The 115,343-nt window shown below is 42.4% G+C and carries 116 protein-coding genes and 1 pseudogene (1 of these 117 running past the window's edge); 99 read left to right on the top strand and 18 right to left on the bottom strand.

The window, feature by feature from the left end; all coding sequences use genetic code 11:
* The 3 genes in view from BXY41_RS22755 to mtnA are tightly spaced (at most 36 nt apart) and all read left to right on the top strand, a layout consistent with a single transcriptional unit that may run on beyond the window.
* Positions 1-848, top strand: partial view of an ABC transporter permease gene (locus BXY41_RS22755; protein ID WP_104439182.1) — the 3' portion only. The gene continues 172 nt to the left of window position 1, outside the view; only the last 848 of its 1,020 coding nucleotides appear in the window; the start codon falls outside the window, past its left edge; it ends in the stop codon at positions 846-848.
* Between the two features lie 36 nt (positions 849-884).
* Positions 885-2,114, top strand: coding sequence for an S-methyl-5-thioribose kinase (gene mtnK, locus BXY41_RS22750; RefSeq protein WP_104439181.1), 1,230 nt, complete (start codon positions 885-887; stop codon positions 2,112-2,114).
* Positions 2,115-2,134: 20 nt separating this feature from the next.
* On the top strand, positions 2,135-3,235 hold the full coding sequence (gene mtnA / locus BXY41_RS22745; protein WP_104439180.1) for an S-methyl-5-thioribose-1-phosphate isomerase: 1,101 nt from the start codon (positions 2,135-2,137) through the stop codon (positions 3,233-3,235).
* A gap of 48 nt (positions 3,236-3,283) precedes the next feature.
* Here the strand turns inward: mtnA and BXY41_RS22740 are convergent, their stop codons facing one another.
* Entirely contained in the window at positions 3,284-4,051 is a 768-nt protein-coding gene (locus BXY41_RS22740; RefSeq protein ID WP_104439179.1) for a DeoR/GlpR family DNA-binding transcription regulator, read from the bottom strand.
* Between the two features lie 241 nt (positions 4,052-4,292).
* On the opposite strand from BXY41_RS22740, the gene BXY41_RS22735 reads away from it, so the two are divergent.
* The 42 genes from BXY41_RS22735 (at position 4,293) to BXY41_RS22530 (ending at position 36,167) form a co-directional block, all read left to right on the top strand.
* On the top strand, positions 4,293-5,273 hold the full coding sequence (locus BXY41_RS22735; protein WP_104439178.1) for a class II aldolase/adducin family protein: 981 nt from the start codon (positions 4,293-4,295) through the stop codon (positions 5,271-5,273).
* Positions 5,274-5,282: 9 nt separating this feature from the next.
* Entirely contained in the window at positions 5,283-6,704 is a 1,422-nt protein-coding gene (locus tag BXY41_RS22730) for an aldehyde dehydrogenase family protein (protein ID WP_104439177.1), read from the top strand.
* Positions 6,705-6,715: 11 nt separating this feature from the next.
* Positions 6,716-7,045 carry a BMC domain-containing protein gene (locus BXY41_RS22725; RefSeq protein ID WP_104439176.1) on the top strand — a complete coding sequence of 110 codons (330 nt, stop codon included), beginning with the start codon at positions 6,716-6,718 and terminating at the stop codon, positions 7,043-7,045.
* Between the two features lie 15 nt (positions 7,046-7,060).
* Positions 7,061-7,339 carry a BMC domain-containing protein gene (locus tag BXY41_RS22720; RefSeq protein ID WP_104439175.1) on the top strand — a complete coding sequence of 93 codons (279 nt, stop codon included), beginning with the start codon at positions 7,061-7,063 and terminating at the stop codon, positions 7,337-7,339.
* Between the two features lie 33 nt (positions 7,340-7,372).
* The gene (locus BXY41_RS22715) at positions 7,373-7,756 is read left to right on the top strand and encodes a BMC domain-containing protein (protein WP_104439174.1); all 384 of its coding nucleotides are present in this window, start codon (positions 7,373-7,375) and stop codon (positions 7,754-7,756) included.
* Positions 7,737-8,036, top strand: a complete 300-nt coding sequence (locus BXY41_RS22710; RefSeq protein ID WP_104439173.1) for a BMC domain-containing protein — start codon at positions 7,737-7,739, stop codon at positions 8,034-8,036. Before BXY41_RS22715 ends, BXY41_RS22710 begins: the two co-directional genes overlap by 20 nt.
* A gap of 14 nt (positions 8,037-8,050) precedes the next feature.
* Positions 8,051-8,707: a phosphate propanoyltransferase gene (locus tag BXY41_RS22705; RefSeq protein WP_104439172.1), complete on the top strand. Its 657-nt coding sequence runs from the start codon at positions 8,051-8,053 to the stop codon at positions 8,705-8,707.
* Positions 8,704-8,964, top strand: coding sequence for a EutN/CcmL family microcompartment protein (locus tag BXY41_RS22700; protein ID WP_104439171.1), 261 nt, complete (start codon positions 8,704-8,706; stop codon positions 8,962-8,964). Before BXY41_RS22705 ends, BXY41_RS22700 begins: the two co-directional genes overlap by 4 nt.
* Before the next feature lie 19 nt (positions 8,965-8,983).
* On the top strand, positions 8,984-10,096 hold the full coding sequence (locus tag BXY41_RS22695) for an extracellular solute-binding protein (protein WP_170072547.1): 1,113 nt from the start codon (positions 8,984-8,986) through the stop codon (positions 10,094-10,096).
* A 13-nt stretch (positions 10,097-10,109) separates the two neighbouring features.
* Positions 10,110-11,444, top strand: coding sequence for a CoA-disulfide reductase (locus BXY41_RS22690; protein ID WP_104439169.1), 1,335 nt, complete (start codon positions 10,110-10,112; stop codon positions 11,442-11,444).
* 26 nt (positions 11,445-11,470) lie between these two features.
* Entirely contained in the window at positions 11,471-12,310 is an 840-nt protein-coding gene (locus BXY41_RS22685) for a CoA transferase subunit A (protein WP_104439168.1), read from the top strand.
* Positions 12,294-13,019 carry a CoA-transferase subunit beta gene (locus tag BXY41_RS22680; protein WP_104439167.1) on the top strand — a complete coding sequence of 242 codons (726 nt, stop codon included), beginning with the start codon at positions 12,294-12,296 and terminating at the stop codon, positions 13,017-13,019. The genes BXY41_RS22685 and BXY41_RS22680 overlap by 17 nt, the downstream gene beginning before the upstream one ends.
* A gap of 12 nt (positions 13,020-13,031) precedes the next feature.
* Complete coding sequence (locus tag BXY41_RS22675; RefSeq protein WP_104439166.1) at positions 13,032-14,210, top strand: iron-containing alcohol dehydrogenase; 1,179 nt, start codon at positions 13,032-13,034, stop codon at positions 14,208-14,210.
* A gap of 14 nt (positions 14,211-14,224) precedes the next feature.
* Positions 14,225-15,244 (top strand): dihydroxyacetone kinase subunit DhaK, encoded by a 1,020-nt coding sequence (locus BXY41_RS22670; RefSeq protein ID WP_104439165.1) that lies wholly within the window; start codon positions 14,225-14,227, stop codon positions 15,242-15,244.
* Position 15,245: 1 nt separating this feature from the next.
* A complete protein-coding gene (locus tag BXY41_RS22665) occupies positions 15,246-15,863 on the top strand; it encodes a dihydroxyacetone kinase family protein (protein WP_104439164.1) in 618 nt (205 codons plus the stop codon).
* 100 nt (positions 15,864-15,963) lie between these two features.
* On the top strand, positions 15,964-16,938 hold the full coding sequence (locus tag BXY41_RS22660) for an ABC transporter substrate-binding protein (RefSeq protein ID WP_104439163.1): 975 nt from the start codon (positions 15,964-15,966) through the stop codon (positions 16,936-16,938).
* Between the two features lie 426 nt (positions 16,939-17,364).
* Entirely contained in the window at positions 17,365-17,805 is a 441-nt protein-coding gene (locus BXY41_RS22655) for a single-stranded DNA-binding protein (protein ID WP_104439162.1), read from the top strand.
* Entirely contained in the window at positions 17,771-18,766 is a 996-nt protein-coding gene (locus BXY41_RS22650) for a hypothetical protein (RefSeq protein WP_146088591.1), read from the top strand. Before BXY41_RS22655 ends, BXY41_RS22650 begins: the two co-directional genes overlap by 35 nt.
* A 266-nt stretch (positions 18,767-19,032) precedes the next feature.
* Positions 19,033-20,511, top strand: a complete 1,479-nt coding sequence (locus tag BXY41_RS22640; protein WP_104439159.1) for a recombinase family protein — start codon at positions 19,033-19,035, stop codon at positions 20,509-20,511.
* Positions 20,512-20,660: 149 nt separating this feature from the next.
* Positions 20,661-21,500, top strand: coding sequence for a GNAT family N-acetyltransferase (locus BXY41_RS22635; protein ID WP_104439158.1), 840 nt, complete (start codon positions 20,661-20,663; stop codon positions 21,498-21,500).
* Positions 21,500-21,880 carry a hypothetical protein gene (locus BXY41_RS22630; protein ID WP_104439157.1) on the top strand — a complete coding sequence of 127 codons (381 nt, stop codon included), beginning with the start codon at positions 21,500-21,502 and terminating at the stop codon, positions 21,878-21,880. Before BXY41_RS22635 ends, BXY41_RS22630 begins: the two co-directional genes overlap by 1 nt.
* A gap of 10 nt (positions 21,881-21,890) precedes the next feature.
* Positions 21,891-22,658 (top strand): GNAT family N-acetyltransferase, encoded by a 768-nt coding sequence (locus BXY41_RS22625; RefSeq protein ID WP_104439156.1) that lies wholly within the window; start codon positions 21,891-21,893, stop codon positions 22,656-22,658.
* Between the two features lie 13 nt (positions 22,659-22,671).
* Positions 22,672-23,121: a GNAT family N-acetyltransferase gene (locus BXY41_RS22620; RefSeq protein WP_104439155.1), complete on the top strand. Its 450-nt coding sequence runs from the start codon at positions 22,672-22,674 to the stop codon at positions 23,119-23,121.
* A 20-nt stretch (positions 23,122-23,141) separates the two neighbouring features.
* The gene (locus BXY41_RS22615) at positions 23,142-23,639 is read left to right on the top strand and encodes a DsbA family oxidoreductase (protein ID WP_104439154.1); all 498 of its coding nucleotides are present in this window, start codon (positions 23,142-23,144) and stop codon (positions 23,637-23,639) included.
* 19 nt (positions 23,640-23,658) lie between these two features.
* Complete coding sequence (locus tag BXY41_RS22610; RefSeq protein ID WP_170072545.1) at positions 23,659-24,183, top strand: GNAT family N-acetyltransferase; 525 nt, start codon at positions 23,659-23,661, stop codon at positions 24,181-24,183.
* A gap of 17 nt (positions 24,184-24,200) precedes the next feature.
* Positions 24,201-24,953 (top strand): class I SAM-dependent methyltransferase, encoded by a 753-nt coding sequence (locus tag BXY41_RS22605; RefSeq protein ID WP_104439152.1) that lies wholly within the window; start codon positions 24,201-24,203, stop codon positions 24,951-24,953.
* Between the two features lie 20 nt (positions 24,954-24,973).
* Complete coding sequence (locus BXY41_RS22600) at positions 24,974-25,213, top strand: DUF3781 domain-containing protein (RefSeq protein ID WP_104439151.1); 240 nt, start codon at positions 24,974-24,976, stop codon at positions 25,211-25,213.
* 35 nt (positions 25,214-25,248) lie between these two features.
* Positions 25,249-25,836, top strand: a complete 588-nt coding sequence (locus tag BXY41_RS22595; protein ID WP_104439150.1) for an NAD(P)H-dependent oxidoreductase — start codon at positions 25,249-25,251, stop codon at positions 25,834-25,836.
* A gap of 41 nt (positions 25,837-25,877) precedes the next feature.
* Positions 25,878-26,423, top strand: coding sequence for a dTDP-4-dehydrorhamnose 3,5-epimerase family protein (locus BXY41_RS22590; RefSeq protein ID WP_104439149.1), 546 nt, complete (start codon positions 25,878-25,880; stop codon positions 26,421-26,423).
* Between the two features lie 14 nt (positions 26,424-26,437).
* Positions 26,438-27,115, top strand: coding sequence for an HD domain-containing protein (locus BXY41_RS22585; protein ID WP_104439148.1), 678 nt, complete (start codon positions 26,438-26,440; stop codon positions 27,113-27,115).
* A gap of 38 nt (positions 27,116-27,153) precedes the next feature.
* Positions 27,154-27,654 (top strand): GNAT family N-acetyltransferase, encoded by a 501-nt coding sequence (locus BXY41_RS22580; RefSeq protein ID WP_104439147.1) that lies wholly within the window; start codon positions 27,154-27,156, stop codon positions 27,652-27,654.
* Positions 27,655-27,663: 9 nt separating this feature from the next.
* Positions 27,664-28,089: a GNAT family N-acetyltransferase gene (locus tag BXY41_RS22575; protein ID WP_104439146.1), complete on the top strand. Its 426-nt coding sequence runs from the start codon at positions 27,664-27,666 to the stop codon at positions 28,087-28,089.
* Positions 28,090-28,153: 64 nt separating this feature from the next.
* A complete protein-coding gene (locus BXY41_RS22570; protein ID WP_104439145.1) occupies positions 28,154-28,621 on the top strand; it encodes a hypothetical protein in 468 nt (155 codons plus the stop codon).
* An 81-nt stretch (positions 28,622-28,702) separates the two neighbouring features.
* Positions 28,703-29,560, top strand: a complete 858-nt coding sequence (locus BXY41_RS22565; protein WP_104439144.1) for a S66 peptidase family protein — start codon at positions 28,703-28,705, stop codon at positions 29,558-29,560.
* A 42-nt stretch (positions 29,561-29,602) separates the two neighbouring features.
* On the top strand, positions 29,603-30,058 hold the full coding sequence (locus BXY41_RS26980) for a VOC family protein (RefSeq protein ID WP_185140389.1): 456 nt from the start codon (positions 29,603-29,605) through the stop codon (positions 30,056-30,058).
* Complete coding sequence (locus BXY41_RS26975; RefSeq protein ID WP_185140388.1) at positions 30,040-30,432, top strand: SufBD protein; 393 nt, start codon at positions 30,040-30,042, stop codon at positions 30,430-30,432. The genes BXY41_RS26980 and BXY41_RS26975 overlap by 19 nt, the downstream gene beginning before the upstream one ends.
* Before the next feature lie 3 nt (positions 30,433-30,435).
* A complete protein-coding gene (locus BXY41_RS22555; protein WP_104439143.1) occupies positions 30,436-31,284 on the top strand; it encodes a GNAT family N-acetyltransferase in 849 nt (282 codons plus the stop codon).
* A gap of 26 nt (positions 31,285-31,310) precedes the next feature.
* The gene (locus BXY41_RS22550) at positions 31,311-32,069 is read left to right on the top strand and encodes an aminoglycoside phosphotransferase family protein (protein WP_104439142.1); all 759 of its coding nucleotides are present in this window, start codon (positions 31,311-31,313) and stop codon (positions 32,067-32,069) included.
* 1 nt (position 32,070) lies between these two features.
* Positions 32,071-32,562: a YcxB family protein gene (locus BXY41_RS22545; protein ID WP_104439141.1), complete on the top strand. Its 492-nt coding sequence runs from the start codon at positions 32,071-32,073 to the stop codon at positions 32,560-32,562.
* Between the two features lie 187 nt (positions 32,563-32,749).
* Positions 32,750-34,471 carry a methyl-accepting chemotaxis protein gene (locus BXY41_RS22540; RefSeq protein WP_104439140.1) on the top strand — a complete coding sequence of 574 codons (1,722 nt, stop codon included), beginning with the start codon at positions 32,750-32,752 and terminating at the stop codon, positions 34,469-34,471.
* A gap of 186 nt (positions 34,472-34,657) precedes the next feature.
* On the top strand, positions 34,658-35,629 hold the full coding sequence (pta, locus tag BXY41_RS22535; protein ID WP_104439139.1) for a phosphate acetyltransferase: 972 nt from the start codon (positions 34,658-34,660) through the stop codon (positions 35,627-35,629).
* A 43-nt stretch (positions 35,630-35,672) separates the two neighbouring features.
* Positions 35,673-36,167, top strand: a complete 495-nt coding sequence (locus BXY41_RS22530; protein WP_104439138.1) for a pyridoxamine 5'-phosphate oxidase family protein — start codon at positions 35,673-35,675, stop codon at positions 36,165-36,167.
* Positions 36,168-36,219: 52 nt separating this feature from the next.
* On the opposite strand, the gene BXY41_RS22525 is transcribed toward BXY41_RS22530, so the two are convergent.
* From BXY41_RS22525 to BXY41_RS22515, 3 genes are all read right to left on the bottom strand, one after another.
* A complete protein-coding gene (locus tag BXY41_RS22525) occupies positions 36,220-37,131 on the bottom strand; it encodes a hypothetical protein (protein WP_104439137.1) in 912 nt (303 codons plus the stop codon).
* A 127-nt stretch (positions 37,132-37,258) separates the two neighbouring features.
* On the bottom strand, positions 37,259-38,791 hold the full coding sequence (locus BXY41_RS22520) for a permease prefix domain 1-containing protein (RefSeq protein ID WP_242980324.1): 1,533 nt from the start codon (positions 38,789-38,791) through the stop codon (positions 37,259-37,261).
* Positions 38,775-39,107, bottom strand: a complete 333-nt coding sequence (locus BXY41_RS22515) for a PadR family transcriptional regulator (protein ID WP_104439135.1) — start codon at positions 39,105-39,107, stop codon at positions 38,775-38,777. Before BXY41_RS22515 ends, BXY41_RS22520 begins: the two co-directional genes overlap by 17 nt.
* Positions 39,108-39,320: 213 nt before the next feature.
* On the opposite strand from BXY41_RS22515, the gene BXY41_RS22510 reads away from it, so the two are divergent.
* From BXY41_RS22510 to BXY41_RS22495, 3 genes and pseudogenes are all read left to right on the top strand, one after another.
* Complete coding sequence (locus BXY41_RS22510; protein ID WP_104439134.1) at positions 39,321-40,082, top strand: MBL fold metallo-hydrolase; 762 nt, start codon at positions 39,321-39,323, stop codon at positions 40,080-40,082.
* 415 nt (positions 40,083-40,497) lie between these two features.
* A pseudogene (locus BXY41_RS27520) lies at positions 40,498-40,689 on the top strand (polysaccharide deacetylase family protein); the annotation flags it as partial.
* Positions 40,690-40,808: 119 nt separating this feature from the next.
* Positions 40,809-41,168 carry a heavy-metal-associated domain-containing protein gene (locus BXY41_RS22495; protein ID WP_104439132.1) on the top strand — a complete coding sequence of 120 codons (360 nt, stop codon included), beginning with the start codon at positions 40,809-40,811 and terminating at the stop codon, positions 41,166-41,168.
* An 87-nt stretch (positions 41,169-41,255) separates the two neighbouring features.
* Here the strand turns inward: BXY41_RS22495 and BXY41_RS22490 are convergent, their stop codons facing one another.
* A complete protein-coding gene (locus BXY41_RS22490) occupies positions 41,256-42,374 on the bottom strand; it encodes a glycoside hydrolase family 5 protein (protein ID WP_170072543.1) in 1,119 nt (372 codons plus the stop codon).
* Positions 42,375-42,580: 206 nt separating this feature from the next.
* Between BXY41_RS22490 and BXY41_RS22485 the strand changes: the two genes are divergently transcribed.
* The 6 genes from BXY41_RS22485 (at position 42,581) to prfA (ending at position 49,133) form a co-directional block, all read left to right on the top strand.
* Entirely contained in the window at positions 42,581-43,900 is a 1,320-nt protein-coding gene (locus BXY41_RS22485; protein WP_104439130.1) for a replication-associated recombination protein A, read from the top strand.
* 164 nt (positions 43,901-44,064) lie between these two features.
* Positions 44,065-45,762 carry a transcription termination factor Rho gene (gene rho / locus BXY41_RS22480; protein ID WP_104439129.1) on the top strand — a complete coding sequence of 566 codons (1,698 nt, stop codon included), beginning with the start codon at positions 44,065-44,067 and terminating at the stop codon, positions 45,760-45,762.
* Between the two features lie 134 nt (positions 45,763-45,896).
* Positions 45,897-46,103: a 50S ribosomal protein L31 gene (gene rpmE / locus BXY41_RS22475; RefSeq protein ID WP_104439128.1), complete on the top strand. Its 207-nt coding sequence runs from the start codon at positions 45,897-45,899 to the stop codon at positions 46,101-46,103.
* A gap of 106 nt (positions 46,104-46,209) precedes the next feature.
* The gene (locus BXY41_RS22470; protein WP_104439127.1) at positions 46,210-47,154 is read left to right on the top strand and encodes a DUF1385 domain-containing protein; all 945 of its coding nucleotides are present in this window, start codon (positions 46,210-46,212) and stop codon (positions 47,152-47,154) included.
* Positions 47,151-48,020, top strand: coding sequence for a peptide chain release factor N(5)-glutamine methyltransferase (prmC, locus tag BXY41_RS22465; protein WP_104439126.1), 870 nt, complete (start codon positions 47,151-47,153; stop codon positions 48,018-48,020). The genes BXY41_RS22470 and prmC overlap by 4 nt, the downstream gene beginning before the upstream one ends.
* A gap of 39 nt (positions 48,021-48,059) precedes the next feature.
* Positions 48,060-49,133 (top strand): peptide chain release factor 1, encoded by a 1,074-nt coding sequence (prfA, locus tag BXY41_RS22460; protein WP_104439125.1) that lies wholly within the window; start codon positions 48,060-48,062, stop codon positions 49,131-49,133.
* 432 nt (positions 49,134-49,565) lie between these two features.
* On the opposite strand, the gene BXY41_RS22455 is transcribed toward prfA, so the two are convergent.
* Entirely contained in the window at positions 49,566-50,243 is a 678-nt protein-coding gene (locus BXY41_RS22455) for a GntR family transcriptional regulator (RefSeq protein ID WP_104439124.1), read from the bottom strand.
* 405 nt (positions 50,244-50,648) lie between these two features.
* On the opposite strand from BXY41_RS22455, the gene uxuA reads away from it, so the two are divergent.
* Together uxuA and BXY41_RS22445 are read left to right on the top strand one after the other, a co-directional pair.
* The gene (gene uxuA / locus BXY41_RS22450; RefSeq protein WP_104439123.1) at positions 50,649-51,722 is read left to right on the top strand and encodes a mannonate dehydratase; all 1,074 of its coding nucleotides are present in this window, start codon (positions 50,649-50,651) and stop codon (positions 51,720-51,722) included.
* A 15-nt stretch (positions 51,723-51,737) separates the two neighbouring features.
* Positions 51,738-53,348: a mannitol dehydrogenase family protein gene (locus BXY41_RS22445; RefSeq protein ID WP_104439122.1), complete on the top strand. Its 1,611-nt coding sequence runs from the start codon at positions 51,738-51,740 to the stop codon at positions 53,346-53,348.
* A 59-nt stretch (positions 53,349-53,407) separates the two neighbouring features.
* On the opposite strand, the gene BXY41_RS22440 is transcribed toward BXY41_RS22445, so the two are convergent.
* Both BXY41_RS22440 and BXY41_RS22435 read right to left on the bottom strand, forming a co-directional pair.
* The gene (locus BXY41_RS22440) at positions 53,408-54,604 is read right to left on the bottom strand and encodes a dicarboxylate/amino acid:cation symporter (protein WP_104439121.1); all 1,197 of its coding nucleotides are present in this window, start codon (positions 54,602-54,604) and stop codon (positions 53,408-53,410) included.
* A 2-nt stretch (positions 54,605-54,606) separates the two neighbouring features.
* A complete protein-coding gene (locus BXY41_RS22435) occupies positions 54,607-55,881 on the bottom strand; it encodes an L-cysteine desulfidase family protein (RefSeq protein ID WP_104439120.1) in 1,275 nt (424 codons plus the stop codon).
* Positions 55,882-56,032: 151 nt separating this feature from the next.
* Here BXY41_RS22435 and BXY41_RS22430 point away from each other — a divergent pair, with 151 nt between their 5' ends.
* From BXY41_RS22430 to BXY41_RS22420, 3 genes are all read left to right on the top strand, one after another.
* A complete protein-coding gene (locus BXY41_RS22430; RefSeq protein ID WP_104439119.1) occupies positions 56,033-56,920 on the top strand; it encodes a LysR family transcriptional regulator in 888 nt (295 codons plus the stop codon).
* Between the two features lie 65 nt (positions 56,921-56,985).
* The gene (locus BXY41_RS22425; RefSeq protein ID WP_185140386.1) at positions 56,986-57,978 is read left to right on the top strand and encodes a Gfo/Idh/MocA family protein; all 993 of its coding nucleotides are present in this window, start codon (positions 56,986-56,988) and stop codon (positions 57,976-57,978) included.
* Positions 57,979-57,981: 3 nt separating this feature from the next.
* Positions 57,982-59,304: an MATE family efflux transporter gene (locus BXY41_RS22420; RefSeq protein ID WP_104439118.1), complete on the top strand. Its 1,323-nt coding sequence runs from the start codon at positions 57,982-57,984 to the stop codon at positions 59,302-59,304.
* Positions 59,305-59,318: 14 nt separating this feature from the next.
* Here BXY41_RS22420 and BXY41_RS22415 read toward each other — a convergent pair whose 3' ends face one another.
* Entirely contained in the window at positions 59,319-59,864 is a 546-nt protein-coding gene (locus BXY41_RS22415) for a glucan-binding protein (RefSeq protein ID WP_104439117.1), read from the bottom strand.
* A gap of 212 nt (positions 59,865-60,076) precedes the next feature.
* Here BXY41_RS22415 and clpB point away from each other — a divergent pair, with 212 nt between their 5' ends.
* A complete protein-coding gene (gene clpB / locus BXY41_RS22410) occupies positions 60,077-62,665 on the top strand; it encodes an ATP-dependent chaperone ClpB (RefSeq protein WP_104439116.1) in 2,589 nt (862 codons plus the stop codon).
* A gap of 46 nt (positions 62,666-62,711) precedes the next feature.
* Here clpB and BXY41_RS22405 read toward each other — a convergent pair whose 3' ends face one another.
* Positions 62,712-63,734, bottom strand: coding sequence for an asparaginase (locus tag BXY41_RS22405; RefSeq protein WP_104439115.1), 1,023 nt, complete (start codon positions 63,732-63,734; stop codon positions 62,712-62,714).
* A gap of 128 nt (positions 63,735-63,862) precedes the next feature.
* Here BXY41_RS22405 and BXY41_RS22400 point away from each other — a divergent pair, with 128 nt between their 5' ends.
* The 17 genes from BXY41_RS22400 to BXY41_RS22320 all read left to right on the top strand — a co-directional run bounded on the left by BXY41_RS22400 (position 63,863) and on the right by BXY41_RS22320 (position 83,718).
* Complete coding sequence (locus BXY41_RS22400; protein WP_104439114.1) at positions 63,863-64,042, top strand: DUF4250 domain-containing protein; 180 nt, start codon at positions 63,863-63,865, stop codon at positions 64,040-64,042.
* Between the two features lie 192 nt (positions 64,043-64,234).
* Entirely contained in the window at positions 64,235-65,746 is a 1,512-nt protein-coding gene (gene cls, locus BXY41_RS22395) for a cardiolipin synthase (RefSeq protein WP_104439113.1), read from the top strand.
* A 44-nt stretch (positions 65,747-65,790) separates the two neighbouring features.
* Positions 65,791-66,261, top strand: coding sequence for a putative ABC transporter permease (locus tag BXY41_RS22390; protein WP_104439112.1), 471 nt, complete (start codon positions 65,791-65,793; stop codon positions 66,259-66,261).
* 54 nt (positions 66,262-66,315) lie between these two features.
* Positions 66,316-67,074 carry a lysophospholipid acyltransferase family protein gene (locus BXY41_RS22385; protein WP_104439111.1) on the top strand — a complete coding sequence of 253 codons (759 nt, stop codon included), beginning with the start codon at positions 66,316-66,318 and terminating at the stop codon, positions 67,072-67,074.
* 34 nt (positions 67,075-67,108) lie between these two features.
* A complete protein-coding gene (locus tag BXY41_RS22380; protein WP_104439110.1) occupies positions 67,109-68,245 on the top strand; it encodes a bifunctional chorismate mutase/prephenate dehydratase in 1,137 nt (378 codons plus the stop codon).
* Between the two features lie 120 nt (positions 68,246-68,365).
* Complete coding sequence (locus tag BXY41_RS22375; protein WP_185140390.1) at positions 68,366-69,595, top strand: ATP-binding protein; 1,230 nt, start codon at positions 68,366-68,368, stop codon at positions 69,593-69,595.
* A 97-nt stretch (positions 69,596-69,692) separates the two neighbouring features.
* The gene (locus tag BXY41_RS22370) at positions 69,693-71,261 is read left to right on the top strand and encodes a Ppx/GppA phosphatase family protein (RefSeq protein WP_104439109.1); all 1,569 of its coding nucleotides are present in this window, start codon (positions 69,693-69,695) and stop codon (positions 71,259-71,261) included.
* Positions 71,261-73,402 carry an RNA degradosome polyphosphate kinase gene (locus BXY41_RS22365; protein ID WP_104439108.1) on the top strand — a complete coding sequence of 714 codons (2,142 nt, stop codon included), beginning with the start codon at positions 71,261-71,263 and terminating at the stop codon, positions 73,400-73,402. The genes BXY41_RS22370 and BXY41_RS22365 overlap by 1 nt, the downstream gene beginning before the upstream one ends.
* 146 nt (positions 73,403-73,548) lie before the next feature.
* On the top strand, positions 73,549-74,256 hold the full coding sequence (locus tag BXY41_RS22360) for a response regulator transcription factor (protein ID WP_104439107.1): 708 nt from the start codon (positions 73,549-73,551) through the stop codon (positions 74,254-74,256).
* Positions 74,246-75,382, top strand: a complete 1,137-nt coding sequence (locus BXY41_RS22355) for a sensor histidine kinase (RefSeq protein WP_104439106.1) — start codon at positions 74,246-74,248, stop codon at positions 75,380-75,382. Before BXY41_RS22360 ends, BXY41_RS22355 begins: the two co-directional genes overlap by 11 nt.
* 4 nt (positions 75,383-75,386) lie before the next feature.
* Positions 75,387-77,879, top strand: coding sequence for a DUF8725 domain-containing protein (locus BXY41_RS22350; RefSeq protein ID WP_104439105.1), 2,493 nt, complete (start codon positions 75,387-75,389; stop codon positions 77,877-77,879).
* Complete coding sequence (locus BXY41_RS22345) at positions 77,879-78,841, top strand: ABC transporter ATP-binding protein (RefSeq protein ID WP_104439228.1); 963 nt, start codon at positions 77,879-77,881, stop codon at positions 78,839-78,841. The genes BXY41_RS22350 and BXY41_RS22345 overlap by 1 nt, the downstream gene beginning before the upstream one ends.
* Positions 78,819-79,730: an ABC transporter permease gene (locus BXY41_RS22340; protein ID WP_104439104.1), complete on the top strand. Its 912-nt coding sequence runs from the start codon at positions 78,819-78,821 to the stop codon at positions 79,728-79,730. The genes BXY41_RS22345 and BXY41_RS22340 overlap by 23 nt, the downstream gene beginning before the upstream one ends.
* A 13-nt stretch (positions 79,731-79,743) precedes the next feature.
* A complete protein-coding gene (locus tag BXY41_RS22335) occupies positions 79,744-80,571 on the top strand; it encodes a deoxyribonuclease IV (RefSeq protein WP_104439103.1) in 828 nt (275 codons plus the stop codon).
* Positions 80,572-80,627: 56 nt separating this feature from the next.
* Complete coding sequence (locus BXY41_RS22330) at positions 80,628-81,797, top strand: SPFH domain-containing protein (protein ID WP_104439102.1); 1,170 nt, start codon at positions 80,628-80,630, stop codon at positions 81,795-81,797.
* Positions 81,794-82,834, top strand: coding sequence for a TFIIB-type zinc ribbon-containing protein (locus BXY41_RS22325; protein ID WP_104439101.1), 1,041 nt, complete (start codon positions 81,794-81,796; stop codon positions 82,832-82,834). Before BXY41_RS22330 ends, BXY41_RS22325 begins: the two co-directional genes overlap by 4 nt.
* A complete protein-coding gene (locus tag BXY41_RS22320) occupies positions 82,831-83,718 on the top strand; it encodes a TPM domain-containing protein (protein ID WP_104439100.1) in 888 nt (295 codons plus the stop codon). The genes BXY41_RS22325 and BXY41_RS22320 overlap by 4 nt, the downstream gene beginning before the upstream one ends.
* A gap of 67 nt (positions 83,719-83,785) precedes the next feature.
* Here the strand turns inward: BXY41_RS22320 and BXY41_RS22315 are convergent, their stop codons facing one another.
* The gene (locus BXY41_RS22315) at positions 83,786-84,730 is read right to left on the bottom strand and encodes a DMT family transporter (RefSeq protein WP_242980323.1); all 945 of its coding nucleotides are present in this window, start codon (positions 84,728-84,730) and stop codon (positions 83,786-83,788) included.
* A gap of 70 nt (positions 84,731-84,800) precedes the next feature.
* Between BXY41_RS22315 and BXY41_RS22310 the strand changes: the two genes are divergently transcribed.
* On the top strand, positions 84,801-85,460 hold the full coding sequence (locus BXY41_RS22310; RefSeq protein WP_242980322.1) for a cyclic nucleotide-binding domain-containing protein: 660 nt from the start codon (positions 84,801-84,803) through the stop codon (positions 85,458-85,460).
* Positions 85,461-85,475: 15 nt separating this feature from the next.
* On the opposite strand, the gene sfsA is transcribed toward BXY41_RS22310, so the two are convergent.
* Positions 85,476-86,213: a DNA/RNA nuclease SfsA gene (gene sfsA, locus BXY41_RS22305; RefSeq protein WP_104439097.1), complete on the bottom strand. Its 738-nt coding sequence runs from the start codon at positions 86,211-86,213 to the stop codon at positions 85,476-85,478.
* 217 nt (positions 86,214-86,430) lie between these two features.
* Between sfsA and thrC the strand changes: the two genes are divergently transcribed.
* The 4 genes from thrC to BXY41_RS22285 all read left to right on the top strand — a co-directional run bounded on the left by thrC (position 86,431) and on the right by BXY41_RS22285 (position 92,388).
* On the top strand, positions 86,431-87,915 hold the full coding sequence (gene thrC / locus BXY41_RS22300; RefSeq protein ID WP_104439096.1) for a threonine synthase: 1,485 nt from the start codon (positions 86,431-86,433) through the stop codon (positions 87,913-87,915).
* A gap of 129 nt (positions 87,916-88,044) precedes the next feature.
* The gene (fba, locus tag BXY41_RS22295) at positions 88,045-88,908 is read left to right on the top strand and encodes a class II fructose-1,6-bisphosphate aldolase (RefSeq protein ID WP_104439095.1); all 864 of its coding nucleotides are present in this window, start codon (positions 88,045-88,047) and stop codon (positions 88,906-88,908) included.
* 203 nt (positions 88,909-89,111) lie between these two features.
* The gene (locus tag BXY41_RS22290; RefSeq protein ID WP_104439094.1) at positions 89,112-91,229 is read left to right on the top strand and encodes a glutamine synthetase III family protein; all 2,118 of its coding nucleotides are present in this window, start codon (positions 89,112-89,114) and stop codon (positions 91,227-91,229) included.
* Between the two features lie 130 nt (positions 91,230-91,359).
* The gene (locus BXY41_RS22285) at positions 91,360-92,388 is read left to right on the top strand and encodes a M42 family metallopeptidase (protein ID WP_104439093.1); all 1,029 of its coding nucleotides are present in this window, start codon (positions 91,360-91,362) and stop codon (positions 92,386-92,388) included.
* 35 nt (positions 92,389-92,423) lie between these two features.
* On the opposite strand, the gene BXY41_RS22280 is transcribed toward BXY41_RS22285, so the two are convergent.
* Positions 92,424-92,846 (bottom strand): Hsp20/alpha crystallin family protein, encoded by a 423-nt coding sequence (locus BXY41_RS22280; protein WP_104439092.1) that lies wholly within the window; start codon positions 92,844-92,846, stop codon positions 92,424-92,426.
* A 222-nt stretch (positions 92,847-93,068) separates the two neighbouring features.
* Here BXY41_RS22280 and BXY41_RS22275 point away from each other — a divergent pair, with 222 nt between their 5' ends.
* From BXY41_RS22275 to BXY41_RS22255, 5 genes are read left to right on the top strand one after another with little or no spacing between them, the layout of a single operon-like run.
* Entirely contained in the window at positions 93,069-93,851 is a 783-nt protein-coding gene (locus BXY41_RS22275) for a glycosyltransferase family A protein (RefSeq protein ID WP_104439091.1), read from the top strand.
* A gap of 22 nt (positions 93,852-93,873) precedes the next feature.
* Positions 93,874-94,650 carry a glucose-1-phosphate cytidylyltransferase gene (rfbF, locus tag BXY41_RS22270; protein ID WP_104439090.1) on the top strand — a complete coding sequence of 259 codons (777 nt, stop codon included), beginning with the start codon at positions 93,874-93,876 and terminating at the stop codon, positions 94,648-94,650.
* 1 nt (position 94,651) lies between these two features.
* Entirely contained in the window at positions 94,652-95,728 is a 1,077-nt protein-coding gene (gene rfbG, locus BXY41_RS22265) for a CDP-glucose 4,6-dehydratase (protein ID WP_104439089.1), read from the top strand.
* Positions 95,729-95,752: 24 nt separating this feature from the next.
* On the top strand, positions 95,753-97,099 hold the full coding sequence (gene rfbH, locus BXY41_RS22260) for a lipopolysaccharide biosynthesis protein RfbH (protein ID WP_104439088.1): 1,347 nt from the start codon (positions 95,753-95,755) through the stop codon (positions 97,097-97,099).
* A 36-nt stretch (positions 97,100-97,135) separates the two neighbouring features.
* A complete protein-coding gene (locus BXY41_RS22255; protein ID WP_104439087.1) occupies positions 97,136-97,975 on the top strand; it encodes a LicD family protein in 840 nt (279 codons plus the stop codon).
* 35 nt (positions 97,976-98,010) lie between these two features.
* Here BXY41_RS22255 and BXY41_RS22250 read toward each other — a convergent pair whose 3' ends face one another.
* Positions 98,011-99,534 (bottom strand): BCCT family transporter, encoded by a 1,524-nt coding sequence (locus BXY41_RS22250; RefSeq protein ID WP_104439086.1) that lies wholly within the window; start codon positions 99,532-99,534, stop codon positions 98,011-98,013.
* A gap of 627 nt (positions 99,535-100,161) precedes the next feature.
* On the opposite strand from BXY41_RS22250, the gene BXY41_RS22245 reads away from it, so the two are divergent.
* Complete coding sequence (locus BXY41_RS22245; protein ID WP_104439085.1) at positions 100,162-100,770, top strand: hypothetical protein; 609 nt, start codon at positions 100,162-100,164, stop codon at positions 100,768-100,770.
* A gap of 75 nt (positions 100,771-100,845) precedes the next feature.
* Here the strand turns inward: BXY41_RS22245 and BXY41_RS22240 are convergent, their stop codons facing one another.
* Entirely contained in the window at positions 100,846-101,829 is a 984-nt protein-coding gene (locus tag BXY41_RS22240) for a zinc dependent phospholipase C family protein (RefSeq protein ID WP_104439084.1), read from the bottom strand.
* Between the two features lie 148 nt (positions 101,830-101,977).
* Between BXY41_RS22240 and BXY41_RS22235 the strand changes: the two genes are divergently transcribed.
* The 6 genes from BXY41_RS22235 to BXY41_RS22210 all read left to right on the top strand — a co-directional run bounded on the left by BXY41_RS22235 (position 101,978) and on the right by BXY41_RS22210 (position 109,011).
* Positions 101,978-103,330, top strand: coding sequence for an alanine/glycine:cation symporter family protein (locus BXY41_RS22235; RefSeq protein ID WP_104439083.1), 1,353 nt, complete (start codon positions 101,978-101,980; stop codon positions 103,328-103,330).
* A gap of 182 nt (positions 103,331-103,512) precedes the next feature.
* Positions 103,513-104,334 carry a C45 family peptidase gene (locus BXY41_RS22230; RefSeq protein ID WP_104439082.1) on the top strand — a complete coding sequence of 274 codons (822 nt, stop codon included), beginning with the start codon at positions 103,513-103,515 and terminating at the stop codon, positions 104,332-104,334.
* Between the two features lie 44 nt (positions 104,335-104,378).
* Entirely contained in the window at positions 104,379-106,424 is a 2,046-nt protein-coding gene (locus BXY41_RS22225) for a thioredoxin domain-containing protein (RefSeq protein WP_104439081.1), read from the top strand.
* A gap of 53 nt (positions 106,425-106,477) precedes the next feature.
* On the top strand, positions 106,478-107,437 hold the full coding sequence (locus tag BXY41_RS22220) for a linear amide C-N hydrolase (protein ID WP_104439080.1): 960 nt from the start codon (positions 106,478-106,480) through the stop codon (positions 107,435-107,437).
* 299 nt (positions 107,438-107,736) lie between these two features.
* Positions 107,737-108,255 (top strand): peptidylprolyl isomerase, encoded by a 519-nt coding sequence (locus BXY41_RS22215; RefSeq protein WP_104439079.1) that lies wholly within the window; start codon positions 107,737-107,739, stop codon positions 108,253-108,255.
* A gap of 3 nt (positions 108,256-108,258) precedes the next feature.
* Positions 108,259-109,011, top strand: a complete 753-nt coding sequence (locus BXY41_RS22210) for a GNAT family N-acetyltransferase (RefSeq protein WP_104439078.1) — start codon at positions 108,259-108,261, stop codon at positions 109,009-109,011.
* On the opposite strand, the gene BXY41_RS22205 is transcribed toward BXY41_RS22210, so the two are convergent.
* The gene (locus BXY41_RS22205; protein WP_104439077.1) at positions 108,947-109,648 is read right to left on the bottom strand and encodes a hypothetical protein; all 702 of its coding nucleotides are present in this window, start codon (positions 109,646-109,648) and stop codon (positions 108,947-108,949) included. The two genes, BXY41_RS22210 and BXY41_RS22205, sit on opposite strands and share 65 nt — an antisense overlap.
* A 175-nt stretch (positions 109,649-109,823) precedes the next feature.
* Here BXY41_RS22205 and BXY41_RS22200 point away from each other — a divergent pair, with 175 nt between their 5' ends.
* Together BXY41_RS22200 and BXY41_RS22195 are read left to right on the top strand one after the other, a co-directional pair.
* Positions 109,824-110,597: a YesL family protein gene (locus tag BXY41_RS22200; RefSeq protein WP_104439076.1), complete on the top strand. Its 774-nt coding sequence runs from the start codon at positions 109,824-109,826 to the stop codon at positions 110,595-110,597.
* Between the two features lie 146 nt (positions 110,598-110,743).
* Complete coding sequence (locus BXY41_RS22195; protein WP_104439075.1) at positions 110,744-111,328, top strand: GTP pyrophosphokinase; 585 nt, start codon at positions 110,744-110,746, stop codon at positions 111,326-111,328.
* Positions 111,329-111,404: 76 nt separating this feature from the next.
* Here BXY41_RS22195 and BXY41_RS22190 read toward each other — a convergent pair whose 3' ends face one another.
* Positions 111,405-112,616 carry an ammonium transporter gene (locus BXY41_RS22190; RefSeq protein WP_104439074.1) on the bottom strand — a complete coding sequence of 404 codons (1,212 nt, stop codon included), beginning with the start codon at positions 112,614-112,616 and terminating at the stop codon, positions 111,405-111,407.
* A 138-nt stretch (positions 112,617-112,754) separates the two neighbouring features.
* Positions 112,755-113,093 carry a P-II family nitrogen regulator gene (locus BXY41_RS22185; RefSeq protein ID WP_104439073.1) on the bottom strand — a complete coding sequence of 113 codons (339 nt, stop codon included), beginning with the start codon at positions 113,091-113,093 and terminating at the stop codon, positions 112,755-112,757.
* 290 nt (positions 113,094-113,383) lie between these two features.
* On the opposite strand from BXY41_RS22185, the gene ispE reads away from it, so the two are divergent.
* From ispE to BXY41_RS22170, 3 genes are read left to right on the top strand one after another with little or no spacing between them, the layout of a single operon-like run.
* Positions 113,384-114,286 carry a 4-(cytidine 5'-diphospho)-2-C-methyl-D-erythritol kinase gene (ispE, locus tag BXY41_RS22180; RefSeq protein WP_104439072.1) on the top strand — a complete coding sequence of 301 codons (903 nt, stop codon included), beginning with the start codon at positions 113,384-113,386 and terminating at the stop codon, positions 114,284-114,286.
* Positions 114,279-114,953 carry a GntR family transcriptional regulator gene (locus tag BXY41_RS22175; protein ID WP_104439071.1) on the top strand — a complete coding sequence of 225 codons (675 nt, stop codon included), beginning with the start codon at positions 114,279-114,281 and terminating at the stop codon, positions 114,951-114,953. The genes ispE and BXY41_RS22175 overlap by 8 nt, the downstream gene beginning before the upstream one ends.
* A gap of 13 nt (positions 114,954-114,966) precedes the next feature.
* Positions 114,967-115,158, top strand: a complete 192-nt coding sequence (locus BXY41_RS22170; protein ID WP_104439070.1) for a hypothetical protein — start codon at positions 114,967-114,969, stop codon at positions 115,156-115,158.
* Positions 115,159-115,343: the final 185 nt, after the last annotated feature.

The raw sequence follows: 115,343 nt of genomic DNA, 5'->3' as shown, positions 1-115,343 counted from the left end.
GTGCCGTATCAATTACCACAATTATTGCAATTGGCCTTACATTTGCACTGGCGGTTAATGGTATGGATCTTTCCATAGGAGCTACGGCGCAGCTGGCTAATGTATTTGTAATGACATGTTTTGTATGGCATAACATCAACATCGGCGTATCGGTAATTCTTACCGTCTTAATTTGTTTAAGCGTTGCGGTAATTAACAGCATTCTGATTGTTAAGTTTAAGATACCAGATATGGTTGCTGCACTTTCCGTTATGTTTATGTATCAGGGTGTTTCCATGACCTATTCAAAGGGCGGCGCCATTACGGAACGCATGACCAGGGCAGATGGAACTCAGGCGCCAGGCCTTGTTCCCGAGGCATTCAGAGCATTGGGAAAAGAACCGTGGCTGATTATTATCATGGTTTGTGTCGTGCTGTTTGCTTATTTCTTTTTGAATTTTACAAAGCATGGCAGATATATGTATGCGGTCGGAGGAAACCCTGAGGCAGCCGAGCTTTCGGGAATTCCTGTGGCAAGGTATAAGATTCTGGCTTATTTTCTGTCAGCAACCTTTGCTTCCATTGGCGGCATCTGTCTGGCTGCACGTGTGGGAACAGCACAGATCTCTGCCGGAGATGCATATTTAATGCCGTCTGTATGCGCGGCGTATATTGGCTTTTCCGTATTAGGGGCTGGTAAGGCCAATGCTTTTGGAACCTTTGCAGGGGCGGTTTTAGTAGGTATGCTGGAAAATGGACTTATTATGATGTCCGTTCCGTATTATGCAATGAACATAATTAAGGGCGCAGTCCTTGCGATCGCACTTGCCATGACCTATGCCAGCGGAAAAACAAAGAATGCAAACTAAACAGGGATTATAAAATGAACGGGGAAGGTGACAAAAATGTCTAAATACGACAGTTATTTTTTAATGAAGGCACCAGAAGTTCCAGATTACGTACAGGAAAAGCTTTCCTATTTTGACAAAGGAGCCGAGCTGGAATGTAAGGAAATTGGTGACGGAAACTTAAACTATGTATTTCGGGTAAAGGATGGAAAAAGCGGAAAATCAATTATTGTAAAACAGGCAGGCGAAGCTCTTCGAATCTCTGCTGATATGCATATTTCCACAGACAGGGGAAGAATTGAGGCTAAGATTCTGGGAATTCAGGAGATGTACGCGCCGGGACTGGTTCCAAAGGTTTATCTTTACGATGGTGTGATGTGCGCCATGATCATGGAAGATATGACCGGACATACCATGATGCGTACCGGCCTGATTAACCATGAAATTTACCCTCTGTTTGCAGATCATGTGACTACATTTATGGTAAATTCACTTTTGCGGACCACGGATGTGGTAATGGGACATAAGGAAAAAAAGGAACTGGTAAAAAGCTTTATCAATCCGGACTTATGTGAGATCAGCGAAGATCTGGTGTACAGTGAACCTTTTATTGACTATAACCACAGGAACAATGTGTTCTTACCCAATCAGGATTTTGTAAGGGAGGAACTCTATGAGGATCAGGCGCTGCATTTGGAAGCTGCAAAACTGAAATTTGAATTTATGAATCATGCACAGTCGCTGATTCACGGAGATCTGCATACTGGATCTGTATTTATTAATAAAGAGCACACATTCATTTTTGATCCGGAGTTCGCATTTTTTGGACCAATGGGTTACGATATCGGCAATGTGATAGCAAATATATTCTTTGCATGGTGCAATGGAGATGCAGTCATTTCCGATGAAGAAAAGAAAGCAGAGTTTTGCACATGGTGCCTTCAGACCATTTCCGATGTGGTGGATCTTTTTATTGAAAAATATAATAAGGTATTTGATGAATATGCCACTGACAGAATGGCAAAAGTACCGGGATTTAAGGAGTGGTATCTGGAACAGATCCTATCTGATACAGCAGGCGTTGCCGGACTGGAATCAATCCGCCGGATTGTGGGCATGGCAAATGTAATTGATATTACAACCATTCCGGATGAAGCAAAACGTACCAGAGCAGAGCGGATTGTGATCACGCTGGCAAAAAAATATATTATGAACCGGGAAACCTTCCGCTGCGGCGCAGACTATTTAACGGCAATTAAAGAGGCAGTGGGTAAGTACCAATCATAAAAGACGGGAAAGGCAAAAACATGAGTGAAGACAAAAAGAAATCCATTATGGATTATGACACAGTGGCACTTGATGAAGAAAACCATGCCCTGGTTATTATAGATCAGACAAAGCTTCCGTATAATACGGAAATCCTTTCATTAACAAAACAGGAGGATATCTGGAGCGCCATTTATCTTCTTCAGGTAAGAGGGGCGCCTGCAATCGGAGTAGCGGCAGCAATTGGCATTTATCTGGCAGCAAGAGAGATTGAGGCTTCTGATTTTGAAGAGTTTTACCAGAAATTCAGGAAAGCAAAAGATTATCTTGATTCAGCACGTCCCACAGCAGTTAATCTTTCCTGGGCTTTAAAACGAATGGAAGGAATTGTTTTAGACAATAAAGACAAGCCTGTTGCCGAGATTGTAGAGGAATTGCATAAAGAGGCTGTAAAAATAAGAGAAGAGGATATCTGGGTCTGTAAGACAATTGGAGAATATGGTCTTACCCTTGTGAACCCGGGAGATGGCCTGCTGACGCACTGCAATGCAGGGCAGCTTGCGACTGTTAAGTATGGTACCGCAACAGCACCTATGTACCTGGGACAGGAACGGGGGTATCATTTCCGCATTTTCTCAGACGAAACCAGGCCGTTGCTCCAGGGAGCAAGACTGACATCCTTTGAGTTAAAGGAATCCGGACTTGATGTAACCGTAATCTGTGATAATATGTCCGCTTCTGTAATGCGTAAGGGTTGGGTCAATGCAGTGTTTGTAGGGTGTGACAGAGTGGCAGCCAATGGAGATACTGCAAACAAAATCGGAACCTCCATGGTGGCACTGGCTGCGAAACGCTACGGCGTGCCCATGTATATCTGTGCGCCCACCTCTACAATTGATTTAAATACACCTACCGGGAAGGAAATCCACATTGAGGAACGGCCAGCATCGGAGGTGGTGGAGATGTGGTATGAAAAACCCATGGCTCCCGAAGGAGTAAAGGTGTTTAATCCTGCTTTTGATGTCACGGATCATGATTTGATTGCCGGAATTGTGACGGAGTATGGAATCGCAAGAGAGCCATACAGTGAGTCGCTAAAAGAGATATTCAGGAGAAAACAGGAAGCGTTAAAAGATGAATGACGGTAAAGAGGATGCCTTGCTTTCGGGGACATCCTCCTGAAGACCGGGCTAGGCGTCGATGGCCTCATACAGGGTAACATTATATTTAGTCAGATACTCGGTCCACTGGCTGTCAAGATTTTTGTCGGTGATCAATCCGGTAATTGCATCAAAACCGGATATGGTGATGAAAGAGGTTTTGTTAAATTTGGAATGGTCCGCTACCAGATAGATATAATTGCTGCGTGTAAGCAGAGTCTGCCGTATGGCTGCAATTGATTCGTTGGAATCGGTGATACCGTGTTCCATGGATATGCTTCTGCAGGACATAAAGGTTTTGTCCAGATAGAAAGACTCTAAATTCCGGATTGCTGTATTGCCGACAAATGCTTTATCTCTTGGCGCATAGGAGCCTCCCAGGGTGATAAGGCGTATATCTTCTTTATCCTGAAGTTCATTGATAATGAGAAGGGAATTGGTAACCACGGTCAGGCGCATTCCCTGAAGCTCACGGGCAATCTGGAGAGCGGTTGTGGAGGCATCTAAAAAGATGGAATCGCCGTTATGTATCAGTGAGAGACATTTTTTAGCAATGGCCTTCTTACTTTCCATATATGCGGTTTCCCTTATGGTAAGCTCCACATTGTTCTCGACTCCGTCCTGTATGAATGCACCTCCGTAAGTTCTGGTAAGGAAACCGTCATCTTCCAGCTGCTTTAAATCACGGCGAATCGTTTCCTCGGTTACGGAAAATATTTTAGATAATTCCGTTACTGTAACGCTTTTCTTTTCTAATATAATATCTTTGATTTTGGATTTCCTTGTTACTGCTAACATAGGCATGTTCCTTTCTTTCTGCGAACAAATTTTTTGAAATGCAGTATGAAACCATAAGAATACAGTGACATATAAGCATATTGTATATTTTTTTTGTCAAAATGTAAAGGAAAAATGATCAAAATAAAAACAAAACAAAATAAAACACATAAAAACAAATATAAATTTGCTAAAATACAGCAAAAATTGACAAGTTCAGACAAGCCATGTATCCAGTCGTTTGAACTTTGGAGGGATCGTTATGATGACAGTTCAGGGCGTGAAATACATGTCTGATTTTGAAGCCAAAAAGGCAATTTTGGATATTGGCAAGCGTATGTATGACAAAGGCTTTGTGGCTTCCAATGATGGAAACATAAGCTGTAAGGTGGGACCAAACACGATCTGGACAACACCCACCGGCGTATCCAAGGGATTTATGAAACAGGATATGCTTGTAAAGATGGATCTAAACGGCAGGGTGCTTATGGGCAACTCAAAACCCTCATCAGAAGTAAAGATGCATTTAAGGGTCTATCAGGAAAATCCGGATGTACAGGCAGTTACACACGCCCATCCTCTGGTGGCAACCAGCTTTGCCATCGCAGGTATCAGTCTGGATGCGGCTGTTTTGACGGAAGCAGTATTAGGGCTTGGCTCTATTCCCATTGCAAAATATGCAACACCTGGTACGGAAGAAGTTCCTGATTCCATTGCACCGTTTGTAAATACCCATAATGGGGTACTCCTTGCAAATCATGGAGCATTAACCTGGGGAAAAGATATTTTTCAGGCATTTTACCGTCTGGAGTCCATTGAATATTATGCAACCATATTGATGTATACGGGGAATATTATCGGCCGTCAGAACGTACTTTCCTGTGATCAGGTAAATAAACTGCTTGATATCCGGCAAAAACTGGGCATTACTGCAGGCGGAATTCCACCCTGTTCCTTACAGGAAACCAATATGAGAGATGTCATTACTTCTTCCGATATCCGGCCATCCTGGCCCGCTTCGCCGATTCAGGCTCCACTTAATCCGCCGGTTCATGAATTAAAAGGTGTCACCCCGCTTGTGAAACCAGGGCAGTCTTCTCCTCTGAAAGAAGGGGGATGTTCTTGTGGAATTTCTTCTATACCAAAGGAGACGGCGGAAAAGAAAGATACAGAGCATTTAAGCAAGGCAAAGGATGAAATTATTGCTGAGGTTGTCAGAAGAGTCATGGGGCAGTTTAACTAGGAGGAAAAAATGGAAATTGGGACAAGGGAGATTGAACTGATTGTAAGAGAAGTGCTTGCAGGGCTGGATAAGAAAAGTCCGGCGCCTTCTGTGAATCTTTCCCGGAGCGACAACGGAGTATTTGACCGGGTGGAGGACGCAATTGAGGCGGCTTATAACGCTCAGCGGGACTGGATCAATCATTATAAGGTAGAAGACAGGAGAAGGATTATTGAGGCGATCCGAACCGTTGCAGGGAAACATGCCCAGTCACTGGCAGCCATGGTTCAGGAAGAAACCGGTATGGGACGTGTGGAGGATAAGCTTCAGAAACATCTGGCAGTCATTGAGAGAACTCCCGGTGTGGAATGCCTGACTACGGAGGCCATCTCTGGTGACGGCGGGCTTATGATAGAGGAATATGCACCATTTGGAGTGATTGGAGCCATTACACCGTCTACGAACCCTACAGAGACCATTATTAATAATACGATCAGCATGATTGCGGGGGGCAATTCGGTTGTGTTTAATGTTCATCCAGGTGCCAAACGCTGCTGTGCTCATTGTCTGAAGCTGCTCCATCAGGCAATTGTGGAAAGCGGCGGACCGGCAAATCTTATTACCATGCAAAGAGAACCTGACATGGAAGCGGTTAATATTATGACCGCTGATCCAAGAATCCGTCTGATGGTTGGAACCGGAGGAATGGGAATGGTGAATGCGCTGTTGCGGTCTGGCAAAAAGACGATTGGAGCGGGTGCAGGCAATCCGCCTGTTATTGTAGATGATACCGCAGATATAAAGCTGGCAGCCAGGGAGATTTATCGGGGAGCCTCTTTTGATAATAATATTTTATGCCTGGCAGAGAAAGAAGTCTTTGTCATGGAGCAGGCTGCCGACGAACTTATTTTCCAGCTGCAGCAGGAAGGAGCATTTTTGCTTCAAAAGGATCAGGTGCAGGAGATTTTAAAGCTTGCCATGATTGAAAAGAACGGCATTTATGAAGTAAATAAAAAATGGGTTGGTAAGGATGCAGCTTTGTTCCTCAATGCAATTGGAATCCACTGTGATAAGAATGTACGTCTTCTGATTTGTGAGACAGACAGAAATCACCCCTTTGTCATGGTAGAGCAGCTGATGCCGGTTCTTCCCATTGTCCGTTTAAACACCTTTGAGGAATGTATGGAAAGCGCAAAAGCGGCAGAATCAGGAAACCGCCATACTGCATCCATGTTTTCAAAAAATGTGGAGAACATGACCAGATTCGCAAAGGAGATTGAGACCACAATCTTTACAAAGAATGGAGCTACGCTAAGAGGTGTGGGTATCGGTGGAGAAGGACATACCACAATGACAATCGCAGGTCCTACGGGTGAAGGTCTCACTTGTGCGAAAAGCTTTACCAGAAGGCGCAGATGTATGCTGGCAGAAGGCGGATTAAGGATCGTTTAAGGGAGGTACATATGGCAATTGGCTTTTTGGAATGTGCAGGATATGGAGCGGTTTTGTATGCCATGGATAAAGCGTGCAAGGCTGCAGACGTGAAAATCATTGGCATCGATACCATAAATCCCAAGGATGCAGCAGCATTTATTCCTCTTACTGCCCAGGTGAAATTTGAGGGTGGGGTGGATGATGTAAAGGAAGCCTGTGAAGCAGCAAGGCGGGCAGCGCTTGAACTGAACAGCCCGGAACAAGTCCTGGTCCGGATGATTGAAAGGCCGTACGAAGGAACGAAAGCATTGGCCCGCATAACAAAGGTAACATTCACGGAAGAAAATATAAATGATTAGAGGAGGTAGAATGGTATGGCATCCACATCAATCGGTTTAGTTGAAACAAGGGGATTAATTGCCTCCATTGAAGCAGCAGATGCGATGTTAAAGGCGGCAGACGTGGAACTGGTGGGAACGGAAAAGATCGGATCCGGGCTGGTGACCGTTATTGTAACCGGAGAAGTCGGAGCAGTTAAGGCAGCTACCGAAGCGGGGGAAGCGGCGGCTTCCAGAATCGGAGAGCTGGTAGCTGTCCATGTGATTCCCAGACCACATCAGGATATAGACAAAATTCTGCCAAAAGCGAAATAGTGATACTGGTTCCGGCAGAAAAGGTGGGTTATCATGAAAAGAAACGGAAACGCCATAGGAGTACTGGAAATAAATTATTACGCCAATACAGTTTTTGTGGTTGATCAGGCGCTGAAAGCGGCGCAGGTGGAACTTGTAAGCTGCCATAAGACGTTGGGCGGCAGGATGTGCCATACTGTGCTGGCAGGCGAGACATCAGCAGTTTATGCGGCAATGGAAGCGGCCAGAGATTCCGGTCGGATCGTGGGCGAGAGCAACATAAAAGTATGTGTCTCAATTAATAACCCGCATCGTGAGGTGTGGAAACTGCTAAATATGATAGACAGACATGAGGAAGAATCAAAAACTGAGACAGGTAAGGAACATGAAAATGAAGATAAAACAGGAGGAGAAGGAAATGGCAGAGATATCAGTTAAGAAGGGCATGCTGGCACTGGGAATGGTTGAAACAAGAGGTCTGACCGCATCCATTGAAGCGGCAGATGCCATGTTAAAAGCAGCAGATGTTGAAATGGTGGGAACAGAAAAGATTGGCTCAGGTCTGGTAACCGTTATGGTACAGGGAGATGTGGGAGCTGTAAAAGCAGCGGTAGAAGCAGGTGAAGAGGCTGCTTCCAGAGTGGGAGAGCTGGTGGCTGTTCATGTAATTCCAAGACCCCATAATTCCATAGCAGGAATTATCCCGCTGATTAAATAAGGAATCAGTGTCTGATGGATAACAGGGAAGAACTGATACAGAAAATAACAGAGTTGGTTCTGGAACACTGGAACCGGTTAAGTACTGATCCCTATCAGGTTCCGGTTGGCATATCGGCAAGACATGTACATTTATCAAGAGATCACGTGGAAACACTGTTTGGAGCAGGATATCAGCTTACACCAGAAAAATCATTAAGCCAGCCTGGTCAGTTTGCATGCAAAGAACAGGTTGAGGTCTGCGGCCCCAAAGGGTCGATTAAGAAAGTCCGGATTCTGGGTCCTGAAAGAAAACAAAGTCAGGTTGAGATGGCGTTTAGCGACTGCAGAATCCTGGGCATTAAGCCCCCTGTCAGGACTTCCGGAGATTTAAAAGAAACTCCGGGAATCCTGCTTAAGGGACCTGTGGGAGAAGTCTCTTTAAAAGATGGCGTTATCATTGCCGACCGTCACATCCATATGACCCCGGAAGAAGCCAGCTGGTTTGGCGTATCAGATGGGGATCGGGTGAATGTGCTGGTTTCCGGGGAAAAAGCAGGAGTGCTGGGACGGGTTCTTGTCCGTGTTACCAGTGAGAGCCGTCTTGATTTACATGTAGATACTGATGATGCCAATGCATTTTTGCTCAGGCAGGGGCAGTGGGTCACCATTAGAAAGGATGATGCCAGATGATATTAGGAACAATTATGGGGACTGTGGTTTCCACAAGAAAGTGCAGGAATCTGGTGGGGTTTAAGCTCCTTTTAGTGGAACCGTATTACGGAGAAAAAAAGAATATATTTGTGGCGGCTGATACCATGGGAGCCGGAATCGGGGAACTGGTGCTGGTAACTACGGACAATACCACCCAGTTTGCTCTTGACCGCTCGGCGCCGATTGATGCTTTTGTTGTGGGTATTGTAGATGCACCTCCTCAATTGGGGAAATAAACAGAGGGAGGGAATTATTATGGAGCAGGGGATATTAAAGGTTCTTGCAGTTGGAGATCCGGCAGTAAATGGTTATCTGGATAAGAAATTGGGGATTCTGGACGGATATAAGGAAAATGTGGAATTTCAAATTGTACCGTGGTCTGAGTATTATGACAAAATGATGGACTCCCTTACCGGAAGCGGTGATTATGACATTATTATGGCAGCGGGTCATTTATGGCTGTCTGATTTCGTAGAAAAGGGCTATCTGGCAGAACTTGAGCTGGAAGAGGAGGATATTCTTCCTGCCATCGCCAGGGAAATGAGATATCAGGACAAGGCATACTTATCTCCTTCTTTCTGTGACGGTCATATGATTGTTTATCGTAAGAGTCTGATTTATAAGGTGCTTGGGAAAGAACTGGAACCTGTAATCACCCCTCAGGAATACCTGGATACGGCAAAGGCTTTAGCGGCAGTATATGGAAGAAAGGCCGTGGCAATGAAGGCTGATTCGTCAGAAATATTTACCGATGCACTCCCTTTTCTTCGCATGTATGGAGGAGATGCTTATGATTCAGAGGGAAATCCGGTCTGTGGAGATGAAAAAGCCATAAGAGGGCTTCAGTCTTATTGTGAATGTAAGTCCTATGCACTGGAAGGAACGGAAACCTTTGCAAATGAAGAAATTGCTGAAGCCATACGAAAGAAAAAGGCTGTCATGGCAGTAACATGGAGCGGACAGCTTGGAGCTGTATGGGAGAATGGCTGTCTGGAACCGGAGGATTTAGGCTTCAGTACATTTTCGACTGCCTGGAACGTGACGTGGTCCTTTGCCATCTGCCAGGGAAGCAGAAAACGGGAAGCTGCCAACGATTTTTTAAGATATCTGCGTTCTTCAGTCGTTGATTGTAAAACAGGAAAGGTAAGCGGTGCTCCTGTAAGAGAGTCCAGCTATCAGAAAGGTATCGATCCATGGTTTCCGGTGCAGAAAATGATGATTGAGTCTGCAAGACCTCTCCCTCATATAATACGGTCAGGGGATAAAAATGCAATCCTTTACAAAAAAATCTACCAGGCTTTTACAGGAGAATTATCAGCCAGGGAAGCAATGGAATCAGCAGAGCGGGAAATAGCTGATATAACCTGACGGGGGAAAATTTATGAAGATTATTATTATTGGTGGAGTAGCGGCAGGCATGAGTGCCGCATCCAAGATACGCAGAATGAATTCTGATATTCAGATAACCGTATACGAAAAGGGCGGATTTCTTTCCTATGGTGCGTGCGGGCTGCCTTATTATGTGGGAGACTTTAACGGGGATTACAGAAAAATGATTGCCCGCAGCCGGGAAGCCTTTGACCAGATGGGGATAGAGACCTATCTAAAACATGAGGTGACAGGGGTTGATGCCGGAAAAAAACGGGTTATGGTAAGGGATCTGGAATCTGGCAGAGAGTTTGAGGACGCTTATGATAAGCTGATGATTGCCGTTGGGGCAGAGGCAGTAATTCCTCCTTTTCCCGGCAGAGAGCTGATTGGAGTCCATGCATTAAAAAATATGGAAGACGGCATTTTTCTAAAGGAATATTCCAAAATGGATAAGGTCCGGAATGTAGTCATCGTAGGCGGGGGCTACATTGGTGTAGAATGCGCAGAGGCTTTTTTGCATATAGGAAAAAACGTCCGCATGATAGAAACGGCTTCCAGAATTCTTGCATCGTTTGATGAAGAGATGACTGCGCTTGCCCAGGAAGAACTGTTAAAACAGGGGGTAAAGCTTCATGTCAATGAAAAGGTGGAGGCGTTTGAAGGCGACGGACTGTATGTCAATCGCGTGATTACGAATAAAGGAAGCTATGATGCAGATCTTGTGATTGTGGCAGCTGGGATCAGACCCTGTACGGAATTTCTAAAGGATACTGGAATAGAGAGAGGGAAGAACGGCGCAATAATCGTAGACAGGGAAATGAAAACTTCCATACCTGATATTTATGCAGCAGGTGACTGCATTCTGGTCTATCATGAAGTTTTAAATGAAAACAGTTACCTGGCTCTTGGAACTGTTGCAAATAAATGCGGAAGAATTGCCGGAACAAATCTGGCAGGAGGCAGTGAAGTGTTTCAGGGAGCACTGGGCTCTGCGGCTGTTAAAGTATGCGGACTGGAACTGGGGCGGACCGGCATGAGTGAAGCCGATGCGAAACGTCTCTCTGTGGATTATAATACACTTCTTGTTACGGTAAATGATCATCCAGCTTATTATCCTGATCCTACCCCTATTACAATTAAGCTGATCTATGAGAAGGGAACCAGACGTATTCTTGGTGCCCAGACCTGCGGAAAAAAAGGGGCAGTTCTCCGGGCAGATGTATTTGCCGTCGCCATTCACTGCAAAATGACAACGAAAGAATTGGGAATGACGGACCTTATTTATGCACCTCCGTTTGCAGGCGTCTGGGATGCCATACAGATTGCATGCAATGCGGCGAAGTAGGTAAACAGGCTGGAAAGGGGAAGTTCATGAGCAAAATAATATCAATGCAGGAAGCGGCAGCCCTGGTCAGTGACGGCGCAGTTCTGGGGATTGGGGGGAATGTGCTTCACCGAGCTCCTATGGCTTTTATAAGAGAACTCATACGTCAGAGAAAGCGTAATTTAAAACTGGTAAAAACTGCAGGTGCAATGGATGTGGATATGCTGTGTCTGGGCGGATGCGCAACCAGTGTAGATGCCGGATTTATCAGCTATGAAAGTGAGTTTTCACTGGCAATGCATTACAGAAAGGCAGTAGAAAGCGGACGGGTGAAAGGAAATGAGCATGCCTGCTATACCGTTATTTCTGCACTTCGGGCAGCCAGTTATGGAATTGGCTTTATGCCGGTAAAAGGTCTGACAGTCAGCGATTTAATTGAAGAAAATGATTATTTTACCAGGATCCAGGATCCGTTTACCAATGAAATTGTTACAGTAGTGAAAGCAATTCGTCCCGATGTGGCAGTGATCCATGTTCAGGAAGCGGATGAGGATGGTAATGCAAGAATTACAGGTCCGCTGTTTGAGGATGTCCTGCTTTCCAGAGCGGCAAAAAATGTGATTCTTACAGCAGAACATATTGTTCCTGGTTCTTTATTGTCCAGCGGCGCGAAGAAAGCGGACATTCCCCATTTCCTGGTTGGTGGAGTGGTTCATGCAGCAAAAGGTGCTGCACCTTGTTCCTGCGCGGGAAACTATGATATTGACGCAAAAGGCATCGGGATTTTCAAGGAGTTGAAAGACCAGGAGGGTCTGGCCGTTTATCTTTCGGCATATGAGAAGGCGGACCGCAGAGGCTGGGGAGGTAAAAATGATGGAAAGAAATAACCGGATCTGTGACATTATGGTGTGCGCGATGGCACGCATGATTCAGGATGGAGATAAAGTATTTCACGGAGTGTCTTCCCATATGCCAATGATTGCGGTGCTTCTTGCCAAGGAACTTCATGCTCCCCATGCGGTGCATTTAAACATACCGGGAGGAGTCGATCCGTCCCCCAGAAAGCTTAAAAAATATACCAGCGCAGGCAGTGAACTGTTAGATGGTGCAAGATCTTACTTTCCTCTTATGGAGGTATTTGACTTATCCATGAGAGGGGGGCTTGATATGGCATTTTTAAGCGGTGTCCAGTTTGATTTAAGGGGCAACGTGAATGCGTCAGTAATCGGTGATTACCAGAAACCAAAAGTCAGGCTTCCGGGAGGTGCAGGAAGCGCAGTTCTGATACCCACTGCAAAGCGGGCTGTTATCTGGAGAACAAAGCATGATAAACGAACCTTTGTAAACCAGGTGGATTTCATTACAACAAAAGGAAATGTAGACCGGATTGTAACTCCTCTTTGCATCTTTAAAATGGAAAATGGAGAGCTGGTTCTGGATACCATACACGAAACTTCATCTCTTAAGGAAGTACAGGATAACACCGGTTTTCCTGTTAAATACTCACGAATCGCAATCACCCCGTCTCCAACTAAAAATGAGCTTTCTGCATTAAAACGGATCGACCCGGGTGATTTCAGAAATATAGAATTTTAGGGAGAATTTACTATGGGGCTTTTAAGAGTGAATGCAGTTGCAACCAGTTTTTTTGGACGGGGATCCATTGGTATGCTGCCTGCGGAACTTAAAAAAAGAGGGTTAAAACGGGGACTCATTGTAACGGATCAGTTTCTGTTTAAGAGCGGAGCAGCAGATCAAGTGGGGCTGTTTTTACTGGAAGCAGGAATCGAGTATGCGGTCTATTATCTGGTGCAGCCCAATCCTGCGGTGGCAGTAATTAATGAATGTCTGGAAGCAGCAAAAGCTTTAAACGTTGATTTTCTGACTGCGGTTGGCGGCGGATCTGCCATTGACACAGCAAAGGCAGTCAGTATTGTTCTGGAAAACGGCGGTCGTATTGAAGACTATGAGGGATTCAATCAATCTGAAAGACCTGGAATACCTGTTGTGGCAGTTAATACAACGGCTGGAACAGGTTCAGAAGTCACATCATTTTATATTGTAACCAATCCGGACAAGCACACAAAGATGTGTATGGTGGACACCAATTGTATGGTCAGTATTGCAGTCAATGATATTGACTTTATGATGAGCATGCCAAAAAATCTGACAGCATCTACTGGAATGGATGCAATGACCCATGCAATTGAGGCGGCAGTTTCAAAACGGTGTAACCCTTTTACAGATAAAGATGCCCTTTGGGCAATGGGGGTAATCAGCCGCTATCTTCCACAGGCTGTAAAGGACGGAGGAAATGAAACAGCCAGAGAAATGATGGCTTATGCAGAATACAGTGCAGGAATGGCGTTTTCCAACGCCGGGCTTGGGATGGTTCATGCCATGGCACATTCTCTAGGGGGACGGTTCAACCTTCCCCATGGTGTCTGCAATGCCATTTTATTACCCTATGTAATGGAATTTAATGGAAGTCATAAAAACATTGCAGAGCGTTACAAGAAAGTGGCACAAAGCCTGGGGATCGAGGGCGCAGAGACCATGTCGGGGGAACAGGCCGTAAAGGAGGCAGTTTCCTGGATTAGAAAACTGTCAGGAGAAATCGGACTGGAAGAATGCTTAAGTGAGCTTTCTGTGGATCCCGGTGCTTTTGGGGAGCTGGCGGACAGTGCAATGGCTGATGCCTGTATGGACGACAATCCGTTTCAACCATCAAAGGAAGAAATTATTGGGGTATACGTAAATGCTTATTATGGGATTTCATCAAAATAGGAGAGGGTGAAAGAATGAAAAAGTTAATGAATGATCCGGAACATTATGTAAACGAAATGCTGGAAGGAATCTACCTGACACACCCAGATCAGCTTACTTTTACAGGAAATGATCTTCGCTGTCTGGTAACCACCAAAAAGACAGAAGGGAAAGTTGGGATAGCCACTGGAGGAGGATCGGGACATCTTCCTTTGTTTTTAGGGTATGTGGGAGATGGGATGTTAGATGGCTGCTGTGTAGGAGATGTGTTTCAGTCGCCAAGCGCCGATCAGATGCTGGAAGTGACAAAGCGTATAGATGCAGGGGCTGGAGTCCTTTATATTTACGGAAATTATAACGGGGATATTTTTAATTTTGATATGGCTGCTGAGATGGCAGACATGGAAGAAGGAATACGTGTGGAACAGGTGGTTGCAGGAGAAGATGTTGCCTCCCCTCCTGCAAAAGACGGAGAGAAGAATACAAGAAGAGGAGTTGCAGGAATTTTCTTCGTGTATAAATGCGCGGGTGCGGCAGCGGCCTTAAGAAAAGATCTTTCGGAAGTAAAGCGGATTGCAGAAAAGGCTGCTTCCAATGTAAGAACGATGGGAGTTGCGCTGACACCCTGTACGGTACCAAGAGTGGGTCATCCCGGATTTGAGATTGCTGAGGACGAGATGGAATTAGGTATGGGAATTCATGGAGAGCCAGGAATCCGCCGGGGAAAAATGGAATCTGCAGATCAGATTACAGAGGAAATGGTTACTAAAATCTTAAGCGATATTTCTTATGAACCAGGGGATGAGACAGCGGTTCTTGTAAATGGTCTGGGGGCAACACCACTGGATGAGCAGTACATTGTAGCAAGAAAGGTTCATCAGATACTAAAAGAAAAAAATATCCGGGTTCATCGCTGTTATGTGGGGGAATATGTCACCTCAATTGAAATGGCGGGGTTATCCATCTCTCTTTTAAAACTGGATGAGGAGCTGAAAGGTTATCTGGATGCTCCGGCAGATACGCCATTTTTTAAGCAGAAACAGATTGGAGAATAATATGAATCAGCAGGAACTGATTGCCATGCTGGGCAGGATCAGCAAAATAATGGAAATAAACCGGGATTATCTCATAGAACTTGACAGTGTAGTGGGAGACAGTGACTTAGGCTTAACCATGTCTGACGGATTCCGTTCTGCCTATGATTCGGTATCTGATGGAATGGAGCCGGATCTTGGAAAACTTCTTTACAAGGCAGGTAAGACCATGGGCAATAAGGTTCCCTCCACTATGGGGACATTAATGGCTGCAGGTCTTATGCGTGCGGGAAAAGTTTTAAAGGGAAAAACGGAACTTACGGATCAGGATGTTGTTTCTCTGTTTCAAGCGTATCAGGACGGAGTGGCTGAACTTGGCAAGGCAAAACCAGGAGAAAAAACGTTTCTGGATGGGTTTTTGCCTGGAATAGACATGCTGGCAGCGGGCGTAAATGCTGGGATTTCTCTTGAGGTGGTCCTCCAGGAGGCAGCCGATGCCGCATGGGCGGGATTTGAAAATACCACGACCATGGTTGCGGTTCATGGCAGGGCGGCAACAAGAGGGGAAGCTTCCAAGGCGTTAAAGGATCCAGGGGCCGCTGTTGGGGCTCTTATTATGAAGGCAGCTGCTAAACGGTAATCCAGGCAGGAACTTTTCTCTGACCTGTACAAAGACAGATATTTATGATATACTAACTCCGGTTAGTTAAGACTTACTAAAGACTGGAGGTACTCATATCATGAGTAAATACAAGAGAAAAAGTGTACTGGCAGCTGCAGCTTTAACTGCCATACTGCTTACTGCCTGCGGAGCAGCAAATAAAGGAGCAGCTACGGAAACTGGTTCTAAGGTTACCGAACAGGCCGAAGAGACAACTGCAGGCAAAGACACAAGAGTCATTAAGATGGAATATGGAGATGTAGAAATACCGGCCAATCCCAAACGGGTGGTGGTTGCATTCTTCCAGGGGGACTTACTTGCACTTGGGATTCACCCGGTAGGTACCTCCTTTAATGATGACGCTGTATTTGAACAGGAGCTGGGAGACGTTACTGTTGTAGATGCCTTTGAGTTAAATCCGGAAGCCATTATGGAGCTGGATCCTGATCTTATTATCTGGAACAACACAGATGATTATGAGAGTCTGTCAAAGATTGCGCCAACTCTGGCCAGAAATTACTACGATATGGAAGTAAAGGACCGGCTTGCATTTTTCGGAGAGGTATTTGGAGTACCGGAAAAGGCAGAGAAGATTATGTCAGACTTTGAGAAAAAGGCAGAAGAATCTAAGAAACAGCTTTCTGAAAAAGGACTGGCTGATAAGAATGTCATTCTTCTGGAAAACCAGACAAAGGGAATATTAAGGGCCTTTGGTGATGATTATGGACGAGGCGGCGAGATCATTTATCAATACTTAGGCTTAAAAGCACCGGAGAGGATTCAGAAAGAGGTTATGGATCAAGAGGGTGTGAATTTCATAGATATTTCCTATGAGACTCTTAAGGATTATGTAGGAGATTACATATTCTCTGATGAGAGGATTGCTGATCTGAAAGGTGTGGAGGTGTGGGAGAGCCTTCCGGCAGTAAAGGAAGGCCGACTGGTGCAAAACTCCAGCGGAATGTTCTGGTTCAGCGATATTACGTCCATGAATGCACAGATGGATTTCATTATGGATTCTTTACTGAAGACAGTGGAAGGGCAGTCCCATTAAAGTTAAGAGTGAGGTAACTCAAATCCTCAGGGCAGATATGATGCTCTGAGGATTTTTGCTATTATTTTTTATAAAAGGTCTTTACTAAATATAATTTATCTGATAGGATGAAACTGTTAAAATCTAAATTCATTTCTGTGATTACATTATTTTTCAAAATTCTTAGTATTTAAATTTATTTCCCTTTAAACGTATTATTTGCTTTCTATCAAAATGATCATTATTCTAAATGACTGTTATTTTTCTGTTTCCTTGTGTATTCTATTTTAAATTTCCCATGTTATTGTGCGCATTTACTAAAAATCGATAAATTCTTTTTGAGAGGAGGTGCCAGGTCAATCTACGAAATGAATGAGATGATTTGAACAACTAAATAACTATAGTCTCTCCTCTGCCAAATCCGGATGGGGGAAGAATGGAGGAAAAATGAATCGTGTATTTTTAATGGGAAGGCTGACAAGGGATCCGGAAGTGAGATATTCACAAGGAGAACGTACAATGGCAATTGCCAGATATACACTTGCTGTTGACCGCCGAGGACGCAGGAATCAGGACGGCACTGAGCCAACGGCTGATTTTATTAACTGTGTATCATTCGATAAGACAGGAGAATTTGCGGAAAAATATTTCCGCCAGGGAATGCGGGTGCTGGTGTCTGGAAGGATTCAGACCGGAAGCTATATAAACAAAGATGGGATAAAGGTTTATACCTTTGAAGTGATTGTGGATGAGCAGGAGTTTGCTGATAGTAAAAACTTGACATCAGGAGAAAGTCAGGTAGCAAGACCGGAACCTGTCGGTGCAATGGGAGATGGGTTTATGAATATTCCTGATGGAATTGATGATCCGGATTTGCCGTTTAACTAATCTGGCTATGACAACTAAAAGTTTTATAATCAACACCATCTTTTTCGTCTTCCTGTCTTTGTTAACAGGCCCGTTACTGTCTTACGGGGCGGAAGAATCCATTGAATTAAGTAAAGATATCAGGGCGGGAGATGTTTTGACATTTGATTCCCCAGTGTTTGTGGGCAGTTCTAAAGAATATGCACCTTTGGAAACTGTTATAAAAGAGGGAAAAAAATATCATTTAACCAATAGTGAGGTTTTGGACATTTTCACAGAAGAAAAAACTGAATATTCGGAAACCTCGATTTTATATGAAGGAGTGGAGTATATTGACCGTATGCCGGAGACGGCATGGGTTCAGGTAATAAATGAAGATTTGAAGCTGAAACAGACTGTAGAACTGCCTGTAGTTTCCCAGGTGGAAGAACGTTCCTACTGGGATTATGATTTTACATTTCCCATAGAGATTTCCGGCTATCAGGAAGATACCTATTTGCTGGGGGACATAGAAATCCCCAATGGTGCACCACTAACAGACTATGCAGTAGAATTTTTGAAGTATTTAAATCTACCTGAAGATTATTATCAGATAACAAGTATTGTCTGGGCTGGAGAACCGGTGGAGCGAAATGGGAATATGGTCCGTAACGCTCAGGCGCAAGGGAAGAAGCTGGTTAAAAATATCAGAGCTTTATATGGTGGAGAGGTCACAGTTCCGTCTGTGCAGGCTCAGATTTACCGCGGGATTTATGAGGAGGACAGGACCGAAAACCAGACGGATCCTTTAATTTATAAAAACAGTGAGATTGCGGGTTATGAACGCCAGGCATGGAATGGATACCGAAAGATAGTAAGATATATAATGACTATAACCATTACACTGGCAGTATTACTTTTGCTGCTGATCTTCATACTGGTACTGATTAAGAAGAAGAATATGGTGGAATCTGATTCTAAGCCTGACTCCCGATTTGATTAAAAAGAAGCCTGTCTATGTGGATTAAATATCAATGGCTGACATATATTGAAACAAGCAATTACATAAATGAGGTGAATTCGTACTGCATGAGAGTCGAAAATATATATCCCGTCTATCATGCCATTCAGGACCGGGAGCATCATGTGCAGAAGGTATATGAAGAGCTTCAATTAGTATTTTTTAATAAATCACAATCCGAAAAAAATGGTTCTCTTTTAGTTAAAGAGCAAGTGGTTCATATAAAGAAGGGAAAGAAATAAAACCATATGGATGCGATTTATGCCAGACAGTCAATTGATAAAAAAGACAGCCTCTCCATTGAGACCCAATTAAGTTTTGCCAGAAGTATGGCAATTGGCGAACCCAGATTATACATAGACAGAGGTATATCAGGGAAAGACGTGGTACACAGACCGGAATTTCTAAAATTGTTAAACGATATAAAGACGGGTACGATTAACCGGATTCTTGTTTACAAACTTGACCGGTTTACCAGGTCTCTTCTGGACTTTACCAATACCTGGGAATACATGAGCAAATATAAAGTAGAGTTCATTTCTGTTACGGAAAATTTTGACACCTCAACTCCCATAGGAAAAGCAATGATATTTATTATGGCTGTGTTTGCACAAATGGAGCGGGAGCAGATTTCAAGAAGAGTCTATGATAATTATTATGACAGGATTGAACTGGGGCGGTGGCCAGGAGGTCCCGCCCCCTATGGTTACAGCAATACAACCGTTACTCAGGGAGATAAAAAGGTGTCTTCACTGAAATTAGAGGATAACATAAAGATCCTGGAAGAAATTATGAAGGTTTACGCTTATCCAACCACCAGTCTGGGAGATATCAGACGAATGATGGCAACCAGACAATTACCTGGGCCAAACAGCCAGAAGTGGTCAGCCTGCTCCATCGGGCGTGTACTTCGAAATCCAGCCAGTGTGAAATGTGATCATGCAGTTTATACCTACTTTAAAAAACTGGGAGTAAACATGATTAATTCTCTTTCTGACTTTAATGGGGAGCACGGCGGTATGCTGGTAGGAAAAAAGGGAGCGGTGACAAAAGACGCTTTGGATTCCAGGGAGGCCACCTTTGCCATAGGTAACTGGCCTGGATATATTGATTCTGAGCTATGGCTTTGCTGCCAGAGAAAGCTGGATACCAATGAGAAGGTGGCTTCCAATGACGGCCCCCGCAACAGCTGGCTGACGGGACTATTAAAATGTGCAGACTGCGGCAGAGCAATCATGGTTCGTAAATACAAACGTAAATCAGATGGGGAAACAGTTCGTACCATAAGGTGCCGGGGAAAGGATTTTCTGGATTGTGATTTAAAACCTCAGATGAGAATTGAACAGATTGAGGGTTCTGTGGAAGCGGAGCTGCAGAAACTTTTTGACAGATGCAAACCTGTTCCCATCGGGACCAGCAATGGAACCAATGAACTGGAACTGGAGCTGATCCGGATTGATGAAGCAGTCGGAAATTTAATGCAGGTTTTAAAGACAAAAACAGTCAGTCCGCTGACTGTGGATTACGTTAATAAAGAACTGGAAGAACTTTCGGGGATAAAGAAAAAACTGCTGGAAGAGAAAGAACGGTTAGCCAATGAATCCATATATCCGGAAAAAATTATATTTTCTCAGTTAAGTAAAGAAGACAAACGGGCTGTAGCCTTTTCTTATCTGGAAACAGTGGTGGTCAGGGAAGATTTTATCAGCCTTATATGGAAAGTATGATTACAAATTAAGTTAAAAAGGTTTTGTTTGGAATTTTATGAACAAAGCCTTTTTTATTGCAGATAAATTAGAAAACTATGAAACAAATTCATTATATATTTTTTTAAAATATGATATTATAGTGTAAAAGATTGAAAACGGGAGGTACTATGGAAAATCATATAAAAATAATTGAAGCCATAAAAGAATATTGTCTCAGTCATCTTGGTGCCTATGAAGCCAGACCGTTTGGAGAATATCCAATCTGTTACAAGGTTATGGGGAAAATATTCGCGCAGCTGAACCCCCAGGAAAATTTTTATAAAATTACTTTAAAATGCGAACCGGAAAAATCATATCTCTATCGTCAGCTCTATCCGGGGGTAATAGTAAGAGGATACCATTGCCCTCCCGCTCAACAGCCCCATTGGAATACCATTGATTTAGATGAATTTTCAGATCAGGAATTTCTGTTTCAGATGATTGATGAAGCATATGATTCTTTAATAAATAAGTTCAGTAAAAAGGCAAAAGATAAACTTGGCAATCTGTCAAAGATTGAATTTAAGCATACCGATGGGGAAGATCCTGATTTTGTGACGCTATGCACAAAACTGGACCAGGCACTTGACGAAATAGTGGGAAAACAGTATCAAAGAAGTAAGTATCACCAGTTCAATCAGAGAGACAGCATACATGATGTAATTCTGGCATACAACAATGGTGAACCAGTTGCATGCGGAGCATATAAACGCTTTGATGAAAATCATGTTGAGATAAAGCGTGTCTATGTGGATCCGTCACAACGTCATATGGGGCTGGGAGCGGAAGTAATCCGAAGATTAGAGGCAAAGGCTAGAATAAACGGTTACAAATGGTGCGTACTGGAAACAGGGCGGCTGTTGGAAGCGGCTCATATGATGTATAAAAAAGCAGGTTATCAGATTATCCCCAATTATGGTCAGTATGCTGGAATGGAGGACTCTATTTGTATGGAGCATAAAATTTAATGGAAGTACTTGGACTGAAGAAAAAATCATTTTCTATGTTTTTTAATGGAGGGGAGATATGGTTTGAACATCTGGATTCCCTTTATGATCAGACAGAACTGATTAAACAGAAATTCACGCAGGATTTATTAGAAATACAAAGACCATCAACCAGTTCGTTTATAGCTGTCATTCTGAATGAATCAAATATTGATGGTGAGATACTGGATCTTATAATAAATGAATTTTCAAACTTAAACAAGCAGCTGCGCAAGGTTGTATTTATCGGATTAACGATGAAAATGAAACGGTATGTGAAAAAAAGAAGTGCACATACAAATTTCCTGATAATCTGTATGGATGATCTGGAAAAAGCAAAAGAGTGGCTGGTTAAGAATTGAAGGGGTTGTTATGAATAATAAAGAAATCATTGATATTGCCATGCAGCAATCAGCATTTGACAGTAATTGCATGATGGAGGATTTTAGAAGCAATATAAATAAGGTAGTACTCTCTGAAAAAAATCCCAGAGCCAGAAAGTATTTAAAACTTCCCTTTTTATGTGATTTAACATCCTATGGGAATAATATTGTTGCATCTGCATCCAAAGAATTAATAAGGGAAGTGGAGTGGTACATAACAAAATATCATGTTGAGCATTGTTTTGAAACACCCAATCTACATAAATTAATGGAAAGATTAAAGCCTTATAATCTGAATGTCTGTTTTATGGCAGAGTATTTTTTACCCGATATGGAAGTATTAAAACCCCTACCCTGTCAATATGAAACTAAGGTTATGGAACCTGAGCATTTTGCAGAATACTATCTGCCGCAATGGAGCAATGCTTTATGCGAAAAGAGGAAAGAACTTGATAGTCTGGCTGTAGGAGCATTTGATAATGGGAAACTGATCGGGCTTGCGGGAGCATCCGCCGATTGTGATACCATGTGGCAGATCGGTATAGATGTACTTCCGGAATATAGAAGACAGGGGATAGCTTCCAGTCTTACAAGCAGACTTGCTTTAGAACTATTGGGAAAAGGAATTGTTCCATTTTATTGCTGCGCATGGTCAAACTTAAAATCTGCCCGAAACGCCATAAAAAGCGGGTTTCGGCCGGCATGGGTTCAGATCACGGCAAGAGAGGATAGTTATATTGCAGAAATGAATGAATAGGGAGATGTAACGTATGGTTATAAACATGGAGTTTTTAAAGGGTGAAGATATTTACCTTAAACTGGATAAAAAGACGGCTGGAAATATCCGTAAACAATGGCTTCCAGCCTATCATTTTACAATCTGTGATATGCATGGAGACGAGGTAGGCGGTTGTGATTTACGGATTGGATATAACAAAAATGCATATTATGGCGGCAATATCGGGTATCATATAGATGAGAATTACAGGGGACACCATTATGCGGGGAAAGCCTGTTTATTACTGTTTCAGTTAGCGAAAAAACATAAGATGGATTATCTTATTATCACCTGCAATCCCGATAACCATGCTTCAAGAAAAACCTGTGAATACGCTGGTGGAACATTAGAAGAGATTGTGGAGATACCAGAAGATAATGATATGAGAAAAATCGGAGAAACGGAAAAATGTATCTATCGATTCAGTTTGCTTAATTATTAAGATTAGTGAGGTGATTTACAATGAAAAATGAATTACACATCTTTTTCGATTATATCTGTCCGTATTGCCTGAGGGCGCATAACTATTTAAAAGAACTTATGCCGGAGTATCCGGATCAGGCCATCGTGTGGCATCCTTGTGAATCTCATCCAAGGCCAGAACGGTTTGGTCCCCATAGTGATCTGTGTATACAGGGATATTTTTATGCGCTTGAACATGGAGTTGATATTTTAGAATACCATGATCGTATGTATCAGGCTGTCTTCCAGGATCATATTAACATTGAAGACATTCATGTACTCGGCGATTACGTCAGTGATCTGGTTGACGTTAATAAATTTAAATCTTCTTTAGAACAGGGAACGTACCTTGAGAAACTGAAAGAATCCAATGAACTGGCGTTTGAGCATTCCGGTGTATGGGCGGTCCCTGCGTACAGGATGGGAGATTTAAAATTGGATGCAGTTGAAAATGTGGGGGTTACCAAGGAGCAGATCCGGTATTTATTTAACATTTGAGTATGACAGGAGACACGTAATGAGACTGAAAAATGATATGATATTACAAATTAATAAGGCTGCCAAAGGGGATGCAGCCGGGATGGTGGAGTTTCTTAATCTTATAGGTGGAGAAAGTGATAATTTATTGTTTGGAGCAAATGGTTTTCAAATGACGGCAGAGGCAGAAGAGATTTTTATAGAAAACTTACTGGAGTCAGATGTTTCTGCTCTGTTTGTTGGAAAAATCGAAGATGAAATTGTCTGTGTAGGCAGTATAATGACTTCACCTAGAGAAAGAATATCTCATCAGGCGGAACTCTCTCTTTCAGTTAAGAAGAAATATTGGGGGCTCGGTATAGGGACGTACTTAATGGAAGCAATGATTTCGTTTGCAAAAAGAAATGGGCAGACAGAGATCCTGCATTTAGGCGTGAAAAACGATAATATAAATGCTATCAATTTATATAAAAAAATGGGCTTTCATGAGGTTGGCAGGCATAAGAATTTTTTTAAAATTGAAGGTAATTATTACGACGAGATTCTTATGGATTTATATTTATAATTGCTGGAGGTACATATATGAATAAAGAAGTACTGCTCCAAAACCAAAAAAGCTGGGATAGCATGGCTGATACATGGTTTGGTACAACAGCGTTACCAGTATATGGATGCCTTGCACCTACGGAAGCACAATTACAATTGTTTCCAGACCTTGGTGACAAAAAGATACTGGATATTGGATGCGGCAGCGGGCATTCCTTAAAATGGTGCGGTGACAACGGCGCATCTGAATTATGGGGGATTGACATTTCTGCAAAACAGATTCAAAATGCGGACAAATATCTGGCTGAAAATGGTTATAAAGCGACTTTATCCGTTTCTCCCATGGAGGAGATGGAGACGTTGCCGAAAAATTATTTTGATGTTATTTATTCCATCTATGCATTGGGGTGGACTGTGGATTTGCCTAAAACAATAAAGAATATTTACGATTGTCTGAAACGTGGAGGCACTCTGATATTCTCTTGGGATCATCCTCTGATGCATTGTGTGACAGCAAGGGAACAAAAATTCTTTCTGGAAGGCTGTAATTATCTTTCAGATGAGATGGTTTCCTTTGAACTGCGGGGCAACCCTGTTACGATTCAAAACCGAAAGATGTCTACATGGATCAATACATTGGCAGAGGAAAATTTTAAAATTGAAAAGGTCATCGAAGAAACCAGCCAGGATGTATTAGAAAAGGAGTATGAGTTTTCTGAAAGTTATTATGCTCCCAGTCGAGCAAAGGTAATGCCTCTTTCTTTTATAGTGAAAGCAACAAAAATGTAAAGGTACATGGGGGGTATAAAATGGAGACAGATTTAATAAAAAATCTTGATAAAATACATACAACAGAATTAGGTACTCTTAGAATTAAAAAGAATTTGAGTCTGGACACCCCGGATTTAATATCATGGTGTAAAAATAAAGTTCAGAATGCAGAAAGCATAGATAGAAAAGGAAAGAACTGGTATGTGGTTGTTGACGGCTGCATTTTAACTATTAACGCATATAGTTTTACAATCATTACTGCTCATAAAAAGAAATAAAATCATTTCTCTTAACCAGAACGGGGGTTAAAACGATGCAAGTGTTTGTTGTGTATTGCCATCCAAGTAAAAAAAGCTTTACTCATGATATGAAACAGGAGTTTTTAAAGGGACTAAGTGATGCAAATCACAAATTTGTTGTATCTGATCTGTATGAGATGAATTTTCATGAGGAAATGTCAGAAGAGGAATATGAAAGGGAGGCCTATTATAGTACTGAAATCCCGGTAGCTGACGACGTAATGGAAGAACAGCGTAAAATTCAGCAATCGGATGCAATCGTATTCATTTACCCTGTTTTTTGGACGGAGGCTCCTGCAAAATTAGTGGGGTGGTTCGACCGGGTATGGACAAGCGGATTTGCATATAATCCAGATCCACAAATGAATATACTTAAAAAGGCATTATTTTTGGTATCTGCAGGAAAAACACTGGAATCGCTGGAAGAAACCGGAGAATCCAATGCGATGAGAATTGTAATGTTGGGTGATCGAATCAGAAACAGGGCTCTTGAAAAAGAAATGATGATATTTGATGGCACCACCCATTGGGATGAAGCGGGGCGAAATGAGCGGTTAGCCGGACATTTAATCAATGCGTATAAGGCTGGCGTGAATTTCTGACCAAATTAAGCTGCGTTTTAAAACCGGGGGATGGTTATTGTATGAAGATTGAAAGCACAAAACTGAAAGAAGTTAAAATTATTGAATATGATTCTAAGTCTGATAACAGAGGATATTCATACAGTATTTATTGCAAAGGCGAGCTGGAGCAGGCAGAAATAAATTTCGACTACATAGAAGAGCGGGTGTATTTTTCCGAAAAAGCAGGTACACTTTATGGCATCCATTTTCAGAATAATCCAAGACCTCAGACAAAACTTTTGTATTGTATCAAAGGCAGAGGTATTGATTATGCAATTGATTTACGAAATAGTTCTCCTACGTATTTACAGTGGGTTGGAGTGGAATTAAGCGCTGAAAATAAAAAGCAGATCTATATACCAAAAGGCTTTGGTCATGTCTTTTTGTCTCTTGAAGATGGCACGATGAATGTAATGCGTTTTGATGAACCGTTTGATCAGCAGTTTTCTCGCCAGATTGCATATAACGATCCTGATATTGGAATTAAATATCCCATAGACAATCCCATACTGGCACCTCATGACAGAAGTGCACCGATGTTAGCGGAGAGTGATTTGAATCTATAATGGAGGAGTGAATATTGAATAAAGATGAATTTAAGAAGATAGAAGAATATATGCTGGTTTGTATGAAAGATTGTGCCAATGATAAGGATCATATTTATCGTGTACTCTATTTAGCTTTAGATATAGCCAAATACGAAGAAGATGTAAATATTGATGTGCTGATCGCTGCTTGCCTTCTCCATGATATTGGGCGGCAGGAGCAGTTTGATGACTCCCGGATCAGGCACGAAGTGGCAGGCAGCAAAAAGGCATACACCTTTTTACTCCATAATAATTGGACAGAAGAATCTGCCCGCCATGTATCAGACTGCATTTTGTCTCACAGTTACAGAGGGGGTAGCTCCCCTGACAGTATCGAGGCAAAGATTCTGTATGATTCTGATAAATTAGATGTAACAGGTACGCTTGGAATTGCCCGAACATTATTGTATTTAGGAATTGCTTCTGAGCCGCTTTATTCATTGGGTGGCGATGGAAATGTTTTAGATGGATCTAAGGGTACCCAGCCATCTTTTTTACACGAATATAAATATAAACTGGAAAAAATATATGATGAATTTCATACTACAAGGGCGACTGAAATAGGTAATGAGCGGAAGGCATCTGCTGTTTCTTTCTATAACAGTTTGCTAAATGAGGCTCGATCCTGTTATACATATGGAATGGATGAATTTTTTAAGATGGTAAAATAAACAGTGTCTTAATAAAATAATTTATGCTGGAGGCTGAAATGTTAATTACGTATCGAATCCCAACATTGGCTGATATAAAGAAAGTCAGTGAACAAATCATGCTGAGTTACGTGTCCGCATATGAAGGTTTAATGAATTATGAATTTTTATCTACGCTGAAAGCAGATCACTGGGTACCTATTCTGCAGGAGAGTATCCAAAACGGGGACACCTGTCTTATTGCAGAATATGATGGTAACATTATCGGCAGTACCGTGTTTGGAACTGCCGTGGTTGATGGAAAAACCTATGCCCAGTGGCATGCATTTTATCTTTTACCCCAATATATCGGGATTGGTGTTGGCCATTTGTTTTATCAGAAAATTGAAGAAGAAATGGTGCGTCAGAAATGCATCCGCTGCACATTGGAAGTATTATCATCCAATGATCGGGCTATCAAATTTTACATAAGTCATGGTTTCAAAAAGTCAGAAACTTTTGAAGTGGAAGAAAACGATATGATATTATTATGCGATAAAATGACGAAGGACTTCAGGTAAGGAGTATTTATGGTACTGGAAATGAAGGAAAATGATTTGACCGTGAAAGATTATCATAGGCTTAGAACATCTGTGGGCTGGAGTGTACTGCCGGAGCAGCAGATTGAGATGGCATTAAAGAATTCACTAATTACCATAACTGTCAGAGATCAGGGACAGGTTGTAGGAATGTGCAGGCTTGTAGGAGATGGATGTTATATCTGTTATATCCAGGATCTGGTTATATTACCGGAATACCAGGGAAGTGGTATTGGTAAATCTATGATAGAAAGAGTGATTGCCTATGTAAATCAGCAGGGCTTTCCAGACACAAATATAACACTGGCACTATTTTCTGCAATAGGAAAAGAAGAATTTTATCAGAAGCAAGGGTTTTGTATCCGGCCAAGTGACAACAGGGGTGCTGGAATGGAGATGATATTACCCGTTCGATAAGATTCTGGGGCATAGCTGAATAATTGCAGGATTGTATATCCACAATGAAAAAGGGGGAAGATTCATGGTACATTTGGTTTACTGCGAGAATCAGGGTAAAAAAGGAGAACGAGTCTTAGATAAAATATTTTCCGGTACGAAGACAATGGTGGTAAGAGGAGCAGCTGGACGTAAAATTCCTCATAGCAGAGTATCTGAAAATGAAATTGTTTATTTTATGGAGAAAGGAACCGCTGAAATCTCTGCACATGCCGTTGTAAAGTCTGTTCAGAATTATACAAAACTGGCAGATGAGGAAATAACAAAAATATTAGAGGAGAATCAGGACAAGCTCAATCTGACAGATAAGCAGAAAGAGCGTTGGCATAAAAAATGTTTATGCCTGGTTGAATTTGATGAGGTGTGTAAGATCGAACCACCGCTGCCCTTTGACCATCAGGGGAATATGGATGACTGGCTGATTATTGACAAAATTGAAGATGTGGTTGTAGGTACCAGTATTCCTTATAACTATGAAAAATCAAGGTTTTGACATTTTTAAAAAGTAACTGCTGATTTCATTTAATAAAGGACATATGAAATGAATCCATCCAGATAAAAAAAAGGAGACACCATAGGTATTATTTCTCCCTGCCATACCGCAGAGCGAGATCGTTATCTCCCATTTCTTGCAGGCATCAGAAAACTTGGTTATCAGGTAAAAGAAGGAACTAATTTGTATAAAAATACATATGGTTATGCGGCAAGTGAGCAGGAAAGAGCGGATGATTTTAACAACATGGTTTTAGACCCGCAGGTTAAAATGATATTGTTTGGCGGGGGTAATGTGGGGAATGAATTCCTACCAGATATTAATTTTCAGGCGGTTAAAGATAACCCCAAAATTATCTGCAGCTACAGCAATGGTACAACAATCTTAAATACGGTTTATGCCCAGACCGGTTTAACGGTTTATTATGGACAGTTTCCTGGTGTGTTCCAAAATTTGAGCCATTACGATTTCAAACAGTTTCAGGCAAATTTTACAGGTGAAACTCCATTCACATTTGAGAAAAACAGCGAATGGTCAACGATCAATGAAGGGATATGTGAGGGGACTCTCGTTGGAGGCTATACCACACGTTTTGCCTGTTTAAACGGAAATAAGTATTTCTCTTTTGATAAGGAAAAAGAATATATTTTATTTCTGGAAAATTACGAAGCTTTTAATGAGCCGTCAAAAATCAGTGCTCATTTCGCACAGATTGAGCAGAGTGAAATGATTGAGCATGTAACAGGTCTGCTATTTGGACATTACTCTGAAAACAAGAATGAAGAGCTGACAGATATTCTGAAACGCTTTGGTAAGAAAAATAGAATACCGGTCATGTCCTGTGATGACTTTGGACATGGCAAAAATCATGGGATACTGCCAATTGGGATTCGAGCCAGAATGGATACTTATAAGAAGACCCTGGAATTTATCAATTAAATGACTATTTGTTTGTGCCTGCCTAAATGAAAGGATAAAAAAATGTTTCGTTACGTACATACCAATATTATTGCCAATGACCCTGATAAACTGATTGCATTTTACAAAGAAGTGTTCCAATGCAAAAGTATAGGCGAGGAGCGGGATTTAAAAGGGCAGTGGCTGGATCGGTTGACAGGTTTACATAATGTTCATATCACAGGAGAACACCTTCTGTTGCCAGGATATGGAGAGGATCATCCTACGCTGGAGATTTTTTCCTATGATGCAATCAGAGAGTCCGTGACAGGCGAAGTAAATCGCCCTGGTATTGCCCACCTTGCCTTTGAAGTAGATGATGTGGAAACAACCCTGGAATTAATGATACGTGCGGGAGGAAGCCAGGTGGGAGAGCTGGTAACTGCAGATTATCCTAACAATACGGAAGCTGTTTTTGTATATGCCAGAGATCCGGAAGGTAATATCATTGAGCTACAGAGTTGGAGGCAAAAAGCTTAATTTCAGATGCAGTTTACCCATATTTTAATCTCTTTGCAGAGCTGCTAGATAGTACGAATTCCTATCATAGAAACAGGGGAATTCTATTAATTGCGGCGAACGCAAAATGGGACAGAGAAAATAAAATTGATGAAATTATTGATAAGCTCCTTAAACATGTGGAAGATGAAAAACCAATTACGGCACGACAATGTATAAAGGCAATGCCATTAGTAGCTCAATATAAACCTGATCTGGCTGACGATATCATTCAGGCTTTGCGTAATGCAAATACCCAAATGTATAAGGGGAGTTTGCAGCCACTGGTTTATAAAGATATAGCGGAAGCATTGAAACTTATAAACAATTTTTATAATAAATCTGAAAGAGGATAGGAAATGCTACACTATGAATCGTTAATTCACGTGGGAAGAGAAGAAATATACCAGTCATTTTTAAATGCTTTTTCTGATTACCAGGTTCCTATGAATATGACTTTTCCTCAGTTTGAAAAAATGCTGAAGCGGAGAGGCTTTGATCCCAATGTATCCGTAGGGGCTTTTGAAGGAGACACCCTGGTGGGATTTATTTTAAATGGCTGCAGAACATGGAATGGAAAAGCAACTGCATACGATGTGGGAACCGGAGTAGTACCGGATTTTAGAAAGCAGGGAATTACCAGTCGTATGCTCCAGACAGCAAGGCAAAACTTTGGTAAATCGGGAGTAGAACAATATGTCCTGGAAGTTCTGACAGCCAATACCTCTGCCGCAAATATTTACACTAAAAATGGATTCACAGTAGAACGGGAGTTTTTATGTTGCCAGATGGATGGGGGAAAAAACAGAACTGATCTGTTACACCAGACAGAACCGGTTATGGATCCGGATTGGGAATTGTTTCGTACATTCTGGGATTACCAGCCTTCCTGGCAAAATTCCATACAATCTATAGAGGCGGTGCGGGAGTGCTTTAATGTCTCGGCTGTACGAATAAATAATTGTATTGTTGGTTACGGAATAATTGAAAAAACAACTGGTGAAATTCCTCAGATTGCTGTGGATAGGAATTGGAGGGACAAGGGCATCGGCAGCAGCATACTGGCAGATTTAATGAAGCAGACCAGCTCAAATCAAATAAAGATACTGAACATTGATACCCGTTCGAAAGCAATGCTTCAGTTTATTACTGCTGCTGGCTTTCACAATACAGTAAATCAGTATGAGATGATACTGGAACTAAAATAAAAAAGAAGAAAAACAGGAGAAGACCAATGAATCCAGGGGAAATAGTTGGTGTGGGCAACACTGCAACTGTATATGAGTGGGAAAACGGGAAAGTAGTGAAGCTTTTTCGTGAGGGATATCCTTATCAGGATGCAATACGGGAATTTGAAAATGCCATGGCTGTTAATGATATGGATTTTCCCAAACCAAAAGCATATGAATTTATTTCATATGGAGGGAAAAATGGTATTGTTTATGATAAGGTAACTGGGGAATCCCTGCTTGACTGGACCTTAAGAACCGGCAATCTTCAGGAATGTGCAATTCTTATGTCAAAAGCTCATAAGGCTATATTAAACCACGATATCAGAAATGTGCCGGATTATAAGGATTTCCTGATTCATCAGATTAAGAAAGCTTCCGTAACAAAGGAAGAACGGCTAAAAACTCTTCATCTGGCTGAACAGCTGGAGGATGGGACAACTCTTTGCCATGGTGATTTCCACCCAGGCAATCTTATGCTGTCACAGGACGGCATATCCGTCATAGATTTTATGAATATTTGCAGGGGAAGCCGGCTCTACGATATTGCCAGAACCGTCTATTTAATTGAATACACACCAGTACCAAACGGTGCAGATAATCCGGAGGAGATAAGAACTATCAAAGGAATACTGTCCCGGTTTTACCTGGAACAAATGAATTTAACGAAAGATGATATAAAAGATTATCTGTCTGCCATCTCTGTTGCACGGATGGGCGAATGTCCAAAGGAGCAAGGGGAGGCGGAAAGAGAGGTGCAGTAAAATGAATATTCTATTTGAAAACAGATACCATACGCATGATAAAATGTTATCAGAATATGTACATAAGGTATTGTGTAAAAGAATTTATATCATGGGAGCAGTATTTATTCCCATTGCGTTTATCATGACAGGAATTACAATGATGAAGAAGGATTTCATATTCGCTGCAGTTTTTGGAGTCTGTCTGTTTATTATTACTTTTACAATTCTGATTACACCCCCTTTAACCATAAGACAACTGAAAGAAAACAATAAGCGGTTGCTTAATGGAAAAGATTATGAAGCAGTAATACAGTTTGGAGATAATATAAAAATTAACCAGGGTACCTTTTCATTGACAATAGAATATAATCAGATTCTTAAAATACATGAACTAAAACATTCCTATGTCTTAATGTTTGCAAAAAGCAGTGGAATCATCTTAGATCCGGCTGGTTTCACAATAGGTGATTTTAATACATTTAAGGAGTTTATCGGAGCGAAAATGGCTTGACCAAAGACACTGTTGTTACAACGTTTAATAATTGAAATATTTATAAATAAAAATGGTAATTGTTAATTAATAATCGAAAATATGGTAAATATTAAGAATTAAACACTTATAAGCCCCACATTTTTGTCGATATTATCCACAAGAGCTGAAGAAGTACCAGCTGACTAATATTGTGGAGGTAAAAGCTATGAACATTAAAAATCTAAAAGTGGCAAACAAATTATGGCTGATTATTTTTCCCGCGATCTTCGCACTCATATTTTTGCTGGTGTTTTTTATCTATCGATCGAACCAGATTATGGAAGATTCAAAAACGGCTTTATACGATGAAGTTTTTGTCAGTACCGCTGAAATTTTAAATGCAGACCGTGATTTTTATCAGGCGGCCATTGCTCAGAAAGAGTTGTATTTAAACATGAATAAATTAACAGAGGAAGACAAAAACAAACTGATTGCTGATTATGAAGAAAATATCAAACAGGTTCAGGATCGTGTTACCTCCGCACTTGATAATGTAAAATCAAATGAAACACTTTACCGGAAATTTCCCCATTCCACAGCAAACGTTACCTTGGAGCAGTTAAATACAGCATTTCAGTCAGATTTTCAAACATGGCTGAATGCATATGATGTAAAAAACGGAACCGGAGATATGGAACTGTCCCAGTCCAGCTTTGCTAAAGCAAGGGAAAATATTAATCTGATGACAGAGCTGCTTGAGGATTATGCCAAAACCCGTTCAGCTGAAATTGAAAGCAGTGTAACTCATAGTATACAGACATCGGTTGCTGCCATAGCAGCGGTAATTTTTATTATTGCTCTTTTTTCAATTCAAACAATCCGCTATCTAAAAACAAATATCCAGTACATTACTGGAATCAGTAAGCGAATTGCCCAGGGGGAATTGTCTCTTGAATTAGACGAGAGTAGGATTACCAAAGATGAGCTGGGGCAGCTGTGTGATGCAACCGGACAGACACTCCGGCAGTTGAATGAATATAATTCCTATATTAATGAGATTACGCAGGTTCTGGATATTATGGCAGGAGGGGATATGAGAATTACGCTGAGCCAGGAATACACAGGCAGATTTTCTTCCATTAAAAGTTCCCTGCTTCGCATTTCCTCTTCACTTAATAAAACTCTGACTACGATTGCTGATTCCTCCAGACATGTTGATTCCAGCTCCAGACAGATTTCTGATACAGCGCAGTCACTGGCTCAAAGTACAACGGAGCAGGCAAGTTCTGTAGAAGAATTATCTGCTTCCATAGCAGATGTATCCCAGTTGGTACATAAGAATGCTGCCAGTGTAGCAGAGGCCGCCGATTATATCGGAGAAACAGTTATGGATATTAAGGAAAGCAATGCTTCCATGAAGCAGATGCTGGGGTCTATGGAAGACATTGGTAATTCCTCCGGAGAAATCAATAAGATTATTGCAGTCATTAATGATATTGCATTCCAGACCAATATTCTTGCTTTAAATGCTGCTGTGGAAGCAGCCAGAGCAGGCTCGGCAGGAAAAGGCTTTGCAGTGGTTGCAGATGAGGTCCGGAATCTGGCTACCAAATCAGCCACAGCAGCACAGCAGACCTCTTCTCTTATTGAAGATTCTATAAAAGCTGTATCGGACGGTTCTAAACTGGCAGAAAACACGGCAGCTGCTCTGGAACGGGTTTCCTTAAAAGCGTCACAAATTAATGAGATTATACTGAAAATTAAAGAGGCATCCTCGGAACAGGCCATTTCTATTTCACAGATCAACCAGGGAATAGAACAGATCTCATCCGTTGTACAGACCAATGCTGCAACCGCAGAGGAAAGCGCCGCTTCTAGTGAGGAACTGTCAGGACAGGCGGCTCTGTTATACAGCGCGGTGGGCAGGTTTAAGCTGGCGGATGCATGATACCTTAAATAGAAAAAAGTAATAAAAGCCCGGACTTTTACATTATGGTCCGGGCTGTATTGATTTTTAGACATAGGTTCTGTTGTTATATTTAATTGCTTAAGCTATAATGTTTTTAATGATAAACGTAATATAAAATGGAAATATGGAAAAACTGCATAAAAATAAGACACGGAGGTAGGAATTATGTTTGAACCAATGATTGCAGCACTGAAAATGCAAAAAAGGCGGATTGTTTTTACGGAGGGTACTGATCCAAGAATATTAGAAGCAGCCAATCGTCTGCATCACGAAGGAATACTCACTCCTATACTTTTGGGAAATCCAATTGAGATTCAGAATGCTGCCACTGCATGCAACTGGCCGGTGGATGAAATTGAGATAATCGATCCTCTAAATTATAAGGAATTGGATGAAATGGTATCAAAAATGGCAGAATTAAGAAAAGGCAAGATGGACGAGACGGCTTGCCGGGAAGCCCTGAAAAAGGCCAACTATTTTGGAACCATGCTGGTTCAAATGGGAAAAGCCGACTGCCTTTTGGGAGGAGCTACTTATTCCACCGCAGATACAGTGAGACCGGCTCTTCAGCTGATTAAAACCAGACCTGGCAGCAAAATCGTTTCCAGCTGTTTTATTCTATACAGGGAAACCAAGGAAGTAAATGAAATGTATGCCATGGGAGACTGTGCGATTAACCTGGATCCTAATGAGGAAGAACTGGCAGAGATTGCTTGTGAAACAGCCCGGACAGCCAGGCGGTTTTCCATTGATCCGAAAGTTGCACTTCTATCCTACAGCACACTGGGCTCCGGAAAGGGAGAATCGGTCGATAAGGTAAGGAAGGCAGCTGAGAAATTAAAAGAAATGAATGTGGATTTTCCGGCAGATGGAGAACTGCAGTTTGATGCGGCATTTTCTCCTGTTGTAGCAAAGACAAAAGCTCCGGGATCCGCAGTTGCTGGAAAAGCCAACGTCTTTATTTTCCCGGATATCAATGCCGGTAATATTGGTTATAAAATTGCACAGCGTTTAGGTGGTTTTGAAGCGTTCGGACCAATCCTGCAGGGATTAAATGCGCCGATCAATGATCTTTCCAGAGGCTGTAATGCAGACGAAGTTTATAAAATGTCCATTATTACGGCAGCTCTTATATAACTTACAAACAGAGATTAAACGGTTATCGTGAAAGGAGTTTTACATGTTTAGAGAAATGCGGCGTAAAAATCAGGTACTGTCATCAGAGGAATGCATTCAGGTCTTAAACCGGGCAACTTCAGGCGTGCTTGCTGTGTCAGGTGATGATGATTACCCTTATGCAGTTCCCTTAAGTTATATTTACCATAATAATAAAATTTATTTTCATGGAGCCAAGACAGGTCATAAATTAGATGGAATCATGAGGAATGAAAAAGTCTCTTTTTGTGTTATTGATCAGGATGAGATTGTGCAGGAAGAGTACACTTCCTATTTCCGCAGTGTCATAGCATTTGGGAAAGCACGCATTATGGAGGGAGAGGAGAAAAAAAGAGCGCTTGAGATTTTAACTGCAAGATACTCTCCTGATATTGAAGAAACACAGCGTTCTCAGGCAGTGGATAAGGGACTGATGGGTGTCTGTATGATTGAACTTGAAATTGAACATATGAGCGGGAAAGAAGCTGCTGGATTAAAGAAAGCAAAGAGTAAAGAATAGGTGAATAAGCATGCCCGGAAATTACCCCAAAGCGGGGAATTCCGGGCATATTTTACTTTGTTATGGTTGTGCGTGAATTAAGCCAATTCATAAGCTGGGCTTCTGCTTCTGGAGATTTTATGGTAAATTCGATACCCAGGCTTGCTCCACCAGGTATTGGTCTGTATACTTTCGAAGTAACTACTGGATTGGTAATCTTTGTAATGGATTGCGCTATCAGAGAAGAGGATAAATTTGGTTTATTCACCTCATCATCATAGTAGGTTTCTTTCGAATATAAACGATACCCTTTAAATAGTTGGCCTCCTATTACCTTTTCGTCATTCGTAATATTTGCCCAACTATTCGTGTTATCATTTTCGATATTGGCTTTGATGGCGTCATCTGTACTCAGATCAAATGGATAAATTATTACATCTGCTTTGGAACCATCTGGTAAGGAAATCCAGCATACCGCATAGCTGCTTGAGCATGTGTAATTTCTCATACCCAATTCAATACCTTTTTGATAATCTGTTTCATCATAATTCATTGTAAATCCTAAATAATCGTTTTTCATAACACTTCCATCATAAGAAAATGGAAAAAAAACTGCACTATTGTGTTCAATTCGGCTGCCTTCTGTTTCCGTAATTGCGGCGGACGGACAGTTTTTGTACCAGGAACCATCATAATTTACTAAGTATCCGTCAGGAGTAGTGGTGTTAGATAAAATATTCTCATCATTGCCATAATACTGAAAATAAGATACACCCACGGAGCTATTATCATCTCCAACCTGTAGCCATTCATTTTTCGCCATGTTACCGTCTTCTTTGCGATAAGTCTGATACAATTTGTAGGTACCGTCAGTTTGAAGTTTAAGATGTCCTTTACTGATACCATGCTCAATTTTAGCAGATACGGTTAAGGGAAGCCCCAAAGCAATTACAAGCGAAAATAATAATATCCTGTTTTTTTTCATAGTCATTTTCCTCTTTAGTCATTTATAATTTTATCACTATATCTTATTTCGGCTCAAAGGAAGGATTTATTAATGTTATGCCCGGTTTTGAGGCTTTCTCATATGATTGGATACTGGCTATATGGTCTCAGCCAGAGGTAATTGGTTTATAATTTACGGGTTCTTCCATTACATGGTCATGCCGGTAAGCCGAAAATATCAGACCAAGAAGAATCGTATTACAAAGGATACTTAACTGTCCTTCTGAAATAAGAGGCAGATTGGGGAAAGAGGCATATTGATGCCCGAAGTTTCCCAAGAGGTATAATACTCCCTGCCACAGGAGGCACTGGCTGCAGCTAAAAGCCAATGCGGACGCCAATTTTCCATTGATTCGCAAGGAATACGTAAAAAGCAGCAGATAAAAAAGTACGATTGCCCCGATTAGCACCAGCCCTGGAATCCAGCCAAAGAGAAAGATAAATACAGCTATCATATAATTATTATAGTAGTGCTGAGGCAGGATATCCCAGAGAGTCACATCCTCCACCTGGTAATAAATATACCTGGGTAAATAGTTCTGCTGTCGGAGTGATTCCACCTTTTTATCAAATTCCGCCTGCTGTTCCGGTGTGTTAATGCCAGTTGCATCAATGCCGATGTTACCTGGATTACGGGAGGTAAAATACCATGCCCCTGTCCCATATTCCATCAGTTCCTCTGGTGTTAGTTTCAGACCGTGAGTAAGAGGCGTTTTTGAAAGCAGTTCCTGTATGAGAACACCATTGTAAGAATCATCCCAGGTGCTGTTAACAGAGGATTGGGGAGATAGAAATGTATCCATGTTATATCTGCCAGATTCTGAAAGAAAAAGTGGACTTCCAATAAATACCATAAATGCCAGTGAGACCGGATAAAGATATTTTTTGGGGCCGGTAAGTATACCGCGGTGAATCATAAACCAAACGGTTCCCAGGGTGCTCAGAAGAAAAATAATCTCTGCAGTATCCCCAAGAAATGAGTGGGCTGTATACATGAAAAACATCCATACAGTGGTACACAACACTGCTATTGTCAGGAATTTCTTTTTATTATGGCGGGAGCAATATAAAAGAACTGTAATCACAGGGACAAACAGTATTGTGGCGAAATAGGCAGTGCTGGGTATTCCATGTCGGGTTTTCTTAACAAGCGTCATAATAAAAAGCAGTATTTGAACCAGATAAAGAAAGCCTGTTAACAATGCTATTGATTTTCTCTTTCTGATCAGGAAAGGATATCCTTTCAGCACGGTGAACACAAGTAGCGTGGCACCAGCAATGTAGTAGAGACACCTGCTTGCCATATAAAGTGGCCTCCATGACATAAAGCTGGTAAAAATAAAGCCTGTAAGTAAAAGAAGAGCGCTAATCAAAGTAAGCTGTGGGGCCTTTTGTATCTTGTGGGCTTCATTCAGCTCCGTACCAATCGTTACCGCATCTCCCATGTCGCGAAGCGCCTGCGCCTCTGCGTCAGAATGGGATACTCCATTTGCTTTGTAATCCTCCATACGGTCATTCATATGATCTTCCAGCTCCTGGCGTATGGAAGGGCGCAGCGGTTCATAGGAAATCTGGTCTGTTACTTCATTTAAAAATTGTGATACTGGTGATTCTGGAGTTTTTTTATTCAAACAGAACACCTCCAATTACCTGGTTGATGGCTGTCTGATAGACCTCCCACTCTTTCAATTTCTCGTCCAGTAATTTCTGACCGTGAGTGGTAATTGCGTAATATTTGCGTATCCGCCCATTGTCTGCCGTTTGCTGATAACTGGTGACGGCCCCCTGCTGCTCCAGAGTGTGCAGGATTGGATAAAGTGTGCCTTCCTGCAGTTTAAAGACATCACGGCTCTGTTGCTCCAGTTCACGTATGATCTGATATCCGTACATGCTTTGATTATTTAAAAGTTTCAGAACCAGCATGGAGGTTCCCAGGGCCATATACCGTTTATCCATAGAATGGTCTCCTTTCTTTTTTGTGCCTGTTGGTGATTTTATACATAGACTATCTAAGTATATTAATACTATACCTAGAATACAAAGGTATGTCAAGAGTATTGAGAATTAAAGATTGATAGCATGTAAATATGGTGGTATTCTACTTATAACTAATTTAAAGGATGAAAATCCGGAACTTTATAAGGGAAAAAGCATAAAGGAGTAATTGTAATGGAGAAATGGTTTACACTGGAACAAATTGATGCAGATACACACATTGTCAGTGAATACCGCCATTGGGAGGAAACCCACTGCTATTTGCTTGAAGGAAACGAACGGTGTTTGCTCATTGATACCGGACTTGGTATCTGTAATATTTCAGAAGAAATAAAGAAACTGACAGACAAACAGATCACTGCAGTGGCAACACATATCCACTGGGATCATATTGGCGGGCACCAGTACTATCCGGATTTTTATGCCCATGAGGCGGAACTTGACTGGCTGACTGGCGGATTTCCACTATCAATGGAGACAATTCGGGATATGGTCACTGACCGGTGTGATTTACCAAAAGGGTATCAGGTAAATACCTACCAGTTCTTTCAGGGTGTGCCAACACGGGTATTGAAAGATGGTGATACCATCGATCTGGGCGGACGGAAGATTACTGTGTTACATACACCGGGACATTCTCCGGGGCATATTTGCTTTTGGGAAGCGGAACGGGGATATTTATTTACAGGTGATCTGGTTTATAAGGACACGCTGTTTGCTTATTATCCCTCCACCGACCCACAGGCATATCTGGCATCACTTGAAAAAATAGCAGCACTGCCAGTGAAAAAGATTTTTCCAGCGCATCATAGCCTGGATATTCAGCCGGAAATAGTAAACCGTATGAGAGATGCATTTTCTCAGCTGAAAGCGGAGGGAAGGCTTTATCATGGCAGTGGCACCTTTGATTATGGCGATTGGGCTGTGTGGCTTTAATATGATCTGGTACAAATATTACAAATTAGTAATGAATTATAAAAATAATAAATAATGAGGTAATACAATCTTGAAAAAAGAAACTACATCATGCAAACATCAGTATATTGTTGGCTATTCATTCAGAATGCCACAACCTTTTTTTCGTAATCTGCCTTGTGATAAATGCGGGTGCAGGATCAAGCTGAGTTTTCCCTGGAAACTTCTTTATGTTTTAATAGATTTTTTCAGCGTGTTCCTCGCCTATAAGGCAACGGAATCGGTTGATATCCGTTTTTTAGGAAGTACAATTTTACCCTGGCTTGTTATTTTTGTTTTATTCAGCTGGATAATCGGACAATTAAACAGGCTGATACTCAGATATGGAAAATGGGTGGAGGCAGAATAAATCGATTTTCCAGGTAAATCCAATGAGGATACACTGGACTGGAAAACCCAGAATACGAAAAAGATTGTCCGTCACATCGTAAAACATGTGGAACCGGGGGATATCATTCTGCTTCACGATGTGTTCCCAACCTCAGTAGAAGCTGCGCTGGAGGCAATTGATGTATTAACCAAACAGGGTTATACCTTTGTCACAGCGGATGAATTATCAATTGATTAATCATGCTTTATCATGGATAATGAAAAATAGTATCATTAAAACCTCTTCCATGGCGGTGTTTTCGTTATATAATATACTTAGAACAGAAATGTCCATACCATAACAAAGGAGGAGTTACCATGTCAACAGCTGTCATTTGTGCGGTTTTAATCGTGATCTGTTATTTCGGATTGAAAAGTTCCATTAAAAGGACAAAACAGGGCTGTTGCGGCAGCAGCAGTGAAGTAGTAAAGAAAGTGAAAGCTGCAGACACGAATAAAGCCAATTATCCTTACTCTGCGACTCTTCAGGTAGATGGAATGACCTGTGCCAACTGCAGAAAAAAGGTAGAGAATGCATTTAACAGTCTTGATGGGTTCTATGCCGCAGCAGATTTAGAAAGAAAACAGGTTGTAGTTTATATGAAAGAAAGATTAACAGACGAAGAGATGAGAGATATTGTAAAAAAGGCTGGTTATATTCCAGGCCGGTTCGTTTAATCAGAACCATTTTGAAACAGGAGAAGAGCGATTGTTCCATAAGTGATAAATCACCTATGGAGCAATCGCTCTTTTGATCAGTCTGATTTATTGAATCCCTTTCATCATGGCATTTACAATATCAGGGTAATAAAAGCTGCAATTATTTCTGTCCAGCAGACCAAAAAGCTCCCCGTCACCACTTACGGCACCATTATCCCACCAGATGCAGGGGATCCCTTTCGCTCTGGCTGATTTTACATAGTAATATGCCCAATCGGCACGCTGTTTTAAATTATTTTTATTCATCGCACCAAACTCTCCAATGATAACCGGATATCCTTTGGAAATGAAATAGCGTTCAATACTGTCCATCAGATAGGTAATGGCTCCGGTATCTGCCTGGTTATCAGGGCGCCACTGCGGAGTTCCGGATATGTTCAGGGCAAAGTCATAAGGAGTATAAGCGTGTATAGAGATAATGATCTTGTTATCGTTTGGTATAACAAAGTTATCCCAGGCATTTGTGGAAGAAGTAGCCGCATAAGGTGGTATCATCAGATGTCTGAATGGGTTGTTGCCTCCACAACTACGAATGGTTCTTATAAAGGCTGCATTGAAACGGTTGACGACTTCCTGACCTTCTCTATTTCCGCCGTTCCATTCGTCCGCCGTACCTTTCTGCCGTGGTTCATTGAGACCTTCAAAGATCAGATGCTCATCATAATTTTTAAATCTTTCCCCAATCTGTGCCCAGACCTTCGTAAGAATCCTGGTGGCAGCAGCTTCATTTGCGTAGGACGGAAAATGCCATTCCTCATGATGAAGGTTTAAAATAACAAACAAATTGTTTTGGATGCCATAATCCACAACCTCCACAACCCTGTTAAGCCATGCAGGATCAATGGTGTAATTTGGCGCAGGTCCAAGGTGCTTTTCCCAGGTAGTTGGAACTCTTAAGGTATTAAAGCCTCCTGCCTTGATTTTATCAATCATGGCTTTATTTGTTTTAGGATTGCCCCAGGACGTTTCGGAAGAAAGGCCGTAACCGTCTGTTGCATCCAGAGTGTTTCCTAAATTCCAGCCGATACGGATTTCTCTGACCAGATCCCTGGAAGAGATGTTACGGATGGAAGAAGGACCGCTTGCTTTTTGTGGGGTGGTCTCATTCATAAGACCTGTCTCTTCAGACATAATACTTGTTGATTTACTGTTTTTTGTACTCATATACCCTCCTATAAATAAATATTTTTTTACTACAATAGGAGAGTAACACATTTTATATTCGTTTAAAATGAAATTGAATGCAATAAATACATAGAGAACAAATGTTCTTGACAAAAGGCACCATACTGCCCATAATAAAGGGTAAGAGATCAGAATAAGCCCTGTTTATCTGACTGAATACGGCACAACGTATGGAGGAATAGGAAATGGATTTATTTGATTATATGAGAAAAAATACGATGGAAAAAGAATCCCCTCTTGCTTCCAGGCTTCGCCCATCCACCCTGGAAGAAGTGGTGGGTCAGCAGCATATTATTGGAAAAGATAAACTTCTTTACCGGGCCATTAAAGCGGATAAGCTTGGATCGGTGATATTTTACGGACCGCCGGGAACTGGAAAAACCACTCTTGCCAGAGTCATTGCCAATACAACCAGTGCGGATTTTAAACAGCTGAATGCAACTGTGGCCGGAAAAAAAGATATGGAAGAAATTGTAAAAGAAGCCAAGGATTCTCTTGGCATGTACGGTAAGAAAACCATTCTTTTTGTAGATGAGATTCACAGGTTTAATAAGGGGCAGCAGGATTATCTTCTGCCATTTGTAGAGGACGGAACATTAATATTAATCGGCGCAACTACGGAGAACCCATATTTTGAGGTGAATGGTGCGCTTCTTTCCCGTTCCCGGGTATTTGAACTGAAAACATTGGAAAAAGAAGATATAAAGACCCTGATCCACCGGGCTGTTTATGATAAAGAGAAGGGAATGGGCGCTTATAATGCCGTGATTGAGCCGGATGCGGAAGATTTTCTGGCAGATGTGGCAAACGGCGATGCCAGAGCAGCCCTGAATGCAGTGGAACTTGGTATTATGACCACTGAACGAAACTCCCAGGATGGGAAAATCCATATTGACATGGAAGTAGCTCAGGAATGCATTCAGAAACGTGCCGTCCGGTATGATAAAGACGGAGATAACCATTACGATACCATATCTGCATTTATTAAGAGTATGAGGGGAACAGACCCTGATGCCGCTGTTTATTATCTTGCAAGAATGCTTTACGCAGGAGAAGATATTAAATTTATTGCCAGAAGAATCATGATCTGTGCGTCAGAGGACGTGGGAAATGCAGATCCCCAGGCTCTTGTGGTGGCGGTGGCGGCTGCACAGGCTGTGGAACGGATCGGACTTCCTGAGGCCCAGATTATTTTATCCCAGGCAGTTACCTATGTGGCGTCTGCACCCAAAAGTAATGCGGCATGTGTGGCAGTATTTGAAGCCAGGGAAGCAGTGCAAAATCAAAAGACCATGCCCATACCGGTGCATTTACAGGACTCCCATTATAAAGGCTCAGCAAAGCTTGGTCACGGACAGGGATATCTCTATGCTCATGATTACGAAAATCACTATGTGGATCAGCAATATCTGCCGGATGGACTGGTTGGAACGGAATTTTACCGGCCTACGGAAAACGGTTATGAGAAAAAAATCGGGGAACACTTAAGCTTTCTAAAAAAATAACTTTTCTTTTTATATATAAAGGTATATAATAGGCATATCGTACGACCTGATTCAACATGATTAGGATCGGAAGTAAATTCCGGTCGTCTGTTTACGATATTCTATCGTAAATCATTCCCAAGATTACGAAACAACTGGTATTAGGAATCATGAAGGAGATTAATATGCGTGAAAAATTACAGACATTGCCGTTAGCGGAGTTAAAGGAGCTTGCCAAAGCCCAGGGGATAAAGGGCTACAGTTCCATGAGAAAGCCCGATATTATAAATATACTCTGTGAAAAGGAAGGAGAAGCTTCTGATTCTGCAGTTGTAGCAGGGAGTGTTGCGGCAGAAAGCAGGGAACCCGCCAAAGAGCATGTAACCGAACAGGCAGAGAAAGAAGTGAGCAAACCGCCCGTTTCCCAGCCCCAGACCGCTGGCGAGCAGCCGAATACGCCGGTTCAGAATAATATAAAGAAAACTGTTGTCCGCACTTATCGTCAGGATACACAGCAGAGACCATACCGTCCTGCCGGGGCAGCAGGTTCTGAAAACAATAACCGATATGAGAATTCCGGAAGAAATGAAGGAATGGTAAGAAATGACATGTCTGTCAGGAGCGAAGCACCTGTCAGGAGTGAAAATCCTGTCAGAAGTGAAAACCCTGTCAGAACGGAGTCAAGGCCGGAATATGTGACGGAAGAACCCAAGGTGGATTTTCAGCCGAGCCCTGAGCTTCAGGAGCTTGACAGCGGTATTGATGCACATGGAATTCTGGAAGTCATGCCGGACGGATTTGGATTTATCCGGTGCGAGAATTATCTTCCGGGTGAGAACGATGTTTATGTGGCGCCATCACAGATCCGCCGCTTTAACATGAAGACCGGAGATATTATACATGGAAGCCGCAGAGTAAAGACTGCTGCAGAAAAGTTTGCAGCGCTCTTATATGTGAAGAAAATTAACGGATATCCCACCAGTATGGCAGAGCGCCGTCCGAATTTTGAGAATATGACCCCCATATTTCCGGATAAACGTCTTCATATGGAGACGGATGGAGGAAAGAGTACCACTGCCATGAGAGTGGTGGATTTATTAGCTCCTATTGGTAAGGGACAGCGAGGTATGATTGTATCTCCGCCAAAAGCAGGTAAGACCACGTTATTAAAGCAGGTGGCCAAGGCAATCACACTCAATCACCCTGAGATTCATCTTATGATACTTCTCATTGATGAGCGCCCGGAAGAGGTTACCGATATCAAGGAGTCTATTGTAGGAAATAATGTAGAGGTTCTTTATTCCACGTTTGACGAACTTCCTGACCGTCACAAACGGGTGTCAGAGATGGTAATTGAGAGAGCCAAACGCCTTGTAGAACATGGAAGAGACGTGGTGATACTGTTAGACAGCATAACCCGCCTTGCAAGAGCATATAACTTAACGGTTGCACCAAGTGGAAGGACTCTTTCCGGCGGTCTTGATCCGGCAGCACTTCATATGCCCAAACGCTTTTTCGGTGCAGCAAGAAACATGAGGGAGGGCGGAAGTCTTACCGTACTTGCCACAGCACTTGTTGATACGGGAAGCCGTATGGACGACGTCATTTATGAGGAATTTAAAGGTACAGGTAACATGGAACTGGTTCTTGACAGAAAGCTGTCCGAGAAGAGAATCTTCCCTGCCATTGATATCTTAAAGTCCGGAACCAGAAGGGACGATCTGCTGCTTACCAGAGAAGAGGCAGAGGCTGTTGATATTATACGTAAGGCGACCAATACATTAAAGCCAGAAGATGCAGTAGAAAAGATTCTGGACCTGTTTGCAAAAACAAAGAACAACCGGGAATTCGTAGATATGTCAAAAAAGATGCGGTTTTTCTAAAAGCTGCTATCTTTTATATAAATAAATGCTTGCATTAAGAAATTTTATATGATATACTGTACAAGCTGTTTATTAGACAAAGTCGGTTTACAAACCGCGATTTAATAGAAATCTGAGTATGCGAGGTGAAAATCATGAAAGAAGGAATCCATCCAAATTACTACCAGGCAAAGGTTGTTTGCAACTGTGGTAATGAATTCGTAACTGGTTCTACAAAGGAAGACATCCACGTAGAAGTTTGTTCTAAATGCCATTCATTCTACACCGGTCAGCAGAAAGCTGCTTCCGCTCGTGGACGTATTGATAAATTCAATCGTAAATATGGCGTTAAGGCTGAATAAGTTTGGAGCAAAGAAAAGGTTGAGTTTAGTGGAAACACTTTAGCTCAACCTTTTTTGAAATTAGAATTTTGTTGCACCTATTTTCCTACAGAGAGGTGGTTGGCGTATGAAGTATTCAGGAATCGGCGGTCAGGCCGTGATTGAAGGCGTTATGATGAAAAACAGGGATGAGTATGCCACAGCAGTCCGAAAGCCGGACGGAACCATTGAAGTAAAAAAAGATACGTATATTAGTATGGGAGAAAAAGTAAAGCTGTTTTCTCTTCCATTTTTCAGAGGTATTTTCAGCTTTGCCGACTCCATGATACTGGGGATGAGATCGCTTACTTTTTCTGCCAGTTTCTTTGAAGACGATGAGGAAGATTTAGAGCCCTCTAAATTCGAGAAGCTGTTGGAGCGGGTCTTTGGTGAAAAGATGGAAAAAGCGCTTATGAGCATGGTGATGGTATTTTCCGTGATTATGGCAATCTGCATATTCATGGTGCTGCCCCTGTTTCTGGCGAATATATTTCGCCATTTTATTAAGTCACAGACTATCATGGCTATTTTAGAAGGTGTGATCCGGATTGGTATTTTTATCGCTTATATCAAGCTGGTATCCCGTATGGAAGATATCAGACGTACCTTCATGTACCATGGGGCCGAACATAAATGTATTAACTGTCTGGAACACGGACTGGAACTGAATGTGGAAAATGTAAGGAACAGTTCCAAGGAACATAAGCGCTGCGGAACCAGTTTTCTTTTAATTGTTATGATTATCAGTATTTTATTCTTTATGGTAATTCAGGTAAAGACTCTGCCCCTTCGGATTTTAAGCCGTATTATTCTCATTCCGGTAATCGCAGGGGTATCCTATGAGCTTCTGCGGATCGCAGGCCGCAGTGATTCAAAGCTGGTGGATATTTTAAGCAGACCGGGCATGTGGATGCAGGGGCTGACTACCAGTGAACCAGATGATTCCATGATCGAGGTAGGGATTGCTTCTGTTGAAGCAGTATTTGACTGGAGAGAATTTCTTAAAAAGAATTTTACGGAGAATCAGTCATGAGCGTAACGTTAAATCAGCTATTGGAAGAAGGAACAGGCCGGCTTATGAAAGCAGGAATACAGGAAGCTGAGATTGATGCCAGATATTTACTGCTTGAAGCTTTCCATACAGATCTGACTCATTTTCTGATTGACCGGTACAGGACTATGAATGAAACAGAGAAATCGGGAGAATCAATCCAGGATTTTTACCAAATGCTTGCTCTTCGTGAAAAGAGAATTCCACTTCAGCAGATAACCGGGAGCAGGGAATTTATGGGGCTGGACTTTTTTGTCAATGAGCATGTTCTCATTCCCAGACAGGATACAGAAACTCTGGTGGAACAGATTTTAAAGGATTATAAGGGCAGGAATCCCAGGGTGCTTGATCTGTGCACCGGAAGCGGGTGTATCGCTATCAGCCTTGCCAGGCTTGGCGGGTTTGAATCGGTTGTAGCAGCAGATATTTCTGATGAAGCGTTAAAGGTAGCAAAGAGAAACGGGGAAGCAATTTTAGGGAAAGAGAACATTACATTCCTGTTAAGCGATTTATTTGATGCCATTGGGTCAGATGAAGCATTTGATGTGATTGTGTCCAATCCACCCTACATTCCCACCGGTGTAATCAGCCAGCTGCAGCCGGAGGTTCGTGATCATGAGCCGTTTCTGGCTCTTGACGGGAAAGAGGACGGCCTTTATTTTTACAGAAAGCTGGCAGCAGAAGGCCGGAATTACTTAAATCCTGGTGGTGCGCTTTATCTGGAAATCGGTTATGATCAAAAAGATGCAGTCAGCGCATTGCTTCGGGAAGCAGGTTTTGTCAACATCCGGTCATGGTGCGATGCAGCGGGGCTGGACCGCGTAGTGAGTGGAAGTATAGAAAAATAATGGGCACAGACCCTTTTGGTGAGATTTTGGAGGATACCAATGTTTGATCGTTTAGATGATATATTAATTCATTATGAAGAGCTGATGCAGGAACTGAATAACCCGTCTGTTGCAGAGGATCAGAACCGGTTTCGGAAGCTGATGAAGGAACAGGCAGATTTAGCAGACCTGGTGGAAGCTTATACCCAGTATAAGAAAGCAAAACAAACCGTGGAAGAAAGTGTGGCTCTTCTTGAGGAAGAGAGCGATGAAGAGATGCGGGAGATGGCAAAGGAAGAATTATCCGATGCTAAAAAGCGCATTGAACAGTTGGAACAGGAGCTGAAAATACTTCTTTTACCTAAGGATCCCAATGATGATAAAAATATCATGCTGGAGATCCGTGCAGGAGCAGGCGGCGACGAGGCAGCCCTTTTTGCTTCTGAGCTGTACCGTATGTATGTCAATTATGCTGAAGCACAGAGATGGAAAGTTGAGTTAATCAGCGTTAATGAGAACGGAATCGGCGGTTTTAAGGAAGTTGTTGCCATGATTACAGGAAAAGGCGCTTATTCCAAGATGAAATACGAAAGCGGCGTTCACCGTGTTCAGAGAGTGCCGGAGACAGAGAGCGGCGGAAGAATTCATACGTCTACGGCTACTGTGGCAGTTATGCCGGAAGCGGAAGATGTGGATGTAGTGATTGAAGATAAGGACGTAAGAATCGATGTTATGCGTGCTTCCGGTAACGGCGGACAGTGCGTCAACACAACGGATTCCGCTGTTCGTCTGACACATATGCCTACTGGTATTGTAATTTACAGCCAGACTGAAAAATCCCAGCTTCAGAACAAAGAGAAGGCATTTCGTCTGCTTCGTTCCAAGCTATATGATATTGAGCTGGAGAAGAGACAGAATTCTGAGTCAGAGGCCCGCAGAAGCCAGATTGGTACAGGTGACCGGTCTGAGAAGATCAGAACCTACAATTTCCCACAGGGCCGTGTGACTGATCACCGGATTAAGCTGACTCTTTATAAGATTGATTCCATTATGAATGGAGATATATACGAACTTTTGGATTCTCTGATTGCAGCAGATCAGGCAGAAAAGCTTGCCAGACTGAATGAGAATTAAGGGGATTGCTAGAAATTTCTGAAATGATTTCAAAATAAATGCCTGTACTTGTAATATTTTATATTGCAGGTATAATATAATAAAGAAAGGCAATCGCCACAGGGTGGTTGGCTAAGTTGAAAAGCAAAAACCTTCCCGACCGGCCAAAGTACAGGGAAGGCTTTTTGCGGTTAATGACACGTCATAAAGACGAATGTCAGCAGTGCCAGAAGGAACATACCAAAAGACATCAGGTCCTTAAAGTCATAATTCTTCATGAGCAACACCTCCATTCTATGTAGAATCGAGGCCTACCACCCTATACACGATTGCCAGCAGTTTGTACCTGCCAGTATAATTATATGAGTCATCTTATAAATATACCAATAAAAATACAAAATATCTGAAAAATCCCTCTTGGACATAGTCGTTGTCTGAGAGGGATTTTTTTTCTTATTGAATAAAATAGTCGGGGAATGCTGCCACAAGTTCTGATTTTTCCATCTGGTGCCGGTTGATATGTCTGGTCATTAAAATTTCAGCCAGTTCTGTATCCCTGCGCTCGATGGCATAGATAATATTCTCGTGATCTTCCACGATCTTGGTGGGCTTACTGGACTTTAAGGAAAGAGTTCTGATCCGGTCAAAATGTACCATCTGGGACTGGATGACCTCAAATGTTCTGGCCTTATTCACGGACTGGAATAAAAGCATGTGAAATTCATTATCCAGAGGAAAGAATCTGGCTGTGTCTTCCTGTTCCAGACAGAACTTCTGCTCACTGATATTATCCTTCAGCTTCTTTAAGTCCACCGGTTCAGGACTTTCACAGGCAAGCTTCACCACAGCGTTCTCTAGAACAAGTCTCATAAAGCGGGCTTCTTCAATTCGTTCATAATCTATTTTAGAAATATAACTTCCCCGCTGGGGCAGTATTTCAACTAGGCTGGATTTGCTAAGTTCAATCAGCGCTTCTCTGACTGGTGTTCTTGAAAGATTCAAAGTGGAAGAAAGCTCATTTTCACTTACTGCACTTCCTGGAGCAAGCTCTAAGTTAATAATATTATAGAGAAGAACGCGTATCGCATAATTTCTGGCATTCTCTCCGGGAGACCGATCGAACAATTTCATAAAAAACCTCTCTTATCAAAATATAAATCCTGCAGGCAGGAACATACGGTTAGTATACTACTGAACAGCAAGTTTATCTATTGTTTTATTGATAACCCCTGAAAATAGGCAATAACTTGTATACAAGTATCATGCTTTGAAAGCGGGTAAATGTCAATGAAATAAGGGATAAAAGTGAAAATATGTCATAATGCACAAAAAATAAGATAAAAAATATACAAAATTACATATTGAATATTTCTCCGTAATATACTACCATACAAGATAGAAAGACATGTAAAAGAGAAATTCATACATGTTTGGTTGGCTGGGCAATACTAGCATATAATAGGACAGGACTTATTATGTGCCGGCCTCATGATAAAGTAAAACAATAACTGATTGCAAAACAGGAGGAACAAAACGATGGAAATGACTTTACGCTGGTATGGACCAGGATATGACAGTGTGTCCCTGAAACAAATCAAACAGATACCTGGAGTGAAAAGTGTAATTACAACTCTGATGGGAAAGCAGGCAGGAGAAGTCTGGACAGAAGCAGAGATTGCTGAACTGAAAAGAGTAGTAGAAGAAGAAGGCCTTACCATCGCAGGAATTGAATCCGTTAATATCTCTGATGATATTAAGATTGGTACGGAAAAACGGGAACAGCATATTGCTAATTATATTGAGACTCTTGAGAATCTTGGAAAAGCCGGAATTCATATGGTTTGCTACAATTTTATGCCTGTATTTGACTGGACACGTTCCGATCTTGCAAGAGTACGTCCGGATGGATCAACCGTACTTGCATATAACCAGGATGTAGTAGATAAAATCGATCCTGCACATATGAAGGAATCAGTAGAAAAGATGTCCAACGGCTTTGTAATGCCAGGCTGGGAGCCAGAGCGTCTTTCCCGTCTGGAAGCTTTATTTGAAGCATACAAAGACATTGATGATGAGAAACTGTTTAATAATCTTGTTTATTTCCTGGAGTCAATTGGCGAAGTTTGTGAAAAATATGATATTAAAATGGGTATTCATCCCGACGATCCGGCATGGCCGATCTTTGGTCTTCCAAGAATTGTACGCGACAAAGACAGAATTGTAAAACTGTTAAAGGCAGTTGACAAGCCATACAACGGTATTACCTTATGCACAGGATCACTTGGTTCCAATCCGGCTAATGATATCTGTGATATTATCAAAGCTGCAAAAGGAAGAATTCCATTTGCACATGTAAGAAACTTAAAATATAACAGCGACAGAGATTTCGAAGAAGCAGCTCATCTTTCTTCTGACGGATCCATGGACATGCATGCAATTATGAAAGCACTGTATGAAACAGGATTTGACGGTGTAATCCGTCCGGATCATGGAAGAATGATCTGGGATGAGGTTGCCATGCCTGGATATGGTCTTTATGACAGAGCACTGGGTGCAGTATATCTTCAGGGATTATGGGAAGCCATTGATAAGGAATCTGGGAAAAACTAAGGAGGCAGTGCCGGTATGAAGCTGACATTAGAAGGTTTAAAGAAAAAAGAAGCCTGGGAGGCAGCTGGAATCAGCCTTCCGCTTTATGACATTGAAACAGTGGTCAGAGAAACAAAAGAGTCACCGGTCTGGGTACATTTTGGCGCAGGTAATATCTTTCGTATCTTTATCGGTGGAATTGCAGATACCTTAATTGCACAGGGCGAGAGCACCAAGGGAATCACCTGTGTGGAGACCTTTGACTTTGATGTAATTGATAAGATCTATGATCCATATGACAATCTGGTTCTTGCAGTAACCCTGAACGCAGATGGTTCTACTGGAAAAAAGGTGATCGGCTCCCTGACAGAAGCGATCCGAGCCCAGTCAGGTGTTGCAGCTGAGTGGAATCGTCTGAAAGAGATCTTCGTTAATCCGGAACTTCAGATGGCTTCTTTTACCATTACAGAGAAAGGCTATGCACTGAAAGGAACCGAAGGAAATTATTTCCCATTTATCTTAGCTGATCTGGATAATGGTCCTGAGAAAGCAGTTTCTGCCATGGCTGTGGTATGTGCCCTTCTCCTTGAACGGTTTAAGGCAAACAAAGCACCTCTGGCAGTGGTTTCTATGGATAACTGCTCTCATAATGGTGAAAAACTGAAACAGTCCATCGTCACAGTTGCAAAAGAGTGGGAGAGCAGGGGATTTGCAGAGAAAGCATTTGTTGATTATCTGGAAGATGAATCAGTTGTTTCCTTCCCCTGGTCCATGATTGACAAGATCACACCACGTCCTGCAGATTCTGTATGCAGTGAACTGGAAAAAGCAGGAGTTGAGGATATGGCTCCGGTGATCACTTCCAAAAAAACCTACATTGCGCCATTTGTCAATGCAGAAGGACCCCAGTATCTGGTAATTGAAGACAAATTCCCCAACGGAAGACCGGCGCTTGAGAAAGCCGGAGTGTATATGACAGACCGGGATACTGTAAATAAAGTAGAGCGTATGAAAGTTACCACCTGCTTAAATCCGCTGCACACAGCGCTGGCTGTTTATGGCTGCGTTCTTGGATATGATTTGATTGCAGATGAGATGAAGGATACAGAGCTGAACCGTCTGGTTCATGAGATCGGTCCGGTAGAAGGAATGCCGGTAGTGACTGACCCGGGAATTCTGTCTCCATTGGAATTCGTAGATGAAGTAATCCGTGTCAGAATTCCCAATCCTTTTATGCCTGATACACCTCAGCGAATCGCTACGGATACATCTCAGAAGGTGGGAATCCGTTATGGTGAGACCATTAAGGCATATGTGGAAAAATACGGAGATGCAAAAAAATTAAAAGCCATCCCGCTGGCAATTGCTGGATGGTGCCGCTATCTTCTGGCTGTGGATGATCAGGGTAAGGCATTTGAACTCTCCTCTGATCCTATGATTCCTGAACTGACAGAAAAGCTGAAAGGAATTGAGTTTGGCAAACCGGAGACATATCATGGACAGCTGAAGGAAATCCTCTCTAATGAGCATATTTTCGGAATTGACCTTTATCAGGCAGGCATTGGAGAAAAAATTGAAGAGATGTTCTGCGCCCAGATTACCGGAGCAGGAGCAGTAAGAGAAACACTGAAGCGTGAGCTGAATTAATAAGGATACAATCAGGGCCCTGGCAGAGAAACTTTATTCTTTGCCAGGACCCTTTTTATTTATGACATTCCAGATTCTATTTTCTGATTTTTAATTCCATGTTTTTCTGCAAAGCCGGTGAGAATCATGGTGAGAGCTCCGTCTCCTGTTACATTGCATGCAGTTCCAAAGCTGTCCTGGAGGGCAAAGATGGTCAGCATAAGAGCAGTACCCATCTCATCAAAACCTAAAACTCCGGTGATCAGACCGAGAGATGCCATAACCGTTCCTCCGGGAACACCGGGAGCCCCGATTGCAAATACACCCAACAGAGCGCAGAACAAAAGCATGGAGCCAAGAGATGGAATATAACCGTAAAGGATCTTTGATACAGTCATGACAAAGAAAACCTCGGTGAGTACAGATCCGCATAAGTGGATGTTGGCAAAAAGCGGGATACCAAAGTCCACCATATCTTCTCTTAACACAGGCTGTGATTTTTTGGCACATTTTAAAGCGACTGCAAGAGTGGCAGCTGAAGACATGGTTCCTACTGCAGTGATGTAGGCAGGGCCGTAATTGCGCAGAACGTCCAATGGATTTTTCCTGGAATAGGCGCCCCCAATCAGATACAGAACTGCCAGCCAGATATAGTGTCCAACCATAACAATTAACACTACCTGAAGGAAAACGGGCAGCTGTTTTGTGATGGTTCCTTCATAGGAAAGGGCGCAGAATGTAAAAGCGATAAAAACAGGAAGAATGGGTATGACAACCTTTGTTACAATGGACAGGACAATTTCCTGAAATTCCTCCAATACCTGAGTAATTGCTGCAGCTTTTGTCCAGGTAGCGGCAAGTCCCAGTAGAAGTGAAAATACCAGAGCACTCATGACCGGCATAATCTGAGGGATATCCAGCTGGAATACAATTCCGGGAAGCTCCTTTAGGCCATCTGTACTTGGTGAGATGGACAGATGGGGGATTATAATGTATCCGGCAGCCATGGAAAACAAGGCCGCACCTATGGAGGAAATATAAGCTGCAGAAACAGCGATTCCCAGCATTTTAGAAGCATTATTGCCTAATCTTGTGATAGATGGGGCAATAAATCCGATGATGATGAGCGGAACGCAGAATACAATGATCTGGTTCAGTATGTATTTGACTGTCACCACAACATTCATCAATTGTTCTCCAGCCAACTGTCCGATTAAGATTCCCCCAATAACCCCCAGCAGTAATTTAAAGGGTAAACTACTTACTAATTTTTTCATACCTATTCTCCTATCATGATTTTAATGATTTCCTCGTTGGTCTCCTTCATTCCTTTTTTCCCCAATCTGCCAACGTTTTTCAGCGTAGCCTCTACGCCTTTTGTGACAATGCCGTCCCCATCCAGAAATTGCTGTCCATGACTGTACATGCTGTATCCAAAGATTCCTGCTTCAATGGAAGAGGCTATCTTTGCCGCACAGGAAGCTTTTGCCCCATCACATACAATACCCGATACAATGGCCAGCGCATTGACAACGGTATGTATCACTTCCTCGTAGCCGCCTCCGCATAAATAAGCGATTCCAGCCCCAGCCCCAGCCCCGGCATTTACCGCTCCGCAATACGCGGATAATCTTCCGATGGGAGTCTTTTGATGAATGGAAGTTAAGTTGGATAAGGCAAGTGCCCGGTACATGGTTTCCTCACTGACGCCTAATTCTCTGGCATAGACAATGACTGGAACCGAAACGGTAATTCCCTGATTGCCGCTGCCGGAATTAATGATGACCGGAAGCTCGCAGCCATTCATACGGGCATCGGAACCAGCGGCAGCCATGGCCTTTGCTTTCAGGGAAATGTCGCTGCCTGCACTCTTTAACAGGACTTTGCCAATATTGGCGCCGTAGTCATTGGTCAGGCCTTCCTCTGCAATAGCCCAGTTGTACCGGATCTGTCGGTCCAGCGTTTCCTTGATATCAGCAATGTCAACGGTATTGATAAAATCCCAGATATCTTCCATGCTGAGTATGCTCCGGTCTGTCAGCGCCTCTTCTTCTATGCCGGCATCCAGCTGTTTTAAGACCGTCCCGTCCTTTTCGATTAGTACAATGTTGGTATGGTAATTGGCTATCCGCACTGTGCATGTGGAGGATCCTTTGTACAGAGTGATCAGGATATCAAACGTGATTCCATTATCAATATGTACAACCCCTATTTCAGTCTCCTCCATGAATTGCTTCATCTCAGAGATCTGGTCCGGTGTAACACAGGAAATCACTTCCAGTTCCTTATCCGGATCTCCCGCCACAATTCCTGCGGCTACAGCTGCCGGTATTCCTTTCAGGTGGCCGGTGTTGGGAACAATGACGGATTTTACATTTTTGATAATGCTCCCGCTGGCACCAACTACCACCTTGTCCGGAATGGCGCCCAGTGTCTTTTTCGCTACTGCAGCAGCATAAGCCAGAGCAATCGGTTCCGTACAGCCCATAGCCGGTATCAGCTCTTCCTTTAGAATCTGCACGTAGGCGCGGTATTTACATTCTGCCTTTTCCATACTTTTTAAAGTCCTTTCTAATCGTGTCCTGAAAATACTCATCCTTTGAGTTGATTTCTGAGTGACTTTAATGTACCATAAATATAAATGAATGTAAAATTTAATGTTTTTATGATATCGTTTAATATTTTTAAATTAAGAGAGGATCGATATGGAACTCCGTGAAATACGAACATTTTTAGAAGTTGCTGATTTAAAAAGCTTTTGCAGGGCGGCAGAAAAGCTTAAATATTCTCAGGCAGCAGTGACGGTTCAGGTTAAACAGCTGGAAAAAGAATTAAACGTTCATTTGTTTGACCGGATTGGCAAGCAGACTACTTTAACACATGAAGGAGAGATGTTTTACCAGTACGCATCTGAAATTATGAGGAATGTGGCTTATGCCCGTAACGCCCTTGGCCAGTCCTCGGAGCTGACCGGCACTCTTGTGATCGGTACCATTGAATCCATCTGTTCCACTCTTTTTCCTCCATTAATCAGGGAGTATCATCACCGTTATCCCAAAGTAAACATTAATATTGTGATTGATTCTCCGGAGATCCTGCTGAACATGATGAACAGCAATCAGGTGGATATGGTTTATTTTCTGGATCGCAGAATGTATGATGCCAAATGGGTTAAAATACTGGAGAAGCCGGAAGAGATCATATTTGCCGCATCAAAGGATCATATCTTTGCAAAGGAAACCGGACTTACCATTGACCAGATCATTACTCAGCCCCTGATTTTAACAGAAAAGGATGCCAGCTACCGGTTTATTCTGGAACAGTATCTGGCATCGGATGATAAGAAACTTCATCCCTTCCTGGAAATAGGGAATACGGAATTTATTATTAAGCTGCTGAAACAGAATGAAGGAATCTCCTTTCTACCGGAGTTTACAATCAGGGAGGAGATGGAACAGGGACATTTGACGGCTCTTTCCATGAAAGAATTTTATTTAAGAACCTGGAGACAGATTGTTTATCATAAGGATAAATGGCTCAGCAGGGAGATGAAGGCTTTTATGGAGCTGGTTTTGGAGATGGAGGAGCATTGATGTTGTACGGGCTTTATCCATGTGTTATACTGAAAGAACTAAAATAATCAGCTGGAGGATAAAATATGGAAGTATTGAAAGTTGGAATCATGGGAACAGGTAGAATTGCATCAATTTTGGCAGAGACCATGGTTCAGATGCCTGAAGTCTGCTTATATGGTGCTGCTTCCCGAAGTCTTGAAAAGGCAGAAGATTTTGCAGCACGTTTTTCTATAAAAAAAGCTTATGGCTCCTATGAAGAGCTGGCAGCTGACAGTGAGGTTCAGCTGATTTATATTGCGACTCCCCATTCGGAGCACAGCAGGAATGCCAGGCTGTGCCTGGAACATGGAAAGCATGTTCTGTGTGAAAAGTCATTTGCAGCTAATTATTCCCAGGCAAAAGAGATGATTGACCTGGCTCAGGAGAAAAACCTGATGATTACAGAAGCCATGTGGGTGCGGTATATGCCGATGGCTGATACGCTGAAGGAAGTTCTTGCTTCCGGCATCATCGGAGAACCCATGACACTCACTGCCAATCTGGCCTACCTGGTGTCAGATAAACACCGGATTGTGGCCCCGGAGCTTGCAGGGGGAGCGCTTCTGGATGTAGGCGTTTATACCCTTAATTTTGCATCTCTTGTTTTTGGTGATGAGATTACTGATATTGCCTCCAGCGTGATTAAGACGGAGACAGGTGTGGATGCCCAAAACAGCATTACTCTTCTTTATCCAGGCGGTAAGATGGCTGTATTGAACAGTTCCATCCAGGTTCTTTCTGACCGTCAGGGCATTATCTATGGAACAAAAGGATTCCTGGTTGTGGAAAACATCAATAATTTTGAATCCATTTGTGTATATAATACAGACCGGAAGCTGGTGGGCTCCTATCAGAGACCGGAACAGATCACCGGATATGAATATCAGGTTCTGGCCAGTAAAGACGCGATCGAACAGGGATGGACGGAGTGCCCGCAGATGCCTCACCAGACCACCCTTAATGTAATGAGAGTGATGGACGAGCTGAGAAGACAGTGGGGGATACGTTACCCATTCGAGACAACCAATGAGGAATAATTTATGTTTTCAAGAAAAGATTTAACCGGGCTTCTGGCCCCTTTGATAGTAGAACAGATCCTGGCAGTCCTGGTAGGTATGGTGGCTGTGGTGATGGTGGCAGCGGTTGGGGAAGCGGCTGTATCAGGCGTATCTCTGGTGGATGCCATCAATATACTGATTATACAGATTCTTTCCGCGCTGGCGACCGGAGGTGCGGTAATCTCCGCCCAGTATTTAGGAAAAAAACAATCAGTGAATGCATGCAAGGCAGCAGGCCAGCTGATGGGAGTTACGGCTTTATTTTCCCTGTTGCTTACAGTTGCCGCATTGGCAGGCAACCGGCTTCTTCTTCGGATGATATTTGGCAATGTGGAGCCGGAGGTAATGGACGCTGCTGTGATTTATTTTCAGATTACAGCCCTGTCTTATCCATTTATAGCAATCTATAATTCCTGTGCCGCGCTTTTCCGGTCCATGGGAAATGCCAAGATATCCATGTTTGTTTCCCTTGTTATGAATGTGGTAAATATCGTCGGCAATACGATTTGTGTTTATGGTCTGCATATGGGAGTGGAAGGCGTGGCTTATCCCACTCTCATAAGCCGTATTGTTGCAGCTGTCATGATGTTTTATCTGATACAGAATCCGGACAATGTGGTAAGAATCAGGCGGCTTTCCGAGCTGAAACCGGATTTTAAAATGATAAAGAATATTCTGGTGGTTGGCATTCCAAACGGTCTGGAAAACGGTATGTTTCAGTTTGGTAAGATTGCGCTTCAGAGCCTGGTTTCGTCACTTGGGACTGCGGCCATTGCCAGTTATGCAGTGGCATCAAACCTGGTGACTCTTTTATACCTTCCCGGTAATGCCATCGGGCTTGGTTTAATTACCATTGTAGGTCAGTGTGTGGGCGCAGGAGAGATCAAACAGGTCAAGTATTACTCCAGGCTTTTGGTAGGGATTAATTATGGTATCTTATTAGTCCTGTGTACGGTTATGGTACTATTTTCAGACCAGCTGGTATCCATCTACAATCTGTCTCCCCAGGCAGCCCAGATATCAGCCCAGATGATCGTGGTGCATTGTTTTGCCATGATTGTGTGGCCAATCTCGTTTACAGTTCCATATGCGTTAAGAGCCTCTATGGATGCAAAGTTTACCATGATGGTTTCTGTATTTTCCATGTGGCTGTTCCGGATCGGTACATCCTATTTATTCGTGCAGGTCATGAACCTGGGAGTAATGGGGATCTGGTATGGAATGTTTATTGACTGGTTTTTCCGCGCAGTTGTATTTGCACTGCGGTTTCGTGGAATTGAAAAAAGGGCAGTGTCCGTTTCTTAACGGCACTGCCCTTTTTAACGATTTTCATTCATCTTCCCATCTGCATTTACATAAGAGCCTTCAATCACCCGGCTCACTGCCATCTGCCCCAAAACACCATCCGGACCCGGATTAAAGTAGTACCAGTGGGCATCAATCTTATGCCATCCGGTTACCATAATCCCTATCTGGTTTGTATAAAAGGTGCTATTATAATGAGAGTCACGGATCCATCCGGTTACCATGGCTCCCTGTGTACTTCCCTCTTCCGGATTAAAGTAATACCAATGGCCGTTTAAATAATGCCAGCCGGTGGCCATATATCCATTATCCATAAAATAATAGGAATTACCCTGATATTCGATCCACTGTCCGGCGGGATATTTGGAATTCCACTGGTTAAAGTAGCGCCAACCGGCGTCATCTTTTACCCAGTTTCCGGAAATATAAATGGATTCCTCTTTTGTATGGGCATAGCTGATAAAAGGGTCTGCACCGTATGCAGCAAACCAGACGGAAAAAAGCGCGGCTGCTGCCAGGCGAATGGCAGGGACCGATAAAAAGCGGCGTCTGTCGTTCATAGTCTCCTCCTTCCGGTTCTCCCAGAGATTGTATGAATCGATTATAAGCGAACCCCTGAGAAAAAACAATGAAGGAAAGGAAACTGTAAGATATTATTTATAAATCATAAATTTAATCAAAATATCTTGACACTTTTGAATGCGTTTGTTATATTACATATAGAACAAATGCTGTAATGTTTGTAAAGAGCCGGATAAAGGAGGAAATTGCCGTGAACATTAATAAATTTACACAGAAGTCCATGGAGGCTGTGAAGAACTGCGAAAAGCTTGCGTATGAATACGGAAACCAGCAGATTGAACAGGAACATATGCTGTACAGCCTTCTTACCATTGAAGACAGCCTGATTTTAAAACTGATCACCAAGATGAATATACAGAAAGAATTATTTCTTGATGAGGCTGCAGGGGCAATCCAGAAGCTTCCTAAAGTAAGCGGCGGACAGCTTTACATCAGCAATGACTTAAATAAGGTTTTAATCAGTGCGGAGGATGAGGCAAAGGGAATGGGAGACCAGTATGTTTCGGTTGAGCATTTATTCCTGGCCATGTTAAAACAGCCATCAAAGGCATTAAAAGAACTGTTTCGCAGCTATGGCATTACAAGAGAGAATTTTTTGACGGCATTATCCACAGTAAGAGGTAACCAGAGAGTTGTAAGTGATAATCCCGAGGCAACCTACGATACGCTGACAAAGTATGGGTATGACCTGGTAGAAAGAGCCAGAGATCAGAAACTGGATCCTGTCATCGGCAGAGACAGCGAAATCCGTAATGTAGTCCGGATTTTATCCAGGAAGACCAAGAACAACCCGGTATTAATCGGAGAGCCGGGTGTTGGTAAGACCGCAGTTGTGGAAGGGCTGGCCCAGAGAATTGTAAGAGGTGATGTGCCTGATGGCTTAAAAGATAAAAGGCTGTTTGCACTGGATATGGGTGCATTGCTGGCAGGTGCAAAGTACCGGGGTGAATTTGAAGAGCGTTTAAAAGCAGTTCTTGATGAAGTGAAAAAAAGCGACGGCCAGATCATTCTTTTTATTGATGAGCTTCATACCATCGTTGGAGCAGGAAAGACAGAAGGCTCCATGGATGCAGGCAATATGCTGAAGCCCATGCTTGCCAGAGGAGAGCTTCATTGCATTGGTGCGACTACATTGGATGAATACCGCCAGTATATTGAAAAAGACCAGGCACTGGAACGGAGATTCCAGCCGGTTATGGTAGATGAGCCCACTGTAGAAGATACGATTTCCATTTTAAGAGGGTTGAAAGAGCGGTACGAGGTTTATCACGGAGTGAAAATCACAGACTCTGCCCTGGTATCTGCGGCCACCCTTTCTGATCGTTATATCAGTGAGCGTTTTCTGCCGGATAAGGCCATTGACCTGGTGGATGAGGCATGCGCCATGATTAAGACAGAGCTGGATTCCATGCCCGCTGAGCTTGACGAGCTGTCAAGGCGGATCATGCAGATGGAGATAGAAGAAGCTGCCTTAAAGAAAGAAACAGACCGCTTAAGTCAGGATCGTCTGGCAGAGCTGCAGCAGGAACTGGCGGAGCTTCATGATGAATTTGCCTCACAAAAGGCGCAGTGGGAGAATGAGAAGGCATCGGTAGAACGTCTTTCCTCCTTAAGAGAGGAGATTGAAAACCTTAACAGGGAAATTCAGACTGCTCAGCAGAAATACGACTTAAACCGTGCAGCAGAGCTTCAATACGGCAGATTACCCCAGCTTCAGAAGGAACTGGCAGAGGAAGAGGAGCGGGTGAAAAATCAGGATTTAAGCCTGGTACGGGAAAGTGTAACGGAAGATGAGATTGCAAGAATTGTATCAAAATGGACAGGAATTCCGGTTGCCCGTCTGACGGAGAGTGAGAGAAATAAGACACTTCATCTGGATCAGGAACTTCATAAGAGGGTGATTGGACAGGAAGAAGCTGTTTTAAAGGTGACGGAAGCAATTATCAGATCCAAGGCTGGAATTAAAGATCCCACGAAACCTATTGGTTCCTTCCTCTTTTTAGGTCCTACCGGTGTGGGAAAAACAGAGCTTGCCAAAGCGCTTGCCGAAAGTCTGTTCGATGAAGAGAACAACATTGTGAGAATTGACATGAGTGAATATATGGAAAAGCACTCTGTATCCAGACTGATTGGAGCTCCTCCCGGATATGTAGGTTACGATGAGGGCGGCCAGCTGACTGAAGCAGTACGGAGAAAGCCATATTCCGTGGTGCTGTTTGACGAAGTGGAAAAAGCTCATCCGGATGTGTTCAATGTGCTTTTACAGGTTCTTGATGATGGGCGGATCACCGATTCCACCGGAAAGACGGTTGACTTTAAAAACACCATAATTATTATGACCTCCAATATTGGTTCCCAGTTCCTTCTTACAGGGATAGACAGTAATGGGAATATTACAGAAGCGGCAGAAGAGATGGTAATGGGGGATTTAAGATCTCATTTCAGACCGGAATTTTTAAACCGTCTGGACGAAATCATTCTGTTTAAGCCACTGGATAAGAGTAACATTTCCGGTATTGTAAGTCTGCTTATGAAGGATTTAAACCGGAGACTGGAGGATCGTGAGATAAAGATTGAACTGACAGACCAGGCCGGCGAATTTGTCGTGGAGCAGGGATATGACCCGGTATATGGAGCCAGACCGTTAAAGCGGTATCTGCAAAAGCATGTGGAGACTCTTGCTGCCAGGGTAATCCTTGGAGATGAGATCCATACAGGAAGTACCATTGTGATTGATGTCTCAGAAGAAGGGGATAAACTGATTGCTTATCTGGAATAAAAAAACAGGGGGGTCCGTATCAGGACTCCCCTTTGTGCTGAAATTTTCAGGAATTGGTATTTGGCAAGGTCCACAGAATATCTCTGTTTACGGTATGATAAAAGGTATCCCGTATCTCCTTAGGATCTTTTGTTTTTCCAAGAATCCACATGAGCTTGGTTACGGTGGCCTCCAGAGTCATATCGTATGCTTCCAGAAGTCCAAATTCTTTTTTTATGGAATGCCCAACCTCGTAAACTGACATATTGCTGCCTTCATTGGTCACCTGGGTTGTCATTACCACTGTTTTCCCAAGAGAAATCCATTTTTCAATGGCCTTATAAAAATCACCGGAATCATAAGAGGGCAGACCGCCTACTCCAAAGGATTCAATAATGACTGCATCATAATGCTCTGCCATATAATCCAGAACATCCGCACCCATGGATGGAATCAGTTTTAAAAGTGCTACATTAAAATTCAGCTTATGAAAAAACATGGGACTTGCAAAGCGGTTATTTTTTTTGTCATCCAGATAAAAGATCACATGTCCATCCTGAATTGTAGCAATATAGGGAAAATTAATGCTGGAGAATGCGTTGTAGCTTTTGGTCCGTTCCTTTTTCCCTCTTGTACCGGAGATAACTTTTCCATCAAAAACGATGTTTACATCATGGGAACGGTCATCACTGGCAAATCGAAGGCTGTCAGATAAATTGGTTCTTGCATCAGTATTTTCCATGTCAATGGGTTTTTGGGCACCGGTTATGACAATGGGCTTTGGGGAGTTCTGCACCAGATAAGAAAGAGCCGCTGCTGTGTAAGCCATGGTATCCGTTCCATGGCAGATAACAAAGCCGTCATAGGCAGTGTAATGATCTTCAATGGCTTTTGCAATTACCAGCCAGTGCTTTGGCTGCATATTGGTGCTGTCTATATTGAATATCTGAAGACTGTCTACCTGACAGAAATCCGCCGCATCGGGAACATAGGAGAGAAGTTCGTCTGAAGTCAGAAGGGGCTTTAAACCAGAATCTCCTCTTTTGCATGCAATCGTACCACCGGTTCCCAGCATCATTATTTTTTTCATTTGAAGTACCTCCTGATGGATTATGAACCTGATTGTAGCATTTCTTTTTCCATTCGTACAGGTCATTTCTTGAAAATAAAAGAAATCTATGCTAAAATGAGGGACAAACAGTTACAGGAGATAATAGAATGGCTAATATACCCAAAGATCCGGTTATGCTGCTCAGTTACATGAATACTCAGCTGAGAGATTATTATCCATCTTTAAGTGAGTGCTGTCTGAGCCTGGGAATCGAGGAAGAAGAGATTGTAAAGTCACTGGCCTCCATTGATTACCGGTACGACAATGAGAAAAATCAGTTTTTGTAAATGAAGTGGATACAAAAGGGTCGTCGCAGCTGCGGGGACCCTTTTTGGAAAATAGATTTGAGACTATTTGCAGGAGTCACACCATAAAATTATTAGAATGAAAGAGAAGAAAATAGGAAAACTGTTTCATGTAGAAAGTATAAAATACTTGAAACGATGAAACCGGTTAGAAAGAGAAAGGAGGGATTTAATATGGAATCTGTCTGGAATCAGAGCATAGCAGTCTGGAAATGGCTCATGGATCATTTAATCTATATAAACCTGATTCTTTCTGTTATCATTGTTTTTTTTCAAAGGAGGGATCCAAAAGCAGTCTGGACCTGGCTGTTAGCGTTATATTTTATTCCCGTATTCGGATTTCTCTTTTATCTTATACTTGGGCAGGATATGAGAAAAGGCAAGATGTTCCGGGTTAAGGAAGTGGAGGACCGGATGCGTTACTCTGCCAGAAATCAGGAGGAGTTTTTAAAAAGTCATGATATCGGGCTGGATTCTTCCCTTGCAAGGGATTATTCCGATCTGGTCATGTACAATTTAGAAACCTCAGGTTCTGTTCTCACCGTTGATAATACCGTTGAAATTTTTACCGATGGAGAGAAAAAGTTCCAGGATCTCAGGGAAGAACTTTCAAAAGCAAGCCGGTTTATCCATCTGCAGTATTATATTATTAAGAATGATGAACTGTTTGACTCCATTATCCCCATATTAATTGAACGGGCAAAGGCCGGTGTAGAAGTCCGGATTCTCTGTGACGGTATGGGTGGAAGGTTCATGCGCAAATCAAAATGGGACTTATTAAAGGAAAGCGGTGTTAAGGTTGGTATCTTCTTCCCGCCAGTGCTTGGAAGGCTGCACCTGCGTATTAACTATAGAAATCACAGGAAAATTGTTGTTATCGATAACCGGATTGGTTATGTGGGCGGATTCAACATCGGAAGGGAATATATTTCCAAAGACCCTAAGTTTGGTTACTGGAGGGATACCCATTTAAAACTTCAGGGTGGATCTGTTTTAAGCCTTCAGATTCGTTTTGCTCTGGACTGGAATTATGCAGTTGGGGAAAACTTATTTAAAAATATGACTTACTTCTGTGAAGACGAGGATGGAGCCTGTCTTTATAATATGGGAGTAGTGGATATCAATCAGATAGAAAAAAAACTGGGAATTCAGATTATTGCAAGTGGTCCTGACGCCAGAAGCAGACAGATCCGGGATAATTATATCCGGCTGTTCTCAAAAGCAAAGCATCATATCTATATACAGACTCCTTATTTTGTACCCGATGATGCAGTCCTTTCTGCCCTCAGGGTGGCTGCCAGGTCAGGCGTGGATGTCAGGCTCATGATACCATGCAAACCGGATCATCCCTTTGTTTACTGGGCTACCTATTCCTACGTGGGAGATCTGTTGTCTGAAGGTGCCAGATGCTATACCTATGAAAATGGATTTCTTCATTCAAAGGGAGTGATGACAGACGGAAAAGTCAGTTCCTATGGGACTGCCAATATGGATATCCGCAGCTTTGAACTGAACTTTGAAGTCAATGCAGTGATCTATGATGAAGAGACTACCAGAAAATTAGAAGAGTTATTCCTGGAAGATTTAAAGGTATGTGAAGAGATTACACCAGAGAGATATGAAGCCAGAAGTATCTTCATTCGGATCAAGGAACAGGGCAGCAGACTTCTCTCCCCTCTTTTATAGAATTCTTTTACAGCACAACATAATATCTCCATGTCCGGCACATAATGATGCTTATGAAGATACTATCACAATTAAACTTAAAAGAGTTACCCTTAAATTTTTGTAAATGCGGGGTTACAGGCTGGTGCCTGGAAGTAATGTTTACTGCAACAGACTCCTTCTTACGTCATGACTGGCGTCTGATGGGTCAGACATCTCTTCTTATGTTTCCTATTTATGGATGCGGAGCATTTCTGGCACCCATTGGAATGATGATTGACCACTGGGTCAATCCCAGATCCGGTCTGGCTGTTGCCCGAACGGATATTGCCATTCGTCATGGATTCCTTTATATGGTGCTGATTTTCGTGGCAGAGTATTTCTCCGGAACACTTTTACGCGGCAGGGGGATCTGCCCATGGGATTATACCGGCAGGAGCACCAACATTGACGGCCTGATCCGTTTGGATTTTGCACCGCTGTGGTTTGCTACGGGATTATTGTTCGAACAAATTACAAAAAAGAAAGGCAGGTAGTATTGTAATTAAAGAGTCCATTCTATATAATAGATGGAATGGAGGATTAGACCAATGATTCGATTTATTCTTGTAGCAGCATCCGTTATATTTTATCTGATCTTAAGCATCCCGGTTCTGATTTTTGAGAACATGTCTGGTAAAAAGAATCTTCGTGCAAGCGATGAGCGAAGTATATCTAACGTCCGGTGGATCTTTAAGATTATCCTGTTTTTTGCAGGAGTTAAAATTACAGTAAAAGGAAAAGAAAAGATACCAGTTGACCAGGCAGTTCTGTATGTGGGAAATCATAGAAGTTATTTTGATATTCTTGTTGGCTATACCACAGTTCCTGGTCTGGTGGGATTTGTGGCTAAAAAAGAGATGGAAAAAATTCCGCTGCTCTCCGGCTGGATGAAGCATGTAAACTGTCTGTTTTTAGACAGAAAGAATGTAAAAGAAGGGTTAAAAACCATTCTCCAGGGAATCGAGCAGGTGAAAAACGGAGTCTCTGTCTGGATTTTTCCGGAAGGAACCAGGAACACAAATGATGATATAATGGAACTTCTTCCTTTTAAAGAAGGCAGCTTGAAAATAGCAGAAAGAAGCGGCTGTCCGGTGGTTCCGGTAGCCATAACCGGAACGGCAGAAGTATTTGAGAAGCACCTGCCATTTATCCGGTCTTCAAAAGTAACCATTGAATTTGGAGAGCCGTTCCTGGTGAAAGAGCTGGAGCCGGAATCTAAAAAATTCCCCGGTGCTTATGTAAAAAAACAGATTGAGAGTATGCTGGAAGAAGAACTTTCCCTTCAGGGAAAGCTGACTGGCCGGTAAAGAAGACCAACAGATAAGGCAGAGGAATGGACATATGAAAAAATTAGACTTGCTTGAGATCAGAGGACAGCTGGACAGCATTGACCGTGAAATTGTGGAACTGTTTGAAAAAAGGATGAGACTGAGCGGCGAGGTGGCTGAATTTAAGATTGAAACCGGAAAGCCTGTTTATGATAAGGAACGGGAAACGCAGAAAATTGATTCCGTAACTGGAATGGTGGAAGATGCATTTATGAAACAGGCTGTCAGTGAACTGTTTACTCAGATGATGACCATCAGCCGCCATTATCAGTACAAGCTGATGGCGGAGCACGGAATGAAAGGGGAAGACACCTTTCAACCAGTAAAAAGTATTCCTACAGATGGGGTAAGAGTGGTTTATCAGGGAGTTGAGGGTGCATACGGTCACGCTGCCACACTCCAGTATTTCGGAACGGATATCAGCTGTTATCATGTTGTTACCTTTGAGGATGCCATGAAGGAAGTGGAGTCAGGACGTGCAGATTATGCGGTTCTTCCCATTGAAAACTCCTCTGTGGGTGCTGTGATCGACAACTATGATCTGCTGATGAAATACAACAATTATATAGTGGCTGAGACATTTTTAACTGTGAATCATGCGCTGTTAGGGCTGAAAGATTCAAGACCGGAAGAGATCCGTACTGTATTCAGCCACCCACAGGCACTGATGCAGTGCTCAGAATTTTTAAATGCCAACAGGAACTGGAAGCAGATCAGTGTGGAGAATACCGCGGCTGCTGCTAAAAAGATTATAGAAGAAGGAGATCCCACTCAGGCTGCTGTGGCCAGTGAAACCGCTGCCAGACTTTATGGACTGAAGGTTCTTAATTCTTCCATCAATCATAATAAGTCCAATACCACCCGGTTTATTATCCTGTCAAATAAAAAAATCTACCGGGAGGAAGCACAAAAAATCAGCATCAGCTTTGAACTGCCTCATAAGAGCGGTACTCTTTACAACATGCTGAGCAATATGATTTATAACGGAGTCAGCATGATTATGATTGAGTCAAGACCCATTCCGGGAAGAAACTGGGAATACCGATTCTTTGTAGATATGGAAGGGAATTTAAGTGAATGTTCCATTCAGAATGCTCTGAAGGGGATTTTAGAAGAGGGACGCAATATGAGAGTCCTGGGAAATTATTAAGTAATTCAGAGAGGTTCGGCCTGTATTAAGGCCGGACTTCCGTTTACACAGGGAGGAACAAAGAACGTGAATGAACTGATTTTATACCGCGATTTAAAATATCAGAAACTTTTTGACCAGATGTTAAAACAGCTGACTCTTATTCAGGAGAAACATACAGAAACAATGCCGGAATCCTGCGCCTGTGCCGGTCAGCTTATCGAGCTGGCAGCATCTTATGGCTTTGAGGGGAATCTCTGGCATTGTTTTTTAGCATTATGCCTGGCAGATCACGAAAACGCTTACAGTACCTCCTGTGAAATAACAGGTCCCATTCAGGGAACCTTAAATCAGATGGCTGCCCATGATTTTAAGATTATGAAGGAGTTGTTTGATCAGGACATACGGGCATTGGACTGCGGAGAAGAAGAGGGAATCTGGTCCGCCCTTTCTGATTACCACACCAATAATGGCAATAGTAAAATTTATAACGGACGAATCCGTGATCAGATCGTAACGCTCGCAGTGGAGTTAAAGGAAGCCCGGGACGTGAAAGCTTTCGGAGAAATAATAACCTTATTCTATAAGAATTTCGGCGTGGGAAAATTCGGTCTGAATAAGGCATTTCGTGTGGAGGAGACAGATCAGGAACCTCAGATCATTCCCATTACCAACATGGATCACATATATCTCAATGAATTAGTGGGATATGAAAGGCAGAAGGAGAAGCTGATTGAGAACACGGAAGCATTCTTAGATGGGAAGGCGGCCAATAACGTTCTCTTGTTTGGCGACAGCGGAACCGGAAAATCTTCAAGTATCAAAGCTATTTTAAATGAATATTATGATAGAGGTCTGAGGATTATAGAAGTATATAAGCACCAGTTTCATACACTTTCTAAATTACAGGAACAAATCAAAGACAGAAATTATAAGTTTATCATCTATATGGATGATTTATCTTTTGAGGATTCGGAACTGGAATATAAATATTTAAAGGCGATTATCGAGGGCGGGCTTGCAAAGAAGCCTGGCAATGTTTTGATTTATGCAACCTCAAACCGCCGTCATTTAATTCGTGAAAAATTCAGCGATAAGAGACAACTGGATGATGAATTACATAATAATGATACCGTCCAGGAGAAGCTTTCCCTTGTGGCACGATTTGGTGTAACCATTTATTATGGTGCTCCGGACCCGGCTGAATTTAAAGAGATTGTAAAGCAGCTGGCAGCCCGCAGCCAGATTTCCATGCCCATAGAGGAACTTTATCAAAAAGCAAATATATGGGAACTGAACCATGGCGGTTTATCTGGAAGAACAGCAAGCCAGTTTATTACCTATCTTTTGGCAAAAGAGAAAAATAATTAATCTTTTTGCAAATTTTACCGATATTTGACACAAAAGGAAATAAAATAAGGTAGAATAGTAAAAAACTGTCCTGTAGAGGGCAGTGAGGAGGACAAGTATGGCAATCAGATTATTTGCCGCTATTGATGTGGGATCATTTGAACTTGAACTTGGCATCTATGAGATTTCCCCTAAAACAGGAATCCGCAAGATTGATCATGTCCGCCATGTCATCGCCCTTGGTAGGGACACCTATAAGAACGGAAAAATCCGCTACGAATTAGTAGACGAAATGTGTAAGGTAATTGAAGACTTTGCTGATATTATGCAGTCCTATAAAGTCACAGGATACCGTGCCTATGCGACCAGCGCACTTCGGGAAGCAAAAAACAGTCAGATCGTACTGGATCAGATTCGGGTAAGAACCGGCATTGAGGTCCAGATTATCAGTAATTCCGAGCAGCGTTTTATCAGTTACAAGGCAATCGCTTCGAAAGATGCGGAATTTAATAAAATCATACAAAAAGGAACTGCCATCGTAGATGTGGGATTTGGCAGTATGCAGGTATCCTTATTTGATAAGGACGCTCTGATATCCACCCAGAACCTGATGCTTGGAGTATTGAGGATCCGTGAGATGATGGGCGATATGCAGGTGAATACCCAGATGCAGAATACCTTGATCGAAGAGATGGTTGACAATGAGTTAAATACCTTCCGCAAGGTTTATTTAAGAGACCGTGAGATTAAAAATCTCATCGGAATCGGGGAGAGTATCCTTTATCTTTCAAGAGAAAGCCATGGCGGAAAGCCGGTAGAGTGGATCACTGCAGAAGAATTTATTAATTTTTATGAAAAGATCAAGTTCATGTCTCTTGACCAGATTCAGGACCGGTTTGGTGTCAATGCAGAATACGCCGCTCTTTTAGTGCCAGCCGCCATTATTTTTAAACGTGTATTGGAACTGACCGGAGCTGAGATGTTCTGGATACCAGGAATCCGCTTATGTGACAGCATTGCTGCAGAATACGCAGAAGAAGCCAGGACAGTGAAGTTTCATCATGATTTTTCTGAGGATATTCTGGCCGCATCCAGGAACATGGCAAAGCGTTATAAGTGTCATGGTCCTCATACCGTTTGCATGGAAAAGTATGTACTAGGAATTTTTGACAGTATGAAGAAGTATCACGGTATGGGCAAGCGGGAGCGGCTTCTTTTACAGATTGCTGCCATTTTACATGCATGCGGCAAATTTATCAGCATGAGAAAGCCAAGTGAGTCCGCTTACAGTATTATTATGTCAACCGAAATAATTGGACTGTCCCATATGGAGCGGGAAATTATTGCCAATGTGGTACGGTACAACGGTCTGGAATTTGATTACAACCGGGTGCAGCTCAATGAGGAATTATTCCGCAATACAAAGGGAGAGTTGTCTCATGAGGATATTACCATATTAATCGCAAAGCTGACAGCCATATTAAGGCTTGCCAATTCCATGGACCGCAGCCACAAACAGAAATTATCAGACAGCCGGATGAATGTTAAGGAAGGGAAGCTTGTGGTAACCACTTCTTATGAAGGAGATATGACACTGGAAGCAATATCGTTTAATCAGAAGGCAGATTTTTTTGAAGAGATATTTGGTATCAGGCCTGTACTGAGGCAGAAGAGGAGGTTATCCTGATGGCAGACATAAGTGATATTTATTACAATCCGGATAATTATGTAAACCGAGAGCTGAGCTGGATCGAGTTTGATTACCGGGTATTAAGCGAGGCAAGAGATAAAAACCTGCCACTTTTTGAACGGTTAAAATTTTTAAGCATAACAGCTTCTAACTTAGATGAATTTTATATGGTGCGTGTGGCTTCCTTAAAGGATATGGTTCATGCAAAATACACCAAACCGGATATTGCAGGAATGAAAGCCGATGAGCAGTTAGAGAAGATCAGTGAACAGACTCATGAGCTTGTTTCTTTGCAGTATTCCACCTATAACCGTTCCATTCTTCCTGCATTGAAGCAGAATGGGCTGCGTGTTATTTCCAGTCACGAAGATTTAAGTGAAGCAGAGGGCAGGTTTGCAGATACCTATTTCATTCGGGATGTTTATCCGGTGCTGACTCCAATGGCGGTGGACTCCTCCAGACCATTTCCTCTGATTCGAAATAAATCGTTAAACATCGCGGCTCTTCTCAAAAAGAAAAGCGGCGAAGAGGAGCTTGAGTTTGCCATGGTTCAGGTTCCCAGTGTTCTTCCAAGAATTGTGGAGCTTCCTGCCGATGAATCAGGGGAGCGGTCCTTTATCCTTCTGGAACAGATTATTGAACGGAATATGGAAAGCCTGTTTTTAAATTACAACGTTGTCACCACCCACCCATTTCGCGTCATGAGAAATGCCGATCTGACCATTGACGAAGAAGAAGCAGTTGATCTTTTGGAAGAAATAGAAAAGCAGCTTAAAAAACGTCAGTGGGGCGAGGCGATCCGTCTGGAAGTGGAAGATAAAATAGATAAACGCCTGTTAAAGATCTTAAAGAGAGAATTAAATATAAGCTCCAGTGATATATTTGAGATTGCCGGTCCCTTAGATTTAACCTTTCTCATGAAGATGTACGGACTGAATGGCTTTGACTATTTAAAGGAAATCCCTTACATTCCCCAGCAGGTGCCTGAACTGATGAATGAAGATGATATCTTTACCAATATCCGTAAGGGGGATATACTTCTTCATCACCCCTACCAGACCTTTGATCCTGTGGTACAGTTTGTAAAAACCGCTGCAAAGGACCCGGAGGTACTGGCAATTAAACAAACCCTTTACCGGGTCAGTGGAAATTCTCCGATCATTGCCGCTCTTTTGGAAGCTGCGGACAACAGGAAACAGGTATCTGTTCTGGTGGAACTGAAAGCCCGTTTTGATGAGGAAAATAATATTAACTGGGCAAAGAAACTGGAAAAAGCCGGCTGTCACGTAATTTATGGACTGGTAGGACTAAAAACTCACAGTAAAATAACTTTGGTGGTGCGCCGGGAAGAGGATGGCATCCGCCGTTACGTTCATCTGGGTACCGGAAATTATAATGATTCCACTGCCAGGCTTTATACAGACTTAGGACTGATGACCTGCAACCCTCAGATTGGAGAGGATGCAACTGCAGTATTTAACATGCTTTCCGGATATTCGGAGCCTCTTCACTGGAATAAACTGGTTGTGGCACCCATCTGGCTGCGAGCCAGATTTTTAAAGATGATCCGTCGGGAAACCAGGAATGCGGCGGCCGGAAAGCCAGCCCATATTATAGCCAAGATGAACTCTCTGTGCGACAAAGAGGTGATTGCTGCCCTGTACGAGGCTTCCTGCGCCGGAGTGACTATCCAGCTGATTGTCAGAGGCATCTGCAGCTTAAAAGCCGGTGTTCCCGGTTTAAGTGAAAGAATAACAGTACGTTCCATTGTAGGTAACTTTCTGGAACATGCCAGAATCTTCTATTTTGAAAATGACGGAAGTCCGGAGCTTTATCTTGGAAGTGCCGACTGGATGCCAAGAAACTTAGATAAGCGGGTGGAGATCATGTTCCCTGTGGAAGATGAGAGACTGTTGGAACGAATTATGCATGTCCTGAAAATACAATTAGAGGACAATGTTAAGACACATATTCTGCAGCCGGACGGAACATGGGAGAAGCCGGATAAAAGAGGTAAGACCCTGATCAACTGTCAGGAGCAGTTTTGTGAGGAGGCATCCCTGTATGTCAGGGCGGAACTTGGCAGGCTGGATCCGGCTGGAAGCAGGGTGTTTATTCCGACTGAAAGTCAGGGATGAGAGGGTGTTCCTGATTTACCGTTTTATAGGTTTTTTGTAAGAAAATAGTAAGGCAAAGATACCTTTCTTGTGGTAAAATGGATGCAGGCTTTTTCTTTTTCAATTTGAGAACGCCGCTTACATAACGACAAGGGAGGTATTTTTCAATGTCCGAGACAATAAGCATTCTGGTTGTGGATGACGAGAAAGAGATTGCGGATCTGGTGGAGATTTATCTGGTCAGTGACGGATATAAAGTATACAAGGCTAACAATGCAGAAGAGGGACTGGAGGTTCTGACAAAGACTCAGATTCATCTGGTACTCTTAGACATTATGATGCCTGGGATGGACGGTCTGACCATGTGTAAAAAGATAAGGGAAACCAACAACATTCCAATTATTATGCTCAGTGCCAAGTCAACAGATTTAGATAAGATTTTAGGACTTGGAACCGGTGCTGATGATTATGTGACAAAGCCCTTTAATCCACTGGAACTGACTGCCAGAGTCAAATCTCAGCTGCGCCGTTATACCCAGCTTAATCCCAACAGTGCGGTAAACGAATCGGCAAAGAATGAAATAGGAATCAGGGGACTGACCATTAATAAGGATAATCATAAGGTGACGGTATATGGAGAAGAGATAAAACTCACCCCTATCGAATTTGATATCCTGTATCTTCTGGCTTCCAATCCGGGAAGAGTGTTCAGTACAGATGAGATATTTGAAAAAGTATGGAATGAAAAGGTTTATGAAGCCAATAACACGGTAATGGTACATATCAGGCGTCTGAGAGGAAAGATGAAGGAAGACACCAGACAGAACAAGATCATCACAACTGTTTGGGGGGTAGGATACAAAATTGAAAAATGATATCAATCATCGTTTCCATACCCGGGTCATTGCCAATATATTTTACAGTGCCATTGTAACGGTTCTGATCGAGATATTTTTGGTGACCAATGTATCGCTGATTGCATCATATATGAGGGGCACTCAAAAGGACAATGCGTTCCTTGAGATGCTCACCTCTTTTGATGTGGTGGTAATAATTATCTATGTTGTTTTTGGAATTGGCATATTCGCAGTGACGTTTCTCCTGCTTCAGGAAAAATCCATGCGTTACATCGGGAGAATCTCCGATGCCATGCAGAGGATTTCTGAAGGAGATTTAAACATAACGGTGGATCTTGAAGGGGACGATGAGTTCTCCGTCATGGCAGCCAGTTTAAACAAGATGGTTGGAGATTTAAAAGATTTAATGGATAAAGAGCGGGAAGCAGAGCGGACAAAGAATGAATTGATTACCAACATAGCCCATGATCTGCGAACACCGCTTACTTCCATCATCGGTTACCTGGAGCTCTTATCCAAAGATGGAATCATTGACCAGGAACTGCAGAAAAAGTACATAGGGATTGCATACGTAAAGACAAAACGGCTGGAAAAGCTGATTGAAGATCTGTTTGGATTTACCAAGCTTAATTACGGAAAGATTTCAATGAACGTTTCAAAAGTGGATGTTATAAAACTGTTAAGCCAGCTTCTGGAGGAGTTTTATCCCAGTTTTATGGATAAGAACCTTTCCTATGAGCTGCAAAGCAATGTCCCCGTCCAGATCGTTTCAGCAGACGCCAATCTTCTGGCCCGTCTGTTTGATAATCTCATTAATAATGCAATCAAATACGGAGCAGATGGAAAGAGGATCCTGGTTAAGGTACATGGGAGCGAAGATCTTGTATCCATCCAGGTGGTAAACTACGGATATGTCATACCGGAAGAAGAACTTCCACTGATCTTCAACAAGTTTTACCGTGTGGAGCAGTCCCGTTCCACCAACACAGGAGGAACAGGGCTTGGCCTTGCCATTTCCAAAAGCATTGTGGATATGCACGGAGGAACCATTCATGTCTCCAGTGACTTATCAGGAACTGTATTTACGGTAAAACTGAAAACTAATTTTGATGTGAATAAAGAGAACTTTGGAAAGATAGGGTGACAAAATGAAACTCAGAAAGATATCCCTGATTTGTGCCATGGGGCTCACGTTGGCAGGCAGCTCATTGCTGCCTGTTTTCGGCATGACCGCAAATGGCCCGGAGAATGGAGGGAATGGGGGAAGTTCCTATTCTGAAGAATATGGCGGTGAGAATACTTCCGGTATCGGCATGGAGGTTACATATGGATATGACGGAAACGCCAAGGCAGACCGCTATGTTCCTGTGAATTTCTCGCTGAAAAGCCAGTCTGCATCACCCTTTAGTGGTACGGTGCGTGTAGAGGCGATGGAATCCGACTATGACATCTATCAATACGATTACCCGATTACTCTGGATGCCATGGGATCTGCAGAGAAATCTCTGGATATTCCCGTGGGAAGAGCGGATATTTTATATGTGAAGCTGTTAGATTCCCAGGGAACAGAACTGATACGAAAGCGCTTAAAGATGAACGTGCCCACAGATGTGGCAGAACTTTATGCAGGTATATTGTCCGACGAACCGGAGAAGCTGTCCTACATGGAGGGAGTGGGAGTCAATTACAGCGCTGTGAAAATAAGAACATTTCCCATGCAGGCGGAGAAGCTGCCCGATCATGTGATCGGTCTGGATCTGCTGGATGTGCTTGTCATAACCGATTATGATACCAGAAAGCTTTCAAAAGATCAGATATCTGCCATTATGGAATGGGTAAAGGATGGAGGAACCCTTCTTCTTGGAACCGGCGCCCGTGCAGATGATACGCTTTATGCGTTCCGGTCAGATCTGCTCAATGAAGATTATGAAGTACCTGCAGAAAAATCGGTGGACATGGGAGTGGAGTATGCCACCAATGGTCCTGGAGATTCCTTTATGAATCTTGTCTGCGCCGATATCTCTTTAAAGGGAGGAACCGGTGTCCTTTCCAATGATCAGTTTCCTGTTTTAACAGCTGCAGTCAGGGGAAAAGGAGTTGTGGGTGTTGCAGCCTATGACTTTGTTGATATTGCTCCGTTTTGCGAAACACAGCGTTCCTATGTTGACAAGATGTTTACGGCTCTGCTTGGAGAAACCAGATTAAATAATCTTTCTTCTTATTTGTACAGCGGCAATTCCAGCCAGTTCTGGTCCGTTCAGAACATGCTTAATACTGGAGATGTGGATAAGCTTCCAGGTCTTGCGCTCTATTCCATCGTTATTTTAACCTATATTGTGCTGGTGGGACCTGGCACCTATCTGATTTTAAAACGGAAAGACAAGAGACGTTATTACCGGACTGCAATTGTGTCGGTGTCTCTTCTGTTTACCGTGGTGGTTTACTTCATGGGAGCCAAAACCCGGTTTCGGGATACCTTTTTTACCTATGCTACAATTTTTGATAATTCGGAAAGTTTTGAGGATGAGTATACTTATATCAATATGAGAACCCCTTATAACAGAGCCTATTCCATACTGTTAGATCCCTCTTACAGCCTTCTCCCCATTACCAGAAGCAAGTCCTATGAACGGGCTCCCGTACCGAAATTTACAGGGAGTGAAGATTATAATGTAAGGATCAGCTATGGGGAAGACGGAACAAGAGTATCTGCGCAGAATGCAGCCGCTTTTTCGCCTAAATACTATGCACTGAAGAAAAGAACTTCAAATGAGAACCAGAAGGGCCTGTGGGCGAAAATCACCCTGTTTAATGGAAATGTATTTGGAACAGTTACCAATGAATATCCTTTTTCAGTGGAAAAGGTAGGGATTCTTATGTATGGCAAGATGGTTGTCATAGATGAGCTAAAGCCAGGGGAGACCAAACAACTGGATGGGATTTCTGTTATCAATTATCCCATTAATAATTCCTTCCAGGTATCTGCCCGGGTAACAGGAGGTTATCAGTATTCAAAGGCGGATATAGAAGATCCGGATTATATGCTTGCTCTTTCAAGAACCAATATTTTAAGCTTTTATCTGGACCGGTATTCCTCTTTTTACAACCAGGAAGCACGGATTGTAGCTTTCAGTGAGGATCAGAAGGACAATCAGTTCCTGGTAAACGGTGGATATGAGACCTATGGGGTAACCATGTATACCTCTGCTATCAATGTTAATTTGAAAAAGGATGATGAGACATACAGGTCTGCGCTGATGCGAATGCCTACAACCGTAAGCGGACAGTATTATTCGGATACCAATGCCATCTACGGCGTGGATCCGGTTGCCCTGGAATATTCTCTGGGTAATGATGTGAGCGTGGAGAAGCTGATATTTGAGAATCCTTCCGAGGAGTTTTTAGACAGTCAGAGTACGAATTATACCAATATATTTAAAGGGAAAATGTACTTTTACAATCACGATACGGGTAATTACGATCTCATGGATCCAGGTAAAACAGAATATTCGGCAAGGGAACTGGTCTCATATTTATCACCTGGTAATACACTGACAGTTAAATATGTCTGTGAGGACAGCGTAGAAAACAACTGGTATGTGACACTGCCCATGCTGATGGTTCTGGGGAGGGATAAATGATATTAGAGATTAAAGATTTAAAGAAAAAGTTCGGCAAATTTCATGCCTTAAACGGTCTTGATATAATGATTCCCGAAGGATCCCTGTATGGTTTTGTGGGACCCAATGGAGCGGGGAAGACCACTGCTATTAAGATTATGACAGGCCTTTTATTTGCAGACAGCGGTCAGGTCTTAATTAACGGAACAGATGTGTCTGACGGTTTGAACATACTTAAGCAGGAAATCGGCTATGTGCCTGATTTTTTTGGGGTGTATGATAACTTAAAGGTCAATGAATACATGGAGTTTTTTGCTTCCTGTTACGGAATTAATGGTCTGAAAGCCAGAAGCCGGTATATGACTCTTTTGGAACAGGTAGGGCTGGAGGATAAATCAGATTTCTATGTCGACAGTTTATCAAGAGGCATGAAGCAGCGCCTCTGTCTGGCCAGAGCTCTGATTCATGATCCCCTCCTTCTGGTACTTGATGAACCTGCCTCCGGTCTGGATCCAAGAACACGGTTTGAATTTAAAGAGATTTTAAAAGAATTGAGAGAACAGGGAAAGACCATTTTCATCAGCTCCCATGTTCTGTCTGAACTGTCTGAGCTGTGTACGGATATTGGAATTATTGACCAGGGAAAGATGGTTTTAAGCGGAAGCATGGAAGAAATTTTAAGGAGGGTGAATGCTACCAATCCTCTGGTTATTTCCATACTGGGCAGTAAGGAAAAAGCCCTAACTATTTTAAAAAGCCAGCCCTGTGTGCAGACGATTGCAGTCAAGGAAGGGGATATCCGGGTGAATTTTATCGGAGACCAGCAGGATGAGGCCATTTTGCTTCAGCAGCTGATTGATGCGGAAGTAATGGTTCATGGATTTAGCAGGGAACAGGGGAGTCTGGAATCCTTATTTATGCAGATTACAGATCCTGATAAAGAAAAGGCGGTGCTTGTACATGAAAACGAATCCGGTTTATAAGCGGGAGACCATGGTCAGTGCCAGAAGCTTCCGGCTGGCACTGATTCTGGTGATTTTTAATTCCATCCTGGCACTGGTAATACTGCTTAATATGTATTCCGTAGTAGAACGGGTAAAGCTGACAGCTGAGATCCAGTATTCATCCTTTACCACGTTATACGTATTTGTCGCAGTTGTGGAATTTGTTATGCTGATGTTTATTATGCCTGCTCTCACCGCAGGAAGTATAAGCGGCGAACGGGAACGGCAGACCCTTGATATTTTGCTGACCACAACCATGAAGCCATCAGAAATTATATGGGGAAAGCTTCTATCTTCTTTCAGTACCATGTTTCTCATGGTGGTTTCCAGCTTCCCTCTGCTTGCTGTTTCCTTTGTGTATGGCGGAGTAATGATTCATGATGTGCTTCTGCTGCTGCTTTGTTATCTCACTGTAGCACTTCTTTGCGGAAGTATGGGAATCTGTTTTTCCTCTCTTTTTAAACGATCTACCGTTGCCACTGTGGTAAGCTATGGGGTATTGGTTTTTATAGCAGCAGGAACTTATGCAGTCAATATATTTATGCTTTCCATGGCAAGAATGAATATGGACAGCTCTTATGCTTCCAGTATCAATGGAGTGACAGATCAGGCAAACTCCGGTCCATGCCTGTATTTGCTGTTATTAAATCCGGTGGCAACCTTTTACGTGATGATCAACAAGCAGGCGGGGGTTAATCCGGTGATAAGCAGTTTAAATAACTGGTTTGGACCTCACCCCGATAACTTCATCATGAATAACTGGGTGCTGTTAAGCATCCTGATTCAGCTTCTTCTGGCAGCCATATTTATTCTTATTGCCATTAGGGGCGTCAGTCAGTCCAAGAGAAGAAGAATCAGAAAAAAATAAGAAGGAGATCTTTATGCTTACAATCGGCTGTCACTTATCTTCATCCAAAGGATTTCTTGCCATGGGCAAGGAAGCTGTGAAGATCGGTGCGGATACATTTCAGTTTTTTTCAAGAAATCCCAGAGGAACGAAAGCCAAAAAGCTGGATCCGGAAGATATCGGGCGTTTTCTCTCTTTTGCCCAAGAGCACAAAATTAACCGGATACTTGCCCACGCTCCCTACACCCTCAATGCATGCTCTGCAGACGAGGGGTTAAGGGAACTGGCCAGAGATACCATGAAAGATGATCTGGATCGAATGGAATATATTCCTGGCAATTGTTATAATTTTCATCCCGGAAGCCATACTGGTCAGGGAGCAGAAACAGGAATCCGTTATATTTCCCATATGCTGAATCAGATTTTAAGACCAGACCAGAAAACCACGGTTCTTTTGGAAACCATGTCGGGAAAAGGCAGCGAAGTGGGACGAACGTTTGAAGAGCTTCGCGGAATTCTTAATCAGGTTGAGCGAAACGAATGCATGGGAGTCTGTCTGGATACCTGCCATGTCTGGGATGCAGGTTATGATATTGCCGGAGATTTAGATGGAGTTTTAAATGAATTTGACCGGATCATCGGCCTTTCCAGGCTGAAAGCCATACATTTAAATGACAGTTTAAATCCCCTTGGTTCCCATAAGGACCGGCATGCAGCAATTGGAGAAGGAATGATTGGATTTGATGCGTTAAAACGGATTGTGGAACATCCAAGTCTTAAGAATCTGCCTTTCTATCTGGAAACACCCAATGATTTACCTGGATATGCAAAAGAAATTGCCATGATGCGGGGAATGGGATAGCCAGGACATCATCTGTGCAGTATAATATGTAATAAAAATCTAAAGGAGGAATCGGAATGGGAATTGTAAAAGCGTTGACTTCAGCAATCGGAGGCTCACTGGCTGACCAGTGGCTGGAAGTGATAGAGGCAGGCGATATGGGAGATCAGACCCTGTTTACCAGCGGTGTAAAGGTTCGGAAAGGGTCCAATACAAAAGGAACCGATAATACGGTATCAGACGGTTCCGTCATTCATGTTTACCCCAACCAGTTTATGCTTCTGGTGGACGGGGGAAAGGTAATTGACTATACAGGGGAGCCTGGATACTTTACGGTTAAGAATTCATCCATGCCCTCTCTTTTTAATGGTCAGTTAAAGGAAGCAGTGAGCGAATCCTTTGACCGGATCCGCTTTGGAGGTCAGACACCCACTGCCCAGAAGGTTTACTTCATAAATCTGCAGGAAATCAAGGGAATCAAGTTTGGCACACCCAATCCCATTAATTATTTTGATCAGTTTTACAATGCAGAGCTGTTTTTAAGGGCTCATGGCACTTATTCCATAAAAGTAACAGACCCCATTCTTTTTTATGCAGAGGCTGTACCAAAGAATGCAGATCATATTGAGGTGGAGGATATAAACGGGCAGTATTTATCAGAATTTTTGGAAGCCCTCCAGTCTTCCATTAATCAGATGTCTGCCGATGGAATCCGGATATCTTATGTAGCTTCCAAGGGCAGAGAACTGGGACAGTACATGGCAGATGTGTTAGATGACCAGTGGAGAGTCGGAAGAGGAATTGAAATCCAGTCTGTGGGAATTGCAAGCATCTCCTATGATGAAGAGTCCAAATCTCTGATTCAGATGAGAAATCAGGGAGCAATGCTCAGCGATCCTGGCATACGGGAAGGTTATGTTCAAGGCGCGGCGGCCAGAGGAATCGAGGCAGCGGGAAGCAATGCCAATGGCTCACTGGCAGGATTCATGGGCATGGGTATGGGAATGAATACTGCAGGTGGATTTATGGGAGCCGCTTCCGCCGCCAATGCAAATCAGATGCAGATGAATCAGGCAGCTAAGAATGCAGGTGCACAGGAAACATGGACCTGCAGCTGCGGAAGCGTTAACACTGGAAAATTCTGTCCGGATTGCGGCAGCAAAAAGCCGGAAGGTCCATGGACCTGTGGCTGCGGAGCGGTTAATACCGGTAAGTTTTGCTCCGAATGCGGAAAGCCAAGGCCATGAGTGGGATTATCTCTTATAAGTGTCCCAACTGCGGGGGGCCGTTAAAGTTTAATCCTCAAAAGCAGAGGTATACCTGTGAATACTGTTTGTCAGAATTTTCACAGGAAGAAAAGATTAAGGAAGATAAGACGCAGGAAGAAAAGAAAGAGTCAGCGGTTCAATCAGAGACTTTATTATACACTTGTCCCAGCTGTGGTGCTGAACTTGTAACAGACAGCACCACTGCCGCTTCTTTTTGCTACTACTGCCATAATCCGGTTATCTTATCCCGGCGGCTGAGCGGGGAATTTCATCCGGATTATGTGATTCCCTTTTCTTATGATAAGAAAGAAGCTACCGCTATCTTTCGGGACTGGCTGAAGAAAAAACGATATATTCCCAAGGCATTTTACAGTGAGGATCAGATTGAAAAAATCACAGGAGTCTATTTTCCCTATCTTCTATATAGCTGTACCACTCAGGGAAGCCTGGAAGCGAGAGCAGAGCGGATCCGGGTATGGCAAAGTGGTGACAGAAGGTATACAGAGACTAAGACATATGAAGTTAATCGATCCGGCACCATGCCGGTAAAATTTGTGCCACGCAATGCATTAAAGAAGGCAAACCGTAAACTGGTGGAAGGTGTACTTCCTTTTGAGACAGACAAATTAGAACCTTTTACAATGGGATATCTCTCCGGTTTTGTAGCAGAGCGAAGAGATATGGAGAATCAGGAATTTACAGATGAGGTAAAGTCTGAAATCAGAAATTTTGCAGCTGATACATTGCGTAACAGCATCTCGTCTTATGATCATGTAAGGGTAGAAAATCAGGATATAAAGTTAGAGAACGAGACATGGGAATATGCACTTCTTCCTGTGTGGACGCTTACTTATAATGATGAAAGTAAAAACCGGATTTATTATTTCACCATTAATGGGCAAACAGGAAAGGTATGCGGCGAGATCCCGGTTGACAAAGGGAAACTGATGGTGCTCTTTGCAAAAGTATTTGTCCCTGTGTGTCTGTTTATGCTGCTTGTGGGGTATTTTATATGAGAATAACAAAGCTATTTTCTGGTATTTTAATATTCCTGATATCTGTACTCCTGTTATTTGGAAAGATGCCAGTTGCTTACGCGATGCAGAATCAGAATGGGAACGAAGCAAGGGTTTATGATGATGCAGGTCTTTTCACAGCAGATGAGAAGAAGGAATTTGAAACTACAATCCAGTCTATGAAAAAAGAGATGAATATGGACGTGGTGATCGTAACATCTGATAACACCGGTGGAAAAACTGCGAAAGAATATGCGGAAAACTTTTATATTGAAAGAAAATTTGGAGTGGGAAGTGATTACCGGGGTGTCTTATTTTTAATTGATATGGATAACAGGGAGATGTATATTCTGCCTGTAGGAAAGATGAACCGGTTTTTGACTGACAACAGATGGAACGCGATTCTTGATGATGCATATGAAGAGATCAGCCAGGGTGATTATGCAGCCTGTGCCAGAACTTATCTGTCGGGAGTGACCAAATATTTCCGGGCAGGGATACCGGGAGGCCAGTATAATTACAATACCGATACGGGAGAAATCAGTGTTTACCGAAATATAGAGTGGTATGAAGCTATGTTGGCAATATTAGTGGCGGCAGCCGCAGCCGCAGCTGTATGCGGTGGTGTAAAAGGTCAGTATTCCATGACAAAAGAGAGAGGAAGAGCGGCGAACTCCCTCCTGGCCTACCGGGCAGACTGTGAGTTTCGTTATTCACAGCAGAATGACAATTTAGTGAACAGCGTTGTGACCCATGTGATCATACCCCGTGATACTGGAGGAAGCAACCGCTCATCTGGAGGCGGAGGCATGTCATCCGGGGGGCGAAGCACTGTTCATACAAATTCCGGCCGCACCATGGGGGGCGGGGGAAGGAAATTTTAAAACAGGATAGAAGTCTGAAACGCTGTATACATCCCAGCTTTTTCAGCTTCTATCCTGTTTTTTGATCTTATAAAGTTTCGTCTGGTATGGGAGATTTGTTTCTAAATAGCAAAGCGAATCGTTCTCCAGCCATGGAGATTCCAACCCCTGCGGCGACCAGCAGACCGCCTGAAAAGGTTGCCATAGTAAAGCCTTTCCTGGTAATCAGATCCAGTATGATACCGGTAAAAATCTGTCCGGTAAAGGATAGAAGTGTAAGTCTGAATGAAGGAATCGTGGGAACAGTTACATTGAACAGTAAAACAGTGATAACTCCTAATGTTCCTCCAAGGTAGATCCAGACATGGGGCGAAAAATTGAAACTTTTAAAGACAGCTTCATTTCTTCCAAAAAGAAACAGAAAAATCAGTGTTACCGGGAGTCCTGTCAGATGATTGATAAAGGAACCCTTAAGAGCTCCGGTATGGTTCGATAAACCGGCATTGACCGTGCGGGAGAGAACGATGGTAATCCCGCTTAGAAGAGAGATCAGAACCGGGAATGCTGTTCCGTAGAACGAATGGTTCAGCATGACAACAATCCCAAGAAACGCCAGTATCAGTCCGGCCAGTGTGTGCTTTTTAGGCGGATATGCTGTCATTCCAAAGAGTCCCAGCCAGTCTATGACAAGGGAAGCCATTGCCTGTCCCAGAAGTCCTAAGGCAATGATTCCTGTTATACTGATTTTTCCGTATGCGAAATTACTGAATGCAGTCGTCAGTACTCCGATGATTCCGCCGGTGTATAGCCACCAGGGAAGTTTTTCTGCTGGCTTGTGACTGGAGTCACGAAGAAACTGAAGCAGAAGGAATGCAAATAAAACACCTACGATATGAATGATAACAGCCGCTCCAAATACCCCGTATTGTGCTGTCAGCCCTCCATTGAGTGCAATCATCAAGGATATAATTACGCCGGCAAGGAGAGAGAGAAAATTGTACATAAAATCACCTCCGATTTCGATTCCAAGCATATCATACCCCGTTGACAAGACGGTATGACATATGTCATACTCCAGAAAAGAAAGAAAGGAGGCTATGCAGATGAATATCACGGAACAGAGGATCAGAACTATATTTTTACAGTTTCATTTATCAGATATGGATCTTGATGATTCTGCTTTGCTTCGGTTTGCACCGGGAGAGCTGATCTTGCAGGAAGGTATGGAGATGGAATATTTTCTTCTGGTTGTTTCTGGAAAAGCAAAGGTCTGTTCTGCTTCTGCCAATGGGAAGGATCTTTTACTTTGCTATTATATTTCAGAAGGGATTATTGGGGATGTGGAGTTAATGACGGGGTCCCATATTGCAAATGCTACTATCAGTGCAGTAACAGAGTTTATCTGCATCGGTCTTCCCTATAAAAAATACGAAGAAAAATTAAAACAGAATCTCCCGTTTGTCAATGACATAGGGAGAGAACTGGCATCAAAGCTGATTAGAAGTTCCAAAAAGAGTGTGATTACTGCACTTCATACCTGCGAAGAACGGCTTTGTGCGTTTATTCTGTTTGCGGAACAGGAAGGAATTTTTCTGGAGACACTGGCAGATACGTCAAAATCCATTGGAGCCAGCTACCGCCAGACATTTCGCGTTATGAACATGCTTTGCAGGGACGGTGTTATAAGAAAGGAAAACAGGGTATACCGGATTGCAGACCGCAGGGAGCTTTTAGCCCGCACACCAGATTTCTATCTAGAGTGAGGAAAAATGATCTGGTTAGTCCAGATTCAAAGGTACCGGTTGGTCCACAATCATGGAGTTCTCTGTAATCTGGCAGTCATATGCGAGGACGTGAACTCCTGCAGCTAAGGCTTTTTTTAACGCTTCTTTAAATTCTGGCTGGGTTTCTTCGTTGGGAGAAAAGCCGGTCATTCCTTTCATCTGGATTACAAACAGGAGATAGGCTTCATACCCGTCATTTTTTGCATGAATCAGTTCTTCAATATGCTTGATCCCCCGTATTGTGGGAGCATCTGGAAAAAGAGCATGGTTGTTATTTTCCAGGGTCACCCCTTTTACCTCCATGAATGCAGGAGTGCGGGTTACACATCCAGACTCATCTTTGCCGATTAACTGAAAAGCCAGATCGAATCGGGATTGACCGTAAGTGACCTCTCTTTTCACATCACAAACTGATTCAGATCCCAGAATCCATTCATAAGCTGCTAAATTAGGAGCCTGGGAATCCATATTAATCAACAGTGTGTCTTCTTCTCTTTTTTTATAGACCCCGATCAGAGAGTATTCTGTTTTTCTGCCAAGGACAGAGGCTTCGGGATGATACTGAAGGAGTACTGTAACGCCCGGCAGAAGAAGTTCTTTGCAGCGGCCTGTATTTTTAACATGGCAGATTACGGTCTTTTCTTCTCCGTCCCCTGATAAAATCTGCACATAAGCGATAAAACGGTTTGGGCGGTTTATAAAACTGCCTTTTACAATATTAGGATAGTTCAATGTGACAGTGACTCCTTTCTGTATTTCTGACAGTATCTTACCACATCATTACAGGAGATGCAAATTAGAAAAATGTCCTCTATACAAGAACATATGTCCGTTATAAGAAAACTTTTTTGCCTGTTTTTCTTGCACCCCGGTTTAAAGTGTGCTACAATGCTGGCAAGGTTTTTTTAATCACACTTATTAAGAGAGAGCAGGAAAGGAACGCGATACCATGGAATTATCCTATCAGAGTACCAGAGGCAAAGAAGCCAATGTGACGGCTTCCCAGGCAATTTTAAAAGGGCTGGCAGCAGATGGCGGGTTGTTTATGCCAAGCTTTATTCCAAAGCTAGACAAGACCATGAAAGAACTTTCTACATTGACATATCAGGAAACTGCTTATGAAGTCATGAAGCTGTTTCTCACCGATTACACAGAGGAGGAATTAAAAAGCTGTATTAACCGAGCCTATGACAGCAAGTTCGATACGGAAGAAATTGCTCCTCTTGCCAAAGCGGACGGTGCATACTATCTGGAATTATATCATGGCAGTACCATCGCGTTTAAAGATATGGCACTTTCCATTCTTCCCCACCTGATGACCGTTGCTGCGAAAAAGAATCAGGTAAAGAATAAGATCGTGATACTGACGGCAACCTCCGGAGATACGGGGAAAGCAGCCATGGCCGGATTTGCCGATGTGGAAGGAACGGAGATTATTGTTTTCTATCCTAAAAACGGAGTGAGCCGTGTCCAGGAACTTCAGATGTTAACACAAAAAGGAAAAAATACCCACGTAGCAGCCATACATGGGAATTTTGACGATGCCCAGACTGGTGTGAAAAAAATCTTCGGTGATCAGGAATTTGCTGCTCAGCTGGAAGAGAAGGGTTATCAGCTTTCATCCGCTAATTCAATCAATATAGGAAGACTGGTTCCTCAGGTGGTTTATTATGTATATGCATATGGGAAGCTGCTGTCAGGCGGAGAGATATCTGATGGAGAACGGATCAATGTGGCAGTCCCCACAGGGAACTTTGGAAACATTCTCGCTGCTTATATAGCCAAGCAGATGGGAGCTCCTATTGATAAATTAATCTGTGCTTCCAATGAAAATAAAGTTCTCTATGATTTCTTTCAATCTGGAACCTATGACAGAAACAGAGAGTTTATTCTCACCAGTTCCCCATCCATGGATATCCTGATTTCCAGTAACCTGGAACGTCTCATCTATTTAAGCACCGGCAGCGATGCGGCAGTTAATGCAGGGTTGATGAAGGAACTTAGTGAAACAGGAAGCTATACCGTCACACCAGCCATGAAAAAGTTCATGGAAGATTTTGTGGGCGGATTTGCAGACGAAACAGAAAATCAGACGACCATTAAGGAGCTGTTTGACAGTACCGGTTATCTGATTGATACCCATACTGGGGTGGCAGCGTCTGTTTACCATCAGTATAAGAAACAGACGGCGGATGAGACAAAAACAGTAATTGCCTCCACTGCCAGCCCATATAAGTTTTCCGGAAGCGTTTTAGAGGCTCTGGAAGGAAAGAAGTCAGAGGAAGATGAGTTTAAGATCATTGACCGTTTATCAGACGTATCAGGAACCGGGATTCCCCAGGCAGTGGAAGAAATCCGCACGGCTCCTGTCCTTCACCAGACTGAGTGCGACAGTGATAAAATGAAAGAGGCAGTTATGAGCTTTTTAGCTTAAAATAGTTTTGAAAGCAAATGTAACTTTGTTATAAAAAAAACAATCTTTCAAAAAATAATCTTTCCAAATAAGTTAAAATAGGTTATAATAAAAAAATGTAAGACAATAAATAATATGGAGGTCTGTGATATGTTAGTTTCAGCAAAAGAGATGCTTGAAAAAGCAAGAGATGGAAAATACGCAGTTGGACAGTTCAACATCAACAACCTTGAGTGGACAAAGGCTGTTTTACTGACAGCCGAAGAACTGAAATCCCCTGTTATTCTGGGAGTTTCCGAAGGCGCTGGCAAATACATGACAGGTTATAAAACTGTAGCAGCTATGGTAAAAGCCATGATAGAAGAATTAAAGATCAGCGTTCCAGTGGCACTTCATCTGGATCATGGTTCTTATGATGGCTGTTATAAGTGCATCGAGGCAGGTTTTTCTTCCATCATGTTTGATGGTTCTCATTATCCAATCGCTGAGAATGTGGAAAAGACAACTGAGCTTGTAAAGGTTTGTAATGAAAAGGGCCTTTCCATAGAAGCAGAAGTTGGTTCTATCGGCGGCGAGGAAGACGGCGTAGTTGGTATGGGTGAGTGTGCAGATCCTGATGAGTGCAAGCAGATCGCTGACTTAGGCGTAACCATGCTGGCAGCAGGAATTGGCAACATTCATGGAAAATATCCGGCAAACTGGGCAGGTTTAAGCTTTGATACTCTGGCAGCTGTAAAAGATAAAGTAGGCGGCATGCCTCTTGTTCTTCATGGTGGGACAGGTATTCCGGAAGACCAGATTAAAAAGGCCATCAGCCTTGGCGTGGCAAAGATCAATGTTAACACAGAGTGCCAGCTTACCTTTGCAGAAGCAACCCGTAAGTATATTGAAGCAGGCAAAGATTTAGAGGGTAAGGGATTTGATCCTCGTAAGCTCCTTGCACCTGGAACAGATGCAATTAAAGCAACTGTAAAAGAGAAGATGGAATTATTTGGTTCTGTTGGAAAAGCTTAAAACCTTCTAAATAAAATATTTTTGAAAAAAGTACTTGATTTTTTTAGGAAAATGGTTTATTTTAATTAAGAACAATGGCGTTCTCCTTATGATAGGAGGGCGCCTTTTCTGATTTATGCGCATATTCAGATAATGAGGAGACTAAAATAACAATCAGACTTAATTTTATTAAGTGGAAATTAATATGAGAGGATGGAAAATTTATGAGCGAAGTTGTGAATGTAGCCGAGCTGTTCGGTAAGAATGTATTTAACGAGACCGTTATGAGAGAGCGTCTGCCTAAAAGCGTTTTTAAGAAGTTAAAGAAAACAATTGAAGACGGTGCAGAACTGGATCCTTCCATTGCAGATGTAGTTGCTCATGCTATGAAGGATTGGGCAATTGAGAGAGGCGCAACTCACTATACACACTGGTTCCAGCCGCTGACAGGCATTACTGCCGAGAAGCATGACTCCTTCATCTCCTCTCCCACATCAGAAGGTAAGGTAATCATGGAGTTTTCCGGTAAAGAGCTGGTAAAAGGCGAACCAGATGCCTCTTCCTTCCCTTCCGGTGGATTAAGAGCAACCTTTGAAGCAAGAGGTTATACTGCATGGGATTGTACCTCACCTGCATTTTTAAGAGAAGATGCAATTGGTGTTACACTTTGCATTCCCACTGCTTTCTGTTCTTATACAGGAGAAGCGCTCGATAAAAAAACTCCTCTCTTAAGATCGATGGAAGCAGTTGATGAGCAGGCTTTAAGAATTTTAAGACTGTTTGGCAACACCACTTCAAAGAGAGTCACTCCTTCCGTTGGACCGGAGCAGGAATATTTCATTGTTGATCATGAAAAATATTTACAGAGAAAAGACTTAATTTACGCTGGAAGAACCTTATTCGGTGCAATGCCTCCTAAGGGACAGGAAATGGAAGACCATTACTTTGGTTCCATTCGTGAAAGAATTGCAGCGTATATGAAGGAAGTAAATGAAGAACTCTGGAAGCTTGGCGTACCGGCAAAAACCCAGCATAACGAGGTTGCACCGGCTCAGCATGAGCTGGCTCCAATCTATGAGCAGGCCAATGTGGCAGTTGATCACAATCATATTGTTATGGAAACCTTAAAGAAGGTGGCAGGCCGTCACGGATTAAACTGTCTGCTTCATGAGAAGCCATTTGCAGGCGTTAATGGTTCCGGTAAGCACAACAACTGGTCCTTAACCAGTGACGACGGTATTAATTTATTAAATCCAGGCGAAACACCACATGAGAACATTCAGTTCTTACTGGTATTATCCTGTATCTTAAAGGCAGTAGATAAGCATGCAGATCTCCTCCGCCAGTCTGCAGCAGATGTTGGAAACGATCACAGACTTGGTGCAAACGAGGCGCCTCCTGCAATTATTTCCGTATTCATCGGCGAACAGCTTGAGGACGTAGTGGATCAGCTTTGCAGTACAGGTGAGGCAACTCACTCCAAGTCAGGCGGTACCTTAAAGACAGGCGTTAAGACTCTGCCAGATTTATTTAAAGATGCAACTGACAGAAACAGAACTTCACCATTTGCATTCACCGGCAACAAATTTGAATTCCGTATGGTAGGTTCTTCTGATTCCATCTCATCACCGAACGTTGTATTAAATACCATTACAGCAGAGGCATTTAAGGAAGCGGCAGATATACTTGAGAAAGCAGAAGACTTTGATACGGCTGTACATGATATGATTAAAGAACAGCTGGCAGCACATAGGAGAGTAATCTTTAACGGCAATGGTTATTCTGATGCATGGGTAGAAGAAGCAGAGAGAAGAGGACTTCCAAACATCAAAGCAATGGTTGATGCAATCCCTGCACTTACAAAAGAAAAATCCATCAGCATGTTTGAAGCATTCAAGGTATTTACAAAGGCTGAGTTAGAGTCCCGTGTTGAGATTGAATATGAGACCTATTCAAAAGCCATTAATATTGAAGCAAGAACCATGATTGATATGGCAGGAAAGCAGTTGATTCCGGCAGTTGTGAAATATACAACCGTTCTTGCAGATTCTTTAGGAAAGGTTAAGTCAGCATGTCCGTCTGCTGATACCAGTGTACAGGAAGAGCTTCTCACCGAGGTGAGCGCATATCTTTCTGATATGAAGGTAGCACTTTCCGCTCTCATTGATATTACTGACAAATGTGCGGCAATTGGAGAAAATAAAGAACAGGCAGCTGCTTACCACAGTGAAGTAGTACCTGCAATGGCAGCTCTTCGTGAGCCGGCAGATAAGCTGGAAATGATTGTAGATAAGGATTTATGGCCACTTCCAAGCTACGGCGATCTGATTTTTGAAGTATAATAAAAAGTGATGACTGGCTGGAAAGCATACCGGTACGCCCGGATGGCTTTCCAGCCTTTTTCGTATTTCACTGGATTTCCGTTATAAGATCTGCTAAAATAGAAAAAAACCAGAAAAGAAGGCAAATATAATGGAAACAATGACATATGTAACAACCATATTGGAAAAAATCGTGAATATTCCAAGTCCCAGCGGATACACCAAAGAAGTGTTAAAGGCAGTGGAGAAGGAAGCTGCAGGGTTTGGATATGCTTCCTGTTATAATAAAAAAGGCGGACTGGTTATTGAAGTTCCAGGTGAAGAGAAGGAAGTTCTTGGCATATCCGCCCATGTTGATACCCTGGGTGCCATGGTGCGTTCCATTACTTCAAAAGGGATGCTCATTATGGTTCCAGTCGGCGGTTATATGATGGAGTCCATAGAGGGAATGTACTGCAAAGTTCATACCAGAACCGGAAAGACTTATACCGGTACCATACTTACCAAAGAGCCTTCTGTTCATACTTATGACGACGCCAGAACTTTGGAAAGAAAGCCAAAGAATATGGAAGTGCGGTTAGATGAGATGGTTGACAGTGAGGAAGATGTAAGAAAGCTGGAAATCTCACAAGGTGATTATATCAGTTTCGATCCTATGTATGATCATACGAATAGCGGTTATATCAAGTCCCGGCACTTAGATGACAAGGCCTCAGTGGCAGTTCTTTTGGGGGTTTTAAAGGACATCAGTGAATCGGGGAGAAAGCCGAAAAAGACCTTAAAAATTGCAATCAGCAATTATGAAGAGGTGGGATTTGGCGCAAGCTGGATACCGGAAGACATTGAAGAGTTTATTGCAGTGGACATGGGAGCTCTTGGAGATGATTTATCAGGGGACGAACGGAAGGTATCGATCTGTGCCCTTGATTCATCCGGACCTTATGATTATGAGATGACTAACCGTCTCATTTCCCTGGCAAAGGAGAAGAAGATTGATTATGCTGTAGATGTATTCCCCCATTACGGTTCTGACGCCGGGGCAGCCATCCGTGGCGGTCATAACATCAGGGCTGCACTGATCGGACAGGGCGTACATGCTTCTCATGGAACAGAGCGGACCCATGTAAAAGGAATGGAACAGACATTAAAGCTGATTGAAGCTTATATAGAACTGATATAAAAAAAGGGAGGTCCTGTGGGTAGGACCTCCTTTTTTTAGCCTTCTATGGAGATGTAATTATTCTGTTCGATCTCAGTTTTCTTATTCTTAGGAACGGACAGCTTCAGAATTCCATTTTCAAATTTAGCACGTATATCTTCCTCTTTTACAGCATTGCCTACATAGAAACTACGGCTCATACTTCCGGAATAACGTTCCCTGCGGATATAACGGCCCTCTTTGTCTTTTTCTTCTTTATTCTCTGCTTTTGATGCAGTTATGGTTAAATAGCCGTCTGTGAGCCGGGCTTTAATATCATCCTTTTGGAATCCAGGAAGATCGATATCCAGTTCATAGCCGTCGTCAACTTCCTTTACATCAGTTTTCATACCTTCTTTTGTGCCGAAAAAGGAACGGTCAAAGGGGAAATCCATCCAGTTACTCAATAAACTCTCACCAAAAATGCTAGGCATCATCATAGGTCATATCTCCTTTCCAATGATTAAATGATTTATTTGTTATATATGTAATATAACACGCATTATTAGCACTGTCAACAGGTGAGTGCTAATTTAATAAAAAATTTATTTTTTGCTGCTATACCCCCAATTTCTTTCAAAATAATGAATATGGTAGTATGTTTTATTGTTTTTATGATATAATCATAGCCAGACAAAAACAAACGTATTTTGAGGTAAAGAATGAAACCACATACATTTGCGATCTGTGCATATAAGGATTCGCCTTATCTGGAATCCTGTATCCGATCGATTAAAACCCAAAGTGTGGAATCCGATGTGATATTGTGTACGTCCACGCCAAGTACCTATATAAGCGGTCTGGCTGATCAGTATGGGATTCCCCTTTTTATCAGACACGAGAAAAGCAGTATCCGGGATGACTGGAATTTTGCCTATAACATGGCAGATGCCACATTTGTGACCATTGCCCATCAGGATGATCTGTATCAGAAAGACTATGTAAAAAATCTGCTGGATTGTTATGGACGTTATCCGGACATGACTTTATTTACCGGCGGTTATGTTGTTGTAAAGAAGGACAAGCTGGTGGCATTTGAGCCGGTTGAATTTATCAAGCGTATTTTACGTCTGCCTTTAAGGCTGCGCTTCCTTAGTCATCTGTCCTGGATTAAAAAAAGTGTCCTGCTTTTTGGAAATTCCATTTGCTGTCCTGCATGTGCATATAATAAGGTACAATTGGGGGAACCACTCTTTACCTCCCCCTATCATTTTGCCCTGGACTGGGATACGCTTTATGAGCTGTCTAAGCTGCCAGGACGTTTTATCTGTGTGGAGAAACCCATTCTTTATTATCGGGTCCATGAAGGAGCAGCCACAAAGGCAGCCATTGAGGATAACAGCCGTATAAAAGAAGAGACAGAGATGTTTAAAAAGATGTGGCCGGGATCAGTTGTAAAGGTGCTGATGCATTTTTACCGGAAGGCTTACCACGAATATGAATAAGAGAATGTCAGGAGGAAGCAGGATGAAGGTTGTATTATTAGCAGGGGGTCTTGGAACGAGAATCAGTGAGGAGAGCCATTTAAAACCAAAGCCAATGATTGAAATCGGTGAAAAGCCCATTTTATGGCATATTATGAAATATTATTCCCAGTTCGGATTCCATGATTTTGTGATCTGTCTGGGATATAAGCAGTATGTAGTGAAAGAATTTTTTGCAGATTATTTTCTTCATACCTCCGATGTGACGTTTGACCTTGCCAACAACAGCATGGAGGTACATAATAATTATTCCGAACCGTGGAAGGTAACCCTTGTAGACACGGGACTCAATACCATGACTGGCGGAAGAGTGAAACGGATACAGCCCTTTATAGGAGAGGAACCGTTTATGCTTACCTATGGAGACGGAGTCTGCGATGTGGATTTAAATGCACTTTTAAAGTTCCATGAAAGCCACGGGAAGATTGCAAGCATGACAACGGTTAATATTGCCCAGTTAAAGGGCGTTTTGGATATTGATGATGGCGATGTAGTGCGTTCCTTCCGGGAAAAGGACGAGACGGATGCCAGCCTGATCAACGGCGGTTTTATGGTATTTAACCCTGAGATTTTTTCTTATCTGGATGATGACTCCACAGTTCTGGAGCAGAAGCCATTACAGAGACTGGCAGCAGAAGGAGAACTGATGAGTTTCCATCACACCGGCTTCTGGCAGTGCATGGATACCCAGAGAGAGATGAAGAAGCTGGAAGAACTATGGCAGTCCGGGAAAGCACCCTGGAAGATATGGGAGAAATAATATGACGAATAAAACAAATGACCGCTGGAAGGAATTTTCTGAGTTTTACAAAGGAAAGAGAGTTCTTCTTACCGGGCATACCGGTTTTAAAGGAGCATGGCTCAGCCGTATGCTGATAAAAGCAGGAGCAGAGGTAACTGGGTACTCACTTCAGTCACCGACAGATCCCGCACTGTTTGAAGTGGCAGATCTATCCGGACAGATGAATTCAGTCATTGGAGATATCCGGGATTTAGATCATTTAAAAACTGTTTTTGAAATGGCAAAACCGGAGATTGTTTTTCATTTAGCAGCACAGCCCATTGTAAGAGATTCCTATAAGGATCCGGTTTACACCTATGAGACCAATGTGATGGGCACTGTGAATATTTTAGAATGCATCCGTCTTACTGAGACGGTTCGTTCTTTTCTCAATGTAACGACTGATAAAGTATATGAAAATAAGGAATGGGAATATGGTTACCGGGAATGCGATCCCTTAGATGGATATGACCCATACTCCAACAGCAAATCCTGTTCGGAACTGGTGACCCACAGCTATGCCAAGTCTTTCTTTTCCCAGGGCAAAACAGCGATCTCCACTTCAAGGGCTGGCAATGTTATAGGGGGAGGAGATTTCGCAAATGACAGAATTATTCCGGACTGCATCCGGTCAGCCATGAAAAAACAGGAGATCGTACTTAGAAATCCTGATTCTACAAGACCTTACCAGCATGTCTTAGAGCCTCTGGCTGTATATATGACAATTGCCATGAAGCAGTATGAGGATTCTTCCTATCAGGGATACTATAATGTGGGTCCCGATGATAAGGATTGTGTCACAACCGGAGAGTTAACCAATTTATTCTGTGAAGCATGGGGGCAGGGAATTACCTGGTCTGTCACACCCGATGGAGGACCTCATGAGGCTAACTTCTTAAAGCTGGACTGTTCAAAGGTGAAAAAGGTATTTGGCTGGACACCCAGGTATGGAGTGAAGGAAGCCGTTGAAAAGACCGTGGAATGGACCAGAGAATATCTGGCCGGAGCAGATATGATTGAGATAATGGACCGGCAGATCGAAGAATTTTTTAACTAAAAGATTAAGAGAGGAAACAATTCTATGTTTGATAAAAAAACAGAAAAACAAGCAAGGGAAGAAATCCTTGCACTTGTAAAGGAATACTGTGATACGTATCACAATCAGAAGAAACCGTTTGAAGCCGGTGACAGAATTTCCTATGCGTCCAGAGTATATGACAGCAAGGAAATGGTTAATCTGGTAGACAGTTCTCTGGAGTTCTGGCTTACCTCAGGACGCTATACCGATGAATTTGAGAAGAAATTCTCAAAATATTTAAATGTGAGGTTTTGTTCCCTGGTCAATTCGGGATCATCAGCAAATTTACTGGCATTTATGGCACTTACTTCCCCGCTTTTAAAAGAGCGTCAGATTAAAAGAGGAGATGAAGTAATTACAGTAGCGGCAGGATTCCCCACAACCGTAACGCCTATGATTCAGTATGGCGCAGTACCGGTATTTGTTGACGTGACCATTCCCCAGTACAACATCGATGTTACCATGCTGGAGGCAGCCCGCTCAGAGAAGACAAAGGCAGTCATGATCGCCCATACACTTGGGAATCCTTATGATTTAACGGCAGTTAAGGCATTCTGCGATAAATATAATTTATGGCTTGTGGAAGATAACTGCGATGCACTGGGCACCGTTTACACCTTAGACGGAAAAGAACATTTTTCAGGTACCATCGGAGATATTGGAACCTCCAGTTTTTACCCGCCTCACCATATGACCATGGGAGAGGGTGGAGCTGTCTACACCAACGATTCCCTGTTAAACCGGATTATCCGTTCTCTCCGGGATTGGGGACGTGACTGTGTGTGTCCTTCCGGTACAGACAATTTATGCGGACACCGGTTCGACCGCCAGTACGGCGAACTTCCTCTTGGATATGACCATAAGTACGTTTACTCTCATTTCGGCTATAATTTAAAGGCAACGGATATGCAGGCTTCCATTGGCTGTGCACAGATAGAAAAGTTCCCTTCCTTTGTTGAACGCAGACGTCATAATTTCAGCCGTCTTTACGAAGCATTAAAAGATACAGAGGGAAAACTGATTCTTCCGGAGGCCTGTCCCGGGTCAAGACCAAGCTGGTTTGGATTTCTTATTACCTGTAACGAGGGCATTGACAGAAATCAGCTGGTTCAGTATGTGGAATCAAAAGGTGTACAGACCAGAATGCTCTTTGCAGGCAATTTAACCAAGCATCCATGCTTCAATCACATGCGGGAATCAGGAAGCGGATACCGGGTTGTAGGTGAACTGAAGAATACAGACCGGATTATGCAGGATACATTCTGGATTGGGGTTTATCCGGGTATGACCGATGAGATGATCGATTACATGGCGAAGACCATAAAAGAAGGCTTAAACCAGCAGGCTTAAGCTTTGTTTTCCTGATTCAGTCAGAATGGAGGAGTTATGAAGGAGTATGATTTGACCAAGGTGCATCAGGCGAATCTGGGTATTTTAAAAGAGATTGACCGGATCTGCCGAAAGCACGGGATCCAATATTTACTGGATGCCGGGACACTTCTGGGCGCAGTCAGACACAAAGGATTTATTCCCTGGGATGATGATGCAGATGTGGCGTTTACCCGTACCAATTATGAGGCATTTTTGCAGGTGGTACGGTCGGAACTGCCGGAAGACATGGAACTTCTTGAACCAAAGGATCTGAGAAGAGGAAAGGCCTTTTACGATTTTACAGCCAGAATTATTTATAAGAAAAGCAGAACCCATGAAGATACTGCTGAGATGAAATATTATGAAGGCAGACTGAATCATCTGTGGGTAGATTTGTTTACCATTGATGAATTGCCGGAAAACAAGGTTTCATCAACTGTAACTTTGCTGCTTCATACCGTTATCTATGGACTTTCCATGGGACACAGATATAAGCTTGATCTAAGAAAATACAGTCTGTTAAATGGAATATGCGTCGGAATTCTGGCGTTGATTGGCAAGTTAATTCCCATGGGGGTTTTAAGAAAACTTCAATACTGGGCAGCTGTGAAAGACCGGAAGAAAAAAAGCAATCTGCGCTACTACAGTAATTATCAGCCGGATTATTTATATGTGACCTTAAAGAAAGAATGGTGTGAGGAAACTGTGGATCTGGATTTTGAAGATACCAAACTGATGGCTCCCAAGGGCTGGCATGAAGTTCTTACCTGGATTTACGGAGATTATAAGAAACTTCCTCCAAAGGAGAAGCAGGTACCCTCTCACTCCAGTACGGAAATTCAGATTTATGAATAAAAAAAGACTGCTGCAGATTTTGCAGCGGTCTTTTTTTAGGAATGTTCTAAATATTCCTTTGCATCCCGAAAGAAACTGAAGATAATGAGAAGAATGATAATGCCGATGGGGAAAGCGGCAATAATGGATACCGTCTGTAAATTTGCCATCGAATTTTCTGAGAAAATAAGTGCAATGGGGAAAAGCATCAGAAGGATAGCCCAAAACAGCTTTACATGTTTGTGAGGCTCTTCATCTTCCGGCAGCTCCTTATAGGAATAGGAAGCGGCAACCAGTGTCAGTGCATCGAAGGAGGTGGCATAAAAAGCAATCATGGTAAGAGCTAAAAGTACCAGACCCATCTTAAAAAATGGAAGTGTTTCTAAAATAGCCATAATAGTCTGATAAAGGTTTTGTGTTGCCTGATAGATGCCCATAACATCAAGAATCCCCTTTGTCTGAAGAGCAAGACTGTAATTACCTAATATAATAAAAGAAGTAAACGTTCCTGACAAACCAAAGAAGTATCCCCCCAGAACAGTTTGTTTGATCGTCCGCCCTTTGCTGATGGCACCGATAAAAAACGGAGTTGCCACACACCATACCATCCAGTATGCCCAGTAAAAGATGGTCCAGTTCTGAGGAAAGGAAGAGGTGCGAAGTGCGTCAGTCCAGGTGGACAGACTAATAAAGTTTTGTGTCAGGTTACCGATTGCTGTTATTCCTGTTTCGATGGTATATCTCGCCTGACCTCCGCCAATGAGAACATAAAGAAGAAGTCCGAAGAATAAGTAGGTACAGGAATCAGCAAGCTTTGAAATTCCCTTCATGCCGAAATATACTGTAAACGTATATACTGCGCAGATAATGATCAGGATTGCTATGGTTAAAAATCTGGATTCAGGCAGTCCGGTCACCCGGCTGACTGCCATGGAAAGAAGCGGCGTTGCGAGAGAAAATGTGGTAGCAGTTCCTGCCAGTAAAGCGAAAACAGCGATTAAATCAATGAATTTCCCCGCTGGCCCGTCTACCAGTTTACCAAGGATTGGACGGCAGGCCTCTGAATACTTTTGCTTTGTCCGTTTCTTTACGTGAAGCATAAAGCCAAATGCAACAGCTAAAACCAGATAAAAGCTCCATGGAATTGGACCCCAGTGAAACAGAGGATAGGTGGAAGCCCAGTCCTGTACAGAACCCATATCTTTTATGTGGGGTTCTCCAGCGTAGAGCAGCCATTCACAAAGAGAATAAAATAAAATGTCAGCTGCCAGACCTGCGGTAAACATCATGGCTCCCCATTTAAAATTTGAATATTGAGGTTTCTCACAGTCTCCCAGTCTGATCGACCCATATCTGGAAAAGGCCATGTAAAGAGAGCAGATTAATGTGAATAGTCCTATGATCAGGTAGTAACTACCCAGTTCATTTCCCAGAAATGACCGAATGGATGCCAGCACAGCACCTGAAGCCTCCGGATATGTAAGAAACAGGATACATAATAAAATGATTGCTGTGAACGGTACCAGGGTGGTCATAATATCCAGCTTTTTTATCAATGATATTTTCTCTTTGTTGTTCATGACATGGCTCCTTTATAGTTCAAAAATAATATTTATATCTTGATATTGAACATGATACCACGGTCTATAAAAAAATGCAAGGCTGAGTCAAATAAATTTATTTCTTTAAAATACATGGGGGAAAGTGTTTGCTCATTGAAATAAGATATGGTACCATAGTGACATGGAATAATCGTGTCACTGCAAGGGCGTTGGCCTTCTATCTTTACATAGGTAGGAGGTGGTGCGGATGAAATATGACTTTAAAGACCTTATGGCCTTTGGTATGTTCATTTTAGCATTACTTACCTTTATTTTTTATAATTGTAAGTAGCGTTTTTCTATAAAGTCCTGGAAACAGGCATAGAAAAACCACCCTTGTATACTTGGCAGTTGAGAGGGTGGAGTTTTCTATCTTCATTAATGGCCAACCCCTTGTATTGGGGCGGTTGTTCCTTTAACTTTAATATAACACACAGTAACTAATTTTTCAAGCCTCAGCTAAAACCTTAATATAGAGGAAAAACAAGCCATTAATACCAGCAAAAAGTCTAACGCAATTGTGAAGTTTTTCTGACTTTTTGCTGAAAGCACTACAAAAAAAGGACAGGATCGGATATAATGGTGATGTTCATTAAGGAGGATATTATGATGAGGAACAAAGTGCTAATGATATGTGCCGTATCAGCGATGCTGTTAACGGGCTGTACCCAGAGCCATATTCTTGCAAGCGGTGGTCCTGCAGAACCTGTCTTTGAAACGCAGCAGGGAATCGTATTGGACTGGACTCAGATTGGAAATGATATGGATGAAGAGTTTGTGGATAATAAAGAATATCCTATGGCTCTCAGTGTAAACTACAGCATGGATCCGAAGGAGAAAAAACTTGATTTAAATCTGGTTGTTAAAGCAGGGACGACTCCGGAAGAAGCAGTTACATTTGCAAATGCCGCAGTTCGTTATTTAAATGATGTGGCAGCAGATCAGGATTTCAGCTTTGAGAAATCAAGTGATACTTCTTACGGCGGCTTTTTTAAGGACTATGATCTGCACTTAATTGTTATGCCGGATTATACAATGAAAGAGAAGCAGTACTGGCTGGTGGATATGGATATTCCAAAAGGCTCTGACCAGAAGATTGTACCAAAGGAAGGTGCAGTTATAATGGAAACAACCGCAGCGGATGATACAGAAGAAGCAGATGATACAGAAACAGCAGATGAAACAGAAGCGGAGCAGACACAGGCTTCCAAGTAAAGAATGTTTGAAAAGCATGGATATAAACGCGAGGCGTTTTTTAATCCATGCTTTTTTAATGTAAGTATATAAATATTAGTTGGAATCCACAGCCAGTCCGCTGTGATAGGAATAATTACCCAGTTCCCGCAGCAGTTTGTTATGATCCAGGCTGTTTAACGGAACAGGAGATGTGAGTTCTTCATTTAACCGGAAAAATACATTTCCGCATTTGGACATGGACTGATGGAACAGTTCAGGAAAGGAAGCTTTAGAAGCAAGCCTGCGGTCCCAGGGATTGCACCACGTATCATGGTTGAGATTAAATGTTACAACAGGATCTGAAGTTATATCAGTAACCAGTTTACGGGAAGCAACAGGATTTTTAAGGAACAGGGATTCCACAAATTCAATGCTGTTTTTCTTCCTGCTGTTTGGATCTGCAAGTGTCCGGCAGCCCAGACGCATCGCCAGGATGGATCGGGATACCATGCGGGGGGTAACCTGATAATTATTCCGATAATTTAAAGGATAGTATGTTTCGTTGATGCAGGATGATAAAAAACCGGAGATAAACTGCATTTCCTGACCGTTTAAGCAAATGGTTGCAGCCTGATTAAACTGAGAAGGCTTTTTTTGCTTATAAATCATGAGTAACAGAGCATCTATATCATTTTCAAGCATGGCATGAAGCCCATGGTAATAGTTTCCGGAGTTTTTGATATCGTACTCGATCCTGCCATATACATAAGGATGGCAGATGGAGTCTCCAATATAGTGACAGAAGTAACCGCTCATGTATGCGATGGCCTGCTCACGCTGCTGTCTTGATTCAATGGCTCCGATATGATTTAAACAGGTAACGAAAAAGCTGTTTACGTGATTTTCATGCATATAGGAACCTACATTGCGGTAATCCCTGTGACGAAGAATGGGGATATTATAAAAAAATATATCCGGACCCTGAAGACCCAGCTGATAGAGCCAGCGATATTTGGAAATGATTCGTTTTAAAGGAGTGTTTGGCATATTGTTGTATGCTTTAACGCCTAATAAGTAGTGGGTGGTAAAACCGGGCATATTGTTCACCTCGCGTTAGTTGTTTAAATTCAGCACATAATAAGATTATATCATAGTAAAGTTAAATTTGTATAAAAATGAATGGAAATTTTCATACAATCATTCCGGCACGAATATGTGATAAAGAGGACATAAGGGAGCACAAGGAATGATTCATTACATACACGAAATGGTATGGGGACCCTGGCTGTTAATCCTGTTTCTGGGAATTGGAATCATCTATTCGGTAAAAACCGGATTTTTTCAAATCAGAAAGCTTGCTTATTGGTGGAAAGAGACCATTGGGAGCATACAGGAGGAAGACGAAGAGGGAGACAAAGGAGATGTGACCAGATTTCAGACCGCCTGTACGGCTCTTGCAGCAACAATAGGGACTGGAAATATTGTGGGTGTGGCTACTGCTTTGACAGCCGGAGGACCTGGAGCCATTTTCTGGATGTGGGTATCTGCTGTAATCGGCATGATGACCGGATATGCAGAAACCATGTTGGGAATCCGGTATCGTTACAAAGACAAAAGCGGAGCATGGGTCTGCGGGCCGATGGTATATCTGGAAAGAGGGTTGAAACTGCCGGCGCTTGGTATGATTTACAGCTTTCTCTGCATCATGGTATCCCTTGGAATGGGAAGTATGGTTCAGTCCAACTCCATTGCGGAAACTCTTAAATACTCCTTTCAGGTTCCAACCCCGCTAGTGGGGATTTTTCTGACCGGTCTGGTATGCCTCGTTGTACTTGGCGGGATCAGCCGGATCGCTTCTGTTTCGGAACGTATGATTCCCGTTGCCTCCGGAATTTATATGCTGTTCTCCATGGTGGTTATTATGTCCTGTTATGATAAAATTCCATATATTTTTCATGTTATTTTTAAGGATGCATTCCAGCCGGTATCTGTTTTTTCAGGAGCAGCCGGTTTTGGGATCAGTAAAAGCCTTCAATATGGCATTTCAAGAGGTGTTTTTTCTAATGAAGCAGGGCTTGGCAGTATGGCTGTTTTACATGGAGCAGCGGAAAATACCACGCCTGAAAAACAGGGCATGTGGGCAATGTTTGAAGTATTCTTTGATACTATTATTATTTGTACCATGACCGCATTTGTGATTTTGTGTATGACAGAAGGGGATGCGGCAGGCTCCGGTTATGACGGCGCGGCCCTTACCGCATTCAGCTTTTCGAAACGACTGGGGGGACTGGGGGAATACGTAGTATCCGGTTCCATGCTGGTATTTGCATTTGCAACCATTATTGCATGGTATTATCTGGGAAAGCAGGCTGCCGGATATCTGGCGGAAAGCCTGAAAAAGCGAAACATTCTTTATCTGCTGCAGCGTATTTTAAGAGGTAAGATCTATACACTTCTCTATCTGTGTGCAGTATTTGTGGGATGCCTGGCAAAGCTGGAAACAGTTTGGGAATTCTCCGATATCTGGAATGGACTGATGGCAGTTCCCAATATTGTGGCGCTCATTTTTTTAATGAAAGAAGTAAAAGTTCCCAAATAGGAATGGAAACATACAACGAATATCAAAATGCGCCATAAAGCATAAGCTTAACTGGCGCATTTTTGATACGGAAAAATGTTATAGGTTGAATCCTCCAGGTGCCAGGTGATATTATGTGGATGGAAGTTTAAGAAATTGGTAAAGCCAATGGTAATAATTATATAGGAATGGAGGATTCCAAAATGTGTACAAGTTTTGCGGTATACGGTCAAAAAAAAGCTGTTTATGGTATGAATTTCGACACTGATGATATTGATTTAAGACTAAAAGTCAGTAGTTATAATAATATAAACACATTTTATTTTTCAGGCTTAGTAGAAAACCAATTCAGGAATATCGCTGGGTTTAATAGTGAGGGTCTTTTTATATGTACTCAGGCAGTTCAATACAGTCCAGGTTTTAAATCAGGCTGTGACGAAAATGACTGGTTTGCTTTTGATACTTTTGATGAGGCGCTGAGTAAAATAAGAAAATCATCTGAATTTTATGACATACTTAATAAAAGAGTAATCTCATATCCCAGAAATCCATTATATCCAGATTTAGGGTTACATACTATGATTGCAGATAAAACTGGTGATGCATTTATTCTGGAAGAAGGGAATGAAACAAATATAATAAGTCCGATTCACAATGATTTTATTATTATGACTAATTTTCCAAATGGGGATTTTAAGGAAGCAGATTATAATAAAGTATATGGAATAGGTGCTGATAGATATATTTGTGCTCATGAATATATTCATAATAATATTCATAGCTTTGCAGTAAAGGAAGCCTTTGAAGTTTTAAGTAAAACAAGTCAGGAGAATACACTGTGTTCTATCGTATATGAAGCAATAAAAAATGAAATTTATATCTGCTTTAAAAAAGATTTAAGCAAAAAGTGGAAAATTTCTATGACTGAAAAAACAATCCAGTCATTGGATGGATTTCTAAACAATAATAAAATTCAATTTACAAATGAAGAAATATATGTGAATGATCTTATTCGTTTATATTAGTGGGTATAATAAGGCTGTATGTTTATTTAAGGAGGGAATGCCAAATGACAACCAGCAAAATATCCAATCGATTAATACATGAAAAAAGTCCGTATCTACTTCAGCACGCTAATAATCCAGTTGACTGGTGGCCTTGGTGTGAACAGGCATTTGCGAAAGCAAAAGCAGAAGACAAACCAATCTTTTTATCCATCGGCTATTCGACCTGTCACTGGTGCCATGTCATGGCTCATGAGTCCTTTGAAGATCAGGAGGCGGCAGGCCTGTTAAACGAAAATTATGTTTCAATTAAAGTAGACCGTGAGGAACGCCCTGATATTGACTCAGTTTACATGTCGGTTTGCCAGGCACTTACAGGTTCAGGCGGCTGGCCTCTGACAATTATTATGACTCCGGATCAGAAGCCTTTTTATGCGGCCACTTATCTCCCTAAACACAGCAGATGGGGGAATACCGGACTGATTGAGGTTTTAAATGCCATAGACGGACTTTGGAAAAACGACAGGAATAAGGTGCTGCAGGCCGGAGAAGAAATAACCCGGTACCTGAATGGAGAGGAAAAAAGCAGTGGAGGCAGTAAGGATGATCCCGGTAAGGAATTGTTCTTAACGGCTGCCACGCAGTTAAAGCGCTCCTATGATAAAACATGGGGTGGTTTTGGGAGAGCACCAAAGTTCCCCATGCCCCATAATCTGATTTTTCTCCTTCGCCATTCCGTCTATGAAAAGGACGAGTCTGCCAGAGATATATGTGAATCAACCCTAAGGCATATGTACCGGGGTGGGATTTATGACCATATTGGGGGAGGATTTTCCCGTTACTCTACCGATGAAAAGTGGCTGGTTCCCCATTTTGAAAAAATGCTCTATGATAATGCCCTGCTCTCCTATGCCTATCTGGAAGCTTATAAAATAACCAGAGAACCATTTTACCAGTCAGCGGCCAGAGGAATACTGGGTTATATTATAGAAACCCTTACAGATAAAGACGGTGGATTTTATTGTGGAGAGGATGCAGACAGCGAAGGGGTTGAAGGAAAGTTCTACGTTTTTGACCGGGATGAAATCACGCAGATCCTAAAAGAAGATGCCCCATTCTACTGTCAGTGGTTTGGGATTACAAAAGAAGGCAGTTTTGAAGGGAAAAATATTTTAAATCTTATTAATAATCGTGACTATGAAAAAAAAGATGAGAAAATCATTGCGCTCAGCAGGAAACTTTACGATTATCGTCTGAAGCGGACTAAGCTTCATAAGGATGATAAAATTCTGACCTCCTGGAATGGACTGATGATTGCAGGAATGGCAAAGGGGTATCAGATCCTTTTGGAGGATGCATATTTACAGACAGCAAGAAATGCACAGACCTTTATTGAAGAAACGCTGACCAACAAGGAGGGCAGACTATTTATCCGCTACCGGGATGGAGAAACCGGACATGATGGACAACTGGATGATTATGCTTTTTACGCATTCGGACTGTTGGAACTATATCAGGCATGCTTTGAGGGATCCTATCTTCAAAAAGCAGTCAGTATTTGTGAGAAAATGATCAGTTTATTTTTTGATGAGGAAAATGGCGGATTTTATATGTATGCACATGACAGGGAGAAACTGATCAGCCGCCCCAAGGAACTGTATGATGGTGCTTTGCCTTCAGGCAATTCTGTGGCTGCCTATGTAATTGGGAAACTTTATCATCTGACTGGTGAAATTACGTGGCAGGAAATATTAAAAAAACAGTTAAAATGGTTGGGTAGGGAAGCCCAGACCAGTCCGGCAAATCATAGTTTTACACTCCTGGCGTTTCAGACGGTTCTCTATTCTCATACACAGCTAGTGGCAGTATCGTCTCAGCCGGGAATAGAGAAAGAACTTGCCGGTTTAAAAAGGGAAGTTTTAACGGATATCGATATAATATTAAAGAATCCGGAAAATGAAGGGCTTCTTTCAAAAATAGCTCCGTTTACAAATGATTATCCCGTAGATTCTCTAAAAAGTCAGTTCTATCTTTGCAAAAATGGAGCGTGTTTAAAACCAGTGGACTGTATTTCACAAGTAAAAGAAGCAATTGAATCCTTATCATCATAAATCGGACAGTCAGCCATATATATAATTAAATAATCAAAACCAGGGGAATAACAATGTGTACGGCTATGACATTGCAGACGAAAGAAGGGGAAGTTTTTTTCGGAAGAAATATGGATTTTTCCTATGAAATAGATCCTCACTTTTTCAAAGTTCCTAAAAGCTATCAATGGATCAATGCTCTTACCGGTGCCAGGATGCAGGATGATTATAGCTTTATAGGAATCGGACAGGAGACAGACGGACTTTTGGGGTTCTTTGACGGAGTAAATGAAAGAGGGTTTGCAGCAGCAGCTCTTTACTTTGCAGGATATGCCAGATATGAAGAAATGGGAAAGGAAGAAAATCGGTTTCCCATTGCTTCCTTTGAATTTCTTCATTATATATTGGGGAAATGTAGGTCTGTCCTGGAACTAAAAACACTGGCAATGCAGGTTTCCATCATTGGTATGGAAGACCCGGTTACAGGATCGGCAGCACCTCTTCACTGGATTGCAACAGACCGGACTGGTGCCTGTGTGGTAATTGAACTAACCAGTAAAGGTCTGATTATTTTTGATAATCCCATCGGTGTACTGGCAAATAGTCCGGATCTTCCCTGGCATATGACCAATTTAAGAAATTATATGGAGGCAAGCCCTGACCAAATGGAAGAAGCCAGCTGGAGCGGCATAAAGCTTACTCCATTCGGTCAGGCAGGAGGAACAAGAGCGCTTCCGGGAGGTTTTACCTCCCCCGACCGTTTCGTCCGGACAGCATATTTAAAATCATTTCTTCCAGTGCCCCAAAATCGGAAAGAAGCGGTGGTATCCTGTTTTCACATCATGGAAGGGGTAACGATACCAAAAGGAGCAGTTATAACAAGCCGTGGTTCTTATGATTACACAAAATATACGGCATTTTTAAATACTGCCACATGTGAGTATTATTTTAAAACCTATGATAGTCTGCAGGTTTGTGTGGCAGGATTATTTGAAAATAATATGGATATCATGCAACCGGTTCATCTGGGGTGAATACAGAAAATTTCATAGGGAATAATAAAAGGAACTGCCAGACCAGCAGTTCCTTAAAAGTTATTTCAAAAAGGGAGGAGAGCTGATAACAGGATTATCAGCTCAAGTATTATGAAAAAAATCTTATAAACATATTTAATTTACATTTTTAGTATAACCATGAAACGTGAAGAAATCATGTTGTTTGTGTAAAAGATTTTTGAATGAAATTGAAACAAAGTATGAACAGCTAGACAAAAACTTAATGATTTGATAAAATACACACATATGTTAAACTTTATACAAGAAAGGGAAAAAACATGAAGAATCCTGTTATTACAATTACAATGGAGAACGGTGATGTGATAAAAGCTGAGCTTTACCCTGAAATTGCACCCAATACAGTAAATAATTTTATCAGTCTTGTAAAAAAAGGCTACTATGACGGGCTGATTTTCCACAGAGTTATCAACGGATTTATGATTCAGGGCGGATGCCCGCAGGGAACCGGAACTGGTGGTCCCGGATATTCCATTAAAGGTGAATTCAGCCAGAATGGAGTTTCCAATACCTTAGTGCATTCTGAGGGAGTTCTTTCCATGGCAAGAGCCATGCACCCGGATTCAGCAGGCTCACAGTTCTTTATTATGCATAAGGCAGCTCCTCATTTAGATGGTGCTTATGCTGCATTTGGAAAAGTAATCGAAGGCATGGATATTGTCAATAAGATTGCTGACGTGAAAACCGATTACAATGACCGTCCGATGGCTGAGCAGAAGATACAGTCTATGTCTGTAGATACCTTCGGAGAAGAATATCAGGAACCGGAGACTTTATAAATTATGGTGTGGGAACGGGAGATTACCATTGAAGGGAAGAATTTCCAGGTTACCATATCAGACGAATATGAAGCCCTGCGCTCTGCTTTAGCAGAAGGCAGGGCTGTTATTGGTTTATGGGACCGAAATCGGACGGACCAGTGTCTCTCGCCAGCTTCCTATCTGGTGGAATCTTATGAGGATGTTACATCGGAACTTATGGAACGGGTGGTCCGAAGAAAAGAAGGAATGCCCTGGAATATAACAGACACCAGACGTCTTCTGATCCGGGAGTTTGTGACGGCTGACGCAGATGAAATACTAAAAGAGCCGGACGGAGGAGAGAATGGAGCCCTTTTTTATGACAGAAACACATTACAGAGCTACATCAGGCAGCAGTATGGTTTTTACGAATATGGAATATGGGCTCTTTATGACAGAGAAATAAAGACCATTGTGGGAAAAGCAGGGCTGTTTAATTTTGATCCTGGGGAAAATGAGGAGTTGAACTCCCTCATGAAAAAAAATGATACCCCGCTGGAACTGGGATATCATATTTTTACACCTTACAGGCGCCAGGGATATGCGAAAGAAGCATGTCAGGCGATTTTAACATATGCCGCCTCTTCTTCCCTGACAGAAAAGATCTACGCCAGAGTTCTGGAAGAAAACCGTGCCTCTGTCAGCCTTTTAAAAAGTCTGGGATTTCAACTTACAGCCCGTACACATAGCGGATCAGCTTCACCGCAGTGTCTGTACGAGTGGAATTGCTTATAATACCTAAAATCGGATCATTCATGGTTAAACCTGTCTTCTTCAGGAAATCCGTATTACCAATTTTAATTCCACAGGCAATTGTCTCACCAGTTTCTGAATTGGTGACCTCATAGAGCTGATCCTTTACCTGGTCGTAGACGTCAGGGGGGAGAACCTCCTTTAAGTCTAAGAAGCCGCCCATCTCACCGAAGTGGTCGATGCTGTCCTTTCTTGCGATCATAACGTCCAACTCTTTGCTGGAGATCAGGGCAGACAGCTTTGCCAGCTCTGCGTAGGTGAATTCAGTCATATTGGAATTATCAAAACTTATGGACATGGAGTGGTCCACATCAATCTTGGTCTCATCGGCCAGACCCAGATACTCACGAAAGCCCTGGTCAAAATATTCGCTTACCAGGTCCTTTTCACTGTCAGGCTGACTGTTTAAAATGACGCAGGAAAGAGCAGTTTCAAACCGGTTATTGTGTACTGCAGAGAAAATAGAGAAAATAAGGAAAACAGCTACTACAGTTCCGATTATGGGTATCTTATAGTATTCCCAGATGTACCATAGTCTGTCCTTTAAGCTCATATTCTTTAACTTATTCTTTTCTTCCTGCAATGAGTCTTTTAAAGTTTTGTCTTCATAGGGGGTCATATCATACGCCTCTTTCTGTTCTTAATCCGGATACTTTTATGATTATATCACAGATTTAACAAATTTCCTCCATATATAATTATAAAAAATTGATGAAATGGGGGAGAATGTTTGCTTTTTAAAAATAAATCCGCTATAATAATTTTTGACGTTAACGAGAGAAGGGGAATGACATATGTTATCTGGATTTTTTAATTATGATAATCCGGTCTGGCGTTTTATCGGCAAGTTCGGAGATTTAATTATTCTAAATGTTTTATGGCTGGTCTGCAGTCTCCCGGTTTTCACCATAGGGGCCTCTACAACTGCCGTGTATTATGTGACGCTGAAGCTTGCTAGAGACGATGACGGCTATACGATCCGCTCCTTTTTTAAATCCTTTAAAGAGAATTTCAAGCAGTCTACCATAATCTGGCTGATCCTTCTTTTGGCAGGAGCCATTCTGGGCGTGGATTTATATTTCTTTGCCCGGCTTTTTAATGGTTCTTCCACGGTTAAGACGGTTATGCTTACCGTATTTTTGGCAATGGCTTTAATCTATGCCGCTGTAACCATGTATATTTTCCCGCTTCAGTCCAGATTTTATAATCCGCTTAAGCGTACATTTTTTAATGCATTCTTTATGTCCATCCGCCATTTATTCCGGACAATTGGTATGATCGTCATAGATGGTGTGCTGGTCGCTGCCGGTTTTGTATTTCTGATTCCGCCTGTACTGATGATTTTTATGCTGTTTGGTTTTCCGCTTTTGGCATTTATTAATTCCTATATCTTATCGCCGGTATTTAATATTTATATGCCAAAGGAAGAGCGGGCAGAGGAAGAGGGGTTAAGGCCGTTATTTTCCGATGACAATGAACCTGTAAGCAGTATTTTGATGGCAAAGGGTGATGAAGCACAGATAAAGATTGACGACCAGAAACTTACAGACGATGACAGAACAGAGTAAAAAGACAGATTACACCGGTCCCCTGGATTTTAAAGTCCCAAGGGGACCTTTTTTTGTATCCATGATCGTTCAAAGTTTGGACACGCTATGGACACAAAAAAACGATATACTTGAGATTGATACAACAAATGTTTTGGAGGCAGAGTATGACCGAAGAAGAATACTTAAGTTTCATTCAGCCCTACGAAGATGCGCTGAATAACATACAGGTCAGGATCGATGTGCTGAATAAGGATTACAGAAGGAAGCAGCTGAATTATCCCATTCATCATGTTCAGTACCGGATAAAACAGAAAGAAAGCATTGAAAATAAATTAATCAAATGTGGAAACGATACTACCACAGATGCAGCCAGAAACTGCCTGACTGATATTGGGGGAATCCGGGTGATCTGTTATTTTGTGAGAGATATCTATGGGATTGTCGATCTGCTGCGAAAGCAGACAGACATTGTAGTAATAAAGGAAAGTGATTATATCAGGACACCAAAAGGAAACGGATACAGAAGTTATCACATTGTGTTCGGAGTTCCGGTTTACCATACAGATGGCATGGAGTATTATCCCGTAGAAGTACAGCTTCGGACGATGTCCATGGATCTGTGGGCCAGCATGGAGCATCGAATCTGCTACAAGGGGGAAAAAAAGGATGAGGCAGCGGCAGAGTTTATCAACTATAGTGCTGCTTTAAAACAGATGGAGGAAGAGATGGAAGGGTTTTTATCGGATTGATGGCAAGGAAAAACCCCGGCGGTGTTCTGCCGGGATTTTTCGGAAGTATGATATATAAAAATATGAGGGAAAGCAATTATTTGTCGATGCGGAAACCAGCATAAGCAGTCATTCCGTGTTCGTGAAGATCCAGACCATCTGACTGTTCCTGATCAGATACCCGTAAGCCGATGGTTTTCTTAAGTATGGTGAAGATGATAAATGCCATGAAACCCGTATAAATCAATACCACTGAAACCCCAATAAGCTGGGTAAGGAAATTTGCTCCTTCTCCAAATACACCTGCAAGCAGAGTACCAAGAAGTCCGCAGCCGCCGTGTACGCCAATGGCTCCAACCGGATCATCTACTCTTAAAACTTTATCAACAAATTCTATGGCTAAGACAATAAACACACCAGCAATGGCACCAATGATAATCGCTTCATAAGGAGTGACTATGTCACAGCCCGCTGTAATCGCTACCAGACCGGCCAAAGAACCGTTAAGAGTCATGGATACATCTGGCTTGCCGTAACGTTTCCAGGTAAATAAAAGAGTAGCCAGAGTAGAAGCAGCAGCAGCCAGGTTTGTGGTCATGGCAATATCCCCAAGAGTTGTGGTGGCTGCAGTTGTTGAACCACAGTTAAAACCGAACCAGCAGAACCAGAGAATAAATACACCAAGTACACCCAAAGGAATATTGTGTCCCGGAATTGCATTGGGAGTCCCGTCCTCATTATATTTTCCGATACGGGGACCCACAATCTTTGCTCCTACCAGCGCGCATATACCGCCTACCATATGAACGGCTGTAGAACCTGCGAAATCATGGAATCCGATACTTGACAGCCAGCCGCCGCCCCAGATCCAGTGACCGGTAATGGGATAGATAAAAACGCTGATACAAGCGGAATAGACTAAATAGGAAGAAAATTTAGTACGTTCTGCCATTGCACCGGAAACGATGGTAGCAGATGTGGCACAGAAAACCGTATGAAAGATCATAAATACAGCAATGGGAAGACCATTGAAAAGTCCGTCGGAGTCTGCAAGGGAATAGGGATTAAAGAATCCGGATCCACCCAGGATTCCACCGATGTTGTTTCCGAACATAAGGGGAAAACCTAAAATGAAGAAGAAAAGAGAACCAAGGACAAAATCCATCATGTTCTTCATACAAATATTTCCTGCGTTTTTTGCTCTTGTAAAACCAGTCTCAACCAATGCGAAACCTGCCTGCATAAAGTAGACTAAAATTGCACCCAGCATAGTCCATATAATGTTTAGTAATAAAGTTGTATTTTCCATAATTATAACTCCTCCTGAATTTTATAATGGATTAGCATGGAATGTAAAATAAAAGAGGATAACTGCCTTTGTGAAGGCAATTATCCTCATCGATAATTTATATTCATTCCATATTCAGTTGATATCTTTCCGTTTTTTCTACAATGCCTCCCGGCCGTGTTCCCCAGTTCGGATTCGTACTGCATCCTGAACATCGTAGACGAATATTTTACCGTCTCCAAATGTACCGGTATTAATTTCTTCCACGACTGCGTCAATAATTGGATCAGCCAGCTCTTTTGGTACGACTGTCTCAACTTTAACTTTAGGGAGCAGATTTACATTATACTTGGTACCACGGTACATCTGAGTATAGCCTTTCTGATTTCCATAACCCATGACATTGCTGATCATAAGCCCGTTAACTTTACAGCCTTCCAGTACTGCCTTCAGGTTTTCGAGCTTTTCCGGCCTGATGATAATTTCCAATTTTTTCATACAGCACTACCTCCTTAAGTTGATAACACAAAAAAGAGCAGTTCCGCTTATGGAACGCCCTCGTTCGTTATAACAACATTATACATGGATCCTGGAGAATGTCAAATATAAAATTTTAACAACAACATTATGAATATTTATGAAAAGTTAACAAAATTTTAATGGAATAAAGGATGGACAAAAGAATATAAAACACTTGTGCTTTTATGTACTTGGGTATATAATAAATACTGTATACAAAAAAATAGAAAAATACAATCCGAAAACCGAAAAGTGAGGGATGTTTGCTTATGATAAGACATCTGGGATTAAAGGCCTATGGAAAGATTAATCTGGGGTTAGACGTGTTAAGAAAGCGGGATGATGGTTACCATGAAGTTCGGATGATCATGCAGACTGTGGGTCTATATGATAAGATTGATATATATTTAAAAGAAACACCTGGGATTGAAGTCGTTACAAATTTGTACTATTTGCCGGTGAATGAAAACAATCTTGTTTACAAAGCGGCAAAGCTACTTATGGATGAATTCCATGTTCCTCATGGGATCCGGATTCATCTAAAAAAGTTTATCCCGGTTTCCGCAGGTATGGCGGGAGGAAGCAGCGATGCTGCCGCAGTGCTGTTTGGGGTAAATAAGATGTTTCAGCTTGGACTTACAAGGGAAGAACTCATGAACCGTGGCGTTAAGATTGGAGCAGATGTTCCTTACTGTATTATGAGAGGAACCGCTTTATCAGAAGGAATCGGAGAAATACTCACCCCTCTGACAGATATGCCCCAGTGTCAGGTGCTGATTGCAAAGCCTTCCGTAAGCGTTTCCACCAAGTTCGTTTATGACCATCTGAATCTGGAAGGACTAAAAAAGGAAGATCATCCGGATATTGACGGCATGATAGAGGCGATTAAAAGTCATGACATTTACAAGGTGTCAGAGCGCCTTGGTAATGTATTAGAGACTGTAACTATCCCGGAATATCCCGTGATAGCGGACATAAAAGAAAAACTGAAGGAGCTGGGTGCGGTTAATTCACTGATGAGCGGAAGCGGTCCTACAGTTTTTGGCATCTTTACGAATCCCATCGCTGCAGGCAGAGCATATGAAGAACTGCGGTATGGAGAATGCAGGAATCTGGCGAAACAAGTTTATTTAACGAATTTTTATAACACCAAGGAGGTACCCAATGGGTAATGATTTAAAAGTCAATATGAATGAATATCTGCCGCTTCGTGATGTGGTATTTAATACCTTAAGGCAGGCAATACTAAAAGGAGAGCTGGCACCAGGGGAACGTCTGATGGAGATTCAGCTGGCAGAGCGTCTCGGGGTCAGCCGTACCCCCATCAGGGAAGCAATCCGTAAGCTGGAACTGGAAGGCCTGGTTCTCATGATTCCGAGAAAAGGAGCCGAAGTGGCTAAAATTTCCGAGAAAAGCTTAAGAGATGTGTTGGAAGTACGCCGTTCATTGGAAGAGCTTGCGATTGAACTCGCCTGTCAGCGTATGACACCGGAGGCGGTTGCTGAACTGGAGATGAAGCAGGATCAGTTTCGGAATGCAGTGCTGAAAGGAAGACCTATGGATATTGCTGAGACAGATGAGGCTTATCATGATGTGATCTACAGAGGTACCTGTAACGACCGACTGATACAGATGATTAATAATTTAAGAGAGCAGATGTACCGGTACCGACTGGAATATATTAAAGATGAAGATAAACGTCAGGTACTTCTATTAGAGCATGACAACATATTAAAAGCAGTAAGACAGCGCAGAGTGGATGAAGCTAAGGTAGCTATGCGGGAACATATCGACAATCAGGAAATTACAGTATCCAAAAACATTAAGGGACAGGAATAGAAAGAGGATTGATATGACATTTAAAGAAAAATATCTGGCTGGTGAAATCGATTTTGAGGCAATCGACGATTATATTGACGAATGGAATAACAGCACTACATCAGACACGCTTGCTACTTTCCTGGGACTTAATGAAGAGGAAGAGGACTTATGGATTGAGGAAAGTGATGAAGCGTTAAAAGAATATCTGGACAGGAATAAATAAACTAATCTGGAAAATTATTAAATAAATATAACCTTTGTTGACAAGGTGACAGGGTGTCATTATAATAAATGACATGTTGTCACCTTTTAATTGTGTGACAGTAAAAAATAAACCCCCTGCTATGCAGGGGGAGGGCTGATCTTTAGATATAAGTTACTCCTGTGCTAAAATAAATGTAGGTCTGC

The sequence above is a fragment of the Lacrimispora xylanisolvens genome (assembly GCF_002934545.1).
GTDB lineage: Bacteria > Bacillota > Clostridia > Lachnospirales > Lachnospiraceae > Lacrimispora > Lacrimispora xylanisolvens.
Note: the sequence above shows the minus strand (reverse complement) of the source record. Positions and strands in the feature narration are given on the sequence as shown.

Bases quoted from the DNA above. Each gene is read 5' to 3' on its own strand.
- BXY41_RS22580 (WP_104439147.1), top strand. From the start codon at position 27,154: ATGTTAATTACGTATCGAATCCCAACATTGGCTGATATAAAGAAAGTC.
- BXY41_RS22655 (WP_104439162.1), top strand. From the start codon at position 17,365: ATGAATCGTGTATTTTTAATGGGAAGGCTGACAAGGGATCCGGAAGTG.
- BXY41_RS22425 (WP_185140386.1), top strand. From the start codon at position 56,986: ATGGAAGTATTGAAAGTTGGAATCATGGGAACAGGTAGAATTGCATCA.
- BXY41_RS22290 (WP_104439094.1), top strand. From the start codon at position 89,112: ATGAGCGAAGTTGTGAATGTAGCCGAGCTGTTCGGTAAGAATGTATTT.
- BXY41_RS22235 (WP_104439083.1), top strand. From the start codon at position 101,978: ATGATTCATTACATACACGAAATGGTATGGGGACCCTGGCTGTTAATC.
- BXY41_RS22600 (WP_104439151.1), top strand. From the start codon at position 24,974: ATGGAGACAGATTTAATAAAAAATCTTGATAAAATACATACAACAGAA.
- BXY41_RS22690 (WP_104439169.1), top strand. From the start codon at position 10,110: ATGAAGATTATTATTATTGGTGGAGTAGCGGCAGGCATGAGTGCCGCA.
- BXY41_RS22245 (WP_104439085.1), top strand. From the start codon at position 100,162: ATGATGAGGAACAAAGTGCTAATGATATGTGCCGTATCAGCGATGCTG.
- BXY41_RS22430 (WP_104439119.1), top strand. From the start codon at position 56,033: ATGGAACTCCGTGAAATACGAACATTTTTAGAAGTTGCTGATTTAAAA.
- BXY41_RS22315 (WP_242980323.1), bottom strand. From the start codon at position 84,730: ATGCTTGGAATCGAAATCGGAGGTGATTTTATGTACAATTTTCTCTCT.
- BXY41_RS22675 (WP_104439166.1), top strand. From the start codon at position 13,032: ATGGGGCTTTTAAGAGTGAATGCAGTTGCAACCAGTTTTTTTGGACGG.
- BXY41_RS22285 (WP_104439093.1), top strand. From the start codon at position 91,360: ATGGAAACAATGACATATGTAACAACCATATTGGAAAAAATCGTGAAT.
- BXY41_RS22620 (WP_104439155.1), top strand. From the start codon at position 22,672: ATGGTTATAAACATGGAGTTTTTAAAGGGTGAAGATATTTACCTTAAA.
- BXY41_RS22490 (WP_170072543.1), bottom strand. From the start codon at position 42,374: ATGAGTACAAAAAACAGTAAATCAACAAGTATTATGTCTGAAGAGACA.
- BXY41_RS22280 (WP_104439092.1), bottom strand. From the start codon at position 92,846: ATGATGATGCCTAGCATTTTTGGTGAGAGTTTATTGAGTAACTGGATG.
- BXY41_RS22255 (WP_104439087.1), top strand. From the start codon at position 97,136: ATGAAGGAGTATGATTTGACCAAGGTGCATCAGGCGAATCTGGGTATT.
- BXY41_RS22695 (WP_170072547.1), top strand. From the start codon at position 8,984: ATGGAGCAGGGGATATTAAAGGTTCTTGCAGTTGGAGATCCGGCAGTA.
- BXY41_RS22455 (WP_104439124.1), bottom strand. From the start codon at position 50,243: ATGAAATTGTTCGATCGGTCTCCCGGAGAGAATGCCAGAAATTATGCG.
- mtnK (WP_104439181.1), top strand. From the start codon at position 885: ATGTCTAAATACGACAGTTATTTTTTAATGAAGGCACCAGAAGTTCCA.
- thrC (WP_104439096.1), top strand. From the start codon at position 86,431: ATGGAATTATCCTATCAGAGTACCAGAGGCAAAGAAGCCAATGTGACG.
- prfA (WP_104439125.1), top strand. From the start codon at position 48,060: ATGTTTGATCGTTTAGATGATATATTAATTCATTATGAAGAGCTGATG.
- BXY41_RS22310 (WP_242980322.1), top strand. From the start codon at position 84,801: ATGAATATCACGGAACAGAGGATCAGAACTATATTTTTACAGTTTCAT.
- BXY41_RS22680 (WP_104439167.1), top strand. From the start codon at position 12,294: ATGATGGAAAGAAATAACCGGATCTGTGACATTATGGTGTGCGCGATG.
- BXY41_RS22360 (WP_104439107.1), top strand. From the start codon at position 73,549: ATGTCCGAGACAATAAGCATTCTGGTTGTGGATGACGAGAAAGAGATT.
- BXY41_RS22725 (WP_104439176.1), top strand. From the start codon at position 6,716: ATGGCAATTGGCTTTTTGGAATGTGCAGGATATGGAGCGGTTTTGTAT.
- uxuA (WP_104439123.1), top strand. From the start codon at position 50,649: ATGGAAATGACTTTACGCTGGTATGGACCAGGATATGACAGTGTGTCC.
- BXY41_RS26980 (WP_185140389.1), top strand. From the start codon at position 29,603: ATGTTTCGTTACGTACATACCAATATTATTGCCAATGACCCTGATAAA.
- BXY41_RS22230 (WP_104439082.1), top strand. From the start codon at position 103,513: ATGTGTACAAGTTTTGCGGTATACGGTCAAAAAAAAGCTGTTTATGGT.
- BXY41_RS22665 (WP_104439164.1), top strand. From the start codon at position 15,246: ATGAATCAGCAGGAACTGATTGCCATGCTGGGCAGGATCAGCAAAATA.
- BXY41_RS22240 (WP_104439084.1), bottom strand. From the start codon at position 101,829: ATGCCCGGTTTTACCACCCACTACTTATTAGGCGTTAAAGCATACAAC.
- BXY41_RS22350 (WP_104439105.1), top strand. From the start codon at position 75,387: ATGAAACTCAGAAAGATATCCCTGATTTGTGCCATGGGGCTCACGTTG.
- BXY41_RS22740 (WP_104439179.1), bottom strand. From the start codon at position 4,051: ATGTTAGCAGTAACAAGGAAATCCAAAATCAAAGATATTATATTAGAA.
- rfbG (WP_104439089.1), top strand. From the start codon at position 94,652: ATGACGAATAAAACAAATGACCGCTGGAAGGAATTTTCTGAGTTTTAC.
- BXY41_RS22530 (WP_104439138.1), top strand. From the start codon at position 35,673: ATGTTTAGAGAAATGCGGCGTAAAAATCAGGTACTGTCATCAGAGGAA.
- BXY41_RS22555 (WP_104439143.1), top strand. From the start codon at position 30,436: ATGCTACACTATGAATCGTTAATTCACGTGGGAAGAGAAGAAATATAC.
- BXY41_RS22415 (WP_104439117.1), bottom strand. From the start codon at position 59,864: ATGAACGACAGACGCCGCTTTTTATCGGTCCCTGCCATTCGCCTGGCA.
- BXY41_RS22570 (WP_104439145.1), top strand. From the start codon at position 28,154: ATGGTACATTTGGTTTACTGCGAGAATCAGGGTAAAAAAGGAGAACGA.
- BXY41_RS22335 (WP_104439103.1), top strand. From the start codon at position 79,744: ATGCTTACAATCGGCTGTCACTTATCTTCATCCAAAGGATTTCTTGCC.
- BXY41_RS22685 (WP_104439168.1), top strand. From the start codon at position 11,471: ATGAGCAAAATAATATCAATGCAGGAAGCGGCAGCCCTGGTCAGTGAC.
- BXY41_RS22735 (WP_104439178.1), top strand. From the start codon at position 4,293: ATGATGACAGTTCAGGGCGTGAAATACATGTCTGATTTTGAAGCCAAA.
- BXY41_RS22625 (WP_104439156.1), top strand. From the start codon at position 21,891: ATGAATAATAAAGAAATCATTGATATTGCCATGCAGCAATCAGCATTT.
- BXY41_RS22440 (WP_104439121.1), bottom strand. From the start codon at position 54,604: ATGAAAAAATTAGTAAGTAGTTTACCCTTTAAATTACTGCTGGGGGTT.
- BXY41_RS22225 (WP_104439081.1), top strand. From the start codon at position 104,379: ATGACAACCAGCAAAATATCCAATCGATTAATACATGAAAAAAGTCCG.
- BXY41_RS22325 (WP_104439101.1), top strand. From the start codon at position 81,794: ATGAGTGGGATTATCTCTTATAAGTGTCCCAACTGCGGGGGGCCGTTA.
- BXY41_RS22205 (WP_104439077.1), bottom strand. From the start codon at position 109,648: ATGACCCCCTATGAAGACAAAACTTTAAAAGACTCATTGCAGGAAGAA.
- fba (WP_104439095.1), top strand. From the start codon at position 88,045: ATGTTAGTTTCAGCAAAAGAGATGCTTGAAAAAGCAAGAGATGGAAAA.
- BXY41_RS22320 (WP_104439100.1), top strand. From the start codon at position 82,831: ATGAGAATAACAAAGCTATTTTCTGGTATTTTAATATTCCTGATATCT.
- BXY41_RS22670 (WP_104439165.1), top strand. From the start codon at position 14,225: ATGAAAAAGTTAATGAATGATCCGGAACATTATGTAAACGAAATGCTG.
- BXY41_RS22400 (WP_104439114.1), top strand. From the start codon at position 63,863: ATGGCTAATATACCCAAAGATCCGGTTATGCTGCTCAGTTACATGAAT.
- BXY41_RS22340 (WP_104439104.1), top strand. From the start codon at position 78,819: ATGAAAACGAATCCGGTTTATAAGCGGGAGACCATGGTCAGTGCCAGA.
- BXY41_RS22595 (WP_104439150.1), top strand. From the start codon at position 25,249: ATGCAAGTGTTTGTTGTGTATTGCCATCCAAGTAAAAAAAGCTTTACT.
- BXY41_RS22525 (WP_104439137.1), bottom strand. From the start codon at position 37,131: ATGAAAAAAAACAGGATATTATTATTTTCGCTTGTAATTGCTTTGGGG.
- BXY41_RS22470 (WP_104439127.1), top strand. From the start codon at position 46,210: ATGAAGTATTCAGGAATCGGCGGTCAGGCCGTGATTGAAGGCGTTATG.
- rfbH (WP_104439088.1), top strand. From the start codon at position 95,753: ATGTTTGATAAAAAAACAGAAAAACAAGCAAGGGAAGAAATCCTTGCA.
- BXY41_RS22435 (WP_104439120.1), bottom strand. From the start codon at position 55,881: ATGGAAAAGGCAGAATGTAAATACCGCGCCTACGTGCAGATTCTAAAG.
- BXY41_RS22700 (WP_104439171.1), top strand. From the start codon at position 8,704: ATGATATTAGGAACAATTATGGGGACTGTGGTTTCCACAAGAAAGTGC.
- BXY41_RS22385 (WP_104439111.1), top strand. From the start codon at position 66,316: ATGATTCGATTTATTCTTGTAGCAGCATCCGTTATATTTTATCTGATC.
- BXY41_RS22540 (WP_104439140.1), top strand. From the start codon at position 32,750: ATGAACATTAAAAATCTAAAAGTGGCAAACAAATTATGGCTGATTATT.
- BXY41_RS22495 (WP_104439132.1), top strand. From the start codon at position 40,809: ATGTCAACAGCTGTCATTTGTGCGGTTTTAATCGTGATCTGTTATTTC.
- BXY41_RS22610 (WP_170072545.1), top strand. From the start codon at position 23,659: ATGAGACTGAAAAATGATATGATATTACAAATTAATAAGGCTGCCAAA.
- BXY41_RS22185 (WP_104439073.1), bottom strand. From the start codon at position 113,093: ATGAAAAAATTGGAAATTATCATCAGGCCGGAAAAGCTCGAAAACCTG.
- rpmE (WP_104439128.1), top strand. From the start codon at position 45,897: ATGAAAGAAGGAATCCATCCAAATTACTACCAGGCAAAGGTTGTTTGC.
- BXY41_RS22420 (WP_104439118.1), top strand. From the start codon at position 57,982: ATGTTTTCAAGAAAAGATTTAACCGGGCTTCTGGCCCCTTTGATAGTA.
- BXY41_RS22485 (WP_104439130.1), top strand. From the start codon at position 42,581: ATGGATTTATTTGATTATATGAGAAAAAATACGATGGAAAAAGAATCC.
- BXY41_RS22190 (WP_104439074.1), bottom strand. From the start codon at position 112,616: ATGGAAAATACAACTTTATTACTAAACATTATATGGACTATGCTGGGT.
- BXY41_RS22515 (WP_104439135.1), bottom strand. From the start codon at position 39,107: ATGGATAAACGGTATATGGCCCTGGGAACCTCCATGCTGGTTCTGAAA.
- ispE (WP_104439072.1), top strand. From the start codon at position 113,384: ATGATAAGACATCTGGGATTAAAGGCCTATGGAAAGATTAATCTGGGG.
- BXY41_RS22365 (WP_104439108.1), top strand. From the start codon at position 71,261: ATGGCAGACATAAGTGATATTTATTACAATCCGGATAATTATGTAAAC.
- BXY41_RS22630 (WP_104439157.1), top strand. From the start codon at position 21,500: ATGGAAGTACTTGGACTGAAGAAAAAATCATTTTCTATGTTTTTTAAT.
- BXY41_RS22405 (WP_104439115.1), bottom strand. From the start codon at position 63,734: ATGAAAAAAATAATGATGCTGGGAACCGGTGGTACGATTGCATGCAAA.
- BXY41_RS22375 (WP_185140390.1), top strand. From the start codon at position 68,366: ATGTTAAAACAGCTGACTCTTATTCAGGAGAAACATACAGAAACAATG.
- BXY41_RS22720 (WP_104439175.1), top strand. From the start codon at position 7,061: ATGGCATCCACATCAATCGGTTTAGTTGAAACAAGGGGATTAATTGCC.
- BXY41_RS22175 (WP_104439071.1), top strand. From the start codon at position 114,279: ATGGGTAATGATTTAAAAGTCAATATGAATGAATATCTGCCGCTTCGT.
- BXY41_RS22660 (WP_104439163.1), top strand. From the start codon at position 15,964: ATGAGTAAATACAAGAGAAAAAGTGTACTGGCAGCTGCAGCTTTAACT.
- BXY41_RS22250 (WP_104439086.1), bottom strand. From the start codon at position 99,534: ATGAACAACAAAGAGAAAATATCATTGATAAAAAAGCTGGATATTATG.
- BXY41_RS22605 (WP_104439152.1), top strand. From the start codon at position 24,201: ATGAATAAAGAAGTACTGCTCCAAAACCAAAAAAGCTGGGATAGCATG.
- BXY41_RS22715 (WP_104439174.1), top strand. From the start codon at position 7,373: ATGAAAAGAAACGGAAACGCCATAGGAGTACTGGAAATAAATTATTAC.
- BXY41_RS22730 (WP_104439177.1), top strand. From the start codon at position 5,283: ATGGAAATTGGGACAAGGGAGATTGAACTGATTGTAAGAGAAGTGCTT.
- BXY41_RS22275 (WP_104439091.1), top strand. From the start codon at position 93,069: ATGAAACCACATACATTTGCGATCTGTGCATATAAGGATTCGCCTTAT.
- pta (WP_104439139.1), top strand. From the start codon at position 34,658: ATGTTTGAACCAATGATTGCAGCACTGAAAATGCAAAAAAGGCGGATT.
- rho (WP_104439129.1), top strand. From the start codon at position 44,065: ATGCGTGAAAAATTACAGACATTGCCGTTAGCGGAGTTAAAGGAGCTT.
- rfbF (WP_104439090.1), top strand. From the start codon at position 93,874: ATGAAGGTTGTATTATTAGCAGGGGGTCTTGGAACGAGAATCAGTGAG.
- BXY41_RS22545 (WP_104439141.1), top strand. From the start codon at position 32,071: ATGAATATTCTATTTGAAAACAGATACCATACGCATGATAAAATGTTA.
- BXY41_RS22330 (WP_104439102.1), top strand. From the start codon at position 80,628: ATGGGAATTGTAAAAGCGTTGACTTCAGCAATCGGAGGCTCACTGGCT.
- BXY41_RS22590 (WP_104439149.1), top strand. From the start codon at position 25,878: ATGAAGATTGAAAGCACAAAACTGAAAGAAGTTAAAATTATTGAATAT.
- BXY41_RS22575 (WP_104439146.1), top strand. From the start codon at position 27,664: ATGGTACTGGAAATGAAGGAAAATGATTTGACCGTGAAAGATTATCAT.
- BXY41_RS22710 (WP_104439173.1), top strand. From the start codon at position 7,737: ATGGCAGAGATATCAGTTAAGAAGGGCATGCTGGCACTGGGAATGGTT.
- BXY41_RS22510 (WP_104439134.1), top strand. From the start codon at position 39,321: ATGGAGAAATGGTTTACACTGGAACAAATTGATGCAGATACACACATT.
- cls (WP_104439113.1), top strand. From the start codon at position 64,235: ATGGAATCTGTCTGGAATCAGAGCATAGCAGTCTGGAAATGGCTCATG.
- BXY41_RS22195 (WP_104439075.1), top strand. From the start codon at position 110,744: ATGACCGAAGAAGAATACTTAAGTTTCATTCAGCCCTACGAAGATGCG.
- BXY41_RS22200 (WP_104439076.1), top strand. From the start codon at position 109,824: ATGTTATCTGGATTTTTTAATTATGATAATCCGGTCTGGCGTTTTATC.
- BXY41_RS22210 (WP_104439078.1), top strand. From the start codon at position 108,259: ATGGTGTGGGAACGGGAGATTACCATTGAAGGGAAGAATTTCCAGGTT.
- BXY41_RS22550 (WP_104439142.1), top strand. From the start codon at position 31,311: ATGAATCCAGGGGAAATAGTTGGTGTGGGCAACACTGCAACTGTATAT.
- prmC (WP_104439126.1), top strand. From the start codon at position 47,151: ATGAGCGTAACGTTAAATCAGCTATTGGAAGAAGGAACAGGCCGGCTT.
- BXY41_RS22650 (WP_146088591.1), top strand. From the start codon at position 17,771: ATGGAATTGATGATCCGGATTTGCCGTTTAACTAATCTGGCTATGACA.
- BXY41_RS22705 (WP_104439172.1), top strand. From the start codon at position 8,051: ATGGATAACAGGGAAGAACTGATACAGAAAATAACAGAGTTGGTTCTG.
- BXY41_RS22380 (WP_104439110.1), top strand. From the start codon at position 67,109: ATGAAAAAATTAGACTTGCTTGAGATCAGAGGACAGCTGGACAGCATT.
- BXY41_RS22370 (WP_104439109.1), top strand. From the start codon at position 69,693: ATGGCAATCAGATTATTTGCCGCTATTGATGTGGGATCATTTGAACTT.
- BXY41_RS22615 (WP_104439154.1), top strand. From the start codon at position 23,142: ATGAAAAATGAATTACACATCTTTTTCGATTATATCTGTCCGTATTGC.
- BXY41_RS22445 (WP_104439122.1), top strand. From the start codon at position 51,738: ATGAAGCTGACATTAGAAGGTTTAAAGAAAAAAGAAGCCTGGGAGGCA.
- BXY41_RS22635 (WP_104439158.1), top strand. From the start codon at position 20,661: ATGGAAAATCATATAAAAATAATTGAAGCCATAAAAGAATATTGTCTC.
- BXY41_RS22220 (WP_104439080.1), top strand. From the start codon at position 106,478: ATGTGTACGGCTATGACATTGCAGACGAAAGAAGGGGAAGTTTTTTTC.
- BXY41_RS22215 (WP_104439079.1), top strand. From the start codon at position 107,737: ATGAAGAATCCTGTTATTACAATTACAATGGAGAACGGTGATGTGATA.
- BXY41_RS22640 (WP_104439159.1), top strand. From the start codon at position 19,033: ATGGATGCGATTTATGCCAGACAGTCAATTGATAAAAAAGACAGCCTC.
- BXY41_RS22390 (WP_104439112.1), top strand. From the start codon at position 65,791: ATGATGCTTATGAAGATACTATCACAATTAAACTTAAAAGAGTTACCC.
- BXY41_RS22170 (WP_104439070.1), top strand. From the start codon at position 114,967: ATGACATTTAAAGAAAAATATCTGGCTGGTGAAATCGATTTTGAGGCA.
- mtnA (WP_104439180.1), top strand. From the start codon at position 2,135: ATGAGTGAAGACAAAAAGAAATCCATTATGGATTATGACACAGTGGCA.